At 36.4% G+C, this 115,343-nt stretch carries 85 protein-coding genes (2 of these 85 cut by a window edge); 48 read left to right on the top strand and 37 right to left on the bottom strand.

Annotated features, from left to right (window positions below; genetic code table 11):
* Both VBZ51_RS06565 and VBZ51_RS06560 read right to left on the bottom strand, forming a co-directional pair.
* Positions 1-172, bottom strand: partial view of a DUF4271 domain-containing protein gene (locus VBZ51_RS06565; protein ID WP_348111663.1) — the start only. 428 nt of this gene lie to the left of the window's left edge; 172 of the gene's 600 nt are visible here — the first part of the coding sequence; its start codon is at positions 170-172; the stop codon falls past the left edge of the window.
* Positions 173-225: 53 nt separating this feature from the next.
* Complete coding sequence (locus tag VBZ51_RS06560; RefSeq protein ID WP_416576427.1) at positions 226-1,863, bottom strand: ArnT family glycosyltransferase; 1,638 nt, start codon at positions 1,861-1,863, stop codon at positions 226-228.
* 171 nt (positions 1,864-2,034) lie between these two features.
* On the opposite strand from VBZ51_RS06560, the gene VBZ51_RS06555 reads away from it, so the two are divergent.
* The 3 genes from VBZ51_RS06555 to VBZ51_RS06545 are packed head-to-tail and all read left to right on the top strand — an operon-like array spanning position 2,035 to position 4,534.
* Complete coding sequence (locus VBZ51_RS06555; protein ID WP_058104932.1) at positions 2,035-2,763, top strand: polyprenol monophosphomannose synthase; 729 nt, start codon at positions 2,035-2,037, stop codon at positions 2,761-2,763.
* 2 nt (positions 2,764-2,765) lie between these two features.
* Positions 2,766-4,103 (top strand): dihydroorotase, encoded by a 1,338-nt coding sequence (locus tag VBZ51_RS06550; RefSeq protein ID WP_074670252.1) that lies wholly within the window; start codon positions 2,766-2,768, stop codon positions 4,101-4,103.
* Complete coding sequence (locus VBZ51_RS06545; protein ID WP_091608569.1) at positions 4,100-4,534, top strand: DUF4296 domain-containing protein; 435 nt, start codon at positions 4,100-4,102, stop codon at positions 4,532-4,534. The genes VBZ51_RS06550 and VBZ51_RS06545 overlap by 4 nt, the downstream gene beginning before the upstream one ends.
* Here the strand turns inward: VBZ51_RS06545 and VBZ51_RS06540 are convergent.
* Positions 4,515-5,522 carry an NAD-dependent epimerase/dehydratase family protein gene (locus tag VBZ51_RS06540; RefSeq protein ID WP_416576426.1) on the bottom strand — a complete coding sequence of 336 codons (1,008 nt, stop codon included), beginning with the start codon at positions 5,520-5,522 and terminating at the stop codon, positions 4,515-4,517. The genes VBZ51_RS06545 and VBZ51_RS06540 overlap by 20 nt on opposite strands.
* A gap of 104 nt (positions 5,523-5,626) precedes the next feature.
* Here VBZ51_RS06540 and tyrS point away from each other — a divergent pair, with 104 nt between their 5' ends.
* From tyrS to VBZ51_RS06525, 3 genes are all read left to right on the top strand, one after another.
* Positions 5,627-6,922 (top strand): tyrosine--tRNA ligase, encoded by a 1,296-nt coding sequence (gene tyrS, locus VBZ51_RS06535; protein ID WP_099190977.1) that lies wholly within the window; start codon positions 5,627-5,629, stop codon positions 6,920-6,922.
* A 100-nt stretch (positions 6,923-7,022) separates the two neighbouring features.
* Positions 7,023-7,556: a hypothetical protein gene (locus tag VBZ51_RS06530; protein ID WP_416576425.1), complete on the top strand. Its 534-nt coding sequence runs from the start codon at positions 7,023-7,025 to the stop codon at positions 7,554-7,556.
* Between the two features lie 72 nt (positions 7,557-7,628).
* Positions 7,629-8,075, top strand: coding sequence for a hypothetical protein (locus tag VBZ51_RS06525; RefSeq protein ID WP_286814888.1), 447 nt, complete (start codon positions 7,629-7,631; stop codon positions 8,073-8,075).
* A 3-nt stretch (positions 8,076-8,078) separates the two neighbouring features.
* Here the strand turns inward: VBZ51_RS06525 and VBZ51_RS06520 are convergent, their stop codons facing one another.
* From VBZ51_RS06520 to VBZ51_RS06495, 6 genes are all read right to left on the bottom strand, one after another.
* Entirely contained in the window at positions 8,079-10,604 is a 2,526-nt protein-coding gene (locus tag VBZ51_RS06520; protein WP_416576424.1) for a DUF3857 domain-containing protein, read from the bottom strand.
* A 79-nt stretch (positions 10,605-10,683) separates the two neighbouring features.
* Complete coding sequence (locus tag VBZ51_RS06515) at positions 10,684-11,661, bottom strand: acyl transferase (RefSeq protein WP_416576423.1); 978 nt, start codon at positions 11,659-11,661, stop codon at positions 10,684-10,686.
* Positions 11,662-11,734: 73 nt separating this feature from the next.
* A complete protein-coding gene (locus VBZ51_RS06510) occupies positions 11,735-12,058 on the bottom strand; it encodes a T9SS type A sorting domain-containing protein (RefSeq protein WP_058104941.1) in 324 nt (107 codons plus the stop codon).
* A gap of 178 nt (positions 12,059-12,236) precedes the next feature.
* Positions 12,237-12,545, bottom strand: a complete 309-nt coding sequence (locus VBZ51_RS06505) for a T9SS type A sorting domain-containing protein (RefSeq protein WP_058104942.1) — start codon at positions 12,543-12,545, stop codon at positions 12,237-12,239.
* Positions 12,546-12,693: 148 nt separating this feature from the next.
* The gene (locus tag VBZ51_RS06500) at positions 12,694-14,748 is read right to left on the bottom strand and encodes a hypothetical protein (RefSeq protein WP_416576422.1); all 2,055 of its coding nucleotides are present in this window, start codon (positions 14,746-14,748) and stop codon (positions 12,694-12,696) included.
* Between the two features lie 54 nt (positions 14,749-14,802).
* Complete coding sequence (locus VBZ51_RS06495) at positions 14,803-17,631, bottom strand: TonB-dependent receptor domain-containing protein (protein WP_416576421.1); 2,829 nt, start codon at positions 17,629-17,631, stop codon at positions 14,803-14,805.
* 184 nt (positions 17,632-17,815) lie between these two features.
* Here VBZ51_RS06495 and VBZ51_RS06490 point away from each other — a divergent pair, with 184 nt between their 5' ends.
* From VBZ51_RS06490 to VBZ51_RS06470, 5 genes are all read left to right on the top strand, one after another.
* Positions 17,816-18,502, top strand: coding sequence for a response regulator transcription factor (locus VBZ51_RS06490; RefSeq protein WP_058104945.1), 687 nt, complete (start codon positions 17,816-17,818; stop codon positions 18,500-18,502).
* Between the two features lie 132 nt (positions 18,503-18,634).
* The gene (locus VBZ51_RS06485; RefSeq protein WP_394332431.1) at positions 18,635-19,573 is read left to right on the top strand and encodes a sensor histidine kinase; all 939 of its coding nucleotides are present in this window, start codon (positions 18,635-18,637) and stop codon (positions 19,571-19,573) included.
* Positions 19,574-19,625: 52 nt separating this feature from the next.
* On the top strand, positions 19,626-20,294 hold the full coding sequence (gene trmB / locus VBZ51_RS06480; RefSeq protein WP_210708290.1) for a tRNA (guanosine(46)-N7)-methyltransferase TrmB: 669 nt from the start codon (positions 19,626-19,628) through the stop codon (positions 20,292-20,294).
* Between the two features lie 4 nt (positions 20,295-20,298).
* Positions 20,299-20,925: a LysE family transporter gene (locus tag VBZ51_RS06475; protein ID WP_099190987.1), complete on the top strand. Its 627-nt coding sequence runs from the start codon at positions 20,299-20,301 to the stop codon at positions 20,923-20,925.
* Between the two features lie 13 nt (positions 20,926-20,938).
* Positions 20,939-21,283 carry an MGMT family protein gene (locus tag VBZ51_RS06470; protein ID WP_074670228.1) on the top strand — a complete coding sequence of 115 codons (345 nt, stop codon included), beginning with the start codon at positions 20,939-20,941 and terminating at the stop codon, positions 21,281-21,283.
* Between the two features lie 2 nt (positions 21,284-21,285).
* Here VBZ51_RS06470 and VBZ51_RS06465 read toward each other — a convergent pair whose 3' ends face one another.
* Positions 21,286-22,632, bottom strand: a complete 1,347-nt coding sequence (locus VBZ51_RS06465) for a sensor histidine kinase (RefSeq protein ID WP_074670227.1) — start codon at positions 22,630-22,632, stop codon at positions 21,286-21,288.
* The gene (locus tag VBZ51_RS06460) at positions 22,632-23,996 is read right to left on the bottom strand and encodes a sigma-54-dependent transcriptional regulator (protein ID WP_058104951.1); all 1,365 of its coding nucleotides are present in this window, start codon (positions 23,994-23,996) and stop codon (positions 22,632-22,634) included. The genes VBZ51_RS06465 and VBZ51_RS06460 overlap by 1 nt, the downstream gene beginning before the upstream one ends.
* A gap of 202 nt (positions 23,997-24,198) precedes the next feature.
* On the opposite strand from VBZ51_RS06460, the gene VBZ51_RS06455 reads away from it, so the two are divergent.
* The 13 genes from VBZ51_RS06455 to VBZ51_RS06395 all read left to right on the top strand — a co-directional run bounded on the left by VBZ51_RS06455 (position 24,199) and on the right by VBZ51_RS06395 (position 50,955).
* Positions 24,199-25,551 carry a TolC family protein gene (locus VBZ51_RS06455; protein ID WP_416576420.1) on the top strand — a complete coding sequence of 451 codons (1,353 nt, stop codon included), beginning with the start codon at positions 24,199-24,201 and terminating at the stop codon, positions 25,549-25,551.
* 52 nt (positions 25,552-25,603) lie between these two features.
* The gene (locus VBZ51_RS06450; RefSeq protein WP_058105135.1) at positions 25,604-26,854 is read left to right on the top strand and encodes an efflux RND transporter periplasmic adaptor subunit; all 1,251 of its coding nucleotides are present in this window, start codon (positions 25,604-25,606) and stop codon (positions 26,852-26,854) included.
* Positions 26,855-27,001: 147 nt separating this feature from the next.
* Positions 27,002-27,697: an ABC transporter ATP-binding protein gene (locus tag VBZ51_RS06445; RefSeq protein WP_058104953.1), complete on the top strand. Its 696-nt coding sequence runs from the start codon at positions 27,002-27,004 to the stop codon at positions 27,695-27,697.
* Positions 27,698-27,844: 147 nt separating this feature from the next.
* Positions 27,845-30,262 carry an ABC transporter permease gene (locus VBZ51_RS06440; RefSeq protein ID WP_416576419.1) on the top strand — a complete coding sequence of 806 codons (2,418 nt, stop codon included), beginning with the start codon at positions 27,845-27,847 and terminating at the stop codon, positions 30,260-30,262.
* A 23-nt stretch (positions 30,263-30,285) separates the two neighbouring features.
* Entirely contained in the window at positions 30,286-32,760 is a 2,475-nt protein-coding gene (locus tag VBZ51_RS06435) for an ABC transporter permease (RefSeq protein WP_416576418.1), read from the top strand.
* A 102-nt stretch (positions 32,761-32,862) separates the two neighbouring features.
* Positions 32,863-35,208: an ABC transporter permease gene (locus VBZ51_RS06430; RefSeq protein ID WP_416576417.1), complete on the top strand. Its 2,346-nt coding sequence runs from the start codon at positions 32,863-32,865 to the stop codon at positions 35,206-35,208.
* A 152-nt stretch (positions 35,209-35,360) separates the two neighbouring features.
* A complete protein-coding gene (locus VBZ51_RS06425; protein WP_416576416.1) occupies positions 35,361-37,793 on the top strand; it encodes an ABC transporter permease in 2,433 nt (810 codons plus the stop codon).
* Positions 37,794-37,829: 36 nt separating this feature from the next.
* Entirely contained in the window at positions 37,830-40,259 is a 2,430-nt protein-coding gene (locus VBZ51_RS06420) for an FtsX-like permease family protein (protein WP_416576415.1), read from the top strand.
* A 250-nt stretch (positions 40,260-40,509) separates the two neighbouring features.
* The gene (locus VBZ51_RS06415; protein ID WP_416576414.1) at positions 40,510-42,909 is read left to right on the top strand and encodes an ABC transporter permease; all 2,400 of its coding nucleotides are present in this window, start codon (positions 40,510-40,512) and stop codon (positions 42,907-42,909) included.
* A gap of 10 nt (positions 42,910-42,919) precedes the next feature.
* Positions 42,920-45,304 (top strand): ABC transporter permease, encoded by a 2,385-nt coding sequence (locus tag VBZ51_RS06410; protein ID WP_416576413.1) that lies wholly within the window; start codon positions 42,920-42,922, stop codon positions 45,302-45,304.
* Between the two features lie 35 nt (positions 45,305-45,339).
* A complete protein-coding gene (locus VBZ51_RS06405) occupies positions 45,340-47,757 on the top strand; it encodes an ABC transporter permease (protein WP_416576412.1) in 2,418 nt (805 codons plus the stop codon).
* Between the two features lie 12 nt (positions 47,758-47,769).
* On the top strand, positions 47,770-50,223 hold the full coding sequence (locus tag VBZ51_RS06400; protein WP_416576411.1) for an ABC transporter permease: 2,454 nt from the start codon (positions 47,770-47,772) through the stop codon (positions 50,221-50,223).
* 66 nt (positions 50,224-50,289) lie between these two features.
* Entirely contained in the window at positions 50,290-50,955 is a 666-nt protein-coding gene (locus VBZ51_RS06395; protein ID WP_058104963.1) for an ABC transporter ATP-binding protein, read from the top strand.
* A gap of 157 nt (positions 50,956-51,112) precedes the next feature.
* Here VBZ51_RS06395 and VBZ51_RS06390 read toward each other — a convergent pair whose 3' ends face one another.
* A complete protein-coding gene (locus VBZ51_RS06390) occupies positions 51,113-52,789 on the bottom strand; it encodes an amidase (protein WP_416576410.1) in 1,677 nt (558 codons plus the stop codon).
* Positions 52,790-53,004: 215 nt separating this feature from the next.
* Here VBZ51_RS06390 and VBZ51_RS06385 point away from each other — a divergent pair, with 215 nt between their 5' ends.
* The 5 genes from VBZ51_RS06385 (at position 53,005) to VBZ51_RS06365 (ending at position 56,284) form a co-directional block, all read left to right on the top strand.
* The gene (locus tag VBZ51_RS06385) at positions 53,005-54,147 is read left to right on the top strand and encodes an Mrp/NBP35 family ATP-binding protein (RefSeq protein ID WP_071340475.1); all 1,143 of its coding nucleotides are present in this window, start codon (positions 53,005-53,007) and stop codon (positions 54,145-54,147) included.
* A 2-nt stretch (positions 54,148-54,149) separates the two neighbouring features.
* Positions 54,150-54,389 carry a NifU family protein gene (locus VBZ51_RS06380; protein ID WP_058104966.1) on the top strand — a complete coding sequence of 80 codons (240 nt, stop codon included), beginning with the start codon at positions 54,150-54,152 and terminating at the stop codon, positions 54,387-54,389.
* A gap of 72 nt (positions 54,390-54,461) precedes the next feature.
* Positions 54,462-55,520: an NAD(P)/FAD-dependent oxidoreductase gene (locus VBZ51_RS06375; RefSeq protein WP_276470965.1), complete on the top strand. Its 1,059-nt coding sequence runs from the start codon at positions 54,462-54,464 to the stop codon at positions 55,518-55,520.
* A gap of 43 nt (positions 55,521-55,563) precedes the next feature.
* Positions 55,564-55,911 carry a four helix bundle protein gene (locus tag VBZ51_RS06370; RefSeq protein ID WP_416576409.1) on the top strand — a complete coding sequence of 116 codons (348 nt, stop codon included), beginning with the start codon at positions 55,564-55,566 and terminating at the stop codon, positions 55,909-55,911.
* Positions 55,912-55,951: 40 nt separating this feature from the next.
* Complete coding sequence (locus tag VBZ51_RS06365; protein ID WP_074670196.1) at positions 55,952-56,284, top strand: 2Fe-2S iron-sulfur cluster-binding protein; 333 nt, start codon at positions 55,952-55,954, stop codon at positions 56,282-56,284.
* Positions 56,285-56,416: 132 nt separating this feature from the next.
* Here the strand turns inward: VBZ51_RS06365 and VBZ51_RS06360 are convergent, their stop codons facing one another.
* Positions 56,417-58,156 carry an ABC transporter ATP-binding protein gene (locus VBZ51_RS06360; RefSeq protein ID WP_416576408.1) on the bottom strand — a complete coding sequence of 580 codons (1,740 nt, stop codon included), beginning with the start codon at positions 58,154-58,156 and terminating at the stop codon, positions 56,417-56,419.
* 170 nt (positions 58,157-58,326) lie between these two features.
* On the opposite strand from VBZ51_RS06360, the gene VBZ51_RS06355 reads away from it, so the two are divergent.
* The 3 genes from VBZ51_RS06355 to VBZ51_RS06345 are packed head-to-tail and all read left to right on the top strand — an operon-like array spanning position 58,327 to position 61,993.
* Entirely contained in the window at positions 58,327-59,370 is a 1,044-nt protein-coding gene (locus VBZ51_RS06355) for a TPM domain-containing protein (protein ID WP_416576407.1), read from the top strand.
* A gap of 47 nt (positions 59,371-59,417) precedes the next feature.
* Complete coding sequence (locus tag VBZ51_RS06350) at positions 59,418-61,595, top strand: acylase (protein WP_416576406.1); 2,178 nt, start codon at positions 59,418-59,420, stop codon at positions 61,593-61,595.
* A 20-nt stretch (positions 61,596-61,615) separates the two neighbouring features.
* Positions 61,616-61,993 (top strand): PH domain-containing protein, encoded by a 378-nt coding sequence (locus VBZ51_RS06345; protein WP_058104973.1) that lies wholly within the window; start codon positions 61,616-61,618, stop codon positions 61,991-61,993.
* A gap of 4 nt (positions 61,994-61,997) precedes the next feature.
* Here VBZ51_RS06345 and VBZ51_RS06340 read toward each other — a convergent pair whose 3' ends face one another.
* The 9 genes from VBZ51_RS06340 to VBZ51_RS06300 all read right to left on the bottom strand — a co-directional run bounded on the left by VBZ51_RS06340 (position 61,998) and on the right by VBZ51_RS06300 (position 70,921).
* Positions 61,998-62,645: a hypothetical protein gene (locus tag VBZ51_RS06340; RefSeq protein ID WP_340157568.1), complete on the bottom strand. Its 648-nt coding sequence runs from the start codon at positions 62,643-62,645 to the stop codon at positions 61,998-62,000.
* Positions 62,646-62,752: 107 nt separating this feature from the next.
* Positions 62,753-63,817, bottom strand: a complete 1,065-nt coding sequence (locus VBZ51_RS06335) for a dipeptidase (protein WP_416576405.1) — start codon at positions 63,815-63,817, stop codon at positions 62,753-62,755.
* Between the two features lie 2 nt (positions 63,818-63,819).
* Positions 63,820-64,932 carry a D-TA family PLP-dependent enzyme gene (locus VBZ51_RS06330; RefSeq protein ID WP_416576404.1) on the bottom strand — a complete coding sequence of 371 codons (1,113 nt, stop codon included), beginning with the start codon at positions 64,930-64,932 and terminating at the stop codon, positions 63,820-63,822.
* Between the two features lie 5 nt (positions 64,933-64,937).
* The gene (locus VBZ51_RS06325) at positions 64,938-65,405 is read right to left on the bottom strand and encodes a RidA family protein (protein ID WP_416576403.1); all 468 of its coding nucleotides are present in this window, start codon (positions 65,403-65,405) and stop codon (positions 64,938-64,940) included.
* Positions 65,406-65,415: 10 nt separating this feature from the next.
* Positions 65,416-66,732 (bottom strand): gluconate:H+ symporter, encoded by a 1,317-nt coding sequence (locus VBZ51_RS06320; protein WP_071340462.1) that lies wholly within the window; start codon positions 66,730-66,732, stop codon positions 65,416-65,418.
* Positions 66,733-66,829: 97 nt separating this feature from the next.
* The gene (gene aqpZ, locus VBZ51_RS06315; protein ID WP_058104979.1) at positions 66,830-67,525 is read right to left on the bottom strand and encodes an aquaporin Z; all 696 of its coding nucleotides are present in this window, start codon (positions 67,523-67,525) and stop codon (positions 66,830-66,832) included.
* 122 nt (positions 67,526-67,647) lie between these two features.
* Positions 67,648-68,769 carry an acyltransferase family protein gene (locus tag VBZ51_RS06310; RefSeq protein ID WP_416576402.1) on the bottom strand — a complete coding sequence of 374 codons (1,122 nt, stop codon included), beginning with the start codon at positions 68,767-68,769 and terminating at the stop codon, positions 67,648-67,650.
* Between the two features lie 75 nt (positions 68,770-68,844).
* Complete coding sequence (locus VBZ51_RS06305; protein ID WP_416576401.1) at positions 68,845-70,020, bottom strand: helix-turn-helix domain-containing protein; 1,176 nt, start codon at positions 70,018-70,020, stop codon at positions 68,845-68,847.
* A gap of 1 nt (position 70,021) precedes the next feature.
* Complete coding sequence (locus VBZ51_RS06300; protein ID WP_071340458.1) at positions 70,022-70,921, bottom strand: metallophosphoesterase family protein; 900 nt, start codon at positions 70,919-70,921, stop codon at positions 70,022-70,024.
* Between the two features lie 111 nt (positions 70,922-71,032).
* Between VBZ51_RS06300 and VBZ51_RS06295 the strand changes: the two genes are divergently transcribed.
* Positions 71,033-73,405, top strand: coding sequence for a GAF domain-containing protein (locus VBZ51_RS06295; RefSeq protein WP_416576400.1), 2,373 nt, complete (start codon positions 71,033-71,035; stop codon positions 73,403-73,405).
* Here VBZ51_RS06295 and VBZ51_RS06290 read toward each other — a convergent pair.
* Positions 73,394-74,611: a Pycsar system effector family protein gene (locus VBZ51_RS06290; protein WP_058104984.1), complete on the bottom strand. Its 1,218-nt coding sequence runs from the start codon at positions 74,609-74,611 to the stop codon at positions 73,394-73,396. The genes VBZ51_RS06295 and VBZ51_RS06290 overlap by 12 nt on opposite strands.
* A gap of 55 nt (positions 74,612-74,666) precedes the next feature.
* Between VBZ51_RS06290 and VBZ51_RS06285 the strand changes: the two genes are divergently transcribed.
* Positions 74,667-78,389 carry a metallophosphoesterase gene (locus VBZ51_RS06285; RefSeq protein ID WP_416576399.1) on the top strand — a complete coding sequence of 1,241 codons (3,723 nt, stop codon included), beginning with the start codon at positions 74,667-74,669 and terminating at the stop codon, positions 78,387-78,389.
* Between the two features lie 9 nt (positions 78,390-78,398).
* Here the strand turns inward: VBZ51_RS06285 and VBZ51_RS06280 are convergent, their stop codons facing one another.
* From VBZ51_RS06280 to VBZ51_RS06260, 5 genes are read right to left on the bottom strand one after another with little or no spacing between them, the layout of a single operon-like run.
* Positions 78,399-79,256 (bottom strand): hypothetical protein, encoded by an 858-nt coding sequence (locus VBZ51_RS06280; RefSeq protein ID WP_416576398.1) that lies wholly within the window; start codon positions 79,254-79,256, stop codon positions 78,399-78,401.
* Complete coding sequence (locus VBZ51_RS06275) at positions 79,249-80,148, bottom strand: AraC family transcriptional regulator (RefSeq protein WP_321828384.1); 900 nt, start codon at positions 80,146-80,148, stop codon at positions 79,249-79,251. Before VBZ51_RS06275 ends, VBZ51_RS06280 begins: the two co-directional genes overlap by 8 nt.
* Before the next feature lie 5 nt (positions 80,149-80,153).
* Positions 80,154-81,503: a vanadium-dependent haloperoxidase gene (locus VBZ51_RS06270; protein ID WP_416576397.1), complete on the bottom strand. Its 1,350-nt coding sequence runs from the start codon at positions 81,501-81,503 to the stop codon at positions 80,154-80,156.
* A 4-nt stretch (positions 81,504-81,507) separates the two neighbouring features.
* Positions 81,508-84,759, bottom strand: coding sequence for a VCBS repeat-containing protein (locus VBZ51_RS06265; RefSeq protein WP_416576396.1), 3,252 nt, complete (start codon positions 84,757-84,759; stop codon positions 81,508-81,510).
* Positions 84,749-88,105 carry a VCBS repeat-containing protein gene (locus VBZ51_RS06260; RefSeq protein WP_416576395.1) on the bottom strand — a complete coding sequence of 1,119 codons (3,357 nt, stop codon included), beginning with the start codon at positions 88,103-88,105 and terminating at the stop codon, positions 84,749-84,751. Before VBZ51_RS06260 ends, VBZ51_RS06265 begins: the two co-directional genes overlap by 11 nt.
* Before the next feature lie 275 nt (positions 88,106-88,380).
* Between VBZ51_RS06260 and VBZ51_RS06255 the strand changes: the two genes are divergently transcribed.
* Entirely contained in the window at positions 88,381-90,033 is a 1,653-nt protein-coding gene (locus VBZ51_RS06255) for a solute:sodium symporter family transporter (protein ID WP_210708259.1), read from the top strand.
* 506 nt (positions 90,034-90,539) lie between these two features.
* Here the strand turns inward: VBZ51_RS06255 and VBZ51_RS06250 are convergent.
* Both VBZ51_RS06250 and VBZ51_RS06245 read right to left on the bottom strand, forming a co-directional pair.
* A complete protein-coding gene (locus VBZ51_RS06250) occupies positions 90,540-92,150 on the bottom strand; it encodes a RagB/SusD family nutrient uptake outer membrane protein (protein WP_416576394.1) in 1,611 nt (536 codons plus the stop codon).
* A 19-nt stretch (positions 92,151-92,169) separates the two neighbouring features.
* The gene (locus VBZ51_RS06245) at positions 92,170-95,292 is read right to left on the bottom strand and encodes a SusC/RagA family TonB-linked outer membrane protein (RefSeq protein WP_091608671.1); all 3,123 of its coding nucleotides are present in this window, start codon (positions 95,290-95,292) and stop codon (positions 92,170-92,172) included.
* A 322-nt stretch (positions 95,293-95,614) separates the two neighbouring features.
* On the opposite strand from VBZ51_RS06245, the gene VBZ51_RS06240 reads away from it, so the two are divergent.
* From VBZ51_RS06240 to VBZ51_RS06210, 7 genes are read left to right on the top strand one after another with little or no spacing between them, the layout of a single operon-like run.
* On the top strand, positions 95,615-96,637 hold the full coding sequence (locus VBZ51_RS06240) for a LacI family DNA-binding transcriptional regulator (RefSeq protein WP_058104994.1): 1,023 nt from the start codon (positions 95,615-95,617) through the stop codon (positions 96,635-96,637).
* Between the two features lie 13 nt (positions 96,638-96,650).
* On the top strand, positions 96,651-97,313 hold the full coding sequence (pgmB, locus tag VBZ51_RS06235) for a beta-phosphoglucomutase (protein WP_416576393.1): 663 nt from the start codon (positions 96,651-96,653) through the stop codon (positions 97,311-97,313).
* A gap of 52 nt (positions 97,314-97,365) precedes the next feature.
* The gene (locus VBZ51_RS06230; protein WP_416576392.1) at positions 97,366-99,669 is read left to right on the top strand and encodes a glycoside hydrolase family 65 protein; all 2,304 of its coding nucleotides are present in this window, start codon (positions 97,366-97,368) and stop codon (positions 99,667-99,669) included.
* Between the two features lie 38 nt (positions 99,670-99,707).
* The gene (locus VBZ51_RS06225; RefSeq protein ID WP_416576391.1) at positions 99,708-101,483 is read left to right on the top strand and encodes an alpha-amylase family protein; all 1,776 of its coding nucleotides are present in this window, start codon (positions 99,708-99,710) and stop codon (positions 101,481-101,483) included.
* A gap of 58 nt (positions 101,484-101,541) precedes the next feature.
* On the top strand, positions 101,542-102,234 hold the full coding sequence (locus VBZ51_RS06220; protein WP_416576390.1) for a glycerophosphodiester phosphodiesterase: 693 nt from the start codon (positions 101,542-101,544) through the stop codon (positions 102,232-102,234).
* Positions 102,234-103,514 carry an NAD(P)/FAD-dependent oxidoreductase gene (locus VBZ51_RS06215; protein ID WP_416576389.1) on the top strand — a complete coding sequence of 427 codons (1,281 nt, stop codon included), beginning with the start codon at positions 102,234-102,236 and terminating at the stop codon, positions 103,512-103,514. Before VBZ51_RS06220 ends, VBZ51_RS06215 begins: the two co-directional genes overlap by 1 nt.
* A gap of 1 nt (position 103,515) precedes the next feature.
* Positions 103,516-104,055, top strand: a complete 540-nt coding sequence (locus VBZ51_RS06210) for a DUF1697 domain-containing protein (protein ID WP_091608688.1) — start codon at positions 103,516-103,518, stop codon at positions 104,053-104,055.
* Here the strand turns inward: VBZ51_RS06210 and VBZ51_RS06205 are convergent.
* Positions 104,052-104,525, bottom strand: a complete 474-nt coding sequence (locus VBZ51_RS06205; RefSeq protein WP_416576388.1) for a TspO/MBR family protein — start codon at positions 104,523-104,525, stop codon at positions 104,052-104,054. The two genes, VBZ51_RS06210 and VBZ51_RS06205, sit on opposite strands and share 4 nt — an antisense overlap.
* Positions 104,526-104,606: 81 nt before the next feature.
* Here VBZ51_RS06205 and VBZ51_RS06200 point away from each other — a divergent pair, with 81 nt between their 5' ends.
* From VBZ51_RS06200 to VBZ51_RS06175, 6 genes are all read left to right on the top strand, one after another.
* Complete coding sequence (locus tag VBZ51_RS06200) at positions 104,607-105,689, top strand: diphosphomevalonate/mevalonate 3,5-bisphosphate decarboxylase family protein (RefSeq protein WP_416576387.1); 1,083 nt, start codon at positions 104,607-104,609, stop codon at positions 105,687-105,689.
* A gap of 146 nt (positions 105,690-105,835) precedes the next feature.
* Positions 105,836-106,774: a mevalonate kinase gene (locus VBZ51_RS06195; RefSeq protein ID WP_058105003.1), complete on the top strand. Its 939-nt coding sequence runs from the start codon at positions 105,836-105,838 to the stop codon at positions 106,772-106,774.
* A 12-nt stretch (positions 106,775-106,786) separates the two neighbouring features.
* The gene (locus VBZ51_RS06190) at positions 106,787-107,692 is read left to right on the top strand and encodes a geranylgeranylglycerol-phosphate geranylgeranyltransferase (RefSeq protein ID WP_321828371.1); all 906 of its coding nucleotides are present in this window, start codon (positions 106,787-106,789) and stop codon (positions 107,690-107,692) included.
* A 75-nt stretch (positions 107,693-107,767) separates the two neighbouring features.
* Positions 107,768-108,610 (top strand): pseudouridine synthase, encoded by an 843-nt coding sequence (locus tag VBZ51_RS06185; RefSeq protein WP_071340436.1) that lies wholly within the window; start codon positions 107,768-107,770, stop codon positions 108,608-108,610.
* Positions 108,611-108,644: 34 nt separating this feature from the next.
* Complete coding sequence (locus VBZ51_RS06180; RefSeq protein WP_416576386.1) at positions 108,645-109,709, top strand: zinc-binding metallopeptidase family protein; 1,065 nt, start codon at positions 108,645-108,647, stop codon at positions 109,707-109,709.
* Positions 109,710-109,811: 102 nt separating this feature from the next.
* Positions 109,812-110,699: a YihY/virulence factor BrkB family protein gene (locus VBZ51_RS06175; RefSeq protein ID WP_416576385.1), complete on the top strand. Its 888-nt coding sequence runs from the start codon at positions 109,812-109,814 to the stop codon at positions 110,697-110,699.
* Here the strand turns inward: VBZ51_RS06175 and argH are convergent.
* The 6 genes from argH to proB all read right to left on the bottom strand — a co-directional run.
* Positions 110,692-111,972 (bottom strand): argininosuccinate lyase, encoded by a 1,281-nt coding sequence (gene argH / locus VBZ51_RS06170; protein ID WP_416576384.1) that lies wholly within the window; start codon positions 111,970-111,972, stop codon positions 110,692-110,694. The two genes, VBZ51_RS06175 and argH, sit on opposite strands and share 8 nt — an antisense overlap.
* Positions 111,973-112,034: 62 nt before the next feature.
* The gene (locus VBZ51_RS06165) at positions 112,035-113,108 is read right to left on the bottom strand and encodes a M20 family metallo-hydrolase (RefSeq protein ID WP_416576383.1); all 1,074 of its coding nucleotides are present in this window, start codon (positions 113,106-113,108) and stop codon (positions 112,035-112,037) included.
* Between the two features lies 1 nt (position 113,109).
* The gene (gene argB, locus VBZ51_RS06160) at positions 113,110-113,889 is read right to left on the bottom strand and encodes an acetylglutamate kinase (RefSeq protein WP_416576382.1); all 780 of its coding nucleotides are present in this window, start codon (positions 113,887-113,889) and stop codon (positions 113,110-113,112) included.
* Positions 113,879-114,061 carry a hypothetical protein gene (locus VBZ51_RS06155; RefSeq protein ID WP_210708242.1) on the bottom strand — a complete coding sequence of 61 codons (183 nt, stop codon included), beginning with the start codon at positions 114,059-114,061 and terminating at the stop codon, positions 113,879-113,881. The genes argB and VBZ51_RS06155 overlap by 11 nt, the downstream gene beginning before the upstream one ends.
* Positions 114,051-114,992 (bottom strand): acetylornithine carbamoyltransferase, encoded by a 942-nt coding sequence (locus tag VBZ51_RS06150; protein ID WP_058105012.1) that lies wholly within the window; start codon positions 114,990-114,992, stop codon positions 114,051-114,053. The genes VBZ51_RS06155 and VBZ51_RS06150 overlap by 11 nt, the downstream gene beginning before the upstream one ends.
* On the bottom strand, positions 114,989-115,343 hold the 3' end of the coding sequence (gene proB / locus VBZ51_RS06145) for a glutamate 5-kinase (RefSeq protein WP_058105013.1). Its footprint extends 413 nt past the window's final position; 355 of the gene's 768 nt are visible here — the last part of the coding sequence; its start codon lies beyond the right edge, outside the window; the stop codon is at positions 114,989-114,991. Before proB ends, VBZ51_RS06150 begins: the two co-directional genes overlap by 4 nt.

The following is a 115,343-nucleotide window of genomic DNA, read 5'->3' as shown; positions in this document are numbered from 1 at the left end:
GTGTAGAATTGATCACTTGAAACACGCTCATTAGAAAATGAAACCAATTAAACAGTTTTTCTTTCTTGGTGTACATGCTAATGTACTTGTTGTTGAACGGTAGTATTATAAAATTTAAAAAACGTGGATAATAGATGCTTTTTGCAATTATAGGGAACAAAAGACTAGCCATAAGGGTTATGGTAATCCAATCGGTTTGTCCAAATGTTCTTGCAATGGGTTCCATTATTTTACGGGAATTGGTTTTCCGTTTAGACCGTATAAAAGGTCATTTTCAGAAATCACAACCCTAAAGTAGCCAATATTTTCTGTTTTAGTTTTTGGTAGCTGAAATTTAAATACCGTAGTATCTTGTTTTTTCAAAGTTGTAATGTCATTAAGCAAAGTTTCTGGGGATATTCGTAAGGTTTCTAATGGATGTTTATAGTTATCCATGTACGTCACGGCAAATTTCAGTTTTTTAAGGTCTATGTCTTCTTTGTAAGGATTATATACTTTTAGGTCTATAGCCTTATCCGTATGCAATTTTACCTCATCATCTTCAATAATACAATCTAATTTGCGGTATGATTGAAAGTTAGAAATGTATTTACCTTTGTAGAGTCCGCCATCTTCTCTTGTATAGGTAAATGCAGGGTTGTTTAAATATTTAGAAACATAGGCAACATCTTTACCGCGCACTTGCTCTTCTGTATCGTTTATAGAATATTGATTTTTACGGTACATAAAGTTGTTTAAGGAAAACGTAGGTGTGCCATTTGTATAAAATGAATACATGGGGGCGTTTCTGTACGAGTTTTCAAATACTACCGGTATGTTACCAACCTCATCTTCAATGGCTTTTGCCCATTCTTTATTGCCGTGGCTTTCATAATAGAAATTAAAGAGTAAGGGCTGGTAGGCAAGTCCCATTCTCAAGTAAAGTACTAAAACGGTATTGATGAGTCCTAATCTAAAAATCCAGGTTAAGGCTTGTTTGTTTTGTAGCATGTAGTTAAAAGCAATAACTACAAGAGGTATACAGACAATGATGATCCATTGTGTTTGTACTCTTCTATTGAAGCTAGAAATAAAAAAGAAAATCAAAACTCCGTAAGTAAGATATATTAGAGCTTTATTAAAGAGATCGTTGCCTTTGGTTTTAAAAAGTGCCTTATAGATAAAAGGAAAAGTTAGACCAAAGATAGCAACCAAGTTTACGAGAAAACCTAAAGTGTATTTTTCAAAACTATAAGCCGCATTGGGGCGTTCGTATAAATGATATTTAATGGATACAAAATCATTTTCATAAAGCCAGTAAAAATGAGGGGCATAACAACCTAATGCAACTATGACCGCTAACCAAGCATATTTGTTGGTAGTAAGTTTTAGGTTTGATAATAGCACAAAGAAAATTACCAAAACGGCATGATACTTACTGTACATTAACGCGGCCATAAAAACACCCATTAAAATGGCCAGGCCCCAAGTGTTTTTTTTGATGAAATGCTTATATGTCAACAAAAAACAACTTGTAAAAAATAAGAGAGGCGTATCTGGTAGGGTGAAAAAACCGTAGGCATTTAGCAGTGTCATGGAAAAAACCAGAACAAAATAGTGGGTAATGTAATCGTTCTTTTTTGGATTGTCTATCATTAACCACAGTAGAATAATATTGACGGCAGAAAGAATGCAGCTCATAAAGCGTACGCCAAGCTCACCATTAAAAAAGAAACTGCTGAGTTTTACTAGTAGGGCCACCATGGGTGGATGATCAAAATAGCCCCATGCCATTTTTTGGCTGTAATACCAGTAGTAAGCTTCATCAAAAATGAGTTGCGTAAAACTAGATTGAACAAGGTTTAGAATGAAAATTGCAGCCAAAAAAAAATAAAACTGCTTGGGTATTTTAGTCAACATTTGCATAAAGTACTAAGTGGTAAAATTACAAATTTAAGACTACCTACCTAGTTTAAATATTTCATAAAGATATTGTAGGCCATTTTAAGACGACTTTTAAAACCTTACTTTTGTCCAAACACCTAGAATTATCTTATGTCCAGTAGTATAGTAATCATACCTACTTATAATGAAATAGAAAATGTAGAGGCTATAATTAGGGCTGTATTTGTGTTGCAGAAAGAGTTTCATGTACTTATAGTAGATGATAATTCGCCAGATAAAACAGGAGATTGCGTTCGTGGACTGCAAGAAGAGTTTAAAGGAAGACTCTTTTTAGAAACTAGATTGGAGAAATCTGGTTTAGGTACTGCTTATATTCACGGTTTTAAATGGGCAATTGCAAAAGGCTACGATTATATTTTTGAGATGGATGCGGATTTCTCGCACACTCCATCAGACTTGTTAAGGCTTTTAAAGGCTTGTGAGAACGGCGCGGATCTTGCAGTGGGGTCTCGTTATAAAAAAGGGGTAAATGTGGTGAACTGGCCTTTGTATAGGGTGTTGTTATCCTATGGTGCATCAATTTATGTAAAATTGGTCACAGGTATGCGGGTAGATGATCCAACAGCGGGCTTTGTTTGTTATAGGAGAGAGGTGTTAGAAGCTATCAACCTAGACTCGGTTCGTTTTGTAGGCTACGCATTTCAAATAGAAATGAAATTTAGGGCGTACTTAAAACATTTTAAGATAGAAGAAGTTTCCATTATTTTTAGAGATCGGGTATTGGGAAAATCAAAAATGAGCTCGTCTATCATTAGTGAAGCGATTTGGGGAGTGTTTATAATGAAAATGAGAAGTTTATTTCTGAAAAATAAGTTTTAAATATGGGTAAAATAGTATTGAAGAACGGTACAATTGTTAATGAGGGAATAGTACAGGAAAAAGATATTCTAATAGTTGATGATGTAATTTCAAAAATAGCCGATGATATTTCTGATGCGGATGCAGAGGTCATAGATGTTGCCGGTATGCATATTTTACCTGGGGTCATAGATGATCAGGTACATTTTAGAGAACCGGGCCTTACCCATAAGGGAACTATAGCAACAGAAAGTAGAGCGGCACTTGCCGGTGGTATAACTACGTTTATGGAGCAACCCAATACTACGCCGCAAACAACTACCATAGAGAAATTGGAAGAAAAGTTCGCAACTGCATCAAACTCGGCGTTTGCAAATTATTCTTTTCTATTTGGGGGTACCAATGATAATTTAGAGGAATTAAAAAGACTTGATAAGAATGCCTGTTCGGGAATAAAGTTGTTCTTAGGTTCTTCAACGGGCAATATGTTGGTAGATGATGAAAAAGTCATTGAGAACATATTCAGTAATACAGAGATGGTCATTTCTGCACATTGTGAAGATGAAACGACTATACGTGAAAATCTTGCGAAGTACAAAGCGGAGTACGGTGATGATATTCCGGTAGAGATGCATCCTATTATACGAAGTGAAGAAGCATGTTATTTGTCTTCATCAAGAGCAATTGCATTAGCTAAAAAAACAGGGGCAAGGTTGCATGTGTTTCATTTGTCTACCGGAAAGGAAACTGATCTGTTCCGTAACGATATTCCGTTAGAGCAAAAGAAAATTACGGCAGAAGTATGTATACATCATCTTTGGTTCTCAGATGCTGATTATGCAAATAAAGGAACACTGATTAAGTGGAACCCAGCGGTTAAAACTGCTAAGGATCGTGATATGCTCTGGAATGCCTTGCTAGATGATAGAATAGATGTAATTGCAACAGATCACGCACCTCATTTATTAGAGGAAAAAAACAATGTTTATACTAAGGCACCTTCTGGCGGACCATTGGTACAACATGCCTTGAACGCAATGCTTGAAAAGGTCAAGGACGGTACCATTACCTTAGAAAAAATGGTACAGAAAATGTGCCATAATCCTGCAATATTGTTTCAGATAGAAAAACGAGGGTACATTCGTGAAGGCTATTATGCAGATTTGGTAGTAGCTAATTTAAATAGCCCTTGGACGGTAAGTAAAGAAAATATCGCTTATAAATGTAAATGGTCTCCTTTTGAGGATACTACGTTCTCATCTAAAGTGGTACATACTTTTATCAACGGTCATTTGGGATATAGCAATGGTGTATTTTCTGAAAAACGAAATGCAAAAAGACTTACATTCAACAGATCATGAAACAGTTTCTATTTCTAACGCTGGCGGTGGTGTTATTTTCTTCTTGCGCGGAGGAACTTATTGAAAAACCGGATAATTTAATACCAGAAGATAAAATGGTCACCATAATTAAAGATATGGCCATTGTTAATGCCGGTAAAGCTACAAATCTTAGTAAGCTAAGGGAAAACGGTGTAGATCCAACGTCTTATATCTTTAAAAAGTATGAGATCGATAGTGCACAATTTGTAAATAGCGACAGGTATTACGCATCTAAACCACTGGTTTATGAAACTATGTACAAACAAGTGGAAAAAGAATTGGAAGAGCAACGATTAAAATTGGAAGCAGAAAAAAAAGTACGTGACAGTATGAACCAGGCAGAGAAGGTTAAAAAAAATATTGACCTTAAAGAGAAAGACTCAACGTTGATCAAGAGTGTTCAGCAATAAATAGCTTTGATGAAAAAGTAATCTGCTCGTCCAAGCTCTCAAAATCGGTATTTATGACCTGTTTAATTTTTGAGTTGTTGAAAATACTAGGGTGTTTTAAACCGTAAATGGTATTTTTAGTAATGGTTCTGTTGCTACCGGTAAATATTGTTTTTAATTTATCCAGTATTCTTCCAATATTCAATTGCCAAAACTTAAGTGGTTTTGTGGGAGGTCTTTTTCCCATGGTCAAAGCAATTTTATGCAGTACGTCTTTATAAGAAAGGTTTTCGGCCACTAGAATATAACGCTCACTATGAATATTAGAATTCATTAAAGTCGTCATTATCGTTACAACATCTGTAACGCTAATAAAACCAGAACCTCCAGGAGGATAGTAGTTATAGCCTTTAGATGCTGTTTTGAAAAAAGAACCGCTGCCGGAATCCCAAAATCCCGGACCAAGAATTACGCCGGGGTTTACAATGACCACATTTAAATTTTCTTGGGCGCCGCGCCATACTTCCATTTCTGCAAGGTGTTTTGTAATGGCATAAGGGTTGGCGTTTTGTCGGGTCCAATCGGTTTCTTCGGTTGCGGTTTCTCCGTTGAGTGTTCTTCCAATAGTACCTATGGTACTTACGTGGCATAGCTTGTTGATACCCGCAGCAATACAAATGTTTACAATATTGGCGGTACCTTCTCTATTAACTCGTTCCAATTTTTTGAAATCAGAAGGGTCAAAAGAAATGAATGCGGCACAATGATATACTTGGGTGATATTAACAATTGCATTTTCTAAAGAGGGGATATCTAAAATATCGCCCTGGATCCATTCAATTTGGTTGAAAAGGGTAAGGGAGTCATCCGTGTAATAACTAAAGATTTTTTTTACTTGAGAAATTTTGTCCGCAGATCTATATAAAGCCCTGACCGCAATATTTTCCCTTGTCAATTTCAGTAGCAAATGCGACCCCACCAAACCTGTGCCTCCTGTGACTAATACCATAATTCAAATTTAGGAAATACAGGTGGATAAATTCATGCTTTAAACTTCTGTGTACTGGCAAGAATTCCATTTATATTTGCAGTTCAATTAAAATTAAGCAAGAAATGACAAATTTTGTCAAAGAATTACAGTGGCGCGGTATGTTGCATGATGCAATGCCAGGAACAGAAGAACATTTATTGGAAGATATGCAGTCTGCTTATGTGGGTATTGACCCTACGGCAGATTCTTTACATATAGGTCATTTGGTGGGCGTAATGATGTTACGTCATTTTCAATTGGCAGGGCATAAACCTTATGCATTGATCGGTGGCGCTACGGGTATGATCGGTGATCCATCTGGTAAATCTGCAGAACGTAATTTGCTTGATGAGAAAACGCTACGTCATAATCAAGAGGCATTAAAAGAGCAATTATCTCGTTTCTTGGATTTTTCAGGAGACGAAGAAAACGCTGCGGTATTGGTCAATAACTATGATTGGATGAAGAACTTCTCGTTCTTGGAATTCATTAGAGATGTCGGTAAGCATATTACCGTAAATTATATGATGTCTAAAGACTCTGTAAAGAAACGTCTTTCAGCAGAATCAAAAGAAGGCATGTCCTTTACGGAATTTACTTATCAATTGGTACAAGGGTATGATTTTCTTCACTTGTATAAAGAGCATAACTGCAGCCTTCAAATGGGAGGTAGTGATCAGTGGGGCAATATAACCACGGGTACGGAATTAATTAGAAGAATTGCCGGTGGTAAGGGGTATGCCTTAACCTGTCCGTTGATTACAAAGGCAGACGGTACTAAATTCGGTAAGACAGAAGGTGGTAATGTATGGTTAGATGCGGAAAGAACATCACCTTATAAATTTTACCAATATTGGTTGAATACCTCAGATGAGGATGCGGATAAGTACATTAAAATATTTACTTTCTTAGATCAACAAGAAATAGAGGAATTAATTGAGCAGCATAAAGAAGCACCACATTTAAGATTACTTCAAAAGAGATTGGCAGATGAAATTACCGTAATGGTACACTCCCAAGATGATCTTGATAATGCGGTAAGGGCCAGTCAAATTCTGTTCGGTAAATCTACGGCATCGGATTTAAAGGGGCTGAACGAAAAAACGTTTTTGGATATATTTGAAGGTGTACCTCAAGCGGAACTTTCTAAATCTGAGTTGGCAGACGGATTGGATATGATAGGTGCATTGGCTGCTAAAACAAATTTCCTGGGGTCAAATGGTGAAGCAAGAAGAGAATTGAAACAAAATTCTATTTCGGTAAACAAAGAGAAAGTTAAAGAAGACTTTTTAATTACTGAAGATGATTTGATCAATAATAAATTTGTGCTTTTACAAAGAGGAAAGAAGAATTATTTTGTACTGGTTTTCAATGACTAAATGAAATCTTTTTTTTGGTATGGAATAATTCTTTAAGTATCCCCTTAGTTATTAAAATAATTAAGGGGATACTTCGTTAATAAGCATAAACCCCTGAATTATGATCAAGAAGTATATTTCCATTATCTGTTTATTTGCCATTTTTTCTTCATGTGACAAATTAGATGAACTTACAAAGTTTGATATGGAATATAGTCAAAGTGCTACCATACCATCTTCTGCGGGCATAGATTTACCTTTTGATGTTTTTACGCCAGAAATGGAAACGAACTCAGAATCTACTTTTGAAGTAAACGATACTAGAAAAGATCTCATAGAGGAAATTAAGCTCACCGAGTTAGAATTGGTGGTCATCTCTCCTGATACTGCAGATTTTAGTTTTTTAAACTCTATAGAGGTTTATATTTCGGCAGATGACCTAGAAGAAATTAGAATAGCTTACTTAGAAGAAGTGCCTGAAGATGCAGGCAATGTAATAACATTAGATACCTCTGATGCTGATTTAAAAGAGTATATCAAGAAAGATCAATTCAGTCTAAGGTTAAATACTGTAACCGATGAATTAATGAGTACCGATCATGAATTGGAGGTTAATTCTACGTTCTTTGTAGACGCCAAAATTTTAGGTCTTTAATAATTTAAGATTGCCTTAACGCAACGTTATGGACACTAGGGTATCTTGTAATTACTTACAAGTCTTGGTGCTATGAGAAATTATACAATTTATATTTTGTTAATAGTTACATTGGCTTCTTGTGCCAGTGATGATGATTATGGTTTAGCATCTACACAATTTGTGTTTTCAGAACAAAAATGGGTGTTGACACAGATGTCCGGAAGTTTCCAAAATTCTGAAACTAAGGGCGAGGATATGGAGTGGCAAGAATATTATATTTTCTCTCCAGAAGGTACTTTTGTAAAATCTAGAACTGTTGAAGAAGAGGTAATGGAGGCAACCGGAAGTATTGAGGTTTTAGAATACGATGACGATCCAAATCATTATTTAGAACTCACTTTTGAAACAGGGAAAGAGTTAGCCGGTAACTGTACGGGCGATAATAAAGAAATACTGATCTACAGAAGTTCAACTGAAATTTCTAGTTTATGGATGGCCTGTGATGGTCCTGGGTTAGATTATCAACTGGTCAAATAATTGTTATTGCACAGTATTTTTAATGAATGATTCTGCTGTTATGGATTTGCTTTTGTTGTAAGTTGTAACAAAAGTATGTTTGACCCGATCAGAATATAGAAAATATGGTATCCAAATAGCGGCAGATAATGCAGCCCTAAAAATATCAGAACCAACAGTTGGGTCCGGTATACCAAATTGATTCAATAAAAAACTTTCCAATAAAATGATAACTAGGTTGCAACCGTAGAAAATCATCATCATAATTGGTGTACAGGTTCGTTTTTTAAATAGCAGAATTATAGTAAGGATTACGAATACTAAAAATGTAAAGTTGTAAAAAAGTTCCATACCTAAATACAACTTTAAAAAGCCTACATTGTCATAACCAGCATATTCAAAGCCTTCCCAGATACTATTGTTAAAATATCCGGTGTCAAATATTTGAGCTAAGATGAGAATTGGAGTAAGAACTATACCGATAATGGGCAAAACTAACCACCCACCAAATGGTTGTGCAGGTAAAGTTGCAATTTCATTATTTGGGTTGAAATTTTTGTAAATTTTGAATGCAAAAAAAATGCTTATGGCAATAGCCGAAATTGCTATAAAAACTGAAAGCCAGCTAATGCCAGATGTGGCGGTGTTATAGGTATAGGTTAATTGAGTGCCAATATCTTCTCTTACCTTGTCAAGGCCGTTCAAAAATGTCTCGGTTTCTTTTGCGGGTACTATATCTGTTTTTAGTTCATAACTATAATCTATAGTGACCATATTACCGTTAACATTAATACTTTTCTTAAAGCTATAAAAATCATTATCTATTACAATGTCTTTTAAATCTATGTACCAAGGTTCTGGCATTAAAATACGGGTTACTTGGGTAAAGCTAAATGGTATGCCGGCATTGTAGGGCATATTTCTCTTTAATGAATTGTTGTAACTAACTAAACCATCTAACACCAAAGAATTGGTGTCGAAATAAATGGTTTCTTCTCCCTCAATTGTATTCCATAATTTTTCAATGGAATAATGCTCATTTGTTGTAACTATATTTTCATAAGGTCTTGTTTCGTCTAGTATGGTCACCTTTCCGCTAGAACTTATATTAGGGTAAAGGTTACTATAAAAACTTAAGTATTCTTTATTGATGTTTTGTTCGGTATTATTTTTAAAGTACGATCTTATCTCGTCGGCTTTACTACCAAAATATTCAGTTTTAACATCAAATTTTGCATTGCCGCCTATAGAATCCAATGTAATATCTTCTACTATATGGATCTTTGGTTTCGTAGAATTAGGTATTTCTTTAAGTTGGTTACTACCTTCTTTTAATACCAATCCAAATTTATAATTTGGCGTGGAAAGTCGATAAAGGTCTCCGCCTTGGTTGGCTATTGTAGGGTCTACAAAATACTCTTTGTCATCGTGTTCAAAATAGACGATACAATGATCAAAAATAAAGTGGTTAGGAGCAAATTCATTTAAATGTTCATTTGATCCACTGTCAACTAAGATTGGATAAGCGTCCACTCCTTGTTGTTGCAGTAATGTAGATAATAGCATTGATTTGTCTTTACAATCACCGTACCTGCGGTTCAATACATCATATGGTTTGTGCGGTTTAAATGCACCTACACCGGCCTCAAAACCTAAATATCTAATCTCATCTTGTACAAACCTGATTAGCTTTACAATGACATCTTGTTTAGAATCTAAGTTTTTGTCAATTGTAATAGGCAGCTTTAATGGCGTCCTTGGTATTTGGTAATGCGGTGTTAGCAATTCAGAAACATCTTTCCAGCTATTAAAAGTTGAAATGGAAATTCTTTTTTGCACGTTATACCAATACGGGGTATTGCTATCGTAAATTACAAATTCATTGCTATTGTTTTCCCAGGAATATTCTGTCCCAAAACTGGTATTTTCAATTTTAGGCTCATTGGCCCCATTTAATAATTTATAAAATATTGGGTTGTTTTTATCTGTTAAGATCTTACTGTATATTTTATTGACGGGTATAGTGTATTCCTCGTAAACTAAATTAGCGTAATTTCCTTTGTTTATAGGGTTGTAACCTTTTAAGGTGTAAGCATATTCAACGATATCACCAACTCTTATGTCCGATAGATTAATTACCGCAGTTAAGGAACCATCATATAATGAGCGCTCTAAATTGGTCTCTCTTTGGAAAGTATTAATAGTTGCGTTTTGTAGCTTATCTATTTTTTCACCATTACGAATAACTTGTATTTTGTGAAAAGCTATAGTTTGATATGCAGGGTCAAATACAGCATTTATGTCAGACATTTCTTGAATGCCTTCATTGTTTAAAATTTTAACCGCATAATGTATAAATTGCTCTTTTTGAACTAAATTATCCTGATAATCTAAAACCAGATATTTGTAAGCACCCTCATTATTAGGTTCTTTTTCTTCTTGGGATATAATTGGGGTTACCCAATTTGGAAGAGGTGTTTTTTTTACTTTTTGTGCATTAATAGTAATGCTGAATATTAGATGTATGAAGAGATAAGTATAAAGGCGCATTAACATTTATTTACCGTAAATATGTTAATACACAACGTCTTGGTTTTATAAAACGTATAATTAAAAATTATTTGAACAATTAAAGCACCATAAGGTTACAGCCACGTACATCACTATTATCAAATCTACCGATTATTTCAAAAGTACCATCATGATTGATTTTTCCAAGGTCTTGTGTGGCAATGAACGAGCAAGAATTGATATTGGCAAGGTCAATGACATTCATTCCGCCAGATTTACCGTTCTTTAAATACGTAAGCGGGTCTTCAGTGTCCCTTACCAAAATTTTCATCCAAGAAGGGCAATCAAAAACACCGTTACCTTTAGAGTAGGCTTGAGAAAGTAGTTCTGTCATTCCGTATTCAGAATGTATGTGTGGTACACCAAAACCTTTAGAAAGTAGTTCATGTAATTCTTGTCTTACGATTTCTTTTCGGCGACCTTTCATGCCTCCGGTTTCCATTACTACTGCATTCTTTAAGTCTAATTGATACTGCTCTGTAAACTCCAGTAAAGCAAAAGATACCCCAATGATCAATATTTTGGTATCTGTTTTTTGTAGCTCACCAAGTAGCTTATAAAGCTGTTCATATTCATATAGAAAAAAGCCACTTTTTGGGTGCTTTGATTTTTTGATCAAATCATCTGCCATATAGATCAGTGAAGATCCAGTACGTTCCAAATAAGAAGGTAAAAGGGCAAGCACACAATAATCTTCAATATCACCATAAAAATGATTGAATGCCTTTAAATAGCTTTCTTCATATAGGTTAAGATCGGTAACATGATGTTTACTTGTTTCACTTCCTGTAGTACCACTACTGGTAAAGGTTATTTCTGCAGCATCAGTTGAGCTGAGAACACTTTTAGATTTGAAAAACTCAATGGGCAAAAACGGAATCTGTTCTAAAGTTTGAACAGCATTGGGGTCTGTATTTAAATAGGAGCAAAAAGCTTTGTACACTGGGTTGTGCGTGTGTTGAAACTTAAAAATACGCAATGCATGATGTAAAAAATCATCTGCCGTGCGTATGTCAAAAATAGCATTGTGTTCCATGGTTCTTGCCTATGGGGACAAAGGTACTGAACCAAATTATTTTTATGTATTTGTACCGTAATTAAGTAAGCTTTTATTTCACTACGAGTTTACGGGTAATGGATTTGTTGTTTTCGGTCACTTGAACAACATATACGCCTGGTGAAAGTCTTGAAATATTCAATGCTTTGGCAGATAGTTTATCGGTCAATACTAATTCGCCAAAAACATCATATACTCTAATTTCCTTTAAAGAGTTCTGTTGCGTAGTAACATAAACAACATCTGCAATTGCCGGATTTGGGTATAATTTGAATCCGGTAATTTCATCATTGTCCAAGTTGTTGATGTCTATGGTGTCTTGGGCATATAAACCAACGGAGACTACCATAAATAACATTAAGTAGATTTTCTTCATTTTGTATTGATTTGGGATCAACACTACAAATGTAGATAGAAGTGTAACTGGTACACTGAAAATGTTGTGAAAGCTAATTTTATGTAGGTCAATGAAATAGCCTTTGCATTTCATCGTAAATATGTGTATTTAACCGATGGTGATTTGTTAGAAAAGTTGTGGGTAGTAGGGACTAAGCTTACTTTACGATCAACTTACGTGTACACATTTTGTCCTTTTCAAGAACACGTAATACATAAACGCCCGCATCTAAATCAGATAGATTTAACTCCTTGCCTAGGATGGTCGTTTTTAATAACAAGGTTCCAAAAACGTCATATATAAAAATTTCTTTTGGAGCGTTGAGATTGGTAGAAATGTAAACTTTACCTGTGGTAACCGGGTTGGGGTACATGGTAAAGCCACCTATATCACCATTGCTTTGGGTACTTTGCCCATAGCAGAAGGAAGTAAATATAAAAAAGATGATTAGGTAAAGGTGCTTCATACGCTACTACAATACAAATTGTATACCACAAATATATAAATATTGATGACTGAATGTCAATGTGGTAGACCCTTTCTTCTAAATTTTTCGATGAAATGCAAAAAAGCCCGCAAATTGCGGGCTTTTAAATAGAATATAATACTGTTAATTAATTGTCAGTTGCCCAAGCAAAAATTGCAACATCAACAGCAGTTCCGTTAAAAACGTCATCTTCAGTTGAAGTAAGAGCAGTTCCGTCAACAATTACATTTTCCAAAGGACCATTGTCCTTCATGTCAACATTGGTATCATAACCAGAAAGGCTTACGTTGGTTAAAGTAGCACCAGAAGTGGCTTTGAATTGTAATGCCGTACCACCAACAGTAGATACTGCTGTAAAGTCAATTAACTTAGGGTTTCCGTTAGCTTTATCAGCTTCCACAGCAGTTGAGAAACCTTCAACATTATGTAGAACGTAAGCGGTTATTACTGTACCGTTCCAACCTTCTGTCCAGTCAATAGAATCATCTTGGTTGTTTTCAAAGTATAAGTTTGAAGCCGAAACTGTGCCGCCAAAGAACTCAACACCATCATCTTCACCATCGATCATTGCAACGTTGTCAATAGTTGTTTCAGAACCTACAGCATAAAGCGTAAGACCGTTATACTGAGACTCGGCATTGATTTGTGCTCCTGCATTTTTAATAATCAAGTAGCTTATGGAACCAGAGTTGTCTGTATCGTTAGTACCACCGTATTTGAAATCACCAACTTCGGCAGTAGCATCTATACCTTCAGTAGTAGTTGCATCTCCTAAAATTACCAAACCTCCCCAATCTCCAGGGTTGTTATTGGTTGAAGTCATTACAACAGGATTCGCTTCTGTGCCTTCAATTACAATTTTACCTCCACGTTGCACAACGATGTAAGTTTCAGTTTCGTCACCAGACTCAACTTGTGCACTAATAGTTGTACCTGCAGGAATGGTTAGCGTAGCGCCATCCTCAACACTATAATTTTTTGATAATAGGTAGTTGATGCTTGCATCTAAGGTAAGGTCGTTGGTTAAGTTTCCTGTCAAAATGCTGCTCCCTACAGCTGCATCTGTATTTACCCAATCAAAAATTGCAACGTCTACAGTTGCATTTGCATTGTAGCTATTATCTGGATTACCAGCTTCGCCTTCAATGACAACATTAGCCAAAGGACCATCGTCTTTCATGTCTATAGAAGTTTCGTAACCACTTAAAGAAAGACCTGTAATGGTAGCGCCAGAAGTAGCTTTGAACTGTAAAGCCGTACCACCAACGGTTGAAACAGCGGTAAAGTTTATTAAACTAGGATTTCCGTTTGCTTTATCAGCCTCAACTGCAGTTGAGAAACCTTCTTTTGTATGAAGTACGTAAGCATTGGTTACAGTACCGTTCCAACCTTCTGTCCAGTCGATAGAATCATCTTGGTTGTTTTCGAAATATAAGTTAGAAGCAGAAACAGTTCCTCCAAAAAACTCAACACCATCATCATCACCGTCGATCATTGCAACGTTATCAATACTGGTTTCAGAACCTACAGCATATAATGTAAGCCCGTTATACTGAGATTCGGCGTTAATCTGAGCACCTGCATGTTTTATGATCAAGTAGCTGATTGATCCGGAATTATCGGCATCGTTAGATCCACCATATTTAAAGTTTCCAACTTCTGCAGTAGCATCAACACCTTCAGTAGTAGTGGCATCTCCTAATAATACCAAACCACCCCATTGACCTGCTTCGCCACCTGTAGATTGCATAATTACCGGCGCAGCAGCTGTACCCTGTACATCTATTTCTCCACCTCTTTGAACAACGATATAAGTTTCAGTTTCATCACCAGACTCAACTGTTGCATTAATAACAGTACCTGCAGGTATTATTAATTTACCCCCAGCTTCAATACTGTAGTTTTTTTCCAGTGTATAAGTTTTAGAGGCGTCAAGAGTTCTTTCTTCTGATAATTGTCCAGTTAAAGTAGTACTTTCTTCTGGGTTTGTTGCTTCGCATGCAGTACAAGAACCACCGCAATCAACTCCTGTTTCATCACCATTTTTTATACCATCGGTACATGTAGGGGCAACCGCATCTGGTCCATCATCTGGATCATTGTCGTCATTACTACAGCTAGCAAAAGTAATAGCTGCTGCTAGGGCAAAAACTTTTACAAAATTTCTTGTTTTCAATTTCATAATAAACATTTTAAATAATTAAAATTAAAGATTAGTGATTATTGAGTGATCTAATTAAAATTTGTAATTAAGACCTAAGCTAATACCCATACCTGTTGAATATGAGCTTACGGTTTGTTCAGTTTCAATATTTGTTACCGGGCTTTTAATTAACTGAGTTTGTTTAATTTCAGGATTTAATAAATTTTTTCCCGTAAGACTTACTTTTATGTGCTCTCCGAATTCTTTGCTTATTTGAGCGTTCAACACAACGAAGCCATTTTCAATAATAGCATCGTCATAAAAAATATCTCTGTTAGTTTGGTCGGTTGGTACGCCTAAAGAGTAGATTTTATCGGAAGCGTAATTGGCATTTAAAGATGCAGCAAATGGGTTGTCACCGGCAGTATCAAAATTCAAACTTGTGTTAAAAATCCAGTCTGAAGCACCTTGTAAATCGGTTTCGGTAATTCCTTTATATTGAAAGCTTCGAAGTAAGTTGCCGTTTTCATTATAGATTTCTTTTAAGTCTTGTTGGTGCCACATACGGGTTACATTTAATGCCATATTTAAATTGTAACCAGATTCAGAACCATTGTCGTCGTCGTATGTAGGTGTAACTAAATCTATTTTGGTTTCTGCTTCAAGACCGAAAATTTCAGCTTTTTCGCCTGAATTGAAGTAAGAGAATATTCCTGCGGAACCTCTTTCTCTTACTCTGTTGATCGGGTCAGATATATCTTTGTAGAACGCGGCGACAGAAACTAATTGACCTGCAGATGGAAAATACTCCCACTTTAAGTCCATATTAATGTCTTTTGAAGCAATCAAATCTGGGTTACCACGACTTATTTGTCCTGTTGGAGATACATAACTGAAAGGTGCAATTTCCTTAAATTCCGGAAGTGTAATAGTACGGCTAACCGCTAAACGTAACGCATGCAGTTCGTTAATGGTGTATTTAATATTTAGGCTTGGGTAGAAATTGCTGTAATCTTGGTTACTTTCTCCTGTTCTAGGTGATAGGTTACCTATATCATATGCAACTTCAATTTCATCTCTCTGAAATCTAAGACCGGCGTCAAAGTTCCATTTATCAAGACCTACATTAAAAGAAAAGAATGCAGCCTTAGAATCTAGTGTACCTAGATAGATATCTTTTCTTTCGCCATTTGCATTTGAACCTAAAAGATTAATTTCTAACAGACCGACGTCAAAGTAAGATTGACGGAATATAGCACCAAGATTATCTATAGATATTGGGTTTACTGCGTTGGTACTTACTTCTTCTACACCAACAAATTCCGAACTAAAATCACGCTCTTTGTTTCTATAGGAAATACCAAAGTTTAATTTAAAGTTCTTGGTGTCTTCGTCAATAATTTTTAGTTCGTCTTTTAAAAAGGCACTAAATTCTTTGTCATCGATTTCTTGGCTAGACTTACGTTGTTGAAAACCACCATTTCTACCTAATTGAACAAGTGTACCGTCTGGGTCAAAGTTTACTTCGTTTCTAATTCTATTTGGTTCATTGGCATTTAGTAAATTATATCCTGCAGCCCATTGCAATGTGTTTTTTTCGCCTATTTGGTGTCTACCTATTAGCTGGGTTACCAATAGTCTGGTTTGTTTTGTATTCTGATCTCTAATAAATTGGAAAAGACCTTCGCTAGGACTAGTTTCTTCAAAGATTGTTGCTTCCCCGTTACGTCCGCCTTCAAAAACATTCTCATCCAATTTGTTTACAAAAAAGGTACTGGATTTAATTTTATGTTTGGCATTGGCCAAGTAAGTAAGGTCAAGTAATGCCGTGTTGACAATTTTCTTTTGGTAAGTTGTAGCATCGGTAATGGTGTCGTCAATAAAATTAGACCTGAATTGTCTGAACAAACCTTCTCTATGCTCAAAAGACCTTGAGTGTGAAGCTGTAAAGAAAACGGCAAGTTTATCTGCAATTTTTTTACCTGCTGCAATGGACATGGAATAATCTATAGGGTTTTCCTGTCTTAAAGTGTTCCATCCTTGATTGGTGATCAGCTGTTGCGTAGATAGGTTTTGGTCGTAGAACCCAAAAGTAGTATTCTTGCTATTCTGCGATATTTTAAAGTTGTCATACACGCCGCTTTTCACAACATTTGAATTTACTCCTCCGGAAACTCCGATAGCAAGTTCACTTGAACCTGCTAATTCTCTAGAAGTAATGTTTACATTACCAGAGGCTTGATCGGCAGATCCTTCAACACCGTAAGTTTTACTGATACTTACATTTTGTAGAACACGTGTAGGAAACAAAGAAAGGTTGATGTTCTTTTTATCAATATCATCAGATGGTACGGGAAGTCCGTTTAAAGTTGAGGATAAATATCTATCGCCCAAACCTCGTACAAATACATCTCCAGAAGCTTCACTACTAGAAACCCCTGATATTTTTGTAGTTGCTGTTGCTGCATCTGATACCCCAATTTTAGCAAGCTCTACGGCACCTATGCTCTCTTTAATTTCAATAGCTTTTTTCTGATCCAAAAGAAGAGCTGTTTCAGAATCTTTTCGCGCTACAGTTGTCACTGTTACTTCATCAAGTGATACACCTTGCGATGCACTTAAAGGGACATCAATTGTAGTAACCTTTCCTGCTATAATTTCTACATTAGGAATTTCAACCGTCTCGTAACCTAAATAACTAAATGTTACAGTATAAGTCCCAGGCTCAATAGCCGATATCTCGTATAAGCCGTCAAAATCTGAAGTGGTACCCTTTGTGGTGCCTTTTAATAATACGTTTGCAAATGGTAATGGCTCGTTGTTCAATTCTTTGTCAGTAAGTGTTCCGACAATGCTTCCCGTGTCTTGAGCATTTGAAATAATAGTGACAATAAGGAATGCAAAAATTAGTAATTTGTTCATTATATATATTGATTCTTTAATCAGCGGCAAAGAAAGAGAGAGGTTGTAATCTTCGGGTTAGATCCATGTTAAACATTTATTTTGTTAATGTTATCTAAATGTTACTACATTAAATGAATGTTAACTACCTTATCAGTAATAGTATTATCTTTACTTTTGAGCGAATCAATCCATTTTAAAAACCATGAAAAAGAAGGATATTAGGATACTTTTAGTTGACGATGAACCAGACATCCTAGAGATTATAGGTTATAATCTATCCGCAGAAGGATACGACGTTTATACTGCTAAGAACGGTACGGACGGTGTTGCGAAGGCTAAGAAAAAACTGCCACATCTTATTATGTTAGATGTAATGATGCCAGAGATGGACGGTATAGAGGCCTGTGAAATCTTAAGAAGAACACCGGGTATGGAAAGTACCATAATAACCTTTTTGACCGCTAGGGGAGAAGATTATTCTCAAGTAGCCGGTTTTGATGCCGGGGCAGATGATTACATTACCAAACCTATTAAGCCCAAAGTTTTGGTAAGTAAGGTAAACGCACTTCTTCGAAGAATTAAAAATGAGGAGAACGTTCAAGAAGATATTACCAAGGTAGGTGATATTGTCATTAATAGGGAAGAATATAAGATCATTAAAAAAGGTAAAGAGATTATTTTGCCAAGAAAAGAATTTGAATTGTTGGCCTTGTTAACGTCTAAACCTAGTAAAGTGTTTAAAAGAGAAGTCATTCTTGATAAAGTTTGGGGTAATGAAGTGGTTGTTGGTGGTAGAACAATAGACGTACACATTAGAAAACTCCGTGAGAAAATAGGTGAAGACCATTTTAAAACCGTAAAGGGAGTAGGATATAAGTTTGTACTCTAAATGGCAGCGCCTTTACGTTCAAAAAAATCATATCGCTTTGCATTTCGATCATCGCTCTATATTGTAATAATCGGCATTTCTGTATTGGCCGTATTACAATGGAGATTTAGTACCATAAACTGGGGTATTTTGATGTTTGCGGCACTGTTTTTCTTTGTTATCTCCTTTATAACATTGCAGTTAAGGATAGAAAAATTCATTTATAAACGTATTAAGAAAATATACGATGATGTTGAATTGTTAGAGTCCAGTACCATACCCTCGTATCCTGTAACAACGGATATGAGAACCCTAACCGCAGAAATAGAAAAGTTTGCCAAGGACAAAAGAATTGAAATTGATACCTTAAAGATTCGTGAAGAATACCGTAAAGATTTTTTGGGCAATGTTTCCCACGAGCTAAAAACACCATTATTTACGGTGCAAGGTTATATAGAGACCTTGTTAGATGGTGCCATTGATGATAAGAACGTACGCAAGAAATATTTAATACGGGCAAATAAAGCAGTAGATCGTTTAATTTATATCGTAAAAGATCTAGACCTTATTACAAAGTTAGAAGTAGGGGATCTTAATCTTGAAAAACGTTCTTTTGATATTATAGATTTAATACAGAGTGTTTTTGATCTATTGGAAATGAAAGCGGCAAAGAAGAACATCACCCTTACTTTTGATATGGAATATATTGATCCCATATTTGTCTTTGCCGATAAAGAAAAGATTCAACAGGTTCTTACCAATTTGTTGGTAAATTCCATTAAATACGGCAACTTTAACGGTACTACAGAAGTGAGCGTAGAAAATCTTGTCAAGAACAAGGTTATTGTAAGGGTGACCGATAATGGAGAAGGTATACCGGCAGTACATATACCAAGACTTTTTGAACGTTTTTACAGGGTAGATCAAAGTGGTAGCCGTCGTGAAGGCGGTTCTGGCTTAGGGCTTGCCATAGTAAAACATGTTATAGAGGCACATGGCGAAAAAATCTACGTAGAAAGTGCCGTAGAGGTAGGATCTGAGTTTTCTTTTACATTAGAGAAAAGTATAGTTCAAATAGAGGAAGTACAATAATCGCTAACCCTTGCTTTTTTCTTAGATTTGCCCCAGTTTAGATGTAATCATTGTGGGAAGTAAGAATAAGTTAAAAAGATTTCAGGAAAACGAGACGTTTTCAAATGTAATTCAGCCAACCAGAGAAGAGGTGGTAGGTGGTTTTCCATTAAAGGGAAAATGGAATACACACTTTAAAAATGACAATCCTATTGTTTTGGAATTGGGTTGTGGTAAGGGTGAGTATACCGTTGGCTTGGCAAAGAAATTTCCAAACAAGAATTTTATTGGTATAGATATCAAAGGTGCCCGTTTTTGGAAAGGAGCCAAAGAAGCTATTGAAGGTGATCTACCCAATGTTTGCTTTATACGAACACAAATAGAACTGATCGATCATATTTTTGGTGCGGCCGAAGTTTCTGAAATTTGGATTACCTTCCCTGATCCGCAAATAAAATATAAGCGTACAAAGCACCGTATGACCAATGCTACATTTTTGGAGCGCTATAAACAAGTTTTAAAACCAGAAGGAACGGTTAATTTAAAGACAGATAGCGAGTTTATGCACGGGTATACTTTGGGCTTATTGCATGGTCTTGGTTTAGAGGTACTGTATGCTAACCATGATGTATACAAAAATGAAGGCAGTCCTAAAGAGGTGTTAGAAATACAGACTTTCTATGAAAATCAGTATCTTGAAAAGGGAAAGCCTATAACCTTTATTAGGTTCAGGGTAAACTAAATCAATGCAACAACTACCAACCTTGTTTGTTTTTACTTTTGGTGCAGCTTTTATTGCATCATTGCCACCAGGTCTGCTCAACTTAAATGCAGCCAAGACCAGTGTGGAGAAAGGTAAGGCAAATGGTATTATTTTTGGATTGGGAGTAGCACTGGCCGTAATGCTACAGACCTATATTGCTGTACGTATCGCCAAACTAATATCAAGAAATCAACATGTTATAGAGGTGTTGCTACAATTGGCATTGGGCATCTTTTTTATATTGGCGATCGTGTTTTTTATCAAAGGGAGAAATCAGAAAAGTAAACCTTTAATGTTGGTGGAGACCAAAAAACGAAACAGTTTTTCAAAAGGGGTGTTCTTGGCGCTCATTAACCTACTGGCCATACCTTATTACAGCGGACTTAATACTGTGTTTCACTCTCAGGGTATTATGACCTATGAAATTATAGATGAGGTACTATTTATATTGGCAACGGGTAGTGGTACCTTTTTGGCAATGTATTTATATGTTATTTATTTCAATAGATGGGAGCATAGAGCGGCTTCATTCTCTAAGAACAGTAATTATATTTTAAGCGGATTAATGGTATTGCTATTTATCATTACTGCTTTTCGATTATTTAATTAAACGATAGGATGCCATGAAACCTGAAAATGAGAATTTCTTTGAAAGAGTATATCAGGTGGCACGGTTAATTCCTGAAGGTAGGGTAACTTCCTATGGTGCTATTGCCAAATATTTGGGTGCGGCACGTAGTGCAAGAATGGTAGGTTGGGCAATGAACGCATCTCACACTATGGATGATATACCTGCACATAGGGTCGTCAATAAGGCTGGGATATTAACCGGAAAACACCATTTTGACGGTTCCAACCTTATGCAGCAATTGTTAGAGGCAGAAGGTGTTCAAATTAAAGATCTGCAAATAGTGGATTTGGATAAACATTTCTGGGATCCGTTTACTGAGCTTAAAGCGGAATTATAATGCTATTGAAAGGTTAACGTAAACGTCGTTGTTTCATTTGATGTTACGCGTATTGATCCCCCATGTAAACGCATAATCTGTTTGCTTAAACTAAGCCCTATTCCGGTACCAGTACTTTTGGTCGTAAAAAATGGAACAAAAACCTCATCTAACATTTCAGGAGAAATACCAGGACCATTATCCGTTACGGTAATATATTTCTTGCCTTGTGGAGATTCACCTGCCGTGATCACTATTTTTCCTTCTTCTTGACCTTCTAACGCTTGTTGTGCATTTTTTCCCAGATTTAGGAGTATTTGGGTAAGTTGTTTTTCATCAATATACAGTTCTAGATCTTCAGGTTCTGCGATTACCTCAAGAGTGATGTCGTGTGCATTGGTATATTCTTGTAGTAGGAGGCGTACTTTTTCTAAAATTTTGGTCGCTGGTATTAGCTCCCTGTCAGGTTCAGGTACACTTAAAAAAGTACGGTAAGACTGTACAAAACTCATAAGGTCATTGCCCTGTTCTTTAATGACCTCAAGACCTTTGGCGGAATTCTTTATTTGTAGTTCTCCAAATTCTTCTGGGGTAGTCAGTTCATTTCCTTTCTTAAAGTATTTTAAAATAGATTCAGAAATAGAGGTTATTGGTGTAATGGTATTCATGATTTCATGCGTAAGTACACGTATAAGCTTTGCCCAGGAATCTGTTTCTCTGTCATCCAATTCTTTTTGTATATCATGAACGACGACTAATAGTAGTTGCTGTCCTTCAATGGAAATTGGGGTGCATTTTAACGTTAGCTCTTTTTTTCCTCGTTCATTGCCAAGTGAGTGTATGGTACTTTCAAACGGTTGTAGATTTTCAAACAAGCCATAAAGACCAGGATCTATTTGCTTTAATTGTTTTACATGGTTTAAAGGTCTGTAATTGAGCAAATCTTGCACGGTAGGGTTGGCGTAGAGAATGTGTCCTTTATCATTTACCGTAAATATGCCAATATCCGCTTGTCGTAAAATCTCTTGGTAGTATTGTTCTTGCGCCTGTTTTTTAAGGTGAATATCTTGAATCATATTGTTTAACATATTCAAACTATGGTTCAATTCTTCAATAGACTTTACGCTTAGTTTTTCGGGAAAGCGTAGGGTAAAATCCTCATTTTTTATAGCATCAAAAAAATAGGCTATTTTTCTATTCGTCTGGTTTACGTAATGTATAAGAGCGTATACCAATCCTATAAATACAACGGTTAAAATAACACCGAGTAAATACTGTTCTTTAGAAAAAAGAAAAGCGGTACAAAGTGCACAAATAGCAATGAGAACAATGCGAAATACAAGTTGGTAGTATATGCTTTTGCTGACCATTATTTCCCTGATTTTTTAAGTTTATTGTAAAGTGTTTGTCTGGAAATACCCAATTGGTCCGCTGCGGCACTGTAATTGCCGTCATTGTCGTTAAGGGCTTTGGTTATCATCAACAATTCCATTTCTTCAAGGGTTTTTGGTCCGGCTTCCATGGCAACGGCTGGTTTTGCGTCCAATAAAAAATCAGTTGGTTTTAGTACATTTCCTTCAGATAAGATTACGGCACGTTCCATAGTATGTAGAAGTTCTCTTACGTTTCCTGGCCATGGGTAGGTTATTAGTTTTTCTTGTGCAGTTTGGTTTATTTTTAAACTTGGTTTACCATATTTGTGGGCATATTTTTTCAGAAAATAATCTGCCAAAACCAAAACGTCATTATCACGATCGCGCAATGCAGGCACCTGTACTTGAATGGTATTTATTCTATATAACAGATCTTCTCTAAAAAGTCCGTCTGCCACCATTTGTTCTAAATTACAATTGGTTGCACATACCAATCTTATATCTACAGGTATGGGTTTGTTTGATCCTACCCGTACCACTACTCTGTTTTGTATGACCGATAATAATTTGGCTTGCATCTGCAAAGAAAGATTCCCTATTTCATCTAAGAACAAAGTACCTCCATTGGCAGCTTCAAACTTACCGGCACGGTCATCTTTGGCATCTGTAAAGGAGCCTTTTACGTGGCCAAAAAGTTCGCTCTCAAATAAATTTTCAGAAATAGAACCCATATCCACCGAAATAAAAACCTCATTATTTCGGGCAGATGATTTATGAAGTTCTCTGGCTATAAGTTCCTTTCCAGTACCGTTCTCCCCGGTTACTAGAATATTTACATCGGTTTTGGCAACTTTCTGCACAAGGCTCAGTACACTATTAAGTGCTTTTGAATTACCTATGATGTAATTGGAATTCTGATTAATAACCTGTTTTAGGTTACTCTCTTTCTGTTTTAAGTGCTGTACTTCTTTCTGTGATTTTCTAAGCTCGTAGGCAGATTTAACCGTAGTTAAAAGTCGTTCGTTATTCCAAGGTTTCAATACAAAATCTGTTGCCCCTTCTTTAATGGCTTCTACTGCAAGCTCAACGGCACCATATGCCGTCATCATAATAACCGATATGTGCGGAGCCTTCTTCTTAATTTCTCGCAGCCAATACAATCCTTCGTTACCGGTATTCACTCCGGCAGAAAAATTCATATCCAATAATATGATATCTATTTCCTTAAGGTTGGGAAAAGATGAAAGTAAATTAGGGTTAGAAATGGTTTGTACACTTTTATATTCAAACTGTAATAGTATTTCTAATGCGCTGAGCACGCTTTTGGTATCATCTATTACAAGAATCTTGGCATCGATCATGTTTACATTCTTTTTAACTCATTTAAATCTACACATAGAAGTTTGTATTTTCATATTACTGTAAAAAATTTTGACAATATCTGTACAACATTTTTACACTGATAAAATATTGTCAAATTTTATTACAAGTTAAATGCTTGTAAATCAATAATTTAAAATTATGGCACGCATATAGTATAGAGAATGGCATACCAATAAAGAAATGAACAAAAAATTTAAAATAACGACACTTTTACTGCTGACCATTTGGGCATCTGTATTTGCTCAAGAAAGTTGGACATTAGATGAATGTGTTTCATATGCCTTAGCGCATAATTTACAGTTGAATGATTTTAAGTATACCAATCAATCTAATAAAGAAACCTATAGACAATCAGTTCGTAACTTGTTGCCATCGGTAAATGCATCATCTAGTTATCTTGTTAATTATGGTAGGGCAGAAGATCCTAATACGGGAACATTTGTAAATCAGGATTTCTACTCTAATAATTATTCATTGGAGTCCTCCATTGATTTGTTTCAGGGATTTCAAAAAATAAATGCCATTAAAGCATCTAAATTGTTGTTTAAAGCAACCAAAGAAGATGTATTGCAACAAAAATATTTACTGGCATTTAGGGTAATGCAAGCGTTTTATGATATTCAGTTTTTTGAAGGATTGGTAGAAATCTCAAAAGAACAGTTAACGGTTTCGCAAACCAATTACAACTTGGTAGAAAAGCAGGTAGAATTAGGCTTAAAAGCCGGTGCCGATCTTTATGAGGCAGAGTCGTTACTATTGACCGATAAATTGAACGTAACACAAAGTGCCAATCAACTGGCGACGGCAAAATTAACCTTGATCCAAGAAATGAACTTGGAGAATACCTCTGAAATTGAAATTACAAATGAATTGCCGCAAGTGGTAACAGATGCAATGGTTAACGAAATTAAATCTGATTCTGTTTACACCGAAGCTCGCGAGTTTTTACCATTGATAAAAGCACAGGAATTAAGAGCTAAAGCAGCAAGAAAACAGGTTGCGGTCTCCAGAGGAAGATTTTATCCGTCACTTTCTTTCTTTGCAGGAATTGGTACTGGGTATTTTGAAACTACGAGAGACACGCTTGGCAAAACCTTACCGTTTAGGCAACAATTTAGGGACAATACTTCGCAGTATATTGGAGTGAATTTAAGTGTGCCCATTAGTAACGGTTGGTCTGCACGATCACAGGTGAAGCAATCTAAAATAGAAAAGCTTCGTGCAGAGAATAATTTAAAGACACAAGAGCAAGAGTTGTTTCAAACCATTCAGCAATTAGTGCAAGATTATAATTCATTATTGGTAGAATTGGTGCAGAGCAACCAAAAAATGGAGGCGCAGAATTTAGCCTTTACCATTGCTCAAAAAAGATATGAAAAAGGACTGATAAATGCTTTAGAGCTTTTTACCGCCAAAAATTTATATGCTAGTGCACAAAATGAGAATTTACAGGTAAAATTACGTTCAGAGATCAATAAAAGCACATTGGACTTTTACCGAGGACTACCAGTATTTAATATTGAAGCCAACTAAATTTTTATTTGGAACGAACAAACGAATAACGAAGAACGAACAAACGATTACCATGGATATAAAATTAGAAAAGAAAAAAGGATTAAAACCAAAACACTACGGTTACATTGCTCTGGGTGTATTGCTACTATTTGTAGGTTACCAACTGTTATTTGCCAGTTCGGTATCCACATTTAGAACCGAGAAAGATAAACTTTCGGTTGCTGAGGTGTCTGCAGGAAAATTCGATGATTATATTACCATTAACGGTAACGTTGCACCTATTGCAACTATTTATATGGATGCCTATGAAGGTGGTCGTGTAAGCGAAAAGTTAATAGAAGAAGGTGCTATGGTCAAAAAAGGCGATATCATCTTAAAGCTGGAAAACATGAATCTGTACGAACAGATTTTGGCGAGTGAAAGTAACCTGGCATTAAAGCAAAACGATTTAAGATCCACAAAATTGAATTTCGATTCTAGACAAGTAGAAGGTAGAAAGTCATTGGCAACGGCAAGTACAGATCTGCAGCGGTTAAAGAGAAATTACGAGCAGAACAAAGCGTTGTTCGATGAGGAATTAATATCTAGGGAAGCCTATCAATTATCAAAAGAAAACTATGAACTGTCTCAAAAGCAGCATGAAATTGTAAAGCTACAGACCGAGCAGGATGATGAGTTACGCGAAACTTCACTAAGGGGCCTGGATACAGATTTGGCACGTATGCAAAAAACATTGGGTATGGTGTACCAAAGGCTGGACCATTTAAATGTTCGTGCTCCTGCAGATGGTCAATTAGGATTTTTAGATGCTGAAATTGGTCAGAGTATTGCCCAAGGGCAGCGTATAGGGCAAATCAACGTATTAACAGATTATAAAATAGAGGCAGATATAGACGAGCATTATATTGATCGTGTAAAAAGAGACCTTACTGCGGTTTTAGAGCGTAATGGCGCAGAATTTCCATTACGATTAAGAAAAGTATATCCAGAAGTTAGAAATGGTAGGTTCAAGGTGGATTTGGTATTTACGGATAATAAGCCAGAAACCATACGTTCAGGACAGAGCTACAATATTAAATTACAATTGGGAGAATCTAATGATGCGCTTTTATTACCAAAAGGAAGCTTTTTTCAGAGTACCGGCGGTCAATGGATATTTGTACTAAATCCAGATGGCGGAGAAGCCATAAAAAGAAATATAAGAATAGGAAAACAGAATTCTAGATACTATGAAGTATTGGAAGGCTTGGAACCAGGGGAAAAAGTAATAACTAGTAACTACGATAACTTCGGGGAAGCGGAAAGAATTGTACTAAAATAGCTTCGGCTCCGCTCAGCTACCTTAAGTGTTTGGTTTCGAACCCTGAGCGTAGTCGAAGGGTAGAAAGTAGGAAAGAATTGTCTTAAAATAAAAACTGTCACATTTGGGGAAACTCAATATCATTATAACAATCAAAAAGAAAGAAACATGATAACCATTACAAACCTAAAAAAGAGTTTTAGAACAGAAGAAGTAGAAACCTTGGCATTGAACAGTGTCAACCTAAAAGTAGAAGATGGCGAGTTTGTTGCCATTATGGGACCATCTGGTTGTGGTAAATCTACATTATTGAACATCATTGGTATGTTGGACAACCCAACGGAGGGTAGCTACAATTTTGCAGGTAATGAAGTGGGAGGCTTAAAAGAGAGCGAGCGTACTCAACTGCGTAAGGGTAATTTAGGTTTTGTATTTCAGAGCTTTAATTTAATAGATGAGCTTACCGTTTTTGAAAACGTAGAGCTGCCATTGATCTATTTGAAAATGGGAAAGGCAGAACGTAAGGAGAAAGTAATGAAAGTGCTGGAACGTATGAAAATAGCACATAGGGAAAAACATTTTCCCCAGCAATTATCAGGTGGTCAGCAGCAACGTGTGGCAATATCAAGAGCGGTGGTTACCAATCCGAAATTGATACTTGCCGATGAGCCAACGGGTAACTTGGATTCTAAAAACGGAATTGAGGTAATGAACTTGTTGACAGAATTAAACCAAGAAGGAACCACAATAGTAATGGTAACACACTCGGACAGAGACTCACACTACGCGCATAGAGTTGTAAATCTATTCGACGGTCAAATCGTAACTGAAAGTCAGAATAGGGCTATAGGTGCCATGATGTAAGGGAGTTTATTCATCAATCAATCATTAATTCTGTTCACTGAGCGGAGCCGAAGTGAAGATTACTAATCGACCAACAAACCAAACCAACCAAACTTATCCCTTAATCACGGATAATTATTTAATCATCAGTCAATAAAAACGAGAGCCATGTTCAGAAACCATCTTAAAATAGCCTGGAGAAGTATTAAGAAGGATACGCTATTTGCTACCATTAAAATTGGTGGCTTTGCTGTTGGTATAGCGGCTTGTCTTTTAATAGCCTTATTCATTCACAATGAAGTGGGTTATGATCAGCACTATACCAAAAAAGATCAGTTATATAGGGTAGTGTTAGAAGGCATGTACAAAGGTGAAGTCATGAAAAGCACTCACTTTCAATTACCCTTTGCAGAAGCCTTGCAAAATGATTTTCCAGAAATAAAAAAGGCAGGGAAAATAAATACAATTGAAATTTTTGGGGCAGGTAAACGCGGTATTCGCTTAGCTGGGGCAGCTCAAAATAACTTGGAAACCGGATTTGTGCTTGCGGATCAAGAAGCATTTGAACTTTTGGAGGTGAAGTTGCAACAAGGTAATCCTAAAACCGCATTGGCAAATCCAAAAAGTATTGTCATATCGGAATCCAAAGCGGCAAAGTATTTTAATGGGGATAAAATTTTGGGCGAAACCATCATTTTAGATAATGATGAGAGTACTCCGTATACGGTAACCGGGGTCATGGAAGATGCTCCAAAAAACTCACATCTAGCCTATGACTTTCTTCTACCTATAGAAGATACCAATGCAAACTGGACCAACCAGAATTACTTTACCTATGTGTTGGTAGATGACCGTACGAACGTGCAGGAATTGGAACAAAAAATGGTTTCTATTGTTGAAGACTATATTATACCTGCACAGCGCGAACGAGGGCGTGCTCCAGACTTTATTGAGGTGCTTAGAACCATGAAGTACAAACTACAGCCCATAACCGATATTCATCTGTATTCGGATATTAAAATGTCAGACGGACTTAAACACGGCGATATTCGTTTTGTTTGGCTTTTTGCCGCTGTAGCCGGTTTTGTGCTATTATTGGCGGTAATCAACTTTATTAATCTTTCTACCGCAAAGTCTGCCAATAGGGCTAAAGAAGTTGGCTTAAGAAAAACCATTGGTGCTTTTAAAAGCAATTTGATAACGCAATTTTTGACCGAATCTATGATGTTTAGTTTTGTGTCTTTTCTATTAGGCGTGTTATTGGCTTGGGCATTACTGCCAACATTTAACAACATGGCATCTAAAACTATAGAAATGCCTTGGTCTGCTTGGTGGTTTGTTCCGGTAATAATAGTTGCTGCTCTTTTGGTAGGTGCTTTGGCGGGCTTGTATCCGGCATTTTATTTATCGGCATTTAAACCGGTAAATGTTTTAAAGGGAAGTCTTAGTATTGGCAGTAAAAGTGGCAAATTAAGGAGCGGACTCGTTATTTTTCAATTTACCACATCGGTAGTACTGATCATTGCCACTTTGATTATTTACAAACAAATGGACTTTATTCTTCAAAAAGAATTGGGGTATGATAAGGAACAGGTTGTTGTTCTAGAAGGTACCGGAATCTTAGGGGAAAGTGCTGAAAATTTTAAAGAACAACTACTTCAATTGCCACAAGTGAAATCGGCTACCATTTCTAATTATTTGCCGGTAGATGGTGGTAGTAGAAACGGTAATACATTTAGAAGGGAAGATGAAGGAAATGAAGGTAGAGGTATACCTGCCCAAATCTGGAGAGTAGATTATGATTACATTAAAACGCTTGGTATTACGGTTAAAACAGGAAGAGATTTTTCTAAGCAATTTGCGTCTGATGCTTTGAACTCAATTATTATAAACGCCAATATGCAACGTGAATTGGGCTTGGAAAACGCTATTGGCAAAGAACTAAACAATAACGGTCAACAGTTTAAGGTCATAGGTGTAATAGATGATTTTCATTTTAAGTCCTTAAAAGAAGATATTTCTTCGCTATCGCTCGTAATCGGTAAAGATTTAGGGTCTATATCGCTAAAGTTGGAAAAAGGAAATGTGAATGAAGCCTTGACTTCAATTACTTCGGTTTGGGATAAAAATGTGCCCAGTCAGTCCATTAATTATAGTTTTTTAGATCAAGAGTTCAGCCATATGCATGATGATGTGGAACGTATGGGTAAAATATTCAACAGCTTTGCCCTGTTCGCCATTTTAGTTGCTTGTTTAGGTTTGTTTGCACTATCTGCCTTTATGGTAGAACAACGTAAAAAAGAGATCAGCATCCGCTTGGTTTTAGGGGCTCCGTTTAAAAGCATCTATAAATTGCTTACCGTAGATTTTATGAAACTGATTATAATTTCTATCGCCATTGCCATACCTGTAGGGTGGTATTTAATGAGCCGTTGGTTAGAGGATTTTGCCTACCACATCACTATTGGTTGGGGCATATTCTTTATCGCAGGATTCATTGCACTGACCATAGCTATTTTGACCATAAGCTATCAATCTATAGGCGCTGCGCTGATACAGCCTTTAAAAAGCTTGCGTAAAGAATAATTCATCATCAAAAAACAAAAATCATGTTCAAGATCTATTTAAAAATCGCCTTTAGAAATGCATTTAGATATAAGGGCAATAGTATCATTAATATAGCTGGACTTGCAATTGGTTTAACCTGTGTTATTTTGATAGCCCTTTTTATAAACGATGAATTAAGCTATGATCGTTTTTTTAATGATGCGGACCAAGTGTATAGGGTCAATTTAAATGGTAAAATGGGCGATGATGAGTTCTATGCGGGTTATACACCTCCGCCAGCAGGTGAGACTTTGGTTGCCAATTTTCCTGAAATTGAAAGTTATACTCGTATATACAGACCCGGGGTTGATGTTCTTGAATATTCCAATGGTTCTGAAAAACAAATTTTCAACGAAGAAAACGTATTTGCGGTAGATGCCAATTTTTTAGAGGTTTTAAGCTATCCTATGTTAAAGGGTGATCCCATAAAAAGTTTGCAAGAAGGGAACAGTGTAGTTATAACCAATAGTATTGCAGAGAAATATTTTGGAGATGCAGATCCGCTTGGTAAAATTCTTTTTTATGGAAAGGAAAGAATACCGTTGAAGGTTACGGGTGTTTTAGAAGATATGGACAATCTACAAACCTCTGTAGAATTTGATATACTAGTTCCTGTTTCAAATTTTTCAAATGTAAAACGATTTAATTGGAGTTGGGTATGGTTACAAATGGCTACTTATGTGAAATTGACTGAAAAAGCGGCGGCAAACCCAGAAGTGATTAATCATTTAGAATCACAGTTTCCAGAATTGATTAGGTTACATGCAGCAAATGCTTTTGACAGGATAGGGCAGCCGTATGAAGAGTTTTTGGAAAATGGGAACAAATGGGATTTACACTTGCAGGCACTAACCGATATTCATCTACATTCTAATGATATTGAATCTGCAATTACTGAACAGAACAGTGTTAAGAATTTATACATTTTTGCAATAATTGCGCTTTTTATTATAATACTGGCCTCGGTTAATTTTGTCAATTTAGCTACAGCGCAGGCCTCTAAGAGAAGTAAGGAAATTGGTATTAGAAAAGTGCTGGGTTCTCCCAGAATTCAACTTATAAAACAGTTTTTGGCGGAAGCCATTTTTTATACCGTAGTATCCACGTTTTTAGCTGTAGTGTTGGTATGGGTGTTTTTGCCGTTATTTAATCAGTTAGCTGGTAAAACCATTAATTTCAATTCTATATATGATAATGGTATTTGGTTATTTATTATTTGTCTTAGTTTATTTACCGCTCTTCTGGCGGGCATTTATCCAGCGTTTTATCTAACTTCTTTTAAAGCGGCAAATGTTTTAAAAGGGGTTTCTAAAGTAGCTAACAGTAAAGACGGTATTATTAGAAACGGATTAGTGATTTTTCAATTTACCGTTGCCATAATCATGATTATAGCAACTAGTGTTGTGTATCTGCAATTGAACTATACACAAAACCGTGATTTAGGTTATGATAAAGAAAACTTGCTTGTAATTCGTAATGCAGAAAAATTGGACGGTAGCGAAAAAACCTTTAGATCGGAACTAGAGGCGCTATCAGAAGTAAAAAATGCTGCCGTTTCTTCAGGTATGCTTACCAGAGGTAGTTTTGGTGATTTTTACTTTCCAGAAGCATCTAATTCTGACGAAAAGGTCGCTAAGGATATTATATTACAATCTTACCTGGTTGATGAACATTTTATGAAGACCCTAGATTTAAAGTTAATAAAAGGTAGAGCGTTTGATAATAACTTCAATGATTCGTTGTCAGTTGTGATCAATGAAGCAGCAGCAAAGCAAATAGGATGGGAAAACCCTATTGGAAGAATGATTCAGTATCCTGGCGGTAAAATGGAATCATACAAAGTGGTGGGAGTTTTAAAGGACTTTAATTTAGAATCGTTGCATAGTCATATTACACCATTCGCATTGTTTTCGAATACCTCAGGGAGTTATGAAACTGGCGTTTCCTACATCACTTTAAAGGTGAGTTCGGAAAATATTGGAAAATTGATGTCTTCTATAGAAAAAAAATGGAATGACTATCAACCAAATGTGCCTTTTGAATATTCTTTTTTGGATGATGATTTAAATACCGCATATATATCAGACCAAAGACAGGCAAATTTGTTTGGGGTGTTTTCTTTCTTGACCATATTTATTGCCTGTATGGGGTTGTTGGGGTTAATAGCGTTCATAGCCCAACAGAAAACAAAAGAAATTGGGATTAGGAAAGTTTTGGGTGCAAGCATTAGTGAAATTGTACAGATGCTTGCTCGCGATTTTGTGATGGTAATTGTAATAGCCATGTTGATAGCGACACCGGTTGCATGGTATTTTATGAATAAATGGCTGCAAGATTTCGCCTATAAAATAGAAATACCTTGGTGGGTGTTTATAGTATCCGGCGGAATGGCCCTGGTCATTGCCCTTTTTACTATGGGATTTCAAGCAGTGAAGGCAGCGGTTGCAAACCCCGCTCAGAGTTTGCGAACAGAGTAAAATACATCCCATATGTTCTCTTGAAAGAAAAGTGGGTACACTATAGAATTCATCAAATCTACTCCCCTAGGTAAAGAGTAAGGGGGGCTAAAAACAAAAATCATGATCAAAAACTATTTAAAAATCGCTTGGAGAAAACTTTGGAAGAACAAGGGCTATAGTATGCTGAATATCTTTGGTTTGGCAATAGGTATCACCTGTGCAGCCATGATTTTGCTTTGGGTAGAAGATGAGGTTGGTTATGATGCTAATTTTGATAAGCAAGACGTGGTATATTATGTACCCACAAATCAGCAATATGAAGGTGAGTGGCGAACATTTCATTCAACTCCCGGTCCGTTGGCAGAAGTTTTAAAGGAAGAGGTGCCAGGTATTTTAGGTGCAGCCCGAACAAAAGAAGAAGATTTTTTGTTTCAGGTAGGTGAAACGGCCATCAATAAAAATGGACGTTACGCAGATCCTGATTTTTTAAGTATGTTCAGTCTGTCATTTGTGGAAGGCAATTTAGAAACTGTTTTTGATGATGTAGATGCCATTGTTATTTCACAAGAAACGGCTACACAATTATTTGGTGAGAATATTTCAGCAATTAACAAAGTAATTAAAATAAACAACGAAGAAAGTTATACCGTTTCAGGAGTTTACGAAGATTTGCCGCACAATGTAACCTATAGTTTTGATTGGGTTGTTCCTTTTGATCACTTTGCAAAGGATAATGAATGGGTAAACGAATATGATAGAAACTTCGCGGACACTTTTGTGGAACTTTCGCCAGAAGCAAATTTTGATGTGGTCAATAATAAAGTAAAGGCAATACTACCAATGAAAACCGAGGACGATGAAACCATTGCCTTTTTATTCTCCATGAAAGATTGGCATTTACGTTCGGCATTTGAAGGCGGTAAAAATATAGGAGGACAAATAACCTATGTACGGCTGTTTAGTCTTATTGCACTCATTATTTTATTAATTGCCTGTATCAATTTTATGAACTTGGCTACGGCACGTAGCGAGAAAAGGGCAAATGAAGTAGGGGTGCGTAAAGTTTTAGGCTCTGGTAGAAAAGGACTGATCTCTCAGTTTATGGCAGAAGCGATAATCACAGCTGGGTTATCTGCCGTGTTAAGTGTGCTTTTGTTAAAGTTATTGGTGCCTCAATTTAATACCATGATCGGCAAACAATTAGCGTTAAACCTAGTAACCCCAACGCATTTGTTAACGCTGTTAGGTATCACATTGATCTGTGGCTTGGTTGCAGGCTGGTATCCGGCTTTTTATCTGTCATCTTTTAAACCTGTAGACGTTTTAAAAGGAGCAAGAAGGTCAAAAGGAAGTGCCTCAATGATAAGAAAAGGGCTGGTAGCTACTCAGTTTGTTGTATCCATAGTATTTATCATTAGCACCATTATCGTCTATCAACAAGTACAGCATGTAAAAGGACGTGATTTAGGCTACAATAAAGAAAATCTGGTAAAAATTCCCGTTAACGGAGATATGATCAAAAACTTTAAACCTATTGAAGAAGATATGAAAGCTTCGGGGATGATAGAAAGCATCGGATTCATTAACTCTGATATTTTATCCGGTGGAAATAATACATCGGGGTTAAGCTGGCAAGGCGGTGTAGATACTGAAGATGTACTGGTATCGGTTAGAGATATTACAGCAGATTTCTTCAACACTACAGGAATGAAAATTATTGAAGGACGCGGATTTAGTAACAATCCTGCACAGGACAGTGTCAATATTATTGTCAGTGAATCTTTTGCAAAACTTATGGGTAGCGGTAGTGCCGTAGGTAAATCTATAGAAGAAGATTATCCTGTGATAGGGGTTGTAAAAGATTATGTGTACGGAGATATGTATGGCTCAAGTGACCCAGTCATTTTTTTCAATGACCCTAGTCAAGCACGTTTTATGTATGTAAAAACTAAAACGGGAATAGAAACGGCATTGGCACTAAATGCAATGGAAGCAACGTTGCATAAGTTTAACCCGGCGTTTCCTTTTGAATATGAATTTGTGGATGACACTTACGATGCCAAATTTAAGAGTGAGCAATTAATAGGCAACTTATCCCAGGTTTTTGCACTGCTGGCCATCCTAATATCTTGTTTGGGACTCTTTGGTTTGTCCGCTTTTACTGCAGACCAACGTAGAAAGGAAATTGGCGTACGAAAGGTGCTAGGTTCAAGTATTACAGGTATTGTGGGCTTATTATCTAAAGATTTTATGAAATTGGTAGGTGTGGCAATAATAATTGCAACGCCAATAGCCTGGTTGTTAATGCAGAATTGGTTAGAGGGTTTTGCATACAGAACTTCAATTAATGCTTGGGCGTTCATAATTGCCGGGGCGGTAGCCATTGTAATAGCGTTATTGACCATTAGTTTTCAAGCTATTAATGCAGCAAGGGTAAACCCGGTAAAAAGTCTAAGAACGGAGTAGGGGTACTGTAAATATATTGGACATAATCTGTATAAATATTTGACACTTAGTATTTTGTGTGTTTATATAAATAACTGAAAGTCAATACTTTGTATTCTTGGCATAGAAATAGAATTTGATACTCCGTAATCAAGCAATAAAAAACGAGAACCATGTTTAAAAACTATCTAAAAATCGCCTGGAGGAGTCTAAAAAAGCAAGCCTTTTTCACTTTTCTAAACACCTTCGGTCTAGCCATAGGAATGGCGGGGGCATTAATTATATCGCTTTATATCTACGATGAGCTTAGTTATGATAAAATGTTTGCCAATGCAGATAGGATTTATCGTATAGACTCTGATATTAAATTTGGTGGAGCGGAAATTAAGGCGGGGGAATCTGCCGCACCAATGGCGGAAACCTTAAAAAGAGACTATCCACAGGTAGAAGCTTCAGTGCGTTTTAGGACCATAGGTAGTGCTTATGTAAAAAAAGTTGGGGGAAACAGAAGTGCCAAAGAAAACCATATCACCTATGCCGATTCCACTGTCTTTGAATTTTTTGGGATAGACTTACTTGCGGGTGATGCCAAAACAGCATTAACGGGGACTAACTCATTAGTCCTTACTAAAACTGCAGCAGAAAAACATTTTGGTTCTACTGATGTTATAGGTCAAAATTTATTGTTGGATAATACCGATACCTATACGGTAACCGGTGTCATAGAAGATATGCCCAAAAATTCTTATTTCAATGATTACAGTGTGTTTTTGGCAATGGCGGGCAACGTGGCATCAAGAGAAGATAATTGGGGCGGTAATAATTATTTTACATTTATAAAGTTAATTCCCGGAGCCAAGGCTGAAGATTTTCAAGAGCCCTTACAAGGTATGTTAGAGCGTTATATGTTGCCATGGGCGCAAAAGTATTTTCCAGGTATGACGGCAGAGTCGTTTGCTGCATCCGGTAATTACATTCGGTACCACACCATGCCCTTGACCGATATTCATTTGCATTCAGATAAAAGCTCGGAAATGAGTGCAACGAGTAGTATTCAGAATATCTACATTCTTTCTTTTATTGGGCTGTTCTTGATCATATTGGCAAGTGTTAATTTTATGAATTTGTCTACGGCTCATTCGTTAAAGAGAGCTAAGGAAGTAGGGGTGCGAAAAACCTTGGGCTCAAATAAACTGAATTTGGTCTTTCAATTTTTAACCGAATCAGGATTAATTGCATTTGTGTCTTTGTTAGCGGCACTATTGATTACACTGGTAGCTTTGCCGTTTTTCAATGGCTTTACAGGTAAATCAATTGAAATTCCATTTACGCAGCCCTTATTCTGGTTGGCATTATTGGGGGCAACTATGTTACTTGGGCTGTTGTCAGGAAGTTATCCGGCGTTTTTTATGTCGAGGTTTACACCTGTTAAAACTTTAAAAGGTAACAGTTCTGAAAGTGTGGGCAATGGTAGGGTACGTAATGCCTTGGTAATTTTTCAATTTTCAATTTCGGTATTTCTTATTATCAGCACCTTGGTAGTATTTCAGCAATTGAATTACATACAGAATAAAGATTTGGGCTTCTCCAAGGACCAAGTATTGCTAATAAATGAATTGGGTGCATTAGGGTCCAAAACCAAGGCTTTTAAAGAACAGATTGCTAATATGGGTTTTGTAGAGAGTGCAACGTTGAGCAATTATTATCCAACGCCATCTTGGCGGTCAGATACTTCGTTCTTTGAAGAAGGTTCTAGGGATCAAGAAAGTGCCATTCAAATGCAAGAGTGGGATGTAGATACAGATTATCTAAAAACTATGGAAATGGAACTGGTTGCCGGTCGTGATTTTAATTCCGCCTATGCGTCAGACTCTACAGCAATTATTATCAATGAAGCTACGCTGCCTATTTTAAATGTTACGGCAGAAGAAGCTTTAGGCATGCGTATATCCGAGGAAATGGATCAAGAAAATCCTGCCTACTATACCATAATTGGAGTGGTCAAAGACTTTCATTATAGAACGTTAAGAACGAATATAGGCGCTTTGGGAATGCATTTGAATTCAAATGCACAGAACATGGCGGTAAGAATGAGTGGTGGAAATTATGCCAATAATATTGCTGCGATAGAAAATACGTGGAACACCATGGCGCCTGGTCAACCTTTTGATTATCGGTTTATGGATGAAGCCTTTAACACCACTTACGAAGCCGAACAAAAACTGAGTCAGATATTTTTCATTTTTACTATGCTGTCCATTTTTATTGCTTGTTTGGGATTATTTGGATTAGCTGCCTTTAATGCCGAAAAACGAACAAAAGAAATCGGTGTTAGAAAAGTGTTGGGAGCTACTGTAAGTCAAATTTCTTACCGACTTACGGTAGATTTCCTAAAATTAGTGGGCGTAGCCATATTGATTTCTTTGCCCATAGGCTGGTTTGTCATGAATAAATGGCTTGAAGATTTCTCATACAGAATTGAGATTGGTGTTGGGGTATTCCTGTTGGCGGCCGTGCTTGCCATTATCGTAGCAATACTAACGGTAAGCTACCAAAGTATAAAAGCGGCAATTGTAAATCCTGTTAAGAGTTTACGGTCAGAATAAGTAAAGCATCAAACTTCATCAATCAAAAAGAACAATATGTTAAAGAATTATATCAAAATAGCTTGGCGTAATTTAATAAAGAACAAGCAGCAAACTATCATCAACTTATTGGGTCTTACGCTGGGTACCGTAAGCTGTTTAGTAATATTGTTATATGTATTTGCGCAGTTGGGTTATGATCAGCACCATAACCAGGCGTCATCAATTTATAGGGTGGAGACAATTATAGATCGTGATGGTCAAGAATCTTTTGATTCCGCCACCTCGTCACCACCAATAGCATTTGCATTAAAAGAAGATTTTGCCGAGGTAGAAGAAGCAACCAGAGTTGTATTGACCGATGCATTTTACAGTCCACTAATAAGAGCGACAAATAGTAAAGATGCTTACTATGAACCAAGGGTCTATTTGGCAGATTCAACTTTTTTCAAAGTATTCAATTTTAAAATACTTGAAGGTGATGTAAAAACGGCTTTAGATGAACCCAATACCGTAATGCTGTCATCATACTTGTCCGATAAGTTATTTGGCAACACCAGTCCTTTGGACAAAACTGTAGTTTGGGGCAGTGGAGAAAGTGCATTAACCCTTACCGTAAAAGGAGTTTATGATGAAAAGGCTTATAAAACGCATTTTAATCCTAGTTACATTGTAAGTATGAGTACCCCGGGAATGGGAACCTTTGTGCAGAACTTCCAGAGTTTTGCCACCAATAATTTTGCCTACAGTTATGTAAAATTGACCTCAAATGGTAGTGGTTTAGGTCTTCAACGGAAATTGCCCCAGTTTATGGAAGATAGAGGAGCGCAAGATTTAAAAGATGCCGGTATGAGCAGTAAAACGCTAGAGCTTACAAAGGTTACTGATATTCACTTGTACTCCAACGGTAGAAAAAATCAGCTGGGTCGCGTATCCAATAGTACCTACCTTTATTTTTTACTGAGTTTGGCATTTTTTATACAATTGGTGGCATGTATTAATTTTATAAATCTTAGTACGGCTAGGGCTAGTAAAAGGGCGCGCGAAATTGGGGTTAGAAAAGTAGTTGGCGCAGGTAAAAATGCATTAATGCGACAATTTTTGGGCGAGTCTTTGTTACTGTCCATATTCGCCATGTTGATCAGTATTCCTATAGTTATATTGCTTTTGCCATTTGTAAATGAAGTAACACAGGAATCATTGACCTATACAAGTTTGTACCAATGGCAGATTTTGGTAATATTATTGGCTATAGGCGTAATTACAGGTTTGGCTTCAGGTGTTTATCCTGCTATAGTCCTGTCTTCTATAAAACCGGTGAGAGCATTAAAAAGTTCGGCTATTTTACAATCTGGTAGCGGTACCTTTAGAAAGGCTTTAGTAGTATTTCAATTTGTAATTTCTATATGTTTAATAAGTACGGTAATTATAATAGGCCAACAGTTTAAATATGCCCAAACCAAAGACTTAGGTTATAAAAAAGATAACCTTTTGGCATTGCGGGTAGGGACCGAAGAATCATCTAATAAGTTTGAATCTTTAAAAGCATCATTTTTAAAAGTACCGGGCGTATTACAAGTGTCAAGTGGAAATTATTCGCCGTCGGAAATTATATTGGCAGATAATGGATTTTACTTGCCTGGCGGAAATAAGGAAAATAAAACAGTGGTAAAACGTAACGGCGTTAGCGATGGCTATTTTAACACCATGGGTATAGAATTGTTGAAAGGTAGGGATTTCAATGCTGCCGATACCGTAGACCAGATCATAGTGAACGAGGCTACGTTAAAGGCTTTTAATATTGATATTGAAAACGCGTTAAGTGCGACTTTAATGCAAAGTTATGGCGATGAAATTGACGAATTACGAATTATAGGTGTGGTAAAAAACTATCATTTTGCTTCCTTAAAAGAAGAGATTCAGCCTTTGTTCTTGCATAAGGAAACGGAACCTAATTGGCTGTTTATTAAGGCGAACACAGAAAATTATGGTCAGTTGCTACAAGGTTTGGAACAACAATGGAAATCTACGTTAAGTAACATCCCTTTTGATTATAGATTTGTAGATAAAGAAGTAGAAAAGTTATACGAAGAAGAAAAGCGTTTAGGGTTTATCTCTGTAGGATTTACCATTTTAGCAATATTCATAAGCTGCTTGGGCTTATTTGGACTTATCTCATATGTAGCGGAGCAAAAGAAAAAAGAAATAGGTGTACGTAAAGTGTTGGGCGCAAGTGTACAGTCAGTAGTTAAATTACTAACGAAAGACTTTATTAAACTGGTACTCATTGCTTTTGTATTGGCATCACCAATAGCCTATTACTTTATCTCTAGATGGTTAGAGGGTTTTACGTATCGTATAGAAATTAAGTGGTGGGTGTTTTTGGCAAGTGGTGTACTTGTTATGGTAATCACATTTTTGACCGTGGGACTGCAATCATTAAAATCAGCAGCTGCAAATCCCGTAAAAAGCTTGCGTTCAGAGTAATTTTTGAAATGTATGGTCAAAACTTGGTTTTGCATTGATGACAATGGTGTAACATTCTAATTTTTAAGTAGTCATTGTAAATATATTGTACATCTTTTGTCAAAATATTTTACACACGAAAATGTACTTTCATTTTAAGTAATTGATAATTAGGTGTTTACTATAGTGGCACGGAATTAGTTTCATATTTTATATCATCAATCAATCAATGTTTAGCATCAACTAATCATCAATCAAAAAACGAACGATCATGTTTAAGAACTATTTAAAAGTTGCTTGGCGAAATCTACTTAAGAATAAGGGGTATACTGTTATAAATGTGGGCGGACTTGCCCTTGGTATGGCGGTAACTTTAATTATTGGGCTTTGGATCCAAGATGAGCTGTCCTATAATAGCTACTTTAAGAATAAAGAAAGTATAGCCCAAGTTTTTCAATCGCAAACCTTTAATGGCGAAACAGGAACAGGACCTGCTATACCAAGACCTTTGGAGAAAGCCTTAAGAGATGGTTACGGTGATAATTTTAAGCATTTGGTCATGTGTTCTTGGACTAATGACCATTATTTAAAATATGGTGAAAAGAGCATATCTAGACCAGGTAATTACATGCAACAAAATGGACCTGAGCTTTTTGGTCTGGAAATTATTAAAGGAGAGCAAGATGCGCTACGGGAGATCAATTCCATTATGTTATCAGCATCAACGGCAGATGCCTTGTTCGGTAATGAAGACCCCATAGGTAAAACGGTTACCGTAAGTAATGAGCACAAGTTGAATGTAAGCGCGGTGTACAGTGATATACCTGTCAATAATTCATTTAACGATACCGATTATATTATTCCTTGGGAGAAGTATTTGGCAGTGAACGAATGGATAAAAAATGCCGAAGATCAATGGGGCAACAATTCATTTCAAATGTTCGTACAATTGGCAGATAATACAACCATTGAGCAGGTAACCAATAATATTAAAAACGTAAAGAAAGATTTAAACGAAGATACAGCTCAGTTTAATCCGCAGATCTTTTTGTTCCCAATGAAAGATTGGTATTTGCGTAGCAGTTTTGAAAATGGAAAACAAGAAGGTGGGCGCATAAAGTACGTGTGGTTATTTGGTGTCATTGGAGCTTTTGTATTACTGTTGGCATGCATCAATTTCATGAATTTGAGTACCGCCCGTTCAGAGAAAAGGGGCAAGGAAGTTGGCATACGTAAATCTATTGGTTCTCAAAGAGGGCAATTGATCTATCAATTTTTGAGCGAATCGTTTCTTGTGGTTGTTTTTGCATTTGTAGTAGCCATATTACTGGTATTACTTTCCTTGAACGGATTTAATGAGCTATCTAGAAAAGAAATATCCTTTCCGTGGAATAATGGTTTGTTTTGGATGGTGTCATTGGTGTTTATAGTGTTCACTTCCTTGTTGGCAGGTAGCTATCCGGCGTTATACCTATCATCTTTTAGACCGGTAGATGTGCTTAAGGGTACGTTCAAGACCGGAAAGTACGCAGGGTTGCCAAGAAAGGTATTGGTTGTAGTTCAGTTTACGGTCTCGGTAGCTTTTATTATAGGTACGGTGATTGTAATGCAGCAAATCAATTTTGCAAAAAATAGACCTGTTGGGTATGATAAGGAAGGATTGATCCAAATACCGACGTTCAGTCAAGATTTTGTGGGGAAATATGATTTAATGCGAACCGAATTCATAGGGTCCGGAGCGGTAGTGGAAATGTCTACTTCCAGTAGTCCAACTACCCAAATATGGTCTAATAGAGGCGGTTTTACATGGGAAGGCAAACCAGAAGGTTTTCAAGAAGATCTAGCGTGGACAGAAGTTTCACCGGAGTACGCAAAATCATTGAATCTTAAAATTTTAGAAGGGCGCGATTTTTCAAGAGATTTTGCAACTGATTCATTAGGGGTGTTGATCAATGAAACCGCAAAGAAATATCTGGGTATGGAGAATCCTGTAGGGCAGTTATTACGAGACGATAACGAAGAAGACCCTAATCCGCCATTAAAGATTATAGGTGTTGTTCAAGACATGATCACCCAATCACCTTACGAACCGGTAAAACAAGGTGTTTATGTGTATGATAGGTTCAATAATGCCAGTTACTATAACCTAAGGTTGAATCCTAATAACAATGCATCTAAGAGTATTGCCACCGTAGAGAATGTGTTTAAGGAGCATTTTCCGGATATTCCTTTTGAATATGAATTTATAGATAGCGAATATGGTCAAAAGTTTGCATCGGAAGAACGTATTGGTACACTCTCGGGAGTATTTACGGCATTGGCAATTTTAATTAGTTGTTTGGGGTTATTTGGGTTGACATCATTTGTAGCCGAGCAAAGAAAGAAAGAAATAGGGGTGCGTAAGGTATTGGGAGCGTCTATTTTTAATGTATGGAATATGTTGTCCAAAGACTTTTTAAAACTGGTGGTTATCTCTTGTTTTATTGCCGTACCTATAGCTTATTTCATTATGAACGGATGGTTGCAGGAGTATCCGTATAGAGTAGTACTCAAATGGTGGATTTTTGCGGTAGCCATGTTGGGCGCAATGTTAGTGACCATTGCCACGGTAAGTTTTCAAGCTATTAAGGCAGCAAGGGCAAACCCGGTGAAAAGTTTACGAACGGAATAATTTAAAAAAAATGTTAAGAAATCATCTAAAACTATCCTTTAGGAATCTTTGGAAAAATAGATTGCTATCCTCATTAAATCTTTTAGGGTTAAGTATAGGTATTGGTGGTGTGTTAACTCTTATGTTTTCAGTGTACGCTTATTATGTGGCGGATAATATGATACCGGATCAGGATCAAATTTATTATCTAAAGACACATTTGGCAGACGGCAATGATTATAATGAAGCGGTATATCCGTTATTGGATAAAATAAAAAGCACTTCCCCAGAAGTAGTTGCCGGCACACATTTACACGGTTGGGGCAATATTTGGTTAGAGGTAGGGGATAATGAGTTTCAGAAAACAACTACCTATGCCGATCCTGAATTTTTTAATGTTTTTGCCTTGCCATTAAAATATGGTAAACATAATTCAGCCCTAAATGAAAAGTATTCTATTGTTTTGACCGACAAGGTAAGTAAGCAATTGTTTGGGGAAGAGAATCCTGTAGGGAAAAGTTTAATAGCGGCAGACACCTTAAATCTTACTGTAACTGGTGTGTTAGAACCCATAAGTCCTTATTCTTCATTTCGTTTAGATGTTTTAATGCCGAATACGATATTAAAAGATAACATAGTGTTTAAAAATCAAAACAATTGGGATAGTAGTTTTTCTCCGGTGTTTATGAAACTTCGTCCAGATGCCAACATTCAGCAATTTGAGAACCGTGTAGGTCAATTGGTGAAAGAAAATTATGAAGACCCAACTGTTATTTCAAGAATGGAAGTGATACCACATAGTAATGTGCGTATTGATTCTATACCCGTAGTAGAAATAATTATAGCGGGTAATATTGCTACATCAATTTTTGTACTACTTCTTGTATTTGTGAATCTTTTAAATTTAAATACCTCTACCATGTACCGTAGAACAAAAGATATTGCTGTACGTAAAATTTTAGGTGGTGGTAAAAAGGGAGTAATTACTCAGTTTTGCCTGGAAAACGGAATTTTGGTGTTACTCTCTATATTGATTTCCGGCGGACTTTTCTTTGGCTTTTTATTGCCGAAATTGAACGATATTTTTGGTGCTGAATTTGGTGAGATAAATTTTAGTCTGGCAAATGATTATCCAGTAGTAATAGGTGCTATTTTATTAGGTGTTTTGGTGACTTTAATAGTTGGTGTTTTGCCAACATTAAGATTTATTTCTTTACCAGTTTCTCAAGGCATTAAAGGAAAAATAGATAGCGCAAAAGGCAGTTTTATATTGCGAAATACATTTATAATTATTCAGTTTTCCATAGCTATTCTATTTATTTGTGTTGCCGTTATTCTGAACAGTCAGATCAGTTTTATGAAAAAGGCTGATTTAGGTTTTGAAAGAGAACACGTAATAGTGGGCAATATCGATCTTGATTATAAAAATTTAGACGCTGCTACTTCTAGTTTCAAGGCGCTTTTAAATGACCTAGAGGCAAATCCATATGTCACTAATGTTGCTACAAGTCAGGCAATACCATCAGATTACTACTTTAATTATACCCGATTTTATGATGCAAGTACCGATAGAGATGTGCGTCTGCGTCGTTCATTTACTGATGCGGGTTATTTAAGCACATTAAAAATTCCAATAGTAAAAGGTAGAAATTTCAGTAAAGAAATGGATGATGTAGAGGAAAGACCGGTAATAATTAATCGAACTGCTATGGCCGCTTTTGGCTGGTCAACAATAGAGGGTAAGCGATTAAAATTTAAAAACGACGATTTTATCGGCAATCCTGTAGTTGGTGTCATGGAAGATTTTCATTATCAAGACTTGCAGAATGCTGTTGAGCCCTTGGTACATTATTATAGAAGTGAAGATGATTTGGATAAACATCGATATTTAACGGTTAGGGTAGTAGACGGTAAGGAAAAAGAGGTTAAGGATATGATAGCTTCCGCATTCTCCATAATAGATTCTAGAAAAAACTATTCTCAAAGTGATCTTAGCGAAAAAGTTAGTGGACAATATCGTTTAATGGACGGAATGCTGAAAACGGTAAATGTCGTAGCCTTATTGACCATATTTATTTCATGTTTAGGTATGTTCGGTCTTATTTCTTTTATGGCAAAAAGAAGAATAAAAGAAATTGGTATTCGTAAAGTTCTAGGTGCAAGTGTGCTGAAAATTGTGGTATTGCTTTCCAAGGATTATATGATTTTAGTGGGCATTGCGGCTTTTGTTGCATTCCCTGTTGCCTGGTATATGATGAATGCATGGCTGGGCGGTTTTGCATACAGTATATCAATTCAATGGTGGATGTTTGCCTTGGCCGGTTTTATTGCCTTGTGCATAACGGCATTTACATTAGGTGCTCAGGCTATTAAGGCAGCAAGGGCAAACCCAGTGAAAAGTTTACGAACGGAATAATAGATACATCATCAATCAATCAAAATAATGTAATCATGATAAAGAATTATTTTAAAATCGCTTGGCGAAATTTGGTGAAGAACCGAGTATTTACTACGGCTAATATTTTGGGTTTAACCTTAGCGTTTGCTATTGTACTATTATTGACCATCACCGTTTTGTTCGAGTTATCTTATGATCAGTTTCATGAGAACAAAGAGTCGGTCTATCAAGTGTATTACAATGTTCAAACTCCAAAAGGGTCAGAACTTTCAACTGCTAATCCCGTTCCCTTTGCTCCGGCTTTAAAGGATGAAGTGCCCGGCATAAAGCATATAACAAGAGCTTTAAGTGAAAATGTATTGGTTTCTTTTGGGGAGAACGATTATAATTTAGATGCAGAATTTGTTGATACGGACTATTTCTCCATATTCAGTTTTCCAACCCTTATAGGGGATAGTGCCAAGCCTATGCCAGATCAAAATTCGGTTGCCATAACCGAAGAAGTTTCTAAGAAATTATTTGGGACTATCAATGGTTTGGGTAAAATAATTAGACTTCAAATAGGAAAAGAGGAAAAGCCTTTTACAGTTTCTGGGATTTTAAAGAACATACCAAACAATAGTAGTATAAATTTTGAAATAGCTATACCGTTCACCACTCATTGGGACTATAAAGAATATGTTGATGCTTGGGATTCTAGAAATCACCCAGTGTATGTGCAATTAGAGGAAGGGGTAACTACTTCGCAATTTGAAAAAAGTACGGTAGATTTTACGCTATTGCATAATGAGGAGCAGATCAATAACATGAAACGTGATGGCGCTCAACCGGATGTCAACGGCAATTATGCGCAACTTAAATTATTGCCTAGTACAGATATGCATTTCGCTAATTTCAATGCAGAAACCTTACAGGTAAAAAGAACATTTCCGTATTTGGTATTGGGCATAGCCTTTTTAATCATTTTTATTGCCTGTGCCAATTTTGTGAACATGAACATTGCCTTGGGTGAAAAGCGCCTGAAGGAAATAGGCATGAGAAAAACGTTAGGTGCGGTAAAAGGACAGCTATTTGGACAGTTTTGGTTAGAAAGTTTGTTGGTATTTGCTATTGCTATTGTTTTGGCATTAATTCTTGCCAATGTGTTAATAGACCCATTTAAGACCTTATTTAATACCCAGGCTACTTTTTCAAATATGATGACACCTACAATTTTAGCGGGTTGTTTCTTTGGGGTTTTATTGGTGACATTGATTACGGGTGGTTACCCGGCATTACTATTGAGCAAGCTAAATACCTTGAAGGCTTTAAAAGGTAAATGGGAACTGGGCAAAAACGGAGTAAGAAATGCGTTGATCGTCGTACAGTTCGTAATTGCTATTGTGTTGATTACCGGTACTTTGGTTTTTCAAGGACAGTTAGAGTTTATGAGAAGCAAAAATCTTGGTTTTAATAAAGAACAGGTAGTGTCCATACCGTTGAACGGAAAAAAAGATAGTTACCGAGTGGTAGAGTTGTTGAGAAATGAACTTAGTGGAAATAGAAATATTTTAAGTGTAACCGGGTCGGACAATAACCTAGGGCGAGGAAAAGACGGCAGCATGTCCATCAGTAAATTCGGGTTTGAACATAAAGGTAGGGTAGTGCAGAGTAATGTACTTAATGTAGACTATGATTATGCAAAAACCTTAGATCTACAATTGTTGCAAGGGCGTATGTTCAGTAAGGAATATAGTGCGGATAGCTTAAGCATGGTCATTAATGAAGCCATGGTAAAAGAGCTGAACGAAGAGGATAATCCTTTGGCAACAAGAATATATTTTGATGAAGATTCCGTAGCTTATAATGTCATAGGGGTATTAAAGAACTATAATCATCAAGATATCAGTAGAAGTATAGAGCCATTGACTTTATTTCTTGATGATAATTTTGATTTGTATTATGCCTATGTAAAAGTAGCACCGGCAGATATGGCAAATTCTTTTGATGCCATTAAAGATGCTTGGCAAAAGGTTGAGCCAAACGCAGAATTTTTAGGCTCGTTTTTAGATGAAAATATAGACAGAACCTTTAGACGTGAAAAAACGATGGCAACTATTATTACAGCAGGATCGGTACTTGGTATTGTTCTTAGTTGCATAGGATTGTTTGCTATGTCGTTATTAGTCGTTGCACAGCGTACAAAAGAAATAGGTGTTCGTAAAGTTATAGGGGCAAGTACATCATCCATAACCATACTGTTGACCAAAGATTTTTTAAAGTTGGTAGGCTTGGCATTCCTAATAGGGGCGCCCATAGCATGGTTTGCTTTAGATAAGTGGCTACAGGAATATGCTTTTAGGGTGCCTTTGAGTATTTGGTTCTTCATTGGTGCAGGAATGCTGGCTGCTTTAATTGCATTATTGACCGTAGGGGCAAGAACTATGAAAGCAGCGGCGGCAAACCCTGTTAAAAGCTTAAGAACGGAATAAAATTTAATTATTATGCTTCGTAATTATTTAAAGATAGCTTTTCGTAATGTTTGGAAAAATAAGGTGTTTTCTATAATGAACATTTTAGGACTTTCTATTGGTCTTAGCGCTGCATTTGTAATTGGGGCAATGGTTTTTTATGACCTCACATTCGATAATTTTCATCAAGATGGTGAAAGGATTTATAGAGTCACTACTTCGTTTGAAGGTGCGTCTGGAGTGTTTCATAACGCAGGTGTTGCCGTTCCATTGGCACAAGATCTCAAAGATTTAAAAATGGAGGAAATTGAAACCGTTGCTCCATTTTTTACGATCTATCCTTTACATGTAGAAAATTCGGCAACCGGTAATAGGTTTAAAGATCCCGAATTTGTAATATATACAGAACCTTCATATTTCCAAACATTTGAATATAATTGGTTAGCTGGAAATTCACAAACTGCTTTAGAAGAACCAAATATGGTAGTGCTATCGCAAGAACGTGCAAGAAAATATTTTCCAAATCAAGAAATAGAGCATATTATAGGTAAGACTCTGGTTTATAATGACAGTATACACACTACGGTTTCTGGTGTTATAGCAGGGTTTGATGGTCGTACAGATATTGTTTTTGAAGAATTTATATCTTTAAAAACAGCGGATACACAAGATATGACCAATGCGATTAATGAAGCGGATTGGAACAATACAAATTCTGCCTCGCAACTTTTTATAAAACTTTCTGAGAATAACAGTGCAGATAATGTTCAAAAAACACTTACTCAAATTGCAGATGATCATAATGAATCAGAAGATGCCTACCAAGGTGGGAGTACGAGTAAGTTCAATTTGCAACCATTAAATGATTTACACTTAAATCCTAACTACGGTACTTTTGATTTCAATGATAGCCGTACAACAATGTCAGCATTAAAAAGTCTAATGTTGTTGGCTTTAATTTTATTGATTTTAGGTTGTATAAACTTCATTAATTTAAATACGGCTCAAGCAATTAAAAGAGCGAAAGAAATAGGTATTAGAAAAACCTTAGGGAGTTCAAGATTTCAATTAATTTCTCAATATTTGGGAGAAACATTTCTTTTGACCTTATCTGCAGCCGTAGTTTCATTCTTTCTTTCAAAATGGTTACTTCTTTTATTTTCAGATTTTATTCCTGCCGGGTTGAGCTTTGATATTTTTTTAAGTCCTTGGTTAGTATTGGGTGTCTTCCTTTTACTTGGTGCAGTGACTATTTTGTCCGGATTTTATCCCGCCCTTGTGTTGTCAAAATATAAACCAGTTTCGGTTTTAAAACAACAAATAACACCCAGTTCAGATAAGGGGTTGTTAAGAAAGTATTTAACCGTATTTCAATTTGTAATTGCACAGATATTTATCATAGCTACATTAATGGTAGGTAAACAGTTGAACTATATTATGAAAAAAGATATGGGTTTTAATACAGATGCAATCGCATATTTTAAAACTCCATGGCAAGATACATCAGCAGTAAAAAGAACAAGGTTTGTTAATAGAGTGCAAGATTTGCCGGGTATATCAAGTGCTGTATTAGCAGGTAATCCTCCGGCTTCATTTACTACCATGAGTATGGGGGTAAAATTTATAGGTGACAGCAAGGAAGTTAATTCAGATTTGCAGCTCATGTATGGTACTGCTAACTATTTTGATTTATATAATTTAAAATTATTAGCCGGTAGAATGCCTTTAAATGATTCTATTAATGAGTTTGTAGTGAATACATCGTATCTGAAAGTCGTAGGTGTAGAAAATGCTGTAGATATAATAGGCAAGAATTTAGTAGTTGATGGGGATAATTTGCCTATAGTTGGTGTAATGGATGACTTTAATCAGCATTCGCTAAAATATGGAGTATCTCCAATGGCATTTACTGGAAGTTCATATACAGGCAAGTGGACACAATTTAAAACAATTCATTTTAAATTAAATACTAATGAAGTTTCTAATTGGTCAGAAACTATATCATCAATAGAAAGTATATGGAAAGAAACTTATCCTGAGTCCGATTTTAAATACGCTTTTATGGATGATACTGTAAAACAATTTTATGAAAGCGAACAAAAAACAGCGACACTTTTAAAGTGGGCAACAGGCTTGGCAATTTTAATAAGTTGTTTGGGATTATTTGGGTTGGTTGTTCACACCACTGAGCGTAGGACAAAAGAAATAGGGATTCGAAAAATTCTTGGAGCCAATATTTTTCAACTTAATATACTTTTGTCCAAAGACTTTTTAAAACTGGTATTGATCGCTTTTGTTATTGCTGCGCCAATTGCATGGTATGGATTACATAGTTGGTTGGAGGAATTTGCTAACAAAACCGAATTGAGCTGGTGGGTATTTGCTTTAAGCGGTATTCTTATGGTGGTAATATCATTATTGATTATGACAATTAAAACTCTGAATTCAGCGAATAACAATCCCATAAAAAGCCTGAGAACGGAATAATAAATAAGATTTAACCATTAACCACTAACTGACTATTTCACTAATCAACTAATTCACTACATAAAGATGTTATTACAATTAAGAAATATTTTCAAATGGGTACAACAAGGCGGTCAACGCGTGTTTTTGCTAAAGGATATTAATTTAGAAGTACAGGAAGGCGAATTCATTTCAATTATGGGTCCGTCCGGTTCAGGGAAGTCCACATTATTGAACGTTATAGGTATGCTAGATACGTTTGATGAAGGAGAGTATGATTTCTTGAACGAATCTGTACATACATTAAAAGAAAAATACCGTTCTAATCTGTATAAAGAATATATAGGTTTTGTGTTTCAGTCATACCATTTGTTAGATGATCTTACGGTAGAGGAAAATTTAGAAATGCCCTTATTATATAAGAAAATAAAGGGCTCTGAACGTAAAGCTTTGGTAGCCGATATGTTGGATAGATTCAACATTGTTGGTAAAAAAGATTTGTTCCCAACACAGTTAAGTGGTGGTCAGCAACAATTGGTTGGTGTGGCAAGAGCATTAATTGCAAACCCAAAACTGATATTGGCAGATGAGCCAACAGGCAACCTAAACTCTCAACAAAGCGAAGAGATCATGCAGCTTTTTAAGAAGCTTAATGAAGAAGAAGGCGTCACCATTATTCAAGTAACGCATTCGGAAAAGAACGCGGAGTATGGTTCAAGAATTATCAATCTTTTAGACGGCAGACAGATTTAGTCTTGAAATGATGATTTATCCTAATTTTTAAAAAATTAGGATAAATCATCACAAGTAAATAGCTTTCCGAGTTAATTAAAATTATAGCTTTCTAACAACTAACAACTAACAACTAACAACTAACAACTAACAACTAACAACCAACAACCAACAACCACTAATCCGTATATCCTTCAGGATGCATTTCATCAAAATCCGTTTGGTCTTGAAATGCTTTTGCTAATAAAAGAATACTGGCTTCATCATACAAGTTGCTAATTAGCGTGATACTGGTTGGGTGCTTTTTTTTATCTAACCCAGTAGGAATGGAAATTGCCGGATGACCGGTAAGGTTTGTAATAATTGAAAGTCTGTTGCCGGAACTTGGTGAAATAAGCACATCATAATCTTTCATAACGGCCTGCATTTTTTCAATAAGTACCTGTCTTTGTCTGTTGGCTTGTATATATTCCACTGCGGGAATAAAGCGTGCCTGGCGTAATGAATTTGCTCTTGAACGTTGGTGTTGTTCAACCATTTTATCTACTTCTTCAGCTCTGACCATATCATCGAAAAATGCACCCGCTTCTGCTCTTAAAATGATATCAAAACTATTGTAGGGCACATCTTTAGGTAGTTCTACGGCGTGTAAGGAAATGCCCATATCTTCAAATTTCTTCACGGCATTATCTAAATTTTCTTTACTAAGTGAAGAGTCTTTTTCAATGTCATTTTTTAAATAAGCAACCTTAAGAGACTTATAGTCTTTGTTGGGGTCAAATCCGTCAGGAAAATCCGTCGTCATACCATCTTTAGGATCTTTGCCTGTAATTACGCTGTAAACAATTGCGCAGTCCTCAGCACTTCTGGTCATAGGGCCAACCTTGTCCATAGACCAGCTTAAACTCATCACCCCGTGTCTGCTTACTCTACCGTAAGTAGGGCGTAATCCGGTAATTCCGTTTCTGGTACTTGGTGATAATATAGAGCCAAGGGTTTCAGTTCCTAAAGAATAAGGTACTAGTCCCGCTGAGGTTGCCGATCCTGAGCCCGCGGAAGAACCTGATGCTCCTTGTGTTATATCCCAGGGATTTTTTGTTTTACCGTTGAACCAAACATCACCACGTGCCAATGAACCAGAAACTAATTTGGCTACTAAAATGCCACCTGCATCCTGTAACTTTTGCACCACCGTGGCGGTCATATCAATTTGCTGGTCGCGGTAGGGTGCTGCTCCCCACGTAGTTTTGTAACCTTCTACTGCCATTAAATCTTTAACGCCATAAGGAATGCCATGAAGAATTCCACGATATTTTCCGTTGGCAAGTTCGGCATCCATGGTTTTAGCTTGTTCCAGTGCCATCTCTTCGGTTATGGTTATGGTACACTGTAAGATGTCGTTATATTTTTTTAAGCGTTCAATAAAAAATTGGGTCAATTCTAGCGAGCTAATTTTTTTGTTTTTAATTAGGGATGCTAGTTGAGGTATTGAATAAAAAGCTAGATCAGCTTTATTTTCAGGTACGTCAATGTTATTTGGAATTTCCCATTCTGGAAACCCAGATTGTGGTTTTGGCGTAAAATTCATTGGTAATGGGTCAAATCTAACCGCAGGAACTACATCGTAATCCAGAGTGTATTTTCTAAGAGAATCAAATCCTTCTTTATTCCGCTGTAAATAGGGGTATAAGGTGTCTATGTATTTCTTGTCAAAATCAAGCCCTATTAGTTTTTGAGAGCGCTTAACGTCTTTTTTGGAGAAATCGTTCTTAGAGCTGGAACAAGATGTAATTAATAAAGTGGTAAGTAGACTAAAAAATAAGAGTTGGGATAATCTTTTGATAGGTTGGTACATGTATGTTGGTTTTTTAAGAAGATTCTAATGTACGTCTTTTGAAAAATTTATGTGAATTGCCAAATCATAAAAAAATGTGAATTGAATATCTATGAATAAGAGGATCTGTTTATAATGGCATCTTCATTTTCAATACGCTAGCTTCCTAATCTGATAACTAAGGATTATCTTTGTAACCTACTTGTCAATGGGCAGGTTTTGAATGAATTTATACAATGAAGATAGATAAGAAGGATGTTTTAAAGGCTTTGGAGCATATTACGGTTCCCGGGGAAGGCAAAAACATGGTAGAAAGTGGTGCGGTAACCAATATTCAAATTTTTGGTGATGAGGTAGAGGTAGATATTACCATTGCCAATCCAAGTTTACAAGCACGCAAAAAGACCGAAGTGGAGATTTTAAAAGTCATCCATAGAGAGGTGTATGAAAAAGCTAAGATTAAGATCAATATTAAGGTTGAAGCACCTGCGGCAAAACCAAAGGTGAACGAAATTAAAGGTAAGCCTATACCGGGTATTAATAATATTATCGCTGTAGCCTCTGGTAAAGGGGGTGTGGGTAAATCTACGGTAACGGCCAACCTTGCGGTTACCTTGGCAAAAATGGGCTTTAAAGTAGGTCTTTTAGATGCTGATATATATGGGCCTTCAATGCCTATTATGTTCGACGTTGCCAATGAGAAACCATTGGCGGTAAACGTAGAGGGTAAATCTAAAATGAAGCCTGTAGAGAATTACGGAGTAAAATTATTGTCCATTGGGTTTTTTACCCAACGTGACCAAGCTGTTATATGGAGAGGGCCTATGGCGTCAAAAGCATTGAACCAAATGATTTTTGATGCACATTGGGGCGAGTTGGATTTTATGCTGATCGATTTGCCACCGGGTACCGGTGATATTCATTTGAGTATCATGCAATCTTTGCCAGTTACAGGCGCTGTTGTAGTAAGTACACCACAAGAGGTTGCCTTGGCAGATGCTAGAAAAGGTGTGGCCATGTTTCAGCAAGATTCTATAAATGTTCCTGTTTTAGGAATCGTGGAGAATATGGCATATTTTACACCTGCAGAGCTGCCAGAAAATAAATATTATATTTTTGGTAAAGAAGGCGCTAAGAACCTGGCAGAAGATTTAAATGTACCTTTCTTAGGTGAAATGCCATTGGTACAGAGCATACGTGAAGCTGGTGATGTTGGTAGGCCTGCGGCTTTGCAAACCGCTACACCTGTAGAAAAAGCATTTGAAGAATTGACAAAGCAGGTGGTTAGTGAGGTGGTTGCTAGAAACAAGACAATGCCACCTACAGAAGCAATAAAAATTACTACAATGGCGGGTTGTTCGCCGGTTAATAAAAAATAGATATGACTGCAACAGAGCTAAAAGTGAATGTGGAAAAAGCATTGGAAGAAATTAGACCTTTCTTACAGAGCGATGGTGGGGACATTAGTCTTATTTCTATTGAAGAAGAAACGGTTACAGTGCGTTTAGAAGGTGCTTGTGTTGGTTGCAGTGTCAATCAAATGACCTTAAAGAGCGGTGTAGAAATGACCATTAAGAAATACGCACCACAAATTCAAAATGTAATTAATATAGAAGCTTAGATCTTGATAATTGTCATGATATTTAAAACAATAGAATGATAATTTTGAGAAATATTACAAACCATCTCAGTAATGATTAAGACCGATATATTAATAATTGGCGCGGGACCTACGGGTCTTTTTGCCGTTTTTGAAGCCGGACTCCTTAAACTTAAATGCCATTTGATAGATGCCTTGCCACAGGCTGGTGGTCAGTGTGCAGAGATTTATCCAAAAAAACCCATTTATGATATTCCGGGCTTTCCAGAAGTTTTGGCGGGCGATTTGGTGGACAATCTTATGGAGCAGATCAAATCTTTTCAACCTGGTTTTACTTTGGGCGAACGAGCCGAAACTATTGAAAAGTTAGAAGATGGTAGTTTTGTGGTCACTACCAATAAGGGAACAAAGCATAATGCCCCGGTTATAGCCATTGCAGGTGGGTTAGGAAGTTTTGAACCTAGAAAACCTTTGTTGGATAATTTAGCAAAATTTGAAGATAACGGTGTTGCTTACATGATTAAGGATCCAGAAGTGTATCGTGATAAGAAAGTGGTTATTGCAGGTGGTGGAGACTCGGCATTGGACTGGAGTATCTTTTTGGCAGATGTAGCTGCTCAGGTCACATTGGTGCACAGAAGAAATGAGTTTAGGGGTGCTTTGGATTCTGTAGAGAAGGTTCAAGAATTGAAGAATCAAGGCAAGCTTAATCTGATTACTCCCGCTGAAATTATTGCCTTAAATGGGGATGATAAATTAGAATCTGTTCTAATCAGAAAAATATCCGATGCTAAGGAAGAGCTTGTTTTGGAGGTCGATGATTTTATTCCTTTATTCGGGCTATCACCCAAATTAGGACCTATTGGAGATTGGGGATTGGAGATTGAAAAAAATGCCATAAAGGTGGATACCTTTGATTACCAAACCAATATTCCGGGTATATACGCCATTGGAGATGTCAATACCTATCCTGGTAAACTAAAACTGATTCTATGTGGTTTTCATGAAGCAACGCTAATGTGCCAAAGCGCCTTTCAAAAAATTCATCCAGATAAGAAGTATGTAATGAAATACACTACCGTAGGTGGAGTAAGCGGTTTTGATGGAACAAAAAAAGAAGCGCCTAAAGCAGTGGTGAAGAAGATTGAATAAAGTAAGTTCATTAGTGAAATAGTGAAATAGTGAATTAGTAAAGATGACTATACAACGATTTGAAGACCTAAAGGTTTGGCAGAAATCTCAGGATTTAGCGGTTCTTATCTATAAACAATTTAGGGATTTAAAAGACTTTGGTTTTCGGGATCAGATTACTAGGGCTTCAGTATCTATTTCTAATAACATAGCTGAAGGTTTTGAAAGAAGTTCTAATGCGGATTTTAAACGCTTTTTATATTTTTCTTTAGCTTCCAACAGTGAACTGAGATCCATGCTTTATCTTGCGCAAAGATTAGCATATGTAGAAAAAGAAATGGCACTAGAATTGATAAATGAAACTAATCAAGTATCAAAAATGTTATATGCCTTTATTAAATCAATAAAGTAATATTTTTCACTAACCCACTAACCCACTAACCCACTGATTTATGACCGATATAAAAATTACAATAATAGACCGTGACGGAGTATCTCATGAAATTGATGCCCCAACAGACATGAATATGAACCTTATGGAAGTCGTACGTTCGTATGAACTGGCGCCAGAAGGAACCATAGGTATTTGTGGAGGTATGGCAATGTGTGCATCTTGTCAGTGTTATGTGGAATCTGACCACGAATTGCCGGAAATGAGCGATGACGAAGAAGCTATGTTGTCCGAAGCTTTTAATGTTAAGGATAATTCACGTTTAGGCTGTCAATTGCATATCTCTGAGGACATGGACGGACTCAAAGTAGAGTTGGCTCCAGAAGATCTATAAATGTCATTGCGAGAAAACGAGATGTAATCGAGATTGACGAAGCAATCTGCTGAATTCGTGTTCCTAAGTTTTTGCACTGTGCAAAAATAACTGTTATTTTAATTTTCCAACAACCAACAACCAACAACCAACTTATATCCTAGCCTGATATGTAAACAGATTATGGTATCTGCCTTCTTTGGCAATCAGCTCTTCATGGGTTCCCTGCTCAGCAATACGTCCGTTTTCAATCACTAAAATCTGATTTGCTTTTCTGATAGTGCTTAAACGGTGCGCAATGACAAAAGTGGTTCTTCCTTTCGTTAGTTCAGCCAAACTCTTTTGAATTAAAGCTTCACTTTCCGTATCGAGGTTAGAGGTAGCTTCATCTAAAATCAAGATTCTTGGATTTGCCAACACAGCTCTGGCAATGGCAATACGCTGGCGTTGACCACCAGATAATTTTACGCCACGTTCCCCTATAACGGTATTCAATCCCTCTTCAAATCTATCTGTAAATTCATCTACGTACGCTGCTTTGATCGCTGCTTGTAATTCCTCTTCAGAAGCATTTGGTCTAGGGAAAAGAATATTCTCTCTAATAGTGCCTTCAAATAGAAAATCATCCTGTAAAACCACGCCTAAAAATTGTCTAAAACTGGTTAGGTCAACTTTTGAAAGGTCCGTGCCATCAATGGTAATTTCACCGGAGTCAGGGTTTAAAAAACTAGCCGCCAAACCAGCAATGGTAGACTTCCCAGATCCAGAACTACCCACTAGCGCAATAACATCACCAGATTTAGCTTCAAAGCTAATGTTGTGCAAGACATCTTTATCTTCCTCGTATGCAAAGCTTACGTCCTTAAAAGCCATATCTCCTTTTAATTGGGAAAGCACAATAGTTCGGTCTTTTTCGTCAGACTCTGAAACCTTGTTCATCAATTCTTCGGTACGATCTAAACCGGCCAAAGCTTCGGTCAGCTGGCTTCCAATATTGCTCATTTGTACAATGGGCGCTACCATTAGGGCAAGAAGAAAAGTAAACTCAAAATACTCGCCCGTAGTCAATTCGCCCTGCATCATTTGGTATCCACCATACCCCATCATAATTCCTGTAGTGGCCAATCCCAATAAAAAGGTAGAAGCACTGGTCATAAAAGCGGTAGCCGTTAAACTCTTTTTTACATTTTGGTATAGTTTGTCAACCCCTTCTTCAAAAACCTTACTTTCTTGCACCTCTGCGTTAAAGCCTTTAATAACGCGAATTCCACCAAGGGTTTCCGTTAGTCTTCCTTTTACTTCTGCATTAATTTTACCACGCTCCCTAAAAACAGGTCTTATAATCTTAAATGCCTTTAGAGCAATGAATGCAAATAATATTAAGGGTACAAAAGTCAATAAGGTCATTATTGGGCTAATTCTCAATAACAATACAAGAGATACTACAGCGGTAATGGTACCACCAACAAGTTGTACGAGTCCGGTGCCAATTAAATTTCTAACTCCTTCCACATCGCTCATGATTCTAGAAACTAATGAGCCGGATTTGGTGTTGTCAAAAAATCGAATAGGTAATGAAAGTACTTGCTTTTGTACCTGTGCACGAAGCTCGGAAATCATGTATTGTGCCTGAATGCTAAGCACTTTGGTAAGTAGGAAAGACATGACCGCTTGTACCAAAAATGCAAAAATAACAACGGCAACCAATATTTTTAATAGGTCATAGTTTTTATTAGGGATGATATCATCTAAAAAGTATCGTAAAGAAACCGGTGCCACAAAACTAGCAGCTTTACTGATTACGATAAGCAATAAGCCCAACAAAACCAGTTTTCTGCGTGGCCATATAATTGTTTTAAAAGCTGTTAGTATGCTTACTTTTTTTTCTGCCATTGAGATGAATTGTTTGGTTTTTAATGTCTGGTCGAGCGTAGTCCAGACCGACCGATAATGATGCGCAAGTTACTTCAATTCTAAACTTTAACCGAATCTAGAATAGATTTTGATATTGCTGTTCGGTATCGATAAAGGTTTTTATATTTGAGTATCCTGATTGCCGACCGATGCTTAAAAAAACCATTTTCCTTTTTTTATTAGTTACTTTTTATACGAATGCACAACAGCAATACTATGAATTGCGTGATTTCGTAACCGATAGTGCAGGCATTTTCACAGCAAGTCAAACAGCAGATTTAAATCAGCGTTTGGTAGCGTTTGAGGAGAATACTACCAATCAACTAGTAATAGTCACGATAGAAGAGTTGGGTTTTGATACCATTGAGTCTTATGCGAACGGACTGTTCAATCAAAATAATATTGGTCAAGAAGGAAAGGATAACGGACTACTGATTCTGTTTTCAGAATTGGACCGAGAAGTAAGAATAGAGGTAGGTTATGGGTTGGAACCGTACATTACAGATGCCGTTGCTTCAAGAATTATTAGAAATACGATGATTCCCAAATTTAAGGAGGAGGCATATTTTGATGGTGTTGATGAGGCTACTGATCAACTTATAGCGTTTCTCAAAAACCCAGAAGCCTTGGATGAGTTTAAACAAGAAATTGAAGATAAAAAACGGAAGGAAAGGCTTTATATGAACATTTTTCTTGGTGTATTTCTATCAATATTTATTGGGGTAGGTGGTTTTTTCTTTCTTAAAAGCTATAGAAATATTATAGAGGTTTTTAGAGGAATATTTATGGGTAAATTAGGCGTATTACCTGGAATTTTTATGCTTTTAGGAGGCTCTATTTCTACTATTTTTGGTATGGTATTTATGGTGGTGCCTCTATTTGTGGGGTATAGTATTTATACCGCAGACCAAAATCTTGCCATGCGAATTTTTGATCATCCTAAAATTCTGTTGTGGTTATTATTACCGTTTTTTGGCATAGCTGCCATAATCGCTCTTATTAAACTTAAACTATCCGATAACGAAGATTTCAGTATTTCGTGGCTAAAGAACGATAAAACATATTATAGAAAAACATTTTCTTCATCAGGTTCCCACTCTTTTGGTTCGGGCAGTAGCTCTTCAGGTGGTGGTAGTTCATTTTCTGGCGGTGGTGGCAGCTCAGGTGGTGGTGGAGCAAGCGGAAGTTGGTAAAATTCAAGTACTTTTATATACCTCAAAAAATCATAAAAATAGTTTCCATGAACAGAGTAATTTATTTATTGGCATTTGTCTTGGTTTTATCATGTAAAATCAAAAAAACAAAAAGCCCTGAAGTTGAAAAATGGGAAGCACAAGCTGCGAATGTTGAAATAATAAGAGATGACTTTGGAGTGCCCCATATTTATGGTAAGACAGATGCCGATGCAGTGTTTGGGTTATTGTATGCCCAATGCGAAGATGATTTTAACCGTGTGGAGCAAAACTATATTTGGGCAACAGGTAGGCTGGCAGAAGTAGATGGCGAAAAGGCTTTGTATAGCGATTTACGTGCAAAACTCTTCATGACAGAAGAAGAGGCTAAAGCGAATTACGAAAACAGTCCCGCTTGGTTACAAGAGTTGTGTAATGCCTTTGCTAACGGAATTAATTACTACCTACATACGCACCCAGATGTAAAACCTAGATTGTTGACGCATTTTGAGCCATGGATGCCCATGTATTTTAGTGAAGGATCAATTGGTGGGGATATTGAGCGAATTTCAACTAAGAAGATTGCTGCCTTCTATGAAAGCGATATGGCATTACCAGAAATGGAATTGTTGCAATTAGAGAAGGAAAAAGAAGCCGAGGAGCCACAAGGTTCTAACGGTATTGCTATTTCAGGAAAGTTGACACAGTCCGGTAATCCGCTGTTATTGATCAATCCGCATACCTCGTTTTATTTTAGGGGAGAAGTCCATGTAGTTTCAGAAGAAGGGCTAAATGCCTATGGTGCGGTAACTTGGGGTCAGTTTTTCGTATATCAAGGTTTCAATGAAAAAACCGGATGGATGCATACATCTACTTATACCGATGTTATGGATGAATTCAAGGAGACAATAGTTAAGAACGATGATAATTTATTCTATCAATACGGAGAAGAACTACTACCGGTGCAATCATCTGAAATACTATTGAAATATTTGGATGGAGAGGAATTGAAAGAGAAAAAGTATCCAGCATACAGAACCCATCACGGACCTATAACCCATGTTGCCGATGGGCAATGGACAGCATCTGCCATGATGTGGGAACCGGTGAAAGCATTAGAGCAGTCATTTATCCGCACAAAACAAAACGGGTACAAAGGTTTCCGTGAAATGATGGATATTCGTACCAATTCAAGTAACAATACGGTGTATGCAGATGCGGAAGGGAACATCGCTTATTTTCATGGTAATTACGTGCCAAAAAGAGATGTTCAATTTAATTATACAAAACCGGTAGATGGTAGCAACCCGAAAACAGATTGGCAAGGTTTGCATACGGTAGATGAAAATATTTTAGTAGTAAACCCAGAAAACGGATGGATCCAGAATTGTAATTCTACTCCGTTTACATCAGCTCTAGAATTTAGTCCAAAGAAAGAAGACTACCCGTATTACATGTCTAGAGATCAAGAGAACTTTAGAGGCGTTCATGCCATAGAATTATTGAAAGACAGAAAAGGGTACACCATTGATAGTCTTATCCGGTTAGCGCATGATCCGTATTTACCGGCATTCAAAGCTTTAATACCTGGCTTGGTAAAAGCTTATAATTCTCATAACGATAAGAATCCGAAATTAAAAGAGCCGATTAAGATGCTTGAGGAATGGGACTATACAACGGGAGAAGATCAAGTAGCCATGACATTGGCACATTTTTATGGTACCGCAATAGGCAAACATGCAAACCAACCAAAAGGAATAAGTGATATGGAGCGCATGATTTATTTTGGGAACAACACAGAAGCCGTATTGCCCATTTTTGAAGAAGTGATCAACCAAATTGAGTCAGATTTTGGTACATGGAAAATGCCATGGGGAGAAGTAAATAGATATCAGCGAACTACAGGAGATATCGTGCAGCATTTTGATGATGCTAAACCAAGTATTCCAATAGGGTTTGCTTCCGGTAGGTGGGGAGCCTTGGCTGCATACGGTGCGCGATACACCACCGAAGGCGCAAAAAAGATATACGGTACAAGGGGCAACAGTTTTGCAGCAGTAGTTGAATTTGGTGAAACCGTTAAAGCCAAAAGTATTTTGGCAGGCGGGCAAAGTGGTGATCCTGATTCTCCATATTTTAATGACCAAATTGAGAGGTATAGAAATGTAGATTGGAAAGAAGTACCTTTTTATAAGAAAGATGTTTTAAAAAGAGCAAGGGAAACATATGCCCCTGGAAAAAGATAAATTGATAAAGAAGCTAGATTATGGGATTGTTGAATAAAATATTAGGTAATGCCAGTGAGGTATCAGTAGAACAGCTATTAAAAAAATATGGTCGCTTATTGATAGAGGGAGAGGAAATTGAGTTGGGATTTTCCTTATTGCGAGATGTGTTCATGTTTACTAACAAGCGTTTAATTTTAATAGATATACAGGGAATTACGGGAAGTAAAATTGAATACAAATCGCTCCCTTATAAGAATATATCAAGGTTTTCTCTTGAAACTTCGGGTACTTTTGATTTAGATGCTGAATTAAAAATCTGGATATCTAGTGAAAACGTCCCAAGTGTAAGCAAAAAGTTCAATAAGAGTATAGATGTTTATGAAGTACAGCGGTACTTGGCAAGTAAGGTAATGTAATTGTTTACATTGATTCTTTGGTAACGATCAAAGTAGCCTTGGAACCTGCTGATAACAACCATTTGTTAGAGTAGATCAATTCCCCTTTATCGTTATACACATCTACTTGAGCAGTATTTGGGGCAGATGATCCATGGTTAAGTGCTTCAAAATCCAAACGGTTAAAACCATCTTGTAAATCGACATTGATTCCTTTGAACGCTCCGGTCAATAGCATGTTTTGTTCTACGACCATATCGTTCATATAAATCTTAACACGGTCTCCATCTACATATTCATGGTCCCTGCAAACTATGCCAATAAACTTTCCGCTACTTTTTACATCCCCAAGATATTGATCTGGAAAATACTGTCCTGATCCATTTAAGCGTTCTCCTGGACCAACTTTGGGATCTATTTTCATGCCAGTGCCTGCTTGTACCAATTCTTCATCGGGTAACATTTTTACAGGGTTCTTGCTGTTCATGTCTAGACTTGGCTGTTCTTTGATCAATGAGGGCATTTTAAGAACGGGGCTAGCGGTTCCACTAGAATTGATAGGGTTTGCTCTCTCAATTTTCAATGGTTTGGCAGTAGGTAAATCTGTTTGAGCAGAAACCTGTGCCATGGAAAGGGAGAACAAAACAATAAAAAGATAATAAAGGTTTCTCATCTAATCTTTACATTGGGTGAAATAAAGATAACAAATACCCTGCCATGGGCACTTAAGGCGACGTTAAAATAAGTATAGGATAGTGTTTTTTCGATAAACGAACTATTCTATTTCAAATTTTCCCTTAAGAACGAAATAAAATTTCCGTTCATTATTTTCTCAATGTCTTGAGGTGAATAACCTCTGTTTTCCAATAAATGAACACATTTTTGCAAATCTGCAATGGTATCTACATCGGCAGGACCTTGTTCTTTTCCAAATCCGCCATCTAGGTCAGAACCTATACCTACATGATTGGCATTACCTGCAAGTTGACAAATATGGTCAATATTATCGAGCATTTGCTGTAGACTTACGCCTGCAGATTTCGGTGTAGAAACCCCTTTTTCCCAATTTGGAACCATCATCCAAGCATCAAGCACAACACCTATAATACCTTTACGCGCTATTATTTCCTTGATTTGTTCATCTGTAAACTGCCTATGGTGGTTAACTAGGGCCCTGCAATTATTATGGCTGGCCCAAAGAGGACCGTCATAATTCACCATGGTTTCCCAAAAACTGATATCACATAAATGGGTTACATCTAAGATTATTCCTAAACGTTGAATTTCCTTTAATAAATTTCTTCCCTTGGCACCAATACCACCAGTTGAGTTGGTACCATGTGCGTATGTGCCAGGACCGTAATGTGCAGGGCCAATGGCACGTAACCCCTGATCATATGAACGTTGTAGGTATGAAACGTCTATGATAGAATCTGCACCTTCTAAACTTAATAAATACCCAATAGGTTTCTTTTCTTTATCGGTTTTCCAAAGTTCTAGGTGCGCATCAAGTTGAGTTTTGTTGGTGATTTGAACCATTTCTTTAGCATCTTCCATGCTTTTGTACCATGCCAACTGCCCTTGTGTTTGTGCCCAAGCCTGTTGAGGTGACTTCCATCCCGGTAATGCATTGTCTTTATGGACATAACGGGCAATTTGCGTTGCCATGCAGAGCCCGATATTACCTTTTCGCATAGCATCTAATGATACTGTATTGTTACCTCTATCTGGTTTATCGGTCATGCCTTGCTCACCTTTTCTGATATCTTCAACAGACCAGGTAAGGTCACGGTTCCATTCCATGGCGTTCATGGACAAGTCTAAATGGGCATCGAAAATGAACATATTTATATCGTAGATTTTTGGGTTCTTGCAGTTACCGGCCAATGATCTATAACTTTATTATCCTTAACAACCGTTAGAGTATCGTATTTGGCTACGGTAGGGCAAATATGTTTAGGAACTGCGTAATGCACATCCCCTACCTCAGGTATGGTAAGGTCGTCGTACTCAACGACCAGATGCTCTTCTGACTGACTAATTTGCTTACTGTGCTTTAGGTCTAAAAATGCTATTCTGGGGAAAGGCATTTCAGGTGCTAAGGATTTATGACCAAGGTCAAAACAAAGAATTCCCGTAGTTGGTTTACTTAGAATACGTGTCATTAGTACAGCTGCCGATAAAAAATGCATCTCAGGAAAGAGATTGCCATAACCGGCATCCCAAAGTAAAGTAGTGCCCGGGCTGGCCTCCACGCCATCTCGTTTACAGTGAAAGGGAAAAGTCGGTGAGCCACCGGCCACTATTTTAGGACTTGGTATGTCAAGTTTCTCAATGTTGGCTTTTAAGCTCAATACAGGTTCAAATGCAGTATTGCATTCTGCCTCACGAATAGTAGGATCTGTATGGCGTAAATGACCATCATACACATGTAAGCCTTCAGCAATTAAATGCTCATGTTCGCTTAACTCTAGATATAGGGCCAATGCCTTTTGATCAGGAGCTATACCCGTTCTGTTCATGCCGTTATTAATATCTATCCACAGCGGAATTTTAATGTTGTTGGCTTTAGCAAGGTCACCTAAAAGTTGCAAAGATTTAGAGTTGTCAACAAGAGTGGAAAACTTGGTATTGCCGTATGCTTTTATAAGTTCAACAAAGCGTTTGGTATTAGGGCCTATCGGTTGCATGGCCAACAGAACATCCTTGGCCTTGCAATTACCAAGTAATTCGGCTTCTGCAATGGTAGCGCATTTAAATTTTTGAATACCGGCATCCATTTGCATAGCAATTATATTGGCGTTTTTGTATGTTTTTACATGCGGACGCAAGAAATTTACATCGCCCCTCATAGAAATCATTAATTCAATATTATGTTGAATTCTATTGGGATAGATCAATAAAGACGGAGAAATTACGTCTTCCGGATGGGTCAATGAATACCAATTGTTGTCTTCCATATCTTTTAATGATGTAGTTCAAAATGTGCCTCTATCTCTACAGGAATACCGCCAGGTAAAATCATACCAACCGCACTACGAACACCCACACCGTTATCTGGTCCAAAAATATCTGCCATAAGCTCGCTAAAACCATTAATGACCAAAGGTTGTTGCCCAAAATCTGGAGTAGAGTTGACCATACCCAAGGTTTTTACGATTCTTTTTATTTTGTCAATGTCGCCAAAATGGGTCTGTATGGTAGATAGCATGGTCAATGCAACTTGCCTTGCAGCAATTTTAGCCTCTTCCATTGTCATATCATGACCGGCTCTGCCTACTATTAATGAGCCGTCATTTTGCATTGGTCCTTGCCCTGAAATGTAAAGAAAATGATCCACCACCAAAACGGGCTTGTATAAACCTGCCGGAGGTGGGGCAGGGGGTAAAATGAGTCCTAATTCCTTAATCCTTTCTGAAGGTTTCTTTTGCATATTTACTTGTTTAAATGAACATATTTATTATTAGAACACCTACTAGTCCCATAACACCTACGGTGGTTTCCATAACTGTCCAGCTTTTTAGGGTGTCGTTTACGGATAGGTTGAAGTATTCTTTGAATAACCAAAAACCACTATCGTTTACATGGGACAACATTAAACTGCCAGATCCAATGGCAAGCACCATTAATTCTGGGCTAACACCGGTACCTTGCACCAATGGCAGTACAATACCTGCAGCTGTTAAACCGGCGACAGTGGCAGAACCCACGCAAACGCGAATTACGGTAGCGATCAGCCAAGCTAAAATTAATGGAGAAATGGAAGATTGCTCTAATATTCCGCCAATATATTCACTTACACCGCTATCGATCAAAACTTGCTTTAGTGCGCCAGAGCCAGCAATAATTAGTAGTACCATAGTTATGCCCGTAATGGCACTACCAACAGAATCCATAACTTCTTTCATACTTTTACCGCGACCCAAACCTAAAGTATAGATAGCTACTAAAACTGCAATAAGCATGGCAATGGCAGGGTTGCCCATAAAAACCAAAATCTTGGTGAGAAAGAAATCCGCCGGTAGCAAAAGTTGGGCTAGTGCGGCAATGGCAATAAGAATTACTGGTAAAAGTGCGCTGATAATACTGTTTGCCATGCTTGGCATTTCTTCCTCTTTTAGGATGATGGGGTTTAGAAATTCCTTTAAGGGTGTTGCATTAATGTTTTTTAAAGTTCTTGAAAAGATAGGACCGGCAACAATAATTGCAGGTATTGCAACTATAATACCGTATAACAGTGTTTTGCCAATATCAGCATTGAACATGGACGCCAGTGCAGTTGGAGCAGGATGCGGAGGTAAATATCCATGGGTGACAGACAGCGATGCCAGCATGGGTAGACCTACATAAAGTAGTGGTAAGCCGGTGGCTGCTGCAATAGTGAATACCAATGGAACTAGGATTACGAAACCTACGGAATAAAACATGGGTATACCTACAATGAAGCCGGTTAAGACAACGGCCCATTGAATGTTCTTTTTACCAAATTTTTCTACTAAATGGGTGGTGATTCGTTGAGCGGCACCACTATCGGCAACTAATTTGCCCAACATGGCACCAAGTCCTAAGATAATAACGAGAAATCCTAAAATATTACCAATACCTTTTTGAATGGAATCTACGACACTGATAGGTTCCATTCCTTCGGCAATACCCACAAAAAGCGATACGATAATAAATGTGATAAAAGCATTGAGTTTAAATTTTGCAATGAGAATGAATAGGAGTAAAATTCCTAAAATAACAATGAATAATGGCATATTAAAAATGAGTTAGTTAAGTTGATCATCTAAATATACCATAAAAAAAAAGCTCATCATATATTATCTAATTATGATGAGCTTAAACATTGTAATTCTATAATTTATCAGTCATCTCGGGTGAGATGGTCTTATAGATCAATCCCGCTAAAATGGCTCCGATCATTGGCGCCAACCAAAATAGCCAAAGTTGATCTAGCGCCCAGTCACCAACAAATAATGCCTGACTGGTACTTCTTGCAGGATTTACAGATGTATTGGTAACAGGAATACTAATTAGGTGAATTAAGGTTAGACAAAGCCCTATAGCTAACCCGGCAAAACCTCGTGGTGCCTTGGTGTAAGTAGATCCCAGTATGACGAATAAGAAAATAAAGGTCATCACAAGTTCTATAGTAAAAGCTGATGTTAAATCATACCCTCCAGGTGAATGTTCATTATACCCGTTAGAAGCAAATCCACCAAGTTCAAAACCAGCTTTGCCGGAAGCAATTAGAAATAGAATGGCTGCTCCGGCAATACCGCCCATTACTTGAGCTACGATGTAAGGAAAAACGTCTTTACCCTCAAAACGACCACCTACCCAAACACCGATAGTTACGGCGGGGTTTAAATGACAACCGGAAATATGACCAATGGCGTAGGCCATAGTTACCACGGTTAAACCGAAGGCCAAGGAGACCCCAACAAAACCGATTCCTAATTCTGGATATCCTGCGGCAAGTACGGCACTACCACACCCACCTAAAACTAACCATAAAGTGCCTATAAATTCTGCAATAAACTTTTTCATTTTCTTAAGGTTTAATTGATTGTATGTATTTAGAAACCAAAAGTTTAATGAAGTCACAATTTTTTATGAGTTTTATTGATACTGTTAATGGTTAGATATTTAATTTTTTACATAAAATATAGTTAAATACCTTTTTTTAATCCGAATAGAGGGTGCAGAGGTTTTATTTTTAATATGATTAAATGATAAATTAACCAACATATTAAAAATGTACCTACGATTAAAATTGTAGCTTTTAAAAGCAAACTCCATTGCAAATCTTTTATGTAATATGCAATTCCTACGGTTACGGTTTGATGAAGAATGTAGAATGGGTAAACAGCTCGATTGGCATAGCTCAAAAGTGGACTAGGTTTGTTCTGATACTTAGCGGCATATCCTAATAGCACTAATATCCATGACCAAAGATTTACGATTTTCAGAAAAGCTTCGGTAAAGTGACGGGTGTATCCGTCTTCAAATTGCCAAGTAATAAGCATTCCTATGAAACATATAATTCCTAAGTAAAAAGCTTTTGTGCGTATCCTTTCGATTGCATTCCAAAGAATAGGTCCGCAAGCGACCATGACAAATCCGAAGAAGAATAAAGTCATGGAAGAGAAAAAATTAAACCAATCATTAATTAGGTCATGGGTTATGTCATAAAAAGGTTCTAACAAAGACTCCAATAAATATAAAGGAATCGTAAAAATGTATAGTCCGTATGGTTTTTGAATTACCTTGCTAATCCAACGTATATAACTGTTTTTATTATTTTTCATATAAAGGAAAAAAGGAGAAAGCAATACGGAAAAAACTAGTAGATACGGAAGAAACCACAAGTGGTGCCAACTTAAATTGCCTTCTGGGTAAATGCCGTCATAGGCTATAGTGCTCAAGTAGCTCCAATACGAACCTTGAAATTGACCTTGTGCCATTCTTTCAAAATATACCTGTGGAGGAACAATAACGAGCATACCGAAAACAAGGGGGATCCCTAAACGCAAAAATCGCTCCTTATTAAATTGCCATATATTTCTTTTTGATAAGGCATAGAACGTACCCATACCAGAAATTAGAAATAATATTGGCAGTCTCCATTGATTTAAAAAAAGCATGGGCCACTTCAACCAATCATAGATGTTGTTATTTTTTATATGCCAACCCCAAGGCACAAAGAACATACCTGAATGATAAATGATTAAGAGTGAAAAAACGAATACTCGCAACCAATCGATATCATACCTTCTAAACTTTTTTTCCATAATCTAGTGATTTTCATCAAAGTTGAATTTTAAAATCAGGAATGATAAATTTTGGACATTACCATATGTCCTGAATTACAATTTTGGAGAAATTGACTTTGCAAATTTAGAGGGAGATATACCCGAAATCTTCTTGAAAGCATTGTAAAATGCAGACTTTGACTTAAATCCTACCGTCTCGCCAATAGCTTCAATGGTTAGATGACTAAATTGAGGGTCTACTAATCTCTCTTTAGCTAGATCAATTCTTTTGCTATTGATATAGTGATTAAAATTAGAACCAAAATCTGAATTTATAGTTTTTGAAATTTGATTTGGATGAATAGCTAACTGGGTGGCAAGATTTTTTAAACTGGCTTGGCTATTTGTATAAAACAAGTTATTGTCCACGAATGTTTCAATTTCTTTAAATGTAACTTCATCTGCTGCATTCGAAAGCGTTTCATACTTATCTGCAACCCATGATTTTTCAAAGAACTTAGATTTGGAAATAATAATGTATGTGGTGGCAAATGCTACTAAAGTTTGGAAAATGGCAATAAAATGGTCTCCGCCATCGTCGTCATATATGTAGAAAACTACAAATAGAAGAATGAAAAAAGTACAGAGTATAATGGCAGAATTACGTGTAAAAATGTATTTGGCAGACTTAAGGTTTGCTTTATCTGTGTCATTTCTATAGCGTTCTTCTTTAACTAGTTTTAGTGATAATAGCGTATATAACAGTAAACTAAATAAAATTAACCAATCAAATATATCTTTAATGTGATGGTATGAATAGTTAAATGTGTCTGGAACCGAGGCGGTACCTAAATTACTATAATACGCACCTAAATAAGCGTTTAGTTTAACCGAAACTGGAGCTGTGTAAAACGGAATCTGTGATAAAAGATAACCTAGCGGTAAAATTAAGTGCCACCAACCTTTACGTATAGAAATAGGTTTTCTTTTCAAAAATGCATAAATAGTAAAGTATAGAAAAGGACCTATAAGCAAAACAAAAACTTCAGAAGAATCATTCCATTCAAGAAGGTGTTTTATGAGTCCGGTGTAACACAAATAAGTATCCAAAAAAACCAGTGTTCCAAATAATAATAAAAATGCAAAATAGAGTAGTAATCTATTATTCATGCTTTTTACAAAAAGTACGATACTTAAAAATAGATTTTGCGCCACTCCTAATAGCATTATGGTAGAAGTAAAGTTATGTCTAATAGGAATTTGCGCTATGAGGTCTTGAAGCGTATCCATCTTATTTATTATCTAAATAATCTTTCAACTTCTGTGGACCTTCCAATAAAATGCGAACCACGCGTAATGTTCCGTCATCCGTGGTATTAATTTGCCATTTGATTAGGGAAATAGATCCTTTTTCAATTTCTATTCCGGTAATACTTCTTGGGTGAACGCAGCTACCATCGTTAAAGAGAGGTATATCTCCAGGCTCTGGAAAACGAGGTCTGTGGGTATGACCTACTACAGTAACTTTTAATCTTTTCTTTAATATCCATTTTTTAATACGGCGCTCTACTTTTATGAGTTCAGTGTAGTTTTTTGCGGGTGAAGTAGGGTCTGCTATACCCCATACTTGTAGGGGTTTCCACAGTACCCTCACCAAAAATCTGCCCCAGCGCCAAAAAGTGTAATTCCACCAATCTGCTTGGTGACCATGGGTAAGAAAAACTTCTTGTTGGGTTTCTTTATGTTTTAGTATAAGTGCTTCATGGTACTTTATGCCTTCAAATAGTGATTTATCCTTATCATCTATAGGTTCAAAATAGCTAGATAAATGCTTTTTTACATAAGCTTCATCCTTGTAGACCATATCATGGTTTCCCCAAATCATGTGAAGTCTTTGTTCTAAATGAAATTGCTTCAATAATTTAAAAACATTTTTATGGGCTTCAAAAATAGATTCAAAATGAATGTTCTCCCAAAGCTCATCTCCATCGCCTAGTTCACAGTAATCAAAACCTTCTGAATAATAGAATTTTAAGGCGTGGTAGTAAATGTTTCTATTGTTTGCAAAATCGTCTGCAAAACTGTTATCGCCTCTATGACAGTCGCTAAATAGAATAAATTTTGAAGTGTCGTCAAACGGAATAGTTTTAGCGTTTTCATAAGCTCTATTAAGTCTGTTTTCCGATGACATACTGTAATTTTCGCTAAATATCCGAAAATCCCGTTAACCATAATGCTATAGTTGGTCAAAAAATAGGGTTGGTTTTGTAACTTTACACAAAATTAGTAGACTAACCAGAACATGGGAAAGCACGATAGAATGAAAATGCCGTTTAAGCACCTCATAAGTTTTGAAAAACTTCTTACGAAGTACGATGAACATTTGAAAGGTGACGACCCTTTTTTGGCAGCTACCGCCGAGCGTATTTTGGCTGTGGAAAAAGGATTTCCTGAATTGCGGAATGGTTTTTCTGATTTTTCTTTATTGGAGAAAAATAAAGACTTAATCGATCGTATTTTACAAGATACGTTTACAGAGGCTTTGAGCAGTAACGAAATAAAGGTAGCTACTTTGCCCTACCAAGGTGTTATTATAAAATCATCCAAACGTTTTCAAAGTATAATTCATGAAGCCGGTGACGGTTATGAACCCGAAATAAGAAACGTTGGGGATGATATGGATTATATCATGAGCTGTGTGGTAGTATTAAATTATTATTATGGTTATAAGCTAGATTTTAGTAGACCATATTTTTATGATATTCCAGATGCCAATGGCGTAATGCGTCACTATCGTATTTTATATAATGCAGATTTTATTGATGTTATCCCAACGGACAAGGCAAAGGAAGTAACCCAAGAAGATGTAGACGAGTTATTGGCAAACCCAACTGATATTAAGCTTTGGAAGGAGAAGATTCCGCCAGAAAGTTTTATTTCTAAAGGATTTGTAATTGCCAATTTGTTCGATGTTACCATGGAGCAGGCAATTTCAAATATTAAGTCGAAATTAATCTCAAAGGACACTTTGCAACCTGTAAAGTTTATGAATGATTTGCAAGAGACCTTTAAATCATTCTTTCGTTTACCTAATATTAAAGTAGGTTTTGCTTCTTTTGATGCCAAAAAAGATCAGTTTGAAGAAGTTGCAGGTATTGGTTTTGATAGCTTTCTTTTAAGGGGTAGACATGCAATTGACTGTAAGGTAGCATTGTGTGAGGAATCTTATCATAAACTAATAGATTTCAACTCTTATTTTACCATTACGGATATGGATCGTATGGTGGGGCAATCTGGTGAAATGCAGCCATATAAAGGGCTACAGGATCAAGGAGTGCAAAGTGCTATATTTGCTCCAATAGCATATGAAGGTAAGTTATTGGGTATTTTAGAAATAGTTTCTCAGAAAAAAGGAGTGCTCAATGGCGTTAACGCACAAAAGTTAGATGATGTAATGCCGTTCATTGTTTCTGCCGTAGTACGTACCAAGAACGAAGAGAACAATAGAATAGATGCCATTATTCAAAATGAATGTACTTCTGTTCATTCTTCCGTGTATTGGAGGTTTCAGGAAGAGGCCAAAAGGTTTATGCAAGATGAAATAGAAGGTAGATCACCTTCTTTTAAGGAAATTGTTTTTAAAGATGTATACCCATTATTTGGGCAAATAGATATAAAGGATTCTTCCCAAGCAAGGAATTTGGCAATACAAAGAGATTTGATGATACAGCTTTCTGAAATAGATAGTGTATTGAATATTGCTTTGAAAAAATGGAATTTACCTATCTATGAAGAGTTGATCTATAGGGTAAACAATCACTTGGATAGTATTAAGGAAATGCTCTACACCAATAGTGAACAAGCTATTTTCGATTTTGTTCAAGATGAAATTTCACCGGTTTTTGAACATCTTAAAAAAGCGGATAAGGAGATAGAAAATCATATACTGGCATATGAGTCCAAAATAGATATGGGTACCGGGTCTTATTATGATCATAGAAAAAATTACGATGAAAGCGTAACCTTGGTCAATAAAACCTTATCGTCGGTTATTGATAAAAGACAGGAAAGTGCCCAAAATATGTTTCCACATTACTATGAGCGTTATAAGACAGATGGTGTGGAGCATAATATGTACATTGGTTCTTCTATTTCAGAGAGTAAAGAGTACAATCCGTTATACCTAAATAATTTAAGATTATGGCAATTACAGGTAATGTGCGAAATGGAAAATGCACATTACTCGTTAAAACCCAAATTACCTGTACCGTTGGATGCGGCATCATTAATATTGGTATATAACACATCTTTATCTATTCGTTTTAGAATGGATGAAAAACAATTTGATGTAGATGGCACGTACAATGCCCGTTATGAGGTAATTAAAAAGAGAATAGATAAATCTTACATTAAGGGTACAGAGCAAAGATTGACCCAAAAAGGAGTATTGTCAATTGTGTATTCACAGAAAAAAGATGAGCTAGAATATTTAAGGTATATCAAATTCTTGAAATCTAAAGGATACTTTACCAATCAAATAGAAATTGTTGAGTTAGAAGGTCTTCAAGGCGTGTCTGGTTTAAAGGCAATACGTGCTCAAATTTTATATAAAAGAGAGCAAGAACCAGAAAAAACCTATACTTACCAGGATTTAATGGATGCATTAAAAGAATAGTACCTGGCTTAATAATTCAAGTTTACGATCCGGACCAAAGAATTTAAATGAAACGGCAAATGCTATGACCGAAAGGATCATGCCGATCATGAATATGGTATATGTCCATCGTAAAAGAGCGTATTTTCTATTTAATACAATTCCAAGAAAGTAAAGATCTTTGGTCAAAGAGGTATAAATGTAATCTTTGTCCTTTAGCATTTCTTGTATGGCCCATTCATATTCGCTCAGTGCCATTTTATGAAAATTACCGAAAAATAACAGGTTTACATTTTTGTTTTTTACATCGTCTTTAGTGAATTCGCCACTAGTAACGTTAGGTCTTGTTGCCAATACTGCCAAAATCATAGATACCACACTAAAGAATACAAATATTACGGTAGGGTAGATTAAGTAATCGTTAGATGGGTTATCCAATTTTGGAATTAGATTGGAGAGCGCCAAAGAAATTATTATTGCATTGACCGATAATAAAATATTGGCTTTGGTATCTGCAATATCACTAAGGGTAATATGGTTTTTTAAGGTAACCCTATAAAGTGTTTGAATACCACGATCAGGACTTTCGCTCTTAAATTGCGCTTTTAGTCGTTCTTTTTTTGCTAGTTTTTTCTGTGACTTTTTGTCCTTAACTAGCTTTCTTAAATTCTTGTCTTTTTTTTCCAGCCAATTCTCCTTGGCGTAATCCGTATAGAATTGATGGTCAGTTCTAAATACTTGAATATTTAGGTCTAACCATTCTTTTTGAGAGTAATTTTTTAAGCCAAGTAATTTAAGTTCTTCGCGCAAAAGGTCAGACGTTTCAAGATAACTGCTTTGTGCAAAATGAGAAGAATCCGCATCGCGAATAATCATGTCCATTTCATTACTTGGGGTTGCATTCCATTTAGTAGCAAGAATACAGGACTTCACTTTTGCTATTAATTCTTTTGCATAACCTTCTTTTGATAGAAACTCTTCGGCAATTTCACAACTACTTTCTTCGTGGTTTTTCGTGCCTTTTGTATAACCAGTATCGTGTAGCCAAGCTACTAACAGCAAAATTTCCTGATCCTGATCCGATAGAGAACAAGATTCAAGTAATTGTTTAGTACTTTTAACGACTCTTTGTGTATGTCTTAGATTATGATATAAAAACTTATGATCCAATTGATTGGTTAGTAAGTCTGTTACAAATTGTTGTGTGTTATCTAAGATGTCTGACATGGAAATTGAATAATAATAACCCAAATTACGAAAATTTAAAGAGGGCAAGGCTACTATGAAAAAGATTTATGCATATCTATCGATTTTTATATTTATTACAAGTTGTGCAACCTATAGTACAAAATATGTAGATGATAAATATGCTGTAGATGTTGATAGTTCTAAAGAAGTTTCACATACATTTTATTTAATTGGTGATGCAGGTTTGTCTCCTATTGGGGGTATGAATCCTGCACTCAAAATTTTCAAAAATAAGTTGGATAAGGCAGGTAAGAACAGTACTGCCATATTTTTGGGTGATAATATTTATCCTGCTGGGCTACCGGATCCAAAAGATTCTACACAAGCCTATATAGAGGCAAAAAATCATTTAGATGCCCAAATAAAAACTTTGGAGAATTTTAAGGGCAGACCACTTTTTATACCTGGTAATCATGATTGGTACACTGAAGGTTTAATTGGTCTGGAACGGGAAGAAAATTATATAAAAAGAGCTTTAAAAGAGAAGGAAAAAGACCCTTTTTTACCTGAGAACGGTTGCCCAATAGATGTCATAGAAATTGGGGAAGATGTTGCCATCATTACAATAGATACAGAATGGTACTTGACTAATTGGGACAAACGCCCCGATATTAATGACAAATGCGAGATCAAGAGTAGGGACAAGTTTTTTCTGGAATTGGAAGATGCCATAAAAGATTATAGAGATCGCACCACGGTAATAGCCATGCACCATCCATCAAACAGTTATGGCGAGCATGGAGGGCAGTATTCGTTAAGAAAACAATTCTACCCAAAAAAAATGGCAGTGCCGGTACCTGTTTTAGGCACTTTTATTAATGTATTAAGAACTACATCTGGTGCATCCATTGAAGATGTAAATAACAAGCGATATAGAGAATTGATGAAAAGGGTAACGACCTTGGCACAATATTCCGATCGGGTAATATTCGCATCAGGACATGAACACACATTACAGTATATCCTTGAAAATAATACGCCGCAAATTGTTAGTGGTTCAGGTGCAAAAGAAGGTTTTACAAAGTTGCTGAACGGTTCTCAGTTCAGTACGGGAAAAATGGGTTATGCTACTTTAGAAGTATATAAAGATGGGTCGTCAAGAGTTAGATTTTATGGTGTTGGCGAAAACAATAATGAAGAATTTTTGTTTACAAATGAAGTGTTGCCACCTACGCAAGTAACGTTTGAAGCTGAACTTACAGTCAGTTTCCCAGATTCTGTAGAGGCGTCCGTATACACAGATAATGAGATTGAAAAAAGTAGGTTTTATAAAGGAATTTGGGGTGAACGCTATCGTAAGTATTATGGGACAAAGGTAAAGGTGCCTACGGTACGTTTAGATTCCCTTATGGGTGGTCTTGAACCTGTTAAGAAAGGCGGAGGTCATCAATCTAAATCACTTCGTCTTCGCGCAAAGGATGGTAGGGAATATGTCATGCGAGCTTTAAAAAAGAGCGCCGAGCTATACTTGCAGTCCATGGCTTTTCAGGATCAGTATGTATTGGATGATTTAAAGGAGACCTATACCCAAGAACTTTTGCAGGATTTTTATACAGGCTCACACCCGTATGCTCCTTTTACCACAGCGCGATTATCAGATGCTGTTGGTATTTACCATACAAATCCTGTATTGTATTATGTGCCAAAACAGCCGGCTTTAAAAGAGTATAATGATTCTTTTGGAGATGAATTGTATATGATTGAGGAACACACTGGAGATGGTCATGGTGATTTGGCAAGCTTTGGATATTCAAATGATTTAAAGAGTACTGATGGCATGCTAGAAGACTTGCGTGATGATGAAAAGTATGAAGTGGACAAGGATCTTTATTTAAGAGCTCGGCTTTTTGATATGGTATTAGGTGATTGGGACAGGCATGTTGATCAGTGGAGATGGGCAGAGTTTAAAGACGAGAAAAAGAATAAGGTAGTATATAGACCTGTACCTAGGGATCGTGACCAAGTATACTCCAAAATGGGAGATGGTGCTTTAATGAATATTGCCACGCGTATAATACCAGGTTTAAGGTTAATGGAAGGTTTTAATGAAGAAATTAGAAGCGTAAAGGGCTTTAACTCTTCTCCTATGACCTATGTTTTGGATCTTACCTTGTTAGGAGAAACAGAAAAAAGTCAATGGTTGGCTCAGGCAAAATACTTGCAAGAGAATTTAAAGGAAAGTGATATTGATGAGGCGTTTAAAGCTTTTCCTGAGGAGGTAAGGGATGAAACGGTCAATGAAATTAAGCAAACACTTTTGGCACGCCTAAGCCACATTCAGGAAACGGCAAATGAATACTACAAGATTTTAAATAAGTATGCTGTTGTAGCGGGTACCGACAAAGATGATTGGTTTGAAATCAATAGACTTAATGATACAGAAACTGAGGTAAAGGTTTTTAGAAATATAGGAGATAAGAAAAAACGTCTTTTTTATTATAAGATTTTTTCAAGTGATGATACCAAAGAACTTTGGGTTTTTGGTTTGGATGATGATGATATTTTTGAGGTTAAGAATCCTTCCAATTTTACGGGAGTAAAGGTGAGAATTATTGGGGGGCACAACAATGATATATATCGAGTGGATAATGGTAAGAACGTGGCATTGTATGATTTTAAGAGCAAGAAAAACACGTTTGAAAAGACAAGTGGGGCAAAAGTTAAATTATCAGATGACTATGAACTAAATACCTATCAGCCACTTAAATTGAGAAATAGTTTCAATCAAATTATACCTACTATTGGTTTTAATCCAGATGATGGGGTTAGAATAGGTTTCTTAAATACATACACCTATAATGGGTTTAGACAAAATCCTTTTACGCAACAACATACCATAGGTGCATCTTATTATTTTGCCACAAGCGGTTTTGACGTAAAATATCAGGGAGAATTTGCCCATGTTTTTGAGAATTGGAACGCAGAATTGAAAGCCCGTTTTACAAGTCCTAATTTTGCGGTGAATTTCTTTGGTTTTGGTAACGATACAGAAAATTTTGATGATGACTTAGGGTTGGATTTTAATAGGGTAAAACTTAGGCAAATAGACTTTTCACCATCATTGGTTTGGAGAGGACAGTTGGGCGCTAAGGTGAAACTGGGGTTGTCCTATGAGAATATTAGTGTAGAAGAAACCAATGATAGGTTCATAAACACTTTTTATCAACAAAATGGAGAAGAAACCAATAGTGATTTTGTTGGAGCTCATGCCACTTATACTTACGAAAACAGGGATAATGAAGCATTCCCAACCTTAGGAATGGGAACTTCGTTAGAAGCAGGGTATAAAGAAAATCTTTCTAAAGAAGGAGGTAGTTTTGGGTACATAATACCAAGCTTAAGTTTTGATTATAAATTAATACCAAGCGGAAGGCTGGTGCTTGCTACAAAATGGAAAGCACATTTTAACTTAGGTGATGAATACGAATTTTACCAAGCTGCCAGTATAGGTGGTATTGATGGTCTTCGTGGTTTTAGAAATCAGCGTTTTACAGGTAAAACCTCCTACTATCAAAATACGGATATTAGATTTAGCCTTGCTAAAAAACGCACAAGACTACTACCTACTGCAATGGGGCTTTTTGGTGGTTTTGATTATGGAAGGGTGTGGATGCCTGAAATGAGTTCTGGTCGTTGGCATACCTCTTACGGTGGAGGTTTTTTCTTAAATGCATCGGATATTATCTCGGTGAATACGGCAATATTTGCCAGTGAAGACGGACCAAGGTTTACTTTTGGACTAGGTTTCGGTTTTTAGAAAAGTAAATTATTTTATAGAATAGGTGTATAGGTTACCACCTTCACTATGTGCTTTTTCATCGGAAATGAGTAGGGTGTCATCATTGAGAAAACAAACCGATTCTAATTGAGAACGGGCACCTAGATCAATTTCTTGCATGTTGCCCGTTGTAAAATCATCCCAGGTAAAATCTGTAAAAATGAACAGCTTACCATAGCTAAGCGCAACGATTCTGTCCCCTTTTGGAGATATGTCAATTGATGTGATTTGGCATATTTTCCAATCTTTGCAAGGCGTAAATGAACCTACAAGGGTTGCCTCATAAGTACCCTTGGTATCTGGTACTGAGTAAATATGGGCTTCTCCTGTAAATGCTTTAGACCTGTTTTTGGTTACTATGAATATTTTACCATCGTGGTGAAAAATAGCTTCTGAATCGTAAAATAAACCCTCTTTTTTAGGGGGGAAATCTTTTTGGTCCGGATAGTGGAGCTTAATTTTTTCAGCGTCAATTTTGTCTCCTGGTTCAATAGTAGGGTTGGGTAGTTTATAGATGACCAAATCTTTTCTTTTGTTCGCATTGTTACCGATATCACCAATATAGAGATTGCCGGCTTTATCAGTGGTTAGGTCTTCCCAATCTTGATTGTCACCATTTTTAACTTTAAGACTTTTAAGAATATCTCCCGTAAGGTTTATTTGATATATTTCATCTTTATTGCCACCATCTTCAATGACCCAAACTGTAGAATCGCCATAAGTGGCCAATCCAGAGTTTTCATCCAAACTGCCTGGCAAATCTGCAATTACTTTTAATTGACCGTAATTAGAGCACGAGGTGAATACAGATAAAACTAAAAATGTGCTTAATACTATTTTATTCATCTTGATCAGCTAATGGCATAAATACTTCAGCTTTCCAACGCAAAGCATCGCCACCCATATTTGGGTTGTTAAAAAAGAATTCTATTGGCTTTTTTTCTATGGCAATGTTCTTTTCTTCAGCGTAGTCCAATAAAGTGTACCAAGCTCTATCAGAGGTCATGTAGTTACCATTATAAACAGCCTTAAGTGATTTTTTGCCAATGAACTCTTTATAAATAATATCTTTTATTTGTGGCAAGGTATCGCTTTTAATAATGGGGTAGCAAAAATTAAAGCTTATGCTATCATTTTGCATATTCCAATCTGTAGTTTCAATAAATGGAATACCGTTTACCTGAATGCCATTACTTGCTATTACGGAATTGAGAAAAGGATAACTCTCCATCATGCCAAAAGCCTTGGTTATCTGTGTGGTTTTGTGTTCAACGCAGGCACAGTAGGTAGAAGGTAGGTTATCTTCTCCCATAAATGTAACTTTAAATTCCTTTCTATGGGCATTGAGGTTCTCAATGAAATCGGTCACGGTTTTTCTTGATTGTTTTTCAAAATCGGTATCGTAAAATGGGACCGCAAGTTTATTTCCCATACTATGGTCTTCATCCTTTACATTCACGATTAATTGTGAAGTAGAATCCGTAATGGGGGTTATGTTCCAATTATAGATATGGGTAGAATCCCCGGAAACAATTCTTTGTTCTAAATTACCCAAGTTATTAAGCTGTCTTACAGTAGCATTTGGTAAGGTATTGTTCCAAGCTTTTAAAGCTTGATTTATAGTACCAGTATTAGATTTGGCTACAACCCTTATTTGATAATCTTGTGGTTTAATAAGAAAATACCAAAGTAATGCAACCATTAATATGGCAATGGTTATAGTTAAGCCTTTTTTCATGCGAATTAATTATGTGCTAAACTTGAATTTTTCTTCATTTTAATTTTAGAGTTTAAAAGATCACCAATTTTTCTACCTTGGCCAACACCTACTTCTACCGCAGCTCGGTAGTGAATTCCGCCGTACATTCTACTAATGGCAGCTTCATCGGCAGCTTCGTTAAAAGAATTAAATTTTCTTATAGGTAGACCATAAGGAGTTTCGGTATCATCTTCAAAGCTAAAATTATCGCCAAAAATACTGGTCAATGCTGTAGAGGCTGCACCGGAAACTACACTGTGTCCGCTGGTATATTCCGGAAATGGAGGAGTTTGTAAAATAGGTTTCCAGTTTTCATCTATATGTTGGTTGATCAATGTTTCGGGTCTAATCAGGTTGCTTCGGTATTTTTCATCCCAACAGCTAATGAAACCGTCAGCAATGGCCATAGATGTCTTGGTGTATGCAAATACGGTATCATCAAAATTACTATTGGTCTTTTTTGCCGCTATTTTTGTAATACCGATCCAATGTGCCCCTGGAGTAATTTTTTTGGTAGCGAACATCAAATGACCTCTAGTTACCGAAACATAAGGGTTGCAATCCCAGAATTTGGCAATGGCCACTTCTTCAGATTCATCTCCGGTTTTGGTGATATCATTACTGATATTATAAACCTCAATAAGTTCTTTGTAGAAGTCGGAGTCTTTTTCTAATGAGAATGGCGGTGGTGGTACTGGTTTAAACTGCGATGCCGAATCAATAATAAATGGGCGAATTTTATTCCAGTGTGGTTCTATACCATCCATATAAGCAGGTGGGGTAGGTTGCCATCTCGCTGGGTCGTCTGTGTTGACCGTAAATTTAGGCATTGTTCTGGTTTGACTGTAATTGTCCTTGTTCATCCATTCTTTAATATGTTCTGCCACTTTTAAGCCGTAGATTTTAGAGGCTTCAAATTCCGGTTCGTTCATATTTTTCCATTTTGTGAACAAACTATCTTGCAGTACATCAAACTTATCTTCAGAAAAGATGAGCTGTCTACTGATGTTCATATGGGCAATTAGTGCGGATAATTGTGGATTAATAGCAGATGCGGTATCTATCGCCGGTATTGGTTTTAAGTCTTTTAGTTGACCAGATAAAGATTGGTAGTCAGGGTTTGTTTGAGCAACGATCTCATATGCCGCAATGTTTGGGTATGCAAATATTCTACTGGCTACTGGCGGAGAGAAAATATCATGGATCATGATATCTATAACATGGTCAATAGAATTATGTAGATCGTCTGGAGAAATCTTAATTGGTTCTTGTTTTTTCTCTGTACAGTTTGCAAATAAGACAACTGCTAAAAGTATAAATACATATTTTTTCATTGTACTAAGGTTTGAGTATTTGGTACACCTCTGCTGCTTTGTCATTAAAGGTGAGCAATATATAATTGTTGTTATTGAAATTGATTATGTTCATATTACGAATCGATTTTCCAGTTAAATCGAGACCAATTTTATTTGCTAAGGTAATATTGCTGTCGCTGCTTATCAACGCCCCGGGAAAAGAATCAAAACGCCCATGGTATGGTTTAACTCCAAAATAATTTCCGGCTGCGAGTACCTCTGTTTTAAGATCTCCGTTAAAGTCAAACTCCAAGAAAGACATTATAGGTGCCAATTGCAGTTCATAACTAAAAGGAATAAAAGAGAATTTACCATTGTTATTTTTAAGATAGCCAGAATTTAAAGTATGCACTTCTAAAATTTCCGCATTTGCTAGCATATTCTCACCTAGAATTTCATCTATGGGTTTGCCAGCGAAAGAATGGTAGTTGTTGAATTTTTTACGAAGCGAAACCATTTGGCTGGCTAATTCTTTTAATCCGTCTACAGGGTAATCTTTACCGTCTTTGTATGTACTTACAATGGTTTCTGTTGCACCATTTTTATCAAGGTCTCCATAATACATTTTCATAGGATGTTCTTCTGATGTGGAGAACTTCGTATTTAAGCCCCAATTGCCTAAAAGAAAATCTTGGTCGCCATCACCATCAATATCAAAACTAGTGACAGTCTGCCATAAACCGTTTAACTTATCGTTTTCTAAAGGATGTATTTCTTTGAAAGTACCTTCATTATTTTCAAAAAATTTAGGGGACATCCATTCACCTACAAATAAAAGATCTTCCCATCCATCATTATTGAAATCTGTGACCAAAGCATCGGTAACCATACCTAGATTCTCAAATGTATTGTCGGCTAAGCTAAAGTTGCCGTTTTCATTTTTTAATAAATAACTGTTAGGTTTATTTCCATAATCTGCACTTATAGATTGGTTGCAGACTAAAAGGTCCAAGTCGTCGTCATGGTCGTAATCAAGTTTTAAGAGCACGGATGTGTTCTCGAACATTTCGGGAAATTCTTTTTTAGAATAAGTTTGATTATTTGATACGTAGTAGGAATTTGTAAGGGGCTTCATTTCGTTGTAGAAATCTGCACCACCTGTCCCTACAATCAAATCGTTCTTTCCATCATTGTTAAAATCTGCAATAATTGAAGTAACATCCTCTTTAATACTATCCTTGTTTATCTCTGGATAATCCGTTTTTTGAAATACAGTGTCACCTTGAATATAAACTTGAGAAGGAATGTATTTTGAGCCACCAAAGAAAATATCTTCTTTGCCATCTGCGTTTAAATCGCCTACACTTACTGCCGGACCTCTGTCTGACATTTGATAAGGAATCAATTTTTGACGTAAATAATCGCTATAAGCATCTTCATTATGAATATAGTCAATGCCTAGGTTGTTCAATGTTTTTTTGAACAGTAATTGCTTTTGAAGGTGTAGGCTATTATAATTAAAAGGTTTGTTTTGACTTGGACTAATATTCAATGATTGATTTACTGCTATATTTTTTAAAGTCTGATAGCTTTTGTCCGGCCATATGATTTTTAAGGAGTCAATAGTAGTAAGGTCACCGTACCCAAAATGAATAATAGGTTCTGAGGAAGCCTGGAACCCACGAACCGTATACATTTCTTTAAATTGCTGAACACCGTTTGCGTAAGAGAAAATTTTAGTACCTATACCAAATTTGTTTTTTGGGGTATAATCTAATTTAATCTTAAGCCAGTGGGCTTTGTCATTAGTAGTGTTCTCTTGTATTTCCGCAGGGCTATAAAGATTGTTGGTGACTAAATCTAAGTCGCCATCATTATCTAGGTCACTATAGGCTGTAGCACCGGTTATTATAGTGTCTTGGGCAATCCAGTTTTTTGATTCATCGATAAATTGAAGGTCTTTTGAGCCCTTAAAAATCATATTCCCTATAAAACCCGATGGCATCATTTTAAGTGCCTTTTGATCTACAAGGTTGGTATTGTTGATTTTTGATCTAATGTTATCATTAGAAATATAGTTAATATAATCTAGATCATTAGGACGTTTAGGTATGCCGTTACTAATATAAAGATCTTGCTCACCGTCTTGGTTAAAATCCCCGAATAACGCGCTCCAGCTCCAATCTGTTGCCGCAACGCCACTTTGTAATGCGGTTTCTATGAATTTACCATCGGGTTGATTTACAGAAAGCATATTTCTTGTATACTGATTATGGTATCCAAAAGTTTCGGTTTTCATTTTTTGAATTTGGATATCATCATCACCCTCGGATGATTTGAGAACAACTTCATCTCTGCCCAACATATCCAAAGAAATTAAATCTGGTAAACCGTCATGGTTAATGTCTGCCACATCACTTCCCATAGAAAATCGTGTGGTATGTCCAAAAGCCTCTTTAATACTCTCTTTAAAAGTTCCATCACCATTATTTAGGTAGTAATAGTCGTCCTCATGAAAATCGTTCCCAATATAAAGATCAGGGTAACCATCCTGATTAAAATCAGAAACGGCTATTCCTAATCCGTATCCATTTACTCCACCATAAATACCGGCTTCTTCGCTGACGTCAACGAATTTACCATTGTCATTACGTAGCAATTTGTCGCCAGTTTCGTAAATACGATTATGTCTTATTTGCGCATTACCGTAAGAATCTTGAGTGTGTATGGCATGGTTAAGGAGATATATATCTAAATCACCATCTAAATCATAATCCAAAAATGCGGCAGATGAGCTATAAGATTCAAAATCAAGATCAAATTCAGCTGCGCTTTCTTTAAAAGTAGCATCTCCTTGATTTATGAACAGCTCATTATATCCATTGAATCCGTTTAAACCAACAACTGCACAAACATAAATGTCCAAAAGACCATCACCGTTTACATCTCCCATTATGGCTCCGGTATTCCAAGAACTATTACCCTCAACGCCTGCCTTTTCAGTAATATCTTTAAACTGTAAATTGCCTTTGTTGAGGTATAACTTATTCTTTACCTGATTTCCGGAAAAATAGATGTCAGGTAAACTGTCATTATTGATGTCACCAATGGCAACACCACCACCGTTATAAAAGTAGAGGTAATCTAATATGCTTAGGTCTTTGGTTTCGGTAAGTTTATTTTCAAAGGTGATGCCTGTATCTTTAGCAGGGAGTTTTGTAAATAATTCACCGGAATTTTGCTTGCATCCTAACGCAAAAACCAAAACAGATATGTACAATAACTTATTCCTCATTTAATCTATACAGTTTTGGAGTATCGTCATTAATTGCGGCAATAATAAATTCGTTTCCGTTTTTATCCTTTATGGTTTTTAATTGCTTTACTTCATTACGTATAAAGAAACCACTGTCAGAATAATTTTGCCATTTAAAATTTAATTTACCGTCACCAAGTAGGACATTTCCATAGTTGGCATCTAGTCTAGAGTATTGAGGCTTAAATTCAAAATTATTACCTGCCATGACAAGGTCTAGGTTTCCATCTTTATTTACATCTAAACATTGAATGCCACAAATACATGAGAACTGTACTTGTGGTGGTAAAATTTTAATGGTGAAATTACCATTACCTTCGTTAATAGCAATAACAGATTCTGATATGTTTACCTGCTTTTGTATGGTATTATCTAGAATATCTTTTGAAAATAGTTCTTGAATAGTCTTCGTTGCATATTCTGAAGCTTTAATATTCTTTTTCTTCAGCGCTAATATTTGTGTGGTCAATTCTTTTTTCTGGTGTAACGGGTAATCGCCATTGTCATAGTTTTGGGTGGTAATTTGCTCAATGGTACCATCATTGTCAAAATCGTTCACCCACATTTTCATAGGTTTGCCAGGAGCTGGTTTGTAATGGATATTACTACCCATATTACCAAGAATTAAATCTTGATCGCCATCATTGTCTAAATCATAGGCCTCAACAGCTCCCCACCATCCATTTAAACTATCTAACGAACTTGTAAATTTACTAAGCCTTCTGCCAGAGTTTTTATAAATTTTTGGGCTTCCCCAATCGGATACTGTAATCAGGTCATCTTTACCGTCACCATCCATATCTGCCCAGCTGGCATCCGTAACCATACCGGCATCTTTAAGGTCGTATGCGGAACGTTCAGTAATATCGGTAAAAGTTCCATCACCGTTATTTGATAAGAATAAGTGGTCTGGGTTTACACCATAAGTTCCTACAATACTTCTTGAACCTACAAAGACATCTACATCGCCATCGCCATCAAAATCTGAGGGAGAAATTACCGCAACATTTTTATTGATGCTTGGAAGTTTGTTGGTGCTTAAAGAGAAATTTCCTTTGCCGTCATTTATGTAAAGTCTAATTCCGTAAGAACCTTGATTGCCTATTTCATTGCCACCGGTACCAACCATAAGGTCAAGATCACCATCTTGGTCGGCATCAAAAAATGATGCTGTTGTATCTTCTAATTGAGCTTCTTCAACAAAGAATTTTGTTATGGGTTTAGAAAGTGAACCATTGCCATTATGAAGATATAGTGCGCCAGTTTGGTTTTTTGCACCACCAATAAAAATATCATCATTGCCGTCTCCGTTTACATCGCCAACCGCTAAACCAGGACCTTCTTCTGCCAATGATTTTGATATTAATCCTTCATTATCAAAGTCCATATAATTGTTTTCTTTATGGGTCAAGAAAGTATTGTTTTCTATAGATTTCAACAGGGTAGAGGCTTTGGTATTTTTGACTTTGTATATATCTGTAGCTTCTTCTTGGTTAAAGGTAATGGTCTGGTTTGCCTTTACGTTTTCAAGTTTTATTGTAGTGTCATTTGGCCATATGATACGGACAGAATCTATAGTTTCAGTAGTGCCCAAACCAATGGTCATAGGGTAATCTACAGAAGATTGAAAACCCCTAGAAGGCATTAATGTTTGCTCTATAATGTTATCTGTGTAATACAAGCGGGCCACTGTGCCTATTCCAAACTTATTACCTTCTCCACCTCTAAATTTTAAAGTGATATGGTTGTTGTTAGACTGCGTTTCAGAATTGTTACGGTATACAAAGGCTTCCATGTTTACGTTGTTGACTACCAAGTCTAAATCGCCATCATTATCTAGGTCACCATAAGCAGAACCGTTTGATCTACTTGGCAGTTCAAAACCCCATTGTTTATTATAATTACTGAACGTGATATCACCATTATTTCTGTACGCGTAATTTGGTAATGGGGTAACCGGCATTTTGTTTATAATGGAATCAATAGACTCCTTTCTGCCGGTCAATGCCATTTTTTGAATGATTTCATTGGCAAAGAAATCCACGAAATCAAGGTCTGTCAAATCATGGTTAATGCCGTTAGTGACGTAAATATCTTTTAGTCCGTCATTATCCATATCGAACATGAGTCCAGACCAGCTCCAATCTGTAGCTTCTACACCACTATAATATGCAATTTCAGAAAAAGAGCCATTACCGTTATTGAGCTGCAGCGTGTTCTGAATATATTGCTGATGGAAGTCTTTGCTCTGTTTTAACTTAAAAATATTATAACCTTCAAATTCCATCACCGATTTTACACGTTGATCCGGTTCAGGTAGCATATCTGTAATAAAGATATCGGTAAGACCATCATTGTTAATATCTGCCATATCAATCCCCATGGCGGATAAACTTAGGTGATTGGTCCATTTTTGAATCTCCTCACTAAAGGTCCCGTCTTGGTTGTTAATGTATAAATAATCCCTTTCGTAAAAATCGTTGGAAACGTAAATATCTGGGTATAGGTCATTATTGATGTCCACTACCATTACCCCTAATCCGAAACCAATTAGACTACCATAAATACCGGCGTCTTCACTGACATCTACAAATTTACCGTTGTCATTTCTTAAAAGCATATCGCCAACACCTCTAAAAATTTTTGGAACACCTTCCCAATCTTGGGCTCTTACTTCTCTTTGTTCGGCATACCCTAAGCTACTTACTGGTATATTACTGTTGTTTAGAATATAGGCATCTAAATCACCATCTTTATCATAATCAAAGAAAGAAGCATGGGTTGAAAAACCTGTTTCCGCCAAATTATACTCATGGGCTTTTTCTGTAAAAGTGCCATCACCGTTGTTGATATAAAGATCATTGTCATGATTGTTCCCCTCCATATTACCAGCGTTACTAACATAAATGTCTAGGTAACCATCATTATTGATATCTGCCATAACAACACCCGTTGACCAAGGTTTGTTTCCTTTTACACCTGCTTTTTCCGATATGTCTTCAAATTTTAAATCTCCTTTATTTAAAAAGAGTTTATTGGGTTCCATATTACCTGTTAAAAAAACATCGGATAGCCCATCATTATTAATGTCTCCAATGGCAACACCGCCTCCGTTATAAAAATTGCGGTATTTGAAAATGTTGAATTCTTTTGAGTTCGCAACTTTATTTACAAAAGATATACCCGTTTCTTCAGGTTGTAAAAGTGTAAAAAGTGTAGGTTCACTATTATTTTCAAGAGTGTTACCGTCTTCTTTTGAACCGCAGGATTGTATTAGTAAAAAAAATAAGCCAAGCAAGCATAGCTTAAGAAAATTGAAGTTCATTCTTTTTATGTTTGAAATGGATTTTTGAGTAATAATATGCGTTGTAAAAATTGAGTTAGTCACCTGTGTAATAGGTTATTCAAAAATGATTTGCAATATAGCCAAATACCTAATATTTGTTAGGTTTATTTGCCAAAAGTAGACGTTAAAATTTAAAGAAATCGTTATAGTGTTCGTAGTAAAATGCGAATAATGAGATTTTGCTGCATCTTTTTAGAAGTAATGAAAATAATCCAATATATTTAACCTTGACTAAGTAACAAACAACTCAACAGATGATAGGCATATTTTCTTTCTTAGGCTTCACCATATTGGTAGCCGTAATTTCATATTTAGCAACTAGAACAACAGATGAACAAACCTCAGATGGTTATTTTCTAGGGGGTCGAAGTTTAACGGCAGGCGTAATAGCTGGTTCATTATTGCTGACCAATCTTTCTACAGAGCAAATTGTAGGGCTAAACGGTAGTGCATATACAGATGGTTTATCTGTAATGGCATGGGAAACCTTAGCGGCGATCGCAATTGTAGTAACAGCAATTTTTCTGTTACCAAGATATTTAAAAGGTGGGTTGACAACCATACCGCAATTCTTGGCCAAAAGGTTTGATGTTACAACAAAGACCATCACCTCTGGTCTGTTTTTAACGGGGTATGTCGTAGTGTTGTTGCCTGTAATACTGTACTCGGGATCGGTGGCGATTAGCGGTATGTTTGATGTGCCCACATTATTGGGGGTTTCTGATAGTACGGCATTGGTAATTTGTATTTGGGGAATTGGATTAATAGGATCCGTATATGCGGTTTTTGGCGGATTGAAGGCTGTGGCTGTTTCAGATTCTATAAACGCAGTTGGTTTATTGATAGGTGGATTATTGATTCCGATATTCGGATTAATGGCTATTGGGGATGGAAGTGTTTTCGGCGGACTTGATATTTTGGTAAGTGCGAATCCTGAAAGATTTGATTCTACGGGAAACCGAGGTCAAGAAGTACCTTTTGCAACTATTTTTACGGGAATGATGTTGGTACAGTTGTTTTATTGGGGTACCAACCAACAAATTATACAAAGGGCATTAGGGGCAAAAAACTTGGCCGAAGGTCAAAAAGGATTATTGTTGGCTTCATTTTTAAAAATATTAGGACCATTAATTTTGGTTTTACCGGGCATGATCGCATATCATTATTTTGATGGTGGTTTAGCTTCAAGTGATCTGGCTTACCCGGAATTGGTAAGAGCGGTTTTACCTAAGCCATTAGTTGGCTTCTTTGCAGCTGTATTGTTCGGTGCAATTTTAAGTTCTTTTAATAGTGTACTTAATAGTTCTGTAACCCTATTTGGTATTGACATCTACAAACAACATATTAACCCGGAGGCACCAGAAACTACGGTGGTAAAATACGGTAAGATTTTCGGGATATGTTTGGCGTTAGCGGCTATGTTCATAGCTCCGCTTATAGCAAATGCAGGAAGCTTGTTCAATTATTTGCAAGAAATCAACGGTATTTATAGCATTCCTATTTTCACCATAATAGTTGTAGGATATTTGACTAAAAGAGTTCCGGCTATTGCTGCCAAAGTAGGTATTCTATCAGGTTCTGCATTATATATAATTAGTCAATTTTGGTTGAAGAATAAATTTGTAGATGCAGCATTGGCAGATGCTAATGCAAAAGGTATTACAGACCCTATGCAATTGAAATTGATTGAGGCTGATGCCTATCCTCATTTCTTACACATAATGGCGATATTGTTTGTAACCAATATTGTTATTATGTTAATTATTGGTGCTATTAAACCAAGAAAAGAACCTTTTGTTTTAGAGTATACAGATCAGGTATCCATTACACCATATAAGTATGTGAATCAGGCAGGTATAGCGATTTGTTGTATTGTAATCGGCATTTACGTGTTCTTTGCAAAGTAAGAAATTTTACAAGTCATGATTTAAATAGCCACATCAAATTTTTGATGTGGCTATTTTGATTTATTTGGTAGCTGAGCTATGTTTCATTCTATTTCTTGATTAGTGTAGAATAGAAAGTATTCTTGTAAATGAATTGATAGGTTGTATAACGCGAAAATACTTTGAAATCCGTATCATATTTTGTGGCAAATGGCTGGTGCTAAATTCAAGTCCTCTCAGTGTTAAGTTCTTGTGAACCATTGTTATCGGTATGAGAAAGAAGTAATTTGTCGAGATAGAATGCTATGTAATAGCAAATATAACTGTAGGCAATAATAGGGAAAGAAATTTTTTTTTGGTGTAGTGTGTAATATTTCCATTGAATTTAGCCAATCTGGTTTGTAATTAGACATTAGCTAAAGAAATCTTACAGCTCAATTTGTTCAAATAGCGTATTATATAAATAAAAAAAAGCCTCCAATATGAAATTGGAGGCCTTTTCAACTTAAACTAAAAATTATGTTTGCTTAGTATCCTGGGTTCTGTACTAAGTTAGGATTTGCAAGCAATTGAGCTTGTGGTATTGGGAACACATTGTAATCATCATTATTGATGGTTCCTTCTGCTTTAAATAACCAATCTCTACCAAATTGACCAAAGCGAATTAAGTCATTACGTCTCCAAGCTTCTTGGTATAACTCTCTTCCTCTTTCATCTAAAATATCTTGCTCAGATACGGTACCTAATAATTCTTGAGTATTACGTATAGTTCTTAACTCATTGATCATTGCCGTAGGGTCACCACCACTTCTAAACATAGCTTCCGCTTTCATCAAATGAGCATCAGCATATCTAAATACGATTTGGTGACTAATAGAAGCTTCTCCATTTCTAGCAGCATACTTCTGAATACGTATACCCGTAGTTTCATCATTGTTAATGAAGTTTACGTTACCCGCACCATCTTTAAATTCTCTTTTGAAAGTAAGAGGAGCTCCTTGTCTATCCAGTAATGGAGTTCCGTCTAGGTCATATTGTTGGTTGATAAGAAAACCATAACCAACATTTGACCCATCTACAAATCCGTTGTTATCAGATGCGTATGGCTGACCTGCAAAAGCAGTACCTATTGTTGGTACACCACCTCTACGTTCTTCTTGTCCGTCAACAGGATTTTGATCTGCATCTAATTCATTTGATTCGGCATCACCTTCAAATAAGTCGTAAAATTCAGCAAGTGTGCTAAAACCGTTCCAGCCACCACCTTGTATACTTGTACTGTTGTAGTGAAGTCCCATAACAATTTTGTTAATGGTATTTGCTTCTAAAGCCCAAATAGTTTCAGTGTCTGCATCTGGTAAGAAAAGGTCAAAGTAGCCTTCTTGCAGTGCATAACCTTCAGCTGTAATTTCATCAACTAAAGAGATTACTTCTGCCATATCTGAAGCTTCTGGAGCTGTGCCAAGATAAATATGCTTGTTCAAAAGAACTTTAGCTTTTAAGTATCTTGCAGCGGCTTTACTTGCTCTTAAGTTAGCTTCGCCACTACCTGCAGATGTTGCAGGGGCATTAGCAATAGCCATATCTATATCGGCAAGAATGAAATCCAATGCTGCTTGACCCGTAAGTACTTCAGGTACAGAAGAAGATGGTAATTCGGTATCTCTATAAGGAACTTGACCAAAGTTGTCCAATATAACCCACATGCTATACGCTCTTATGAAGCTAGCGTCTCCAATGTTGGTGGTAGATGGGTTACTTCTTGAATCTAAAACCTGAGAAGCTTGTAATTGGTTTCCGTTCCATTGCTGGAAAACATTTGTGATGAATGCATGCTGTCCGTCCCAATCGTGCGTATGTAAGACTCTCCAGAGACCATTATCGCCCCAGTCACCCCCACGAGTAGGGATCAAATGTTCATCTGATGTAACTTCTTGTAGAGCGAAGAAATTACCTTGATCGGCATATTGCCCCGCTAGTGATCCATATAAATTCGTTACTGTTGATGAGGGATCGGCCAAGCCTTGAAATCCGTCAGAAATGATCGAATCTGTTTCTTCTATTTCTAGGTCGGTACAGGAAGAAACCCCTACCAACGATAGAATAGAAAGTGTTAAGATTTTAAAATTATTTTTCATGATATACAATTTTTTTTAATTAAAATGATGCATTAATACCAAAAGTGAATGTTCTTGGTCTTGGATAAGAACCATAATCAATTCCTCTTGATGGTACACCAGAACCTAAATCACCAGTATTAGCTGTAACCTCTGGGTCTAATCCACTATAATCAGTGATTAAGAAAAGGTTTTGCCCGGTAATTGAAAAACGTAAAGAATTTAATGCTCCTTCGCCAGATAATGGTACGTTATAACCTATACTAGCATTTTGGAAACGTACAAAATCTCCTTTTTCCAAGAAACGTGTAGAAGCATCGGCAGAAGCTCCAGGGTCTTCACCGCTTGTTAAAACACTTTGTGTAACGTTTCTAGAGTTAGAAAGAGCACCTGCTGTAAAGTATGCATTTTCAGTGTTGTTATATACTGAGAATCCAAACTGACCTTGGAAGAATACAGAAGCATCAAAATCCTTAACTTTTAAGTTTAAGCTTAAACCTGTTGTAATATCTGGTAAAGCATCTTCACCAACAAAGGTTTTGTCTTGGAAAGGATCACCGACACCATTCCCATCTACATCTTGGTATGTTGGAGTTCCGGCACTATCAAAACCTGTGAAAATTGGTAAGAAGTATGAATATAAAGATTGTCCTGATGCAAAACGTTGAGCAAAGGCGCCAGAAAGACCTGGACCATTAACCTCACCCGTGTCAATAAGGCCATCAAAATTTTGAACCTCATTGTCGTTATAGGCAATATTAAAATCTGCGGAAAAAGTAGCGTCATCAGTTCTTACGAAATCGTAAGCCAATGCAAATTCAATACCTTGGTTAATGATACTGGCATCAACATTCTGGAACTGGAACGGGTCAACTGCAGGTGCAGCTGGTGGAGTCTGTAAAAGAACATCTGTAGTTTCAGTTCTATAGATATCAATACTACCACTTAAACGATCATTGTTGAACCCGAAATCCAAACCTGCATTTAAGTTAAAAGAAGATTCCCATTTTAAGTCCGGTCTATCTGTAGCAACAATTGCTGTACCATTTGCGTTAATTTCAAGATTTTGTTGAACTGTTAATCCTGAAAAACGTTGTCTTGCTACGAAGTTACCGTAACCTAAACCATCTTGGTTACCGGTGATACCCGCACTTAAACGTAATTTAAGGGTAGAAACGTTTTCGCCAACAAAATCTTCTTCGTTCATTTTCCAAGCAAATGCACCGGAAGGGAAATATCCGTATTGATTTTCAGGACCAAATCTGGAAGAACCATCAGCTCTCATTGTTGCCGTAAATAAATATTTGTCGTTCAATGTGTAATTCAATCTTGCAAAGAAAGACTGTAGTTCATCTGTATTGTCAAAAGAATCTGTAAAAACAGAAGTTACAGCGCTGTTAAGGCTTCTTCCTAATTCTTCTTGAGCTACAACTGTTGGTAATAATCTATTGATTAAAACTCCATTAGTGTTGGGTGCATAATACGCTTGCTGATAAGATCCGGTTACTGCATTCTGTAAGTCGTTAACCGCACTTCTTAAGTCTCTTCCCATAGCATTTAAATCACTAGTAGAATAACCTCTACCGCCAGAATTGAAACCAAAAGTTTGGAAATCTTGGTAACCAAAACCAACTAATGCCTCTAAACTAGAATTTTCAAATTCTTTGTTGTAGTTCACAGTAGCCTCTAAAGTTTTATTGTCTCTTTCTAAAACACCATAATTTCCACGACCTATATCTGAAACACCATTAATGTTGTTGATGTCTCTTGAGATAACAGATGTGTTAGAAGCTTCGGAAATGTCTATACCTGCATTTAATTTGGCAGAAATTTCAGGGGTAAAGTTGTATTGAACAGAACCGTTTAAAAGGTATCTATTTGTATTGGTGATGTTCTGTGTATTGTCAAGTGCATTTTGCGGGTTAACATTTAAACCACCTGCATTAAAGCTTGAGCTAGCTGGCCATGTTGGGTTAGCGGCATAAGCTCCACCTAAAACATCACCTGCAGCACCTGCTTGTGCACTAATTGGTGCTTGAGAATCATTAATACGTGCAATGGACATTTGTAGTCCTAAAACTAATTTATCTTCTAAGAATCTTTGGTTAAGATTTAATCTACCTGTAATTCTTTCTAAATCGGAATTTTCAACGATACCAAATTGTTTGCCATATCCAAAAGTAGCTCTTACGTTACCACTACCGTAGTTTTTAGAATAAGAAAGGTTTTGGTTTTGAGAAGCAGTTGATCTCAATACCACTTGTTGCCAATCTGTATTAGCTCCAAAATTTACCGCACTTGCATCACCACCTACAGAAGTTACACCAGATAAAAATTCAGATGCATCTAAAAGGTCAAAAGTATTGGCAGCCTTAGATATACTTAAAGAGCTAGAAAAGTCCCACACGCCTTGGCTACTTCCTTTACCACTCTTAGTAGTAATAATAACAACACCGTTAGCACCACGCGAACCGTAGATTGCCGTTGCCGATGCATCTTTTAAAATACTGATGCTTTCAATGTCATTTGGGTTAATAAAGTTCAATGGGTTTTTAACGGCACTTTGACCAAAACCGGTCTCACCTTGTGGAGATGTATCTCCTCCACCCAATGGAACACCATCTACCACGAATAATGGATTGTTATTGGCACGTACGGAGTTAGAACCTCTAATGTTAATTTGAATACCGGCACCAGGTTCACCACTTGTTTCTTGAATGTTGACACCTGCAGTTTTACCTTGAATCAGTTGTTCTGGCGAAGCAATGTTACCACCGTTAAAATCTTCCGCAGTAACCGCTGTTACGGATCCGGTTGCATCTTTTACGGTAGTTGTACCATAACCAATAATTACAACCTCTTCCAATGCTTCAGCATCTTCTTCTAAAGTAAAATTGATTGAAGTTCTACCATTTACCGCTACTTCTTGAGTCTTGTAGCCAATGTAACTTACAATAAGTACTGCACCTTCTTCAGCGGTCAAAGTATAATTACCGTCAAAATCGGTTTGTGTACCGTTCGTAGTCCCCTTTACAAGAACACTAGCTCCTGGTAAAGGTCCACTTGCATCTGAAACAGTTCCAGATACTTCTTGTGCCTGCAAGAATCCGAAGCATAAAAATGCTCCAAGAACCAACAGACTTTTTAGGAATGTAATCTTCATAAATTGTTAATTTAAGTTGAGTTAATTTAATTTCAATTGTTAAAAATATGCAAAAAGGTGTGTGAATGATAGAAAGTGCAAAGTTAAAAAATTACGAAAACGGTTTCGTGTTAATAACTTTTATTTTTTGCGAGTATAATGAATGTTAAAGGAGGTTTTTGTTATATTCATAATTATATATCTGTATTAATATGAAAATATGATTATTCTGCAAATATATGAAAAATAGATTTTTGAATATATTTACCGTTTTCATCTCCATAGTAAACTTTAGCTTTTAGAAAAGATTAAGTTCTTATCTTAAATTTTTAAACCTTCTATTTTGAAACCAAAAATTACTTTAAAAGACATTGCAAGAGAGCTAGATGTATCAATCTCTACCGTTTCCAAAGCACTAAAGAATAGCAAGGAAATCAGTAAGGAAACTAAGGATAAAATAAAGGCTTTTGCAAAATTCTATAATTATAGGCCAAATAATATTGCTCTTAGTTTAAAGAATAAAAGAACAAAAAATATTGGTGTTGTTATTCCAGATATAGTACATCATTTTTTTACTACGGTTTTTAGGGGTATTGAGAAATATGCGAATGCTATGGGGTATAATGTCATAGTATGCATTTCTGATGAGTCTTATGATAAAGAGGTCATAAATATGGAAATGTTGGCAAATGGAAGTATTGATGGTTTTATTCTTTCATTAAGCGCTGAAACACAAAAAAAGAACGATTTCACCCATTTAAAAGAATTGCTTGATCAAGGAATCCCTATAGTACTTTTCGATCGTATAACTACTGAAATAGATTGTGATAAAGTTATTTTAAACGATTTTGAAGCTGCCGGTGATTCCGTAACACATTTTGTTAAGGCTGGTGCAGTAAAAATAGCTTTAATAACCACAGAAAAGTATTTTAACGTAAGTGAAAGTAGAAAGGAAGGTTATTTAGCAGCTTTGAAATTAAATAATATAGCATTAGATGATCGTTTAATTTTAACACTACCCCATGATCGGGATAATACAAATTTAATAACCGAATTTTTTCAGAATAATGACGTTGATGCAGTATTATGTGTTAATGAGATATTCGCCATTCAATGCATGAGTGTAATTCAGCATTTAGGATACACCGTTCCAGATGATATTTCGATAATCGGTTTTACCGACGGTATACTCTCTAGGTATTCATCGCCCCAATTAAGTACTGTGGCGCAGCATGGTGAGAAAATGGGAGAACTAGCGGCCAAACTATTGATCCAAAGAATGGAATCTGTAGAATTAGTAGAGGAGCCATTTAAGACAGAAGTTATTAATGCAACTTTGGTAAAACGGGGTTCAACAATTAATTAATAGTTATAATACAATGGGTAAAGTAGGTTTTATATTTGATTTGGACGGTGTTATTGTGGATACCGCTAAATATCATTATTTGGCATGGCGTAAGCTGGCAAACGAATTGGGTTTTGAATTTACCAAAGAACAAAATGAACTTTTTAAGGGCGTAAGTAGAAAAAGGTGTTTGGAAATTCTTTTGGATATAGGCAATGTCAAGGCTACACAAAAACAATTTGATACTTGGATGATAGAGAAGAATGTAGATTACCTGGCCTATATTGAAAAGATGGACGCTAGCGAAATTCTACCAGACGTACCAAGGGTATTAAATTTTTTAAAGGAAAGAAATATTCCTATTGCCTTGGGTTCTGCCAGTAAAAATGCGCAACCTATATTGGAAAAAGTGGGTCTGTTACCATATTTTGATAGCATTGTAGATGGTAACAATGTTACCAAAGCAAAACCAGACCCAGAAGTGTTTTTAATTGCCGCGGACAACCTAAAAGTTAAACCGGAATTATGTGTGGTTTTTGAAGATGCCGTAGCGGGTATTCAAGCAGCTAATGCGGCAGATATGGTCAGCATTGGAATTGGGGATCCAGATATTCTTAATGAAGCGCAGTATAAATTTAAGGATTTCACAGAAATAGATAATCAGTTTTTGGAATTATTATTAAATAAAAATAAATAAAGATAGCTATAGCTAGTTGCTTTATTTTTGATCGTAACACAACAAGAAACTAATGAATCAAGATTATATAAAACCAGATAAATGGTGCATTATTGAAGAAGGATTTGATAAGGAAAATGTCAAATCCTCTGAAAGTATTTTTAGCATCGGTAACGGCGCCATGGGGCAACGTGCCAATTTTGAGGAAACCTATTCAGGAGATACTTTTCAGGGTAGTTATATTGCCGGGGTATATTATCCAGATAAGACCAGGGTAGGTTGGTGGAAAAATGGTTACCCGGAGTATTTTGCCAAGGTTTTAAATGCACCCAATTGGATTGGCATCAATATTAAAATAAATGGTGAAGAATTAGATTTAGCCACTTGCAAAAAAGTTTCGAACTTTAGACGGGAGTTAAATATGAAAGAAGGCGTGTATACACGTAGCTTTTTGGCGGTAACTTCAAATAATGTGGAAATTGAAGTTGTGGTAAAGCGATTTTTGAGTTTGGAGATAGATGAAGTAGGTGCTATTTTATATCAAATCAAAGTGTTGAATACCAAAGCTTCCTTGGTGTTTGAGCCATATCTTGACAGTGGTATTACCAATGAGGACAGTAATTGGGACGACAAATTTTGGAATACCACAAATGTTAGTATCGAAGAAAATCGTGCGTTTATTGAAGCGCACACTATGAAAACGGAATTTAAGACCTGCACCTTTATGCAGGCTTCTTTAGATTATGATGGTGCCACAGTTGTAGGTGTTGCATCGGAAAAGACGGATAATTTCGTTTCATTGAAATTTGAACAGGAGGTAGAGCCTAACACAACTGTAACTTTAACAAAATTTGGTGGTTATACCGTTACACGAAATCACCCAAAAGACGCGTTGAAGCAAGTTGCTCATAATAAACTCAGAGAAGTAAGTGAAATTGGCTTTATAGGGCTTTTACAAAAACAGAAAGAGGCTTGGGCGGCAATTTGGGAAATGAGCGATATTGTCATTGAAGGTGATGTAAAAGCTCAGCAAGGAATTCGTTTTAATATTTTTCAATTGAATCAAACGTACTTGGGGACCGATTCTACCTTAAATATAGGACCTAAAGGTTTTACCGGTGAAAAATATGGTGGTAGTACGTATTGGGATACAGAGGCATATTGTATTCCTTTCTATATGGCTACAAAAGATGATAAAGTGGCTAGAAAATTATTAAAGTATCGCTACAATCATTTAGAAAAGGCTATTGAAAATGCTAAGAAATTAGGCTTTTCAAATGGTGCGGCATTATATCCAATGGTGACTATGAATGGAGAGGAATGCCATAATGAATGGGAAATTACCTTTGAAGAAATACATAGAAATGGAGCCATAGCCTTTGCAATTCACAACTATTTTAGATATACCGGTGATTATAGCTATATACCAGAAATGGGCTTAGAGGTTTTAATAGGCATTTCAAGGTTTTGGCATCAGCGTGTTAATTTGTCAAAAGACAAGAATAAATATGTAATGTTAGGGGTTACGGGTCCTAATGAATATGAGAATAATGTCAATAATAACTGGTATACCAACTATTTGGCAAAATGGTGTATAAACTATACGCTGACCCAATTAGATAAGGTTAAGAGCGGTTATCCGGATGATTACCATAGGGTTGTGGGCAAAACCAAACTTACCGATAGGGAATGTGAAAAGTGGAAGAAGGTTGCAAATAAAATGTATTTCCCTTATTCAAAGGAATATGGTGTTTTCTTGCAGCAAGATGGCTTTTTGGATAAAGAATTGGTTAAAGTGGATGATTTGCCAAAATCTGAAAGACCTATTAACCAAAAATGGAGTTGGGATCGTATTTTAAGATCACCTTATATAAAACAGGCAGATGTACTGCAAGGTTTTTATTTCTTTGAAGAGGATTTCTCTACAGAAGACCTTGAGAGACATTTTGATTTCTACGAACCTTTTACCGTTCATGAATCTTCCTTGTCCCCTTGTGTGCACAGTATTCAGGCAGCTAAATTGGGTAGAATGGAGCAAGCATATAATTTTTATTTAAGAACATCTAGATTAGATTTAGATGATTATAATAAGGAGGTAGAAGAAGGCTTGCACATTACGTCTATGGCCGGTACTTGGATGAGTATTGTTGAAGGTTTTGGTGGTATGCGTGTGTTAAACGATAAATTATCGTTTAAACCTCAGATTCCAAATCAGTGGAATGCATATTCATTTAAGGTTAATTTTAGAAATCGGATCATAAAAGTGAACGTATCCGCTGATTGTACCACTTTTCAATTAATTGGAACAAAAGAAGTTTCTATTCGTGTCAATGGTAAAAAAGTAGAGTTGTTTCCAGATGAGTTGATCACTGTATAGTTTCTTGTTGTAGTTAGTACTAAAAATTAAAATGCCCCATGAATCATAAAATTGTTATTTACCATGTATTTACCAGGTTGTTCGGAAATACGAATACCAATAATAAGCCTTGGGGCACTATTGAGGAGAATGGGGTAGGCAAGTTTGCTGATTTTAATAAAAAGGCACTAACGGAAATTAAGAATTTGGGTGTTACCCACATTTGGTATACCGGGGTGCCGCATCATGCCGTAATAAATGATTATACTGAAATAGGAATATCAAATGATGATCCAGATGTAGTCAAGGGCAGGGCTGGTTCTCCTTATGCTGTTAAGGACTATTACAATGTTAACCCAGATTTGGCTAAAAATCCATCAAATAGATTAAAAGAGTTCAAATCGCTTATTGAGCGTACACATAAGGCCGGCATAAAGGTGATTATAGATATTGTGCCTAATCATGTAGCTAGAAAGTATGAGGGGAAAACTAATCCAAAGGGTGTTTCTGATTTTGGGTTTGGAGATGATACATCCGTAGAGTATCAAAAGGACAATAACTTTTATTACATCCCAGGGACGGAATTTAAAACCCCGCAATGGCAAGATGGTTATGTTCCCTTAGGTGGTGATGCTCCAAATTTTTCCTATCCAAAATTAGAAGAGATTCCTGCAAAGTGGACCGGTAATGGTTCTCGTAGTCCGCAACCGGATATGAACGATTGGTATGAAACTGTACGCATCAATTATGGGGTAAGACCAGATGGCGGACTGGATTTTGATATGCTGCCAAACGATTATGGAGAAAAAGACCATAAAGAACATTTTGAGTATTGGAAGAAAAAAGTAGTACCGAGTTCTTGGAGAAAATTTAAGGATATTGCTTTGTATTGGTTAAATATGGGTGTTGACGGTTTTAGGTATGATATGGCAGAAATGGTCCCTGTAGAATTCTGGAGTTATATGAATTCATCTATTAAAATGAAAAATCCCGATGCTTTTTTAATGGCAGAAGTCTATAATCCAGATTTGTATAGAACATATATTCATAAGGGAAAAATGGACTATCTATATGATAAAGTGGATTTTTATGATGGACTTAAACATATTATGAAAGGCTATGGTTGGTCTGATCACTTACCGGTTGTACAAAATGGTTTACGAGATATAGAGCATCATATGCTCCACTTTTTAGAAAACCATGATGAGCAACGTATTGCTAGTCCAGAATTTGTTGGTAATGCAGAAATTGGGAGACCGGCAATGGTTGTTTCCGCTACCATAAGTACATCGCCCACTATGATTTATTTTGGGCAAGAAGTAGGTGAGCCGGCAGCAGAACATGCAGGTTTTGGTAGTCCGTCAAGAACTTCTATTTTTGATTATATAGGTGTGCCGCATCACCAAAGGTGGGTCAATGATAAAAAATTCGATGGGGGCCAATCTAGCCCCAAAGAAGCGGCTTTGCGAGATTTTTACAAACGTTTGTTGAACTTCACCATCAATAGTGAGGCTTTAATGGGTGCATATAGGGAGATTCATTTCTACAATAAAGAAATTACCGAAAATTATAATCACCGTGTATTGTCCTATGTCCGTTGGTCGGAAAATCAAAAATTAATAATAGTCTCAAATTTTGATGTTAATGAACATTTTTCGTTCGACTTAAAAATACCTGTAGATTTGGTGAATCTGTGGAAATTAAAAGAAGGAATTTATCCACTGCACGATGCTCTTTACGGTCATGTGAATTCTTTACGTATAGAAAATGGTGAAGGTCATATTTCAATTAACCTAAATCCTTTAGAATCCTTTATTTTTGAATTAAAATCATAAACCCATGCTTTATAGAATTATCCTTGCTTTTATTTGTTTAACCTTAGCATCATGTCATATGAAAAAAGAACCTTTAGTCATTGGTCATAGAGGAGCCATGGGCCACGAAACTGAAAATACCTTGCCATCCATTCAAAAGGCATTGGATCTTGGGGTTGATATGATAGAGATCGATGTTTTTAAAATAAAAAGTGGGGAAGTAGTAGTTTTTCATGATGATAAGCTTGATCGAATTACTAATGCACCTGGCGACATTGAAGATTATTATATAGTAGATTTAATGCAGGTAATTGTTGATGGGGGGCATAAAATACCCATGTTGCAAGAAGTATTAAAACTCATTGATAATAAGGTAGCCTTAAACATAGAGCTAAAAGGTGCTGGTACGGCAGATAGGGTAAATCATATTATGAAATATTACATTGAGCAGAAAAATTGGTCGCCCGATAATTTTATTATTTCCAGCTTTAATTGGGATGAGTTGAAGGAGATGCGCAAATATAATTCTAATGTTGCCATTGCTGTATTAACGGAAGAAGACCCTTTAGAAGCAATACCAATGGCAAAAGAGTTGAATGCAGTGGCCATTAATCCGTATTTCAAGAAATTAGATGAGGAAAAAGCCGAAGCAATACATGATGCCGGTTTTAAAATTTATACATGGACGGTAAATGAACCTGCAGATATTGAAGCAATGAAAAATGTAGGTGTAGATGGCATAATTACCAACTTTCCTGAACGAGTAAATTAATGCATGATGTTCTGGTCATTGGTGGCGGTGCAGCCGGTTTCTATGCAGCCATTCATATAGCTGAGAGTAGACCGCAAACCAAAATTGCAATTTTAGAACGAGGTAAGGAAGTACTCACAAAGGTAAAAGTTTCTGGTGGTGGGCGTTGTAATGTAACCCATGCTGAATTTAATCCTGTAGATCTAAGCAAAAACTATCCACGGGGCCAAAAAGAGTTATTGGGTCCTTTTCATACCTACGCAAGTGGAGATACTGTCGGATTTTTTGAGGAACGTGGCGTTGCCTTAAAAATTGAGGAAGATGGTAGAATGTTCCCCGTAACCAATTCTTCACAAACCATTATTGATTGTTTTCTTTCAGAGGCGGATAGATTAGGTATTCAGGTGAAAACGCTTTGTTCTGTAACCGGTATAGAGCAAATTAAAGAGGAGGAAGGGGTAATATGGAAGGTTGCCATTGGTGATGGTCATATGTATTGTAAAAAGCTCATTTTAGCTACTGGCAGCAATCCAAAAATGTGGAATTATGTACAAGCGTTAGGGCATAGTATTGTTCAGCCGGTTCCTTCGTTATTCACTTTTAATATTAAAGATGAGCGTATTTCGGATATTCCTGGTGTGGCTACACATGCAGAGGTCAAAGTGATACCTAAAAAGAATATTAGCAAAAAGAAAGTAAAACTAAAACCAGATACTGCAGTTTTAACTTCAGAAGGACCTTTGTTAATAACACATTGGGGTATGAGCGGACCCGCTATTTTAAAATTATCCGCTTGGGGAGCAAGAATTTTAGAGCAGTACAATTATCAGTTTAAAATACAGGTAAATTGGGCCCCGGAGTATCATCATGATGGGTTATTGGAATTATTTCTTAAGGTAAAGCAGGTAGAAAAGAAAACCGTTATAAGAACCAAGGTATTGGATATACCTAAGCGCCTGTGGGTTAATTTAGTGAAAGCCTCTAATATAGATGATACCTTAACATGGCCCGAAGTTTCAAAACAACAGTTGTCAAATTTGGCGGCACAATTAACAGCGGGTATATTTCAAGTAAATGGAAAAAGCACTTTTAAAGAAGAATTTGTAACGGCAGGTGGTGTAGATTTAAAGGAAATCAACTTTAAGACTTACGAAAGTAAAATACTAACTAATCTTTATTTTGCTGGTGAAATTATAAATGTGGACGCTATTACTGGCGGATTCAATTTCCAGAATGCGTGGACCGGAGGTTATATTGCGGCCCAAGGTGTAGTTAACGATCTGAATACAAATATTGAATAATATGAACACCTATATTGCATTTTTAAGAGGCATTAATGTAAGTGGCAAGCATAAGATTCAAATGGCGGAGCTAAAAGAATTGCTCTCCAAGCAAAAATTGGAAGATGTTAAAACGTATATACAAAGTGGTAACGTGGTATTTAAAAGTGGATTGGAAAATTCCAAAGAATTAGAAAATCTGATATCTAAGGCAATTCTCAGCCATTTTAATTTTAACGTTCCTGTCATAGTGATGACCATTTCTAAATTAAAAGAAATATTAGATCGGAATCCGTTTAAAACAGATGATGAGAATTTGCAAAAACAAAATTACTTTGTTCTGCTGAATGAGATACCAAACGTAGAAGCTGTAGATAAGTTAAGCAAAGAGACATTTAAAACTGAAGATTTTTTAGTTGCCAATGACTGTATGTATCTAAAATGTACAGCGGGTTATGGTAAAGCAAAATTGAATAATAATTATGTTGAGCGTAAGTTGAAAGTTGAGGCAACCACTAGAAATTACAGGACAATGAGTAAGCTGTTAGAACTGTCCAATTAGTTCAATTCCCATATTTTAAAATTTAGGGCCGTAGCAAAGCATACCCATAAGAAATATGGAGTCAATAGATATGCTGCAAATTTACTGACTACCTTAAACCATTTTATAGTAAGTGCCAGAACAATTAATAGCGCTACAATGATCAATAGGGCCAATAAGGGCTGTTTAAGTCCAAAAAAAACAATACTCCATAAACCGTTTAAGAGTAATTGAAATCCAAAATGATAAAGTCCGGTCTTAACCCATTTATGGTGAAAACCTTTTGCCCAGACCCAACCAGCAGAAATACCCATCATAATGTAGAGTACACTCCAAACGGGGGCAAAAATCCAATTAGGTGGATTAAAACTTGGCTTGTTCAGTGTTAAATACCAGCTATTTACAGAGCTCTGTGTAACTACACTACTCAAGAAACCTATAGTAGAGCATATTACTATGCCGATTAATATGTAGGTAAGCTTTCTTTTCAATTGGCTGGTGTTTAGCTCTAAAATAAGGATTTATTTTAATTGATAGCCCTAAAAACTATATTTGCACAAATTGAAAATTCAATGTCAGAAAAAGATTTTATTCCATCATCATACATTACATTGAAAGAAGAAGGTATTGTTGGGTATACATCACCTAGCAATATTGCATTGGTTAAATATTGGGGAAAAAGGGAGAATCAAATACCTGCCAATCCGTCTATAAGTTTTACACTGGCCGCTTGTATGACCAAAACCAGTGTAGAATACAAGAAAAAAATAAGAAAGGATGACGAATTCTCGTTTGATCTATTTTTTGAAGATCAGCCAAAAGAAGAGTTTAAACCAAAGATTAAAACATTCTTAAAAAGGATAGAAAAATATCTACCTTTCTTAAAAGAATATCATTTGGTCATAAAAACATCAAATACATTTCCGCATAGTAGTGGTATTGCTTCATCTGCCAGTGGAATGTCTGCTTTAGCTTTATGTTTTATGGAAATGGAAAGGACTTTTTCGGCACCAATTACTGATGATTTTTTCAACAATAAGGTATCCTTTATATCGCGCTTAGGGTCTGGTAGTGCATGCCGAAGTATTGAAGGTCCTTTGGTGCAGTGGGGAGAAACCTCTTCGGTTGAAGGTAGTTCAAATTTGTTTGGGGTTAAATATCCCAACAAAGTACATGATATTTTCAATAATTTTCATGATACCATTTTGTTGGTAGACAAAGGGGAGAAACAAGTAAGTAGTACAGTTGGTCATGAGCTTATGCATGGTCATCCGTTTGCATCGCAAAGATTTGAACAAGCTCATGAGAATTTAGATAAGCTGCGTACAATCTTGGCAGAGGGTAACTTAAATGATTTTATTGGTATAGTAGAAAGTGAGGCACTTACTTTGCATGCTATGATGATGACTAGTGATCCTTATTTTATTTTAATGAAACCCAATACACTTTCTATTATAAATGAAATTTGGAAGTTTAGACAAACATCCAATACCCATGTTTGTTTTACATTAGATGCAGGGGCAAATGTACATGTGCTATACCCTGAAAATGAAAAAGATATCGTTTTTCCGTTTATTAAAGAGAAGTTAATTTCTTTTTGTCAAAATGGGCAGTATATTTGTGATCGAATTGGTCTGGGTGCTAAGAAGTTGTAAATGATTTGCACACTATTTGTGTGCAACCTACGTTTGTAAAAAGAACGGTTTTACTATTTTGTTTAACCTTTTTGGGTAAAACGTTCAACTTTATGTGTTTCTTTGACTATATTTATATAAGTTCAATGCTTGCTTAGTTATTAAAAATGAAAGGACCTTTATTTTATTCAAAAATTCTTCTCTTCGGGGAGTATGGCATTATTAAAGATTCCAAAGGCTTATCCATTCCTTATAATTTTTATAAAGGGGCCTTAAAATCTGACGCAAGTGTTTCTAAAGAAGCAACAAAATCTAACAAGAGTTTAGAGGCTTTTGCCCTGTATTTGGAAAAGTTGACCATAGATGAGCCTAAATTGGTGTCATTTGATTTGGATACTTTAAAGTCAGATGTTGCAGCGGGTATGTATTTTGATAGTTCAATACCACAGGGGTATGGCGTAGGTAGTAGTGGTGCTTTGGTAGCAGCAATCTATGATAAATATGCTCAACATAAAATTACCGTTCTTGAAAATTTAACCAGAGAGAAATTGTTGAAACTAAAAACGATATTCGGTAAAATGGAGTCGTTTTTCCATGGCAAGTCCTCTGGCCTTGATCCTTTGAACAGTTATTTAAGTTTGCCCATTCTCATTAATTCTAAGGATAATATTGAATCAACAAGTATTCCATCACAGAATGCAGAAGGTAAAGGAGCTGTATTTTTATTGGATAGCGGTATTATTGGTGAGACCGCTCCTATGATTCAGATTTTCATGGAGCAAATGAAGAATGATGGATTTAGAAGTATGTTGAAAAACCAATTTATAAAGCATACGGATGCATGTGTAGAAGACTTTGTAAATGGTAATATAAAATCCCTGTTCGGTAATTTAAAACAGCTATCGCACGTAGTATTGGATAACTTTAAGCCAATGATACCGGCAAAGTTCCATGATTTATGGAAAAAAGGTATAGACACCAATGACTATTACCTAAAATTGTGTGGTTCAGGTGGTGGTGGCTACATATTAGGGTTTACAGAGGATTTGGAAAAAGCTAAAACTGCGTTAAAAGATTATAAACTGGAAGTAGTTTATAATTTTTAGGTAATTTCCATAATGCTTAATAGAAAAAATAAACTCTTACTGTTAAAAGTATTGAGTCTGTTTTCAGTAGTTAGGGGGTATAATATCTTAGTTATAGCTCTAGCGCAATATTTGGCATCCATTTATATACTTGCTCCAGAACTTCCGGTACGTAGAGTAGTATTGGATATTAATCTCTTTGTTATCGTATTGGCATCTGCTTTGGTTATTGCGGGTGGTTATATCATTAATAACTTTTATGATGCCGAAAAAGACCTCATAAATAAACCAAGAAAAAGTATGCTGGATCGTTTGGTAAGCCAACGGTTTAAGCTAACTACTTATTTTGTGTTGAATTTTATAGCGGTAATTGCGGCCAGTTATGTTTCATTTAAAGCTGTATTCTTTTTTTCCTCTTATATTTTTGGTATCTGGATCTACTCCCATAAGCTAAAAAGAATTCCGTTTTTAGGTAATTTTATTTCCGCCACATTAGCTATTACTCCTTTCTTTGTGGTGTTTATTTATTATAAGAATATACAGACGGTAATATTTGTGCATGCCGTATTTCTCTTTTTACTTATTCTTGCTCGAGAGATAATTAAGGATTTGGAAAATATCTCTGGTGACTTAGCACAGAATTATAGGACCATTCCTATTATATATGGCGCAAGAACATCTAAATTAGTAATCTCATTTTTAATTCTTTTGACTTTAGTACCGTCGTTATTATTGATTTTTAGATTTGATGTTGGCCACATGAATATCTATTTTATATTATGTGTTCTTCTATTACTGTTGTTTATAGTCTTATTGTTTAGGGCCAAGGCACGTAAAGATTATGTTTGGTTGCATAATATTCTCAAATTGATCATAGTAATGGGGGTGTTCAGTATTCTTCTTATTGACATAGACTTAGTTTTAAATAGAATATTGTAGTTGTTGGTAATATGTTTCATATAACTATTTGAACCGCAATGCAATTTGCTACCTTTGTGCAAAATTGGTACAATTATGAGCAGGGATGATTCTAGTAGAGGTAAGAAACCGTCGGGTAGGCAAGGTGGTAATTTTAAAAAAAAGAGCTACGCCCGTGGTAATTCGCCCATTAAAAAAAATGTAACTCCAAGCAAGCCGCAAGATCCTAATTCAATTCGATTGAATAAATACGTGGCCAATTCTGGTGTATGTTCTAGGAGAGATGCCGATATATACATTGCCGCCGGTAGTGTAACAGTAAATGGTAAGCCTGTAACCGAAATGGGTTACAAGGTAAAGTTAAGCGATGAGGTAAAATTCGATGGTCAATTATTGAATCCGGTCAAAAGAGAATACGTACTACTTAACAAACCAAAAGACTTTGTTACCACCATTCGCGATGAAAGAGGTAAAAGACACGTTTCTGGATTAATATCAAGTGCTTCTAAGTCAAAATTACTTCCTGTAGATAAATTGGAAAAAGAACATACAGGTTTACTTTTGTTTACCAATGATGGTAATATGACCAAGACGTTAAAAAGCCCTATCAACGGTCTACGTAAAATATATCATTTAGTACTTGAGCAAGAATTACGAAGTGCCGATTTAAAGAAAATTCAAGAAGGGGTCGTTGTAGATGAAAAAGTAGTTCGTGTACAGGATATTAGTTTCATTGCGGATGCTCCCAAAAGGGAAGTTGGTATTGAAATTTATAGTTCTAGAAATAAAATTGTAGAGCGTTTGTTTGAAACCTTAGGATATAAGATCCAAAAATTGGATAGGGTAGTTTATGGTGGTCTTACCAAAAAAGATTTACCAAGAGGGCACTGGAGATATTTGACAGAACAAGAAATCATTAATTTCAAAATGATCAAATAGTACATGCTCCTTGTCTTAATAAAGGCTATAGGATATGAAATTATTTCAGTGTACCAATTGTAAGAGTACAGTTGTTTTTGAAAACAATACATGTTTAAACTGCGGTTTTAAACTGGGCTATTCGTCATATTATAATAAAATTGTTTCTTTAGATCCAAGCGCTGCTACATGGCAGGTTAAAGAACTGGATGGAAAGACCTATGAGTATTGTGAGAACTATAAGCACACGGTCTGTAACTGGTTGGTTGACGTTTCTAGAGGTCGCAAATTCTGTCTTGCCTGTACCCTGAACAGAACAATTCCGCATCTTTTAGATGATGATAATCTTAAAAAATGGAAACATATAGAGGTTGCCAAGCACAGATTGGTATATCAATTATTACGTTTTAGACTACCGGTAGTTAGTAAAACTGTAGATGATGACAAAGGTTTTTGCTTTGATTTTTTAGAGAAAGATGAGCTTCCAGAAGAATCAAAAGGATTAAAAACGGGTCATGCAAATGGTGTAATTACCCTTATGATAGCGGAAGCCGATCCTGTTGTTCGCGAGCAGGTAAAACAGCAAATGGCAGAGCGATATAGAACTTTACTCGGTCATTTTAGGCATGAGGTGGGACATTATTATTGGGATTTGCTAATTCGTGATAATCCGGAGGTATTAGCGGATTTTAGGAGCATTTTTGGTGATGAATCTCAATCGTATGCAGATGCATTGACCACCCATTATAATAATGGTCCAAAGGCAAATTGGCAACAAAGTTTTATAAGTAAATATGCATCATCCCACCCTTGGGAAGATTGGGCAGAAACGTGGTCCCATTACTTACACTTGACTGATGTATTGGAAACCGCCTATAATTTCGGTCTCAAAACTAACTCTAAAATAATTGCTAAGAAAAGACTGAAAATGAATGCGGCTTTTGATCCTTATACCGTTACTGATTTTAGTAGAATAATGGAAACAGGTATTCCCCTTTTATTTACACTTAATAGTATGAACCGTTCTTTAGGAGAAGACGATCCCTACCCGTTTATAATCTCAAAACCTGTTGAGAAAAAATTAGAGTTCATTCATAAATTGTTAAAAGGGATTTTCTGAATTAATTAATTTTCTGAAGGAATAAGAGTTAGTAATTTATGCTATAGCATTATTGCATTAAAGGTTATACGGGTAAATTTATTTGAATTCATTTCAGTACGTATGGCACAGGTAGAAAAGATTAATAGACAGAATTCCAAATTTAAACTAACCCATCTCCCTAAGTTATTACTGAAAACGTATCATGCTTGGATGGAAAAGGAGCCATTTCAGATTAGTGCTATTATAGCATATTATGCAATATTGTCATTGCCAGGTCTGCTTATTTTAATATTGGAATTAGTTGGTGGTATTTGGGGTAAGGAAATAGTTCAGGGAGAATTGTTCGCTGAAATTTCTTCTGCCATGGGACCAGAAACCGCACAATCTATTCAAGAGATGATCAAGGATCAAGGTAGTCAGCAAACTTCATTGATTGCTACCCTTTTAGGAATCGGTGTGTTAATTTATGGTGCTACGGGAGTATTTTATCAGCTACAAAACGCATTGAATGAAATTTGGGAGGCAAAACCTAAATACACAAATGAGTTTATTTCTACATTGTTTATGCGATTAAAAGGTTTTGGTTTTATAATTATTATTGGCTTTTTATTATTGGTTAGTTTTGTGTTGACTTCTCTATTATCGGCATTTTCAACGCAGCTCTCCAGACTTTTGCCAGATGGTATGTTAGAACTTGGATTCGTACTGGATCTAATATTATCACTAGGTTTTATTTACTTATTATTTGGGGCTATGTTCAAGTATTTGCCCAGTACTCATGTTCGTTGGAAAGCAGTTAAAGTAGGTGCCGCGCTTACTGCAGTATTATTTTTACTTGGTAAATATGCTTTGGCATTCTATTTTGGAAAAGCGGAACCCGGCTCTACCTATGGGGCGGCCGGGAGTATAATTTTGGTCATGCTTTGGGTGTCCTACTCTAGTTTAATAGTCACTTTTGGAGCGCAGTTTACCAAGATTTATTCTGATAAGTATGTGAAAATTAATTAAGTTTTTTCATTTTGTCATGAATCTCTTTCAAGCATAAATTACCTAAACTTCCTTCATGTGTATGATGAATATCTCTTTTAGGTGTAAAAGTACCTGCGTTGATTTCCATACCCATTTTCTTGTAAGCATCTCTAAACGGCATACCGCTTTGTACCAACTCATTTAATGTATCTACACTAAACAAATAATCATATTTTGGGTCGTCTAGAATACTATCGTTCACTCTGATTTCCTTTAGGCTAAAAGTTAAAATCTCTAAACAAGCCTTCATATCCTGAATAGCCGGAACAATAATTTCTTTCACCAATTGCAAATCTCTGTGGTAACCACTAGGTAGATTATTGATGACCAATGTCAATTGATTAGGAATAGACTGTAGTTTGTTGCATTTGCCACGTACCAACTCAAACACATCGGGATTTTTCTTGTGTGGCATAATACTGGAACCCGTGGTCAACTCATCTGGAAAAGAAATAAAATCGAAATTCTGACTCATATACAAGCAAATATCCATGGCCATTTTAGATAGGGTAGCTGCAATGTTGGCAATGCCAAAAGCGGTAGCTTTTTCAGCTTTTCCTCTACTCATTTGTGCTGCAACCACATTATATTTCATGGTTTCAAAACCCATTTCTTTGGTGGTAAAACTACGGTCTATAGCAAATGAACTACCGTAACCGGCAGCACTACCTAACGGATTTTGATTTGCAACTTTGTAGGCCGCTTCAATAAAATAAAGGTCATCTATTAAGCTTTCTGCATAGGCGGAAAACCATAGCCCAAAAGAAGATGGCATGGCAATCTGTAAGTGTGTGTAACCTGGTAGCATAACATCTTTATGCTCTTGTGCTTTTACCAAAAGAAGGTTGAAAAGCGATTTGGTCATCGCCTTTATTTCTGTCAATTCATCTTTTAGGTATAAATGCATGGCTACAAGAACTTGGTCGTTTCTAGAACGTGCAGTATGTATTTTTTTACCGGTATCTCCTAGACTTAGTGTCAGCATGTATTCAATTTTAGAATGCATGTCTTCAAAAGAATTTTCTATAGAAAATGTGCCTTTTTCTATTCGCGCGGCAATATTATCAAGTTCTTTTACAAGTTCAGCGGTTTCCTTGGGGGAAATCAATCCTATTTTACCCAGCATTTTTGCATGTGCCTTAGAGGCAATAACGTCGTATTTTGCTAAGTGTAAATCCAATTCTCTATCGTTGCCAACTGTAAAGTGATCAATTTTTTTATCGGTGCTAAATCCTTTATCCCAGAGTTTCATATGTTGTCAGTTATCAATTATCAATTAAGCAATGAACAATGCTTATTGGTAATTGGTTATTGTTAATTGTTGATTGAAAGGAAGCCTTTTAATAATTTAATATATAAATCTATACCTTCTTCAATTTCATGTACATAGATGAATTCGTTGGCAGAGTGGGAGCGTGTGCTGTCCCCAGGTCCTAATTTTAACGATTGGCAACTTAACGCTGCTTGATCGGATAATGTAGGTGATCCATATGTTGTTCTGCCCAAGGCAATACCAGATTGCACCAACGGATGGTCTTTATCTATTTTCGATGAATTTAAACGCAAAGATCGCTCCTTTAATTCGCATGGCGCATCCTTCTTCAATAAATCTGCAATTTCTTTATTGCTATATGCATCGTTTACACGTACATCTACTACTAAATCTACTTGTGCCGGTACCACATTATGTTGTTTGCCAGCATTTATTTGGGTAACCGTCATTTTCACATCGCCCAAGGCTTCAGAAGATTTTTCGAAAGAATAATTCTTGAACCATTCCAGAACTTTAATGGTGTTGTATATGGAATTATCATTGTTTGGATGTGCGGCGTGCGATGGAGTACCTTTAACAACAGCATCAAAAACCACCAATCCTTTTTCAGCAATAGCAAGTTGCATCAAAGTAGGTTCACCAACAATGGCTACATCTATATGTGGAAGTTTTGGCAATAAACCGCGCAAGCTATTTTCACCTGCATTTTCTTCTTCTGCAGAAGCGACCATAAGAATATTATGGTTGAGGTTTTCATCATGGTAATAATTTACAAATGTTGCTAAAAGAGACACCAACGGACCGCCAGCATCATTGCTACCAAGACCAAACAACTTGCCATCTTCAATGTGGGGCAAAAAAGGATCTTTGGTGTATGCCGTATTTGGTTTTACCGTATCGTGGTGCGAATTCAGTAATAATGTAGGTTTTGAGTCGTCCCAATATTTATTTTTAGCAATAATATTGTTGAGGTCTCTTTCCGTAGGTATATCATATTTTGCCAGCCAAGCCTGTATTGCATTCGCTGTTTTATCTTCTTCTTTAGAAAAAGATTCTATTGATATGAGTTGTTTCAGTAATGCAATTGCACTTTCTGTAAGTTCTGTTTGGTTCATCTTAAAGTTTTATTGTCGTGAACAGTTCTATATTTTTATCTAACATGGTAACATCGCCCAGGCATACTTTTGCTACGTTGTGGTTCAGGGCATGAAAGCAATTATGAAGTTTTGGCAACATTCCGTCAGCAATGATACCATCGGATAAAAGTGATTTATAGGTATTGGTGTCAATTTGTTTAACTACGCTGTTTTCATCGGCAATTTCCATTAAAACCCCTTTTTTCTCAAAACAATAATACAACGTTGTTTCAAAGGTAAGTGCCATGCCTATTGCAATTTCAGAGGCAATCGTATCTGCATTGGTGTTCAATAACTGTCCGGCACCATCGTGCGATAAGGCACAGAAAATGGGAGTTAAATCTGCCGCTAAAAGCTTGGATAATAATGCAGCATTTACACCATCTATATCGCCTACAAATCCGTAATCAATTTCTTTGACAGGACGTTTATGAGCCTGTATGCTATCACCATCTGCACCGCTTAATCCAATTGCGTTGGTGTTTTTAGCTTGTAGTTGCGCAACTATTTTCTTGTTTGCCAAACCGCCATACACCATGGTTATAATATCAACGGTTTCGGCATCGGTAATACGCCTGCCATCTATCATTTTAGACTCAATGCCAAGTTTGGTTGCTAATTGAGTGGCTAATTTTCCACCACCATGGACCAAAATTTTTAAGCCTTCAAGTTTAGAAAAGGCAGTGAGAAAAACGTCTAAGGCGTTTTCGTCTTCTATGACATTACCACCAATTTTTACAACACTTAATTTATTTTTCATAATCTGCAAATTTGAACATGAGTACCATGGCGATTATTAGAATAATATTACTGACCGGACCCATATAGGCTTTCCAATGAGCGGTGCTATGGTCAATATCTATCATATTCATTACAAAAAGGATGAGGGCGAATAGCGCAATACCAATATAAATCCACTTATTAATTTTCATTGCTCTCCAGTATTTTCTTTAACACCAATTGTGCTGCGTAGGTTCTGTTATTTGCCTGTTCTATAACCAAAGACTGGTCACTATCCAAAACTTCATCGGCAACAACAACATTTCTACGAACAGGAAGACAGTGCATAAATTTTGCCTTGCCTAATTTCTTAAGTGTCATTTGCCAGTTTGGGTCCTGCGATTTTATTTGACCATAATCGGTATAACTACTCCAGTTCTTTACATAAACAAAATCGGCATTTTCTAAAGCCTTCTCTTGGTTGTGCTCAATAGTACAATCTTTTGTAATGTTAGGGTCCAGTTCATAACCTTCAGGATGCGTAATCACAAAATCGGCATGTTGCTTTTGCATCATTTGTACAAATGAATTGGCAACGGCATGTGGTAGAGCCCTTGGGTGCGGCGCCCAAGAAAGAACAACCTTAGGGTTGTTTTTAAAATTGTGTTCCTCTAAAGTAATGGCATCGGTTAATGCTTGTAATGGGTGCCCCACAGAGCTTTCCATATTTACGATAGGTACCGTAGCATATGTTTTAAAACCGTTGAGCACCTCTTCCGCTTCATCTAGTTCCTTATCTACTAAACCGGCAAAGGCACGGATGGCAATGATATCGCAATACTGCGAAATTACTTGGGCGGCCTCTTTAATATGTTCAGAAGTTCCTTGGTCCATAATGGTACCATCGGCATATTCCAAAGCCCAACCTTCGCTACCAAAATTCATCACAATAACTTCCATACCCAAATTCATTGCTGCTTTTTGGGTACTTAAACGTGTACGAAGCGAGTTGTTAAAGAATAACAACCCAATAGTTTTATCTTTACCTAATTCCTTAAATTTTTTAGGTTGTTTTTTAAGTGTTATGGCTTCTTTTACCCAGTTGGATAAAACGTCTATATCGTTTATTGAAAGGTAATTCATGATGATGTTATTTTTGTAAATGTGCTTTTATTTTCAATGGCATCAACAATAAAGTTATCGTTCAGCCCATTGGTGATCCAGGTTTCAATACCTGCTTTTTGTGCAATGGTGGCTGCATCAATTTTTGACTGCATGCCACCGGTGCCGTGGGTAGATTTGGATTCCCCTATTTCTTTTAGCAATTTGGTCAGGTCTGAAACGGCTTCTATTGTTTTTGGTGTGGAAGTCGTTAAAGACGATTTTGTGTAAATACCATCTGTATTTGTAGCAATGATAAGAATGTCAGCAGATAAAAGCGATGCAGTTAAACCGGCCAATTTATCGTTATCACCAAATTTGATCTCATCAGTA

This window comes from Maribacter sp. HS, from assembly GCF_048059195.1.
GTDB lineage: Bacteria > Bacteroidota > Bacteroidia > Flavobacteriales > Flavobacteriaceae > Maribacter > Maribacter dokdonensis.
Note: the sequence above shows the minus strand (reverse complement) of the source record. Positions and strands in the feature narration are given on the sequence as shown.

Coding starts and splice junctions, on each gene's coding strand:
- VBZ51_RS06555 (WP_058104932.1), top strand. CDS start 2,035: ATGTCCAGTAGTATAGTAATCATACCTACTTATAATGAAATAGAAAAT.
- VBZ51_RS06550 (WP_074670252.1), top strand. CDS start 2,766: ATGGGTAAAATAGTATTGAAGAACGGTACAATTGTTAATGAGGGAATA.
- VBZ51_RS06545 (WP_091608569.1), top strand. CDS start 4,100: ATGAAACAGTTTCTATTTCTAACGCTGGCGGTGGTGTTATTTTCTTCT.
- VBZ51_RS06540 (WP_416576426.1), bottom strand. CDS start 5,522: ATGGTATTAGTCACAGGAGGCACAGGTTTGGTGGGGTCGCATTTGCTA.
- tyrS (WP_099190977.1), top strand. CDS start 5,627: ATGACAAATTTTGTCAAAGAATTACAGTGGCGCGGTATGTTGCATGAT.
- VBZ51_RS06530 (WP_416576425.1), top strand. CDS start 7,023: ATGATCAAGAAGTATATTTCCATTATCTGTTTATTTGCCATTTTTTCT.
- VBZ51_RS06525 (WP_286814888.1), top strand. CDS start 7,629: ATGAGAAATTATACAATTTATATTTTGTTAATAGTTACATTGGCTTCT.
- VBZ51_RS06520 (WP_416576424.1), bottom strand. CDS start 10,604: ATGCGCCTTTATACTTATCTCTTCATACATCTAATATTCAGCATTACT.
- VBZ51_RS06515 (WP_416576423.1), bottom strand. CDS start 11,661: ATGGAACACAATGCTATTTTTGACATACGCACGGCAGATGATTTTTTA.
- VBZ51_RS06510 (WP_058104941.1), bottom strand. CDS start 12,058: ATGAAGAAAATCTACTTAATGTTATTTATGGTAGTCTCCGTTGGTTTA.
- VBZ51_RS06505 (WP_058104942.1), bottom strand. CDS start 12,545: ATGAAGCACCTTTACCTAATCATCTTTTTTATATTTACTTCCTTCTGC.
- VBZ51_RS06500 (WP_416576422.1), bottom strand. CDS start 14,748: ATGAAATTGAAAACAAGAAATTTTGTAAAAGTTTTTGCCCTAGCAGCA.
- VBZ51_RS06495 (WP_416576421.1), bottom strand. CDS start 17,631: ATGAACAAATTACTAATTTTTGCATTCCTTATTGTCACTATTATTTCA.
- VBZ51_RS06490 (WP_058104945.1), top strand. CDS start 17,816: ATGAAAAAGAAGGATATTAGGATACTTTTAGTTGACGATGAACCAGAC.
- VBZ51_RS06485 (WP_394332431.1), top strand. CDS start 18,635: ATGTTTGCGGCACTGTTTTTCTTTGTTATCTCCTTTATAACATTGCAG.
- VBZ51_RS06475 (WP_099190987.1), top strand. CDS start 20,299: ATGCAACAACTACCAACCTTGTTTGTTTTTACTTTTGGTGCAGCTTTT.
- VBZ51_RS06470 (WP_074670228.1), top strand. CDS start 20,939: ATGAAACCTGAAAATGAGAATTTCTTTGAAAGAGTATATCAGGTGGCA.
- VBZ51_RS06465 (WP_074670227.1), bottom strand. CDS start 22,632: ATGGTCAGCAAAAGCATATACTACCAACTTGTATTTCGCATTGTTCTC.
- VBZ51_RS06460 (WP_058104951.1), bottom strand. CDS start 23,996: ATGATCGATGCCAAGATTCTTGTAATAGATGATACCAAAAGCGTGCTC.
- VBZ51_RS06455 (WP_416576420.1), top strand. CDS start 24,199: ATGAACAAAAAATTTAAAATAACGACACTTTTACTGCTGACCATTTGG.
- VBZ51_RS06450 (WP_058105135.1), top strand. CDS start 25,604: ATGGATATAAAATTAGAAAAGAAAAAAGGATTAAAACCAAAACACTAC.
- VBZ51_RS06445 (WP_058104953.1), top strand. CDS start 27,002: ATGATAACCATTACAAACCTAAAAAAGAGTTTTAGAACAGAAGAAGTA.
- VBZ51_RS06440 (WP_416576419.1), top strand. CDS start 27,845: ATGTTCAGAAACCATCTTAAAATAGCCTGGAGAAGTATTAAGAAGGAT.
- VBZ51_RS06435 (WP_416576418.1), top strand. CDS start 30,286: ATGTTCAAGATCTATTTAAAAATCGCCTTTAGAAATGCATTTAGATAT.
- VBZ51_RS06430 (WP_416576417.1), top strand. CDS start 32,863: ATGATCAAAAACTATTTAAAAATCGCTTGGAGAAAACTTTGGAAGAAC.
- VBZ51_RS06425 (WP_416576416.1), top strand. CDS start 35,361: ATGTTTAAAAACTATCTAAAAATCGCCTGGAGGAGTCTAAAAAAGCAA.
- VBZ51_RS06420 (WP_416576415.1), top strand. CDS start 37,830: ATGTTAAAGAATTATATCAAAATAGCTTGGCGTAATTTAATAAAGAAC.
- VBZ51_RS06415 (WP_416576414.1), top strand. CDS start 40,510: ATGTTTAAGAACTATTTAAAAGTTGCTTGGCGAAATCTACTTAAGAAT.
- VBZ51_RS06410 (WP_416576413.1), top strand. CDS start 42,920: ATGTTAAGAAATCATCTAAAACTATCCTTTAGGAATCTTTGGAAAAAT.
- VBZ51_RS06405 (WP_416576412.1), top strand. CDS start 45,340: ATGATAAAGAATTATTTTAAAATCGCTTGGCGAAATTTGGTGAAGAAC.
- VBZ51_RS06400 (WP_416576411.1), top strand. CDS start 47,770: ATGCTTCGTAATTATTTAAAGATAGCTTTTCGTAATGTTTGGAAAAAT.
- VBZ51_RS06395 (WP_058104963.1), top strand. CDS start 50,290: ATGTTATTACAATTAAGAAATATTTTCAAATGGGTACAACAAGGCGGT.
- VBZ51_RS06390 (WP_416576410.1), bottom strand. CDS start 52,789: ATGTACCAACCTATCAAAAGATTATCCCAACTCTTATTTTTTAGTCTA.
- VBZ51_RS06385 (WP_071340475.1), top strand. CDS start 53,005: ATGAAGATAGATAAGAAGGATGTTTTAAAGGCTTTGGAGCATATTACG.
- VBZ51_RS06380 (WP_058104966.1), top strand. CDS start 54,150: ATGACTGCAACAGAGCTAAAAGTGAATGTGGAAAAAGCATTGGAAGAA.
- VBZ51_RS06375 (WP_276470965.1), top strand. CDS start 54,462: ATGATTAAGACCGATATATTAATAATTGGCGCGGGACCTACGGGTCTT.
- VBZ51_RS06370 (WP_416576409.1), top strand. CDS start 55,564: ATGACTATACAACGATTTGAAGACCTAAAGGTTTGGCAGAAATCTCAG.
- VBZ51_RS06365 (WP_074670196.1), top strand. CDS start 55,952: ATGACCGATATAAAAATTACAATAATAGACCGTGACGGAGTATCTCAT.
- VBZ51_RS06360 (WP_416576408.1), bottom strand. CDS start 58,156: ATGGCAGAAAAAAAAGTAAGCATACTAACAGCTTTTAAAACAATTATA.
- VBZ51_RS06355 (WP_416576407.1), top strand. CDS start 58,327: ATGCTTAAAAAAACCATTTTCCTTTTTTTATTAGTTACTTTTTATACG.
- VBZ51_RS06350 (WP_416576406.1), top strand. CDS start 59,418: ATGAACAGAGTAATTTATTTATTGGCATTTGTCTTGGTTTTATCATGT.
- VBZ51_RS06345 (WP_058104973.1), top strand. CDS start 61,616: ATGGGATTGTTGAATAAAATATTAGGTAATGCCAGTGAGGTATCAGTA.
- VBZ51_RS06340 (WP_340157568.1), bottom strand. CDS start 62,645: ATGAGAAACCTTTATTATCTTTTTATTGTTTTGTTCTCCCTTTCCATG.
- VBZ51_RS06335 (WP_416576405.1), bottom strand. CDS start 63,817: ATGTTCATTTTCGATGCCCATTTAGACTTGTCCATGAACGCCATGGAA.
- VBZ51_RS06330 (WP_416576404.1), bottom strand. CDS start 64,932: ATGGAAGACAACAATTGGTATTCATTGACCCATCCGGAAGACGTAATT.
- VBZ51_RS06325 (WP_416576403.1), bottom strand. CDS start 65,405: ATGCAAAAGAAACCTTCAGAAAGGATTAAGGAATTAGGACTCATTTTA.
- VBZ51_RS06320 (WP_071340462.1), bottom strand. CDS start 66,732: ATGCCATTATTCATTGTTATTTTAGGAATTTTACTCCTATTCATTCTC.
- aqpZ (WP_058104979.1), bottom strand. CDS start 67,525: ATGAAAAAGTTTATTGCAGAATTTATAGGCACTTTATGGTTAGTTTTA.
- VBZ51_RS06310 (WP_416576402.1), bottom strand. CDS start 68,769: ATGGAAAAAAAGTTTAGAAGGTATGATATCGATTGGTTGCGAGTATTC.
- VBZ51_RS06305 (WP_416576401.1), bottom strand. CDS start 70,020: ATGGATACGCTTCAAGACCTCATAGCGCAAATTCCTATTAGACATAAC.
- VBZ51_RS06300 (WP_071340458.1), bottom strand. CDS start 70,921: ATGTCATCGGAAAACAGACTTAATAGAGCTTATGAAAACGCTAAAACT.
- VBZ51_RS06295 (WP_416576400.1), top strand. CDS start 71,033: ATGGGAAAGCACGATAGAATGAAAATGCCGTTTAAGCACCTCATAAGT.
- VBZ51_RS06290 (WP_058104984.1), bottom strand. CDS start 74,611: ATGTCAGACATCTTAGATAACACACAACAATTTGTAACAGACTTACTA.
- VBZ51_RS06285 (WP_416576399.1), top strand. CDS start 74,667: ATGAAAAAGATTTATGCATATCTATCGATTTTTATATTTATTACAAGT.
- VBZ51_RS06280 (WP_416576398.1), bottom strand. CDS start 79,256: ATGAATAAAATAGTATTAAGCACATTTTTAGTTTTATCTGTATTCACC.
- VBZ51_RS06275 (WP_321828384.1), bottom strand. CDS start 80,148: ATGAAAAAAGGCTTAACTATAACCATTGCCATATTAATGGTTGCATTA.
- VBZ51_RS06270 (WP_416576397.1), bottom strand. CDS start 81,503: ATGAAAAAATATGTATTTATACTTTTAGCAGTTGTCTTATTTGCAAAC.
- VBZ51_RS06265 (WP_416576396.1), bottom strand. CDS start 84,759: ATGAGGAATAAGTTATTGTACATATCTGTTTTGGTTTTTGCGTTAGGA.
- VBZ51_RS06260 (WP_416576395.1), bottom strand. CDS start 88,105: ATGAACTTCAATTTTCTTAAGCTATGCTTGCTTGGCTTATTTTTTTTA.
- VBZ51_RS06255 (WP_210708259.1), top strand. CDS start 88,381: ATGATAGGCATATTTTCTTTCTTAGGCTTCACCATATTGGTAGCCGTA.
- VBZ51_RS06250 (WP_416576394.1), bottom strand. CDS start 92,150: ATGAAAAATAATTTTAAAATCTTAACACTTTCTATTCTATCGTTGGTA.
- VBZ51_RS06245 (WP_091608671.1), bottom strand. CDS start 95,292: ATGAAGATTACATTCCTAAAAAGTCTGTTGGTTCTTGGAGCATTTTTA.
- pgmB (WP_416576393.1), top strand. CDS start 96,651: ATGGGTAAAGTAGGTTTTATATTTGATTTGGACGGTGTTATTGTGGAT.
- VBZ51_RS06230 (WP_416576392.1), top strand. CDS start 97,366: ATGAATCAAGATTATATAAAACCAGATAAATGGTGCATTATTGAAGAA.
- VBZ51_RS06225 (WP_416576391.1), top strand. CDS start 99,708: ATGAATCATAAAATTGTTATTTACCATGTATTTACCAGGTTGTTCGGA.
- VBZ51_RS06220 (WP_416576390.1), top strand. CDS start 101,542: ATGAAAAAAGAACCTTTAGTCATTGGTCATAGAGGAGCCATGGGCCAC.
- VBZ51_RS06215 (WP_416576389.1), top strand. CDS start 102,234: ATGCATGATGTTCTGGTCATTGGTGGCGGTGCAGCCGGTTTCTATGCA.
- VBZ51_RS06210 (WP_091608688.1), top strand. CDS start 103,516: ATGAACACCTATATTGCATTTTTAAGAGGCATTAATGTAAGTGGCAAG.
- VBZ51_RS06200 (WP_416576387.1), top strand. CDS start 104,607: ATGTCAGAAAAAGATTTTATTCCATCATCATACATTACATTGAAAGAA.
- VBZ51_RS06195 (WP_058105003.1), top strand. CDS start 105,836: ATGAAAGGACCTTTATTTTATTCAAAAATTCTTCTCTTCGGGGAGTAT.
- VBZ51_RS06190 (WP_321828371.1), top strand. CDS start 106,787: ATGCTTAATAGAAAAAATAAACTCTTACTGTTAAAAGTATTGAGTCTG.
- VBZ51_RS06185 (WP_071340436.1), top strand. CDS start 107,768: ATGAGCAGGGATGATTCTAGTAGAGGTAAGAAACCGTCGGGTAGGCAA.
- VBZ51_RS06180 (WP_416576386.1), top strand. CDS start 108,645: ATGAAATTATTTCAGTGTACCAATTGTAAGAGTACAGTTGTTTTTGAA.
- VBZ51_RS06175 (WP_416576385.1), top strand. CDS start 109,812: ATGGCACAGGTAGAAAAGATTAATAGACAGAATTCCAAATTTAAACTA.
- argH (WP_416576384.1), bottom strand. CDS start 111,972: ATGAAACTCTGGGATAAAGGATTTAGCACCGATAAAAAAATTGATCAC.
- VBZ51_RS06165 (WP_416576383.1), bottom strand. CDS start 113,108: ATGAACCAAACAGAACTTACAGAAAGTGCAATTGCATTACTGAAACAA.
- argB (WP_416576382.1), bottom strand. CDS start 113,889: ATGAAAAATAAATTAAGTGTTGTAAAAATTGGTGGTAATGTCATAGAA.
- VBZ51_RS06155 (WP_210708242.1), bottom strand. CDS start 114,061: ATGAAAATTAATAAGTGGATTTATATTGGTATTGCGCTATTCGCCCTC.
- VBZ51_RS06150 (WP_058105012.1), bottom strand. CDS start 114,992: ATGAATTACCTTTCAATAAACGATATAGACGTTTTATCCAACTGGGTA.